This is a genomic window from Paenarthrobacter sp. AT5 (assembly GCF_032764245.1).
GTDB lineage: Bacteria > Actinomycetota > Actinomycetes > Actinomycetales > Micrococcaceae > Arthrobacter > Arthrobacter ureafaciens.
Map to the genome: position 1 here is coordinate 2,068,610 of NZ_CP136441.1, position 113,634 is coordinate 2,182,243.

Annotated in this window: 108 protein-coding genes and 2 pseudogenes (1 of these 110 running past the window's edge); 43 read left to right on the plus strand and 67 right to left on the minus strand. The window is 63.9% G+C overall.

Features of this window, described 5'->3' with window-relative positions:
- Positions 1–43: 43 nt before the first annotated feature.
- The 6 genes from RI444_RS09460 to RI444_RS09485 all read right to left on the minus strand — a co-directional run bounded on the left by RI444_RS09460 (position 44) and on the right by RI444_RS09485 (position 5,680).
- A complete protein-coding gene (locus RI444_RS09460) occupies positions 44–841 on the minus strand; it encodes an SDR family oxidoreductase (RefSeq protein ID WP_207604690.1) in 798 nt (265 codons plus the stop codon).
- Positions 842–945: 104 nt separating this feature from the next.
- A complete protein-coding gene (locus RI444_RS09465; protein WP_242703079.1) occupies positions 946–1,971 on the minus strand; it encodes a biotin-dependent carboxyltransferase family protein in 1,026 nt (341 codons plus the stop codon).
- Positions 1,971–2,726, minus strand: a complete 756-nt coding sequence (locus RI444_RS09470; protein WP_207604692.1) for a 5-oxoprolinase subunit B family protein — start codon at positions 2,724–2,726, stop codon at positions 1,971–1,973. Before RI444_RS09470 ends, RI444_RS09465 begins: the two co-directional genes overlap by 1 nt.
- Positions 2,727–2,757: 31 nt before the next feature.
- Entirely contained in the window at positions 2,758–3,561 is an 804-nt protein-coding gene (locus RI444_RS09475) for a LamB/YcsF family protein (RefSeq protein ID WP_207604693.1), read from the minus strand.
- 90 nt (positions 3,562–3,651) lie between these two features.
- The gene (locus RI444_RS09480) at positions 3,652–5,001 is read right to left on the minus strand and encodes an MFS transporter (protein ID WP_179015085.1); all 1,350 of its coding nucleotides are present in this window, start codon (positions 4,999–5,001) and stop codon (positions 3,652–3,654) included.
- A 46-nt stretch (positions 5,002–5,047) separates the two neighbouring features.
- Positions 5,048–5,680, minus strand: a complete 633-nt coding sequence (locus RI444_RS09485; protein WP_179015087.1) for an RraA family protein — start codon at positions 5,678–5,680, stop codon at positions 5,048–5,050.
- A 316-nt stretch (positions 5,681–5,996) separates the two neighbouring features.
- On the opposite strand from RI444_RS09485, the gene RI444_RS09490 reads away from it, so the two are divergent.
- The 4 genes from RI444_RS09490 to RI444_RS09505 are packed head-to-tail and all read left to right on the plus strand — an operon-like array spanning position 5,997 to position 11,200.
- Positions 5,997–7,580, plus strand: coding sequence for an ABC transporter substrate-binding protein (locus tag RI444_RS09490; protein WP_179015090.1), 1,584 nt, complete (start codon positions 5,997–5,999; stop codon positions 7,578–7,580).
- 14 nt (positions 7,581–7,594) lie between these two features.
- Positions 7,595–8,641: an ABC transporter permease gene (locus RI444_RS09495; protein WP_242703080.1), complete on the plus strand. Its 1,047-nt coding sequence runs from the start codon at positions 7,595–7,597 to the stop codon at positions 8,639–8,641.
- Positions 8,634–10,397, plus strand: coding sequence for a dipeptide/oligopeptide/nickel ABC transporter permease/ATP-binding protein (locus tag RI444_RS09500; RefSeq protein ID WP_207604694.1), 1,764 nt, complete (start codon positions 8,634–8,636; stop codon positions 10,395–10,397). Before RI444_RS09495 ends, RI444_RS09500 begins: the two co-directional genes overlap by 8 nt.
- Positions 10,394–11,200 (plus strand): ABC transporter ATP-binding protein, encoded by an 807-nt coding sequence (locus RI444_RS09505; protein WP_207604695.1) that lies wholly within the window; start codon positions 10,394–10,396, stop codon positions 11,198–11,200. Before RI444_RS09500 ends, RI444_RS09505 begins: the two co-directional genes overlap by 4 nt.
- A 770-nt stretch (positions 11,201–11,970) precedes the next feature.
- Here the strand turns inward: RI444_RS09505 and RI444_RS09510 are convergent.
- The 4 genes from RI444_RS09510 to RI444_RS23100 all read right to left on the minus strand — a co-directional run bounded on the left by RI444_RS09510 (position 11,971) and on the right by RI444_RS23100 (position 14,848).
- Positions 11,971–12,531: a DUF6036 family nucleotidyltransferase gene (locus RI444_RS09510; protein WP_242703081.1), complete on the minus strand. Its 561-nt coding sequence runs from the start codon at positions 12,529–12,531 to the stop codon at positions 11,971–11,973.
- Entirely contained in the window at positions 12,528–13,148 is a 621-nt protein-coding gene (locus RI444_RS09515; RefSeq protein WP_179015102.1) for a helix-turn-helix transcriptional regulator, read from the minus strand. Before RI444_RS09515 ends, RI444_RS09510 begins: the two co-directional genes overlap by 4 nt.
- A gap of 747 nt (positions 13,149–13,895) precedes the next feature.
- Positions 13,896–14,642: a hypothetical protein gene (locus RI444_RS09520; RefSeq protein WP_207604696.1), complete on the minus strand. Its 747-nt coding sequence runs from the start codon at positions 14,640–14,642 to the stop codon at positions 13,896–13,898.
- 89 nt (positions 14,643–14,731) lie between these two features.
- Positions 14,732–14,848 (minus strand): hypothetical protein, encoded by a 117-nt coding sequence (locus tag RI444_RS23100; protein WP_207604697.1) that lies wholly within the window; start codon positions 14,846–14,848, stop codon positions 14,732–14,734.
- A 70-nt stretch (positions 14,849–14,918) separates the two neighbouring features.
- Here RI444_RS23100 and RI444_RS09525 point away from each other — a divergent pair, with 70 nt between their 5' ends.
- Entirely contained in the window at positions 14,919–15,137 is a 219-nt protein-coding gene (locus tag RI444_RS09525) for an SDR family oxidoreductase (RefSeq protein WP_242703262.1), read from the plus strand.
- 35 nt (positions 15,138–15,172) lie between these two features.
- On the opposite strand, the gene RI444_RS09530 is transcribed toward RI444_RS09525, so the two are convergent.
- From RI444_RS09530 to RI444_RS09545, 4 genes are all read right to left on the minus strand, one after another.
- The gene (locus RI444_RS09530; RefSeq protein ID WP_179015108.1) at positions 15,173–15,415 is read right to left on the minus strand and encodes a hypothetical protein; all 243 of its coding nucleotides are present in this window, start codon (positions 15,413–15,415) and stop codon (positions 15,173–15,175) included.
- A gap of 377 nt (positions 15,416–15,792) precedes the next feature.
- A complete protein-coding gene (locus tag RI444_RS09535; protein ID WP_207604698.1) occupies positions 15,793–16,365 on the minus strand; it encodes a flavin reductase family protein in 573 nt (190 codons plus the stop codon).
- Between the two features lie 2 nt (positions 16,366–16,367).
- The gene (locus tag RI444_RS09540) at positions 16,368–17,414 is read right to left on the minus strand and encodes a methionine synthase (RefSeq protein ID WP_207604699.1); all 1,047 of its coding nucleotides are present in this window, start codon (positions 17,412–17,414) and stop codon (positions 16,368–16,370) included.
- Positions 17,415–17,434: 20 nt separating this feature from the next.
- On the minus strand, positions 17,435–18,427 hold the full coding sequence (locus tag RI444_RS09545; protein WP_031216727.1) for a DUF1852 domain-containing protein: 993 nt from the start codon (positions 18,425–18,427) through the stop codon (positions 17,435–17,437).
- A 122-nt stretch (positions 18,428–18,549) separates the two neighbouring features.
- Here RI444_RS09545 and RI444_RS09550 point away from each other — a divergent pair, with 122 nt between their 5' ends.
- Complete coding sequence (locus RI444_RS09550; protein ID WP_207604700.1) at positions 18,550–19,491, plus strand: LysR family transcriptional regulator; 942 nt, start codon at positions 18,550–18,552, stop codon at positions 19,489–19,491.
- 30 nt (positions 19,492–19,521) lie between these two features.
- Here the strand turns inward: RI444_RS09550 and RI444_RS09555 are convergent, their stop codons facing one another.
- The 3 genes from RI444_RS09555 to RI444_RS09565 all read right to left on the minus strand — a co-directional run bounded on the left by RI444_RS09555 (position 19,522) and on the right by RI444_RS09565 (position 22,792).
- Entirely contained in the window at positions 19,522–20,331 is an 810-nt protein-coding gene (locus RI444_RS09555) for a DeoR/GlpR family DNA-binding transcription regulator (RefSeq protein WP_179015122.1), read from the minus strand.
- A 92-nt stretch (positions 20,332–20,423) separates the two neighbouring features.
- Positions 20,424–21,461 carry a 4-hydroxythreonine-4-phosphate dehydrogenase PdxA gene (gene pdxA, locus RI444_RS09560; protein ID WP_242703082.1) on the minus strand — a complete coding sequence of 346 codons (1,038 nt, stop codon included), beginning with the start codon at positions 21,459–21,461 and terminating at the stop codon, positions 20,424–20,426.
- A complete protein-coding gene (locus RI444_RS09565; RefSeq protein WP_021473040.1) occupies positions 21,458–22,792 on the minus strand; it encodes a four-carbon acid sugar kinase family protein in 1,335 nt (444 codons plus the stop codon). The genes pdxA and RI444_RS09565 overlap by 4 nt, the downstream gene beginning before the upstream one ends.
- A gap of 518 nt (positions 22,793–23,310) precedes the next feature.
- Between RI444_RS09565 and RI444_RS09570 the strand changes: the two genes are divergently transcribed.
- Positions 23,311–23,751 (plus strand): hypothetical protein, encoded by a 441-nt coding sequence (locus tag RI444_RS09570; RefSeq protein ID WP_069695644.1) that lies wholly within the window; start codon positions 23,311–23,313, stop codon positions 23,749–23,751.
- Positions 23,752–24,004: 253 nt separating this feature from the next.
- A complete protein-coding gene (locus RI444_RS09575) occupies positions 24,005–24,445 on the plus strand; it encodes a hypothetical protein (protein ID WP_225740040.1) in 441 nt (146 codons plus the stop codon).
- Positions 24,446–24,645: 200 nt separating this feature from the next.
- Here RI444_RS09575 and RI444_RS09580 read toward each other — a convergent pair whose 3' ends face one another.
- Positions 24,646–24,888: a hypothetical protein gene (locus tag RI444_RS09580; protein WP_021473036.1), complete on the minus strand. Its 243-nt coding sequence runs from the start codon at positions 24,886–24,888 to the stop codon at positions 24,646–24,648.
- Between the two features lie 517 nt (positions 24,889–25,405).
- Here RI444_RS09580 and RI444_RS09585 point away from each other — a divergent pair.
- The 3 genes from RI444_RS09585 to RI444_RS09595 all read left to right on the plus strand — a co-directional run bounded on the left by RI444_RS09585 (position 25,406) and on the right by RI444_RS09595 (position 27,650).
- On the plus strand, positions 25,406–26,383 hold the full coding sequence (locus RI444_RS09585; protein ID WP_062096667.1) for an IS481 family transposase: 978 nt from the start codon (positions 25,406–25,408) through the stop codon (positions 26,381–26,383).
- 197 nt (positions 26,384–26,580) lie between these two features.
- The gene (locus RI444_RS09590; protein WP_316963900.1) at positions 26,581–27,063 is read left to right on the plus strand and encodes a hypothetical protein; all 483 of its coding nucleotides are present in this window, start codon (positions 26,581–26,583) and stop codon (positions 27,061–27,063) included.
- Between the two features lie 92 nt (positions 27,064–27,155).
- The gene (locus tag RI444_RS09595; protein WP_207604702.1) at positions 27,156–27,650 is read left to right on the plus strand and encodes a DUF3592 domain-containing protein; all 495 of its coding nucleotides are present in this window, start codon (positions 27,156–27,158) and stop codon (positions 27,648–27,650) included.
- A 33-nt stretch (positions 27,651–27,683) separates the two neighbouring features.
- On the opposite strand, the gene RI444_RS09600 is transcribed toward RI444_RS09595, so the two are convergent.
- From RI444_RS09600 to RI444_RS09675, 16 genes are all read right to left on the minus strand, one after another.
- A complete protein-coding gene (locus RI444_RS09600) occupies positions 27,684–28,580 on the minus strand; it encodes a hypothetical protein (RefSeq protein ID WP_316963901.1) in 897 nt (298 codons plus the stop codon).
- A gap of 474 nt (positions 28,581–29,054) precedes the next feature.
- Complete coding sequence (locus tag RI444_RS09605) at positions 29,055–29,936, minus strand: F510_1955 family glycosylhydrolase (protein ID WP_207604704.1); 882 nt, start codon at positions 29,934–29,936, stop codon at positions 29,055–29,057.
- Positions 29,937–30,038: 102 nt separating this feature from the next.
- Complete coding sequence (locus RI444_RS09610) at positions 30,039–30,665, minus strand: DUF305 domain-containing protein (RefSeq protein ID WP_242703083.1); 627 nt, start codon at positions 30,663–30,665, stop codon at positions 30,039–30,041.
- A 147-nt stretch (positions 30,666–30,812) separates the two neighbouring features.
- Positions 30,813–31,298, minus strand: a complete 486-nt coding sequence (locus tag RI444_RS09615; protein WP_179013978.1) for a hypothetical protein — start codon at positions 31,296–31,298, stop codon at positions 30,813–30,815.
- 108 nt (positions 31,299–31,406) lie between these two features.
- Entirely contained in the window at positions 31,407–33,548 is a 2,142-nt protein-coding gene (locus RI444_RS09620) for a copper-translocating P-type ATPase (protein ID WP_410510804.1), read from the minus strand.
- Between the two features lie 191 nt (positions 33,549–33,739).
- Positions 33,740–35,194, minus strand: coding sequence for a multicopper oxidase family protein (locus RI444_RS09625; protein ID WP_207604706.1), 1,455 nt, complete (start codon positions 35,192–35,194; stop codon positions 33,740–33,742).
- Entirely contained in the window at positions 35,194–35,451 is a 258-nt protein-coding gene (locus tag RI444_RS09630; RefSeq protein WP_207604707.1) for an SHOCT domain-containing protein, read from the minus strand. The genes RI444_RS09625 and RI444_RS09630 overlap by 1 nt, the downstream gene beginning before the upstream one ends.
- A 125-nt stretch (positions 35,452–35,576) precedes the next feature.
- Complete coding sequence (locus RI444_RS09635; RefSeq protein ID WP_207604708.1) at positions 35,577–36,971, minus strand: phosphomannomutase/phosphoglucomutase; 1,395 nt, start codon at positions 36,969–36,971, stop codon at positions 35,577–35,579.
- Positions 36,972–37,018: 47 nt separating this feature from the next.
- Positions 37,019–37,204 (minus strand): hypothetical protein, encoded by a 186-nt coding sequence (locus RI444_RS09640; RefSeq protein WP_062096639.1) that lies wholly within the window; start codon positions 37,202–37,204, stop codon positions 37,019–37,021.
- A 64-nt stretch (positions 37,205–37,268) separates the two neighbouring features.
- Positions 37,269–38,012 (minus strand): sulfite exporter TauE/SafE family protein, encoded by a 744-nt coding sequence (locus RI444_RS09645; RefSeq protein ID WP_062096641.1) that lies wholly within the window; start codon positions 38,010–38,012, stop codon positions 37,269–37,271.
- Positions 38,013–39,452 (minus strand): NAD-dependent succinate-semialdehyde dehydrogenase, encoded by a 1,440-nt coding sequence (locus RI444_RS09650; protein WP_207604709.1) that lies wholly within the window; start codon positions 39,450–39,452, stop codon positions 38,013–38,015.
- 19 nt (positions 39,453–39,471) lie between these two features.
- Positions 39,472–40,287: a carbohydrate ABC transporter permease gene (locus tag RI444_RS09655; protein WP_021472105.1), complete on the minus strand. Its 816-nt coding sequence runs from the start codon at positions 40,285–40,287 to the stop codon at positions 39,472–39,474.
- Positions 40,288–40,291: 4 nt separating this feature from the next.
- On the minus strand, positions 40,292–41,248 hold the full coding sequence (locus tag RI444_RS09660) for a carbohydrate ABC transporter permease (protein WP_207604710.1): 957 nt from the start codon (positions 41,246–41,248) through the stop codon (positions 40,292–40,294).
- On the minus strand, positions 41,245–42,534 hold the full coding sequence (locus tag RI444_RS09665) for an ABC transporter substrate-binding protein (RefSeq protein ID WP_062096646.1): 1,290 nt from the start codon (positions 42,532–42,534) through the stop codon (positions 41,245–41,247). Before RI444_RS09665 ends, RI444_RS09660 begins: the two co-directional genes overlap by 4 nt.
- A gap of 58 nt (positions 42,535–42,592) precedes the next feature.
- A complete protein-coding gene (locus RI444_RS09670) occupies positions 42,593–43,477 on the minus strand; it encodes an aldolase (RefSeq protein WP_021472108.1) in 885 nt (294 codons plus the stop codon).
- Positions 43,478–43,507: 30 nt separating this feature from the next.
- Entirely contained in the window at positions 43,508–44,392 is an 885-nt protein-coding gene (locus tag RI444_RS09675; RefSeq protein ID WP_316963902.1) for a PfkB family carbohydrate kinase, read from the minus strand.
- Positions 44,393–44,531: 139 nt separating this feature from the next.
- Between RI444_RS09675 and RI444_RS09680 the strand changes: the two genes are divergently transcribed.
- The 3 genes from RI444_RS09680 to RI444_RS09690 all read left to right on the plus strand — a co-directional run bounded on the left by RI444_RS09680 (position 44,532) and on the right by RI444_RS09690 (position 48,019).
- Positions 44,532–45,674 (plus strand): Gfo/Idh/MocA family protein, encoded by a 1,143-nt coding sequence (locus RI444_RS09680; protein WP_207604711.1) that lies wholly within the window; start codon positions 44,532–44,534, stop codon positions 45,672–45,674.
- A 71-nt stretch (positions 45,675–45,745) separates the two neighbouring features.
- On the plus strand, positions 45,746–46,528 hold the full coding sequence (locus RI444_RS09685) for a DeoR/GlpR family DNA-binding transcription regulator (RefSeq protein WP_021472111.1): 783 nt from the start codon (positions 45,746–45,748) through the stop codon (positions 46,526–46,528).
- Positions 46,529–46,759: 231 nt separating this feature from the next.
- On the plus strand, positions 46,760–48,019 hold the full coding sequence (locus RI444_RS09690; protein ID WP_207604712.1) for an AGE family epimerase/isomerase: 1,260 nt from the start codon (positions 46,760–46,762) through the stop codon (positions 48,017–48,019).
- Between the two features lie 173 nt (positions 48,020–48,192).
- On the opposite strand, the gene RI444_RS09695 is transcribed toward RI444_RS09690, so the two are convergent.
- From RI444_RS09695 to RI444_RS09770, 16 genes are all read right to left on the minus strand, one after another.
- A complete protein-coding gene (locus RI444_RS09695; protein WP_207604713.1) occupies positions 48,193–49,272 on the minus strand; it encodes a TerC family protein in 1,080 nt (359 codons plus the stop codon).
- A 205-nt stretch (positions 49,273–49,477) separates the two neighbouring features.
- Entirely contained in the window at positions 49,478–49,825 is a 348-nt protein-coding gene (locus RI444_RS09700) for a CU044_2847 family protein (protein ID WP_207604714.1), read from the minus strand.
- A 91-nt stretch (positions 49,826–49,916) separates the two neighbouring features.
- A complete protein-coding gene (locus RI444_RS09705; RefSeq protein WP_207604715.1) occupies positions 49,917–50,786 on the minus strand; it encodes a universal stress protein in 870 nt (289 codons plus the stop codon).
- A gap of 77 nt (positions 50,787–50,863) precedes the next feature.
- A complete protein-coding gene (locus RI444_RS09710; RefSeq protein WP_021472116.1) occupies positions 50,864–51,367 on the minus strand; it encodes a GyrI-like domain-containing protein in 504 nt (167 codons plus the stop codon).
- Between the two features lie 90 nt (positions 51,368–51,457).
- Positions 51,458–52,624, minus strand: coding sequence for an ABC transporter permease (locus tag RI444_RS09715; RefSeq protein WP_207604716.1), 1,167 nt, complete (start codon positions 52,622–52,624; stop codon positions 51,458–51,460).
- On the minus strand, positions 52,621–53,793 hold the full coding sequence (locus RI444_RS09720) for an ABC transporter permease (RefSeq protein WP_242703084.1): 1,173 nt from the start codon (positions 53,791–53,793) through the stop codon (positions 52,621–52,623). The genes RI444_RS09715 and RI444_RS09720 overlap by 4 nt, the downstream gene beginning before the upstream one ends.
- Position 53,794: 1 nt before the next feature.
- Positions 53,795–54,766, minus strand: a complete 972-nt coding sequence (locus RI444_RS09725; RefSeq protein ID WP_207604717.1) for an ABC transporter ATP-binding protein — start codon at positions 54,764–54,766, stop codon at positions 53,795–53,797.
- Positions 54,767–54,771: 5 nt separating this feature from the next.
- On the minus strand, positions 54,772–55,242 hold the full coding sequence (locus RI444_RS09730) for a pyridoxamine 5'-phosphate oxidase family protein (protein WP_021472120.1): 471 nt from the start codon (positions 55,240–55,242) through the stop codon (positions 54,772–54,774).
- Positions 55,243–55,267: 25 nt separating this feature from the next.
- Complete coding sequence (locus RI444_RS09735; RefSeq protein WP_242703085.1) at positions 55,268–55,750, minus strand: hypothetical protein; 483 nt, start codon at positions 55,748–55,750, stop codon at positions 55,268–55,270.
- Positions 55,751–55,759: 9 nt separating this feature from the next.
- Positions 55,760–56,755: a polysaccharide deacetylase family protein gene (locus tag RI444_RS09740; RefSeq protein WP_242703086.1), complete on the minus strand. Its 996-nt coding sequence runs from the start codon at positions 56,753–56,755 to the stop codon at positions 55,760–55,762.
- Positions 56,736–58,277: a DUF4389 domain-containing protein gene (locus RI444_RS09745; RefSeq protein ID WP_207604719.1), complete on the minus strand. Its 1,542-nt coding sequence runs from the start codon at positions 58,275–58,277 to the stop codon at positions 56,736–56,738. Before RI444_RS09745 ends, RI444_RS09740 begins: the two co-directional genes overlap by 20 nt.
- A 70-nt stretch (positions 58,278–58,347) precedes the next feature.
- Complete coding sequence (locus tag RI444_RS09750) at positions 58,348–59,043, minus strand: ABC transporter permease (protein WP_207604720.1); 696 nt, start codon at positions 59,041–59,043, stop codon at positions 58,348–58,350.
- Complete coding sequence (locus RI444_RS09755) at positions 59,040–60,026, minus strand: ATP-binding cassette domain-containing protein (protein ID WP_207604721.1); 987 nt, start codon at positions 60,024–60,026, stop codon at positions 59,040–59,042. Before RI444_RS09755 ends, RI444_RS09750 begins: the two co-directional genes overlap by 4 nt.
- 44 nt (positions 60,027–60,070) lie before the next feature.
- Positions 60,071–60,505 carry a universal stress protein gene (locus RI444_RS09760; RefSeq protein ID WP_207604722.1) on the minus strand — a complete coding sequence of 145 codons (435 nt, stop codon included), beginning with the start codon at positions 60,503–60,505 and terminating at the stop codon, positions 60,071–60,073.
- Entirely contained in the window at positions 60,502–60,966 is a 465-nt protein-coding gene (locus RI444_RS09765) for a flavodoxin family protein (RefSeq protein ID WP_166186263.1), read from the minus strand. Before RI444_RS09765 ends, RI444_RS09760 begins: the two co-directional genes overlap by 4 nt.
- Positions 60,963–61,292, minus strand: a complete 330-nt coding sequence (locus tag RI444_RS09770; protein ID WP_207604723.1) for a DUF3040 domain-containing protein — start codon at positions 61,290–61,292, stop codon at positions 60,963–60,965. The genes RI444_RS09765 and RI444_RS09770 overlap by 4 nt, the downstream gene beginning before the upstream one ends.
- Before the next feature lie 127 nt (positions 61,293–61,419).
- Between RI444_RS09770 and ppsA the strand changes: the two genes are divergently transcribed.
- The 4 genes and pseudogenes from ppsA to RI444_RS09790 all read left to right on the plus strand — a co-directional run.
- Complete coding sequence (gene ppsA / locus RI444_RS09775) at positions 61,420–63,828, plus strand: phosphoenolpyruvate synthase (RefSeq protein WP_316963903.1); 2,409 nt, start codon at positions 61,420–61,422, stop codon at positions 63,826–63,828.
- A 6-nt stretch (positions 63,829–63,834) separates the two neighbouring features.
- On the plus strand, positions 63,835–64,173 hold the full coding sequence (locus RI444_RS09780; protein WP_242703087.1) for a hypothetical protein: 339 nt from the start codon (positions 63,835–63,837) through the stop codon (positions 64,171–64,173).
- A gap of 5 nt (positions 64,174–64,178) precedes the next feature.
- Positions 64,179–66,872: pseudogene (locus tag RI444_RS09785) on the plus strand (HAD-IA family hydrolase); the annotation flags it as partial.
- A gap of 88 nt (positions 66,873–66,960) precedes the next feature.
- Positions 66,961–67,482 (plus strand): annotated as a pseudogene (locus RI444_RS09790) (6-phosphofructokinase); the annotation flags it as partial.
- 36 nt (positions 67,483–67,518) lie between these two features.
- Here RI444_RS09790 and RI444_RS09795 read toward each other — a convergent pair.
- Both RI444_RS09795 and RI444_RS09800 read right to left on the minus strand, forming a co-directional pair.
- Positions 67,519–67,776, minus strand: coding sequence for a metal-sensitive transcriptional regulator (locus RI444_RS09795; RefSeq protein ID WP_021472132.1), 258 nt, complete (start codon positions 67,774–67,776; stop codon positions 67,519–67,521).
- 121 nt (positions 67,777–67,897) lie between these two features.
- A complete protein-coding gene (locus RI444_RS09800; RefSeq protein WP_021472133.1) occupies positions 67,898–68,320 on the minus strand; it encodes an Hsp20/alpha crystallin family protein in 423 nt (140 codons plus the stop codon).
- Positions 68,321–68,508: 188 nt separating this feature from the next.
- On the opposite strand from RI444_RS09800, the gene RI444_RS09805 reads away from it, so the two are divergent.
- Positions 68,509–68,715, plus strand: coding sequence for a hypothetical protein (locus RI444_RS09805; protein ID WP_021472134.1), 207 nt, complete (start codon positions 68,509–68,511; stop codon positions 68,713–68,715).
- A 95-nt stretch (positions 68,716–68,810) separates the two neighbouring features.
- Here the strand turns inward: RI444_RS09805 and RI444_RS09810 are convergent, their stop codons facing one another.
- The 4 genes from RI444_RS09810 to RI444_RS09825 all read right to left on the minus strand — a co-directional run bounded on the left by RI444_RS09810 (position 68,811) and on the right by RI444_RS09825 (position 73,939).
- Positions 68,811–69,755 carry a zinc-dependent alcohol dehydrogenase family protein gene (locus RI444_RS09810; RefSeq protein ID WP_410510805.1) on the minus strand — a complete coding sequence of 315 codons (945 nt, stop codon included), beginning with the start codon at positions 69,753–69,755 and terminating at the stop codon, positions 68,811–68,813.
- A 76-nt stretch (positions 69,756–69,831) separates the two neighbouring features.
- Entirely contained in the window at positions 69,832–72,246 is a 2,415-nt protein-coding gene (locus RI444_RS09815; protein ID WP_207604726.1) for an HAD-IC family P-type ATPase, read from the minus strand.
- A gap of 67 nt (positions 72,247–72,313) precedes the next feature.
- Positions 72,314–72,577: a YegP family protein gene (locus RI444_RS09820; protein ID WP_079941137.1), complete on the minus strand. Its 264-nt coding sequence runs from the start codon at positions 72,575–72,577 to the stop codon at positions 72,314–72,316.
- Positions 72,578–72,772: 195 nt separating this feature from the next.
- Complete coding sequence (locus RI444_RS09825; RefSeq protein WP_207604727.1) at positions 72,773–73,939, minus strand: erythromycin esterase family protein; 1,167 nt, start codon at positions 73,937–73,939, stop codon at positions 72,773–72,775.
- On the opposite strand from RI444_RS09825, the gene RI444_RS09830 reads away from it, so the two are divergent.
- From RI444_RS09830 to RI444_RS09855, 6 genes are all read left to right on the plus strand, one after another.
- Positions 73,917–74,546, plus strand: coding sequence for a 2-oxo acid dehydrogenase subunit E2 (locus RI444_RS09830; protein WP_083262086.1), 630 nt, complete (start codon positions 73,917–73,919; stop codon positions 74,544–74,546). The genes RI444_RS09825 and RI444_RS09830 overlap by 23 nt on opposite strands.
- Positions 74,543–74,797, plus strand: a complete 255-nt coding sequence (locus RI444_RS09835; RefSeq protein ID WP_062096717.1) for an acyl carrier protein — start codon at positions 74,543–74,545, stop codon at positions 74,795–74,797. Before RI444_RS09830 ends, RI444_RS09835 begins: the two co-directional genes overlap by 4 nt.
- A gap of 245 nt (positions 74,798–75,042) precedes the next feature.
- Positions 75,043–76,356 (plus strand): GAF domain-containing protein, encoded by a 1,314-nt coding sequence (locus RI444_RS09840; RefSeq protein WP_062096719.1) that lies wholly within the window; start codon positions 75,043–75,045, stop codon positions 76,354–76,356.
- Between the two features lie 75 nt (positions 76,357–76,431).
- Positions 76,432–76,881, plus strand: a complete 450-nt coding sequence (locus RI444_RS09845) for a universal stress protein (protein WP_062096722.1) — start codon at positions 76,432–76,434, stop codon at positions 76,879–76,881.
- A 17-nt stretch (positions 76,882–76,898) separates the two neighbouring features.
- Complete coding sequence (locus RI444_RS09850; protein WP_062096725.1) at positions 76,899–77,447, plus strand: flavodoxin family protein; 549 nt, start codon at positions 76,899–76,901, stop codon at positions 77,445–77,447.
- Positions 77,437–77,877 (plus strand): pyridoxamine 5'-phosphate oxidase family protein, encoded by a 441-nt coding sequence (locus RI444_RS09855; RefSeq protein ID WP_031216504.1) that lies wholly within the window; start codon positions 77,437–77,439, stop codon positions 77,875–77,877. The genes RI444_RS09850 and RI444_RS09855 overlap by 11 nt, the downstream gene beginning before the upstream one ends.
- 165 nt (positions 77,878–78,042) lie before the next feature.
- On the opposite strand, the gene RI444_RS09860 is transcribed toward RI444_RS09855, so the two are convergent.
- The 4 genes from RI444_RS09860 to RI444_RS09875 form a co-directional block, all read right to left on the minus strand.
- Positions 78,043–78,516 carry a universal stress protein gene (locus tag RI444_RS09860; RefSeq protein WP_316963904.1) on the minus strand — a complete coding sequence of 158 codons (474 nt, stop codon included), beginning with the start codon at positions 78,514–78,516 and terminating at the stop codon, positions 78,043–78,045.
- Between the two features lie 30 nt (positions 78,517–78,546).
- Positions 78,547–78,906, minus strand: coding sequence for a universal stress protein (locus RI444_RS09865; RefSeq protein WP_316963905.1), 360 nt, complete (start codon positions 78,904–78,906; stop codon positions 78,547–78,549).
- A 110-nt stretch (positions 78,907–79,016) separates the two neighbouring features.
- Positions 79,017–80,402 carry an MBL fold metallo-hydrolase RNA specificity domain-containing protein gene (locus RI444_RS09870; RefSeq protein ID WP_207604728.1) on the minus strand — a complete coding sequence of 462 codons (1,386 nt, stop codon included), beginning with the start codon at positions 80,400–80,402 and terminating at the stop codon, positions 79,017–79,019.
- 75 nt (positions 80,403–80,477) lie between these two features.
- On the minus strand, positions 80,478–80,849 hold the full coding sequence (locus RI444_RS09875; RefSeq protein ID WP_227471368.1) for an SPW repeat protein: 372 nt from the start codon (positions 80,847–80,849) through the stop codon (positions 80,478–80,480).
- Positions 80,850–81,082: 233 nt separating this feature from the next.
- Between RI444_RS09875 and RI444_RS09880 the strand changes: the two genes are divergently transcribed.
- Entirely contained in the window at positions 81,083–81,778 is a 696-nt protein-coding gene (locus RI444_RS09880) for a response regulator (RefSeq protein WP_021472156.1), read from the plus strand.
- 36 nt (positions 81,779–81,814) lie between these two features.
- Here the strand turns inward: RI444_RS09880 and RI444_RS09885 are convergent, their stop codons facing one another.
- Positions 81,815–83,530, minus strand: a complete 1,716-nt coding sequence (locus tag RI444_RS09885; RefSeq protein ID WP_242703088.1) for a GAF domain-containing sensor histidine kinase — start codon at positions 83,528–83,530, stop codon at positions 81,815–81,817.
- A 151-nt stretch (positions 83,531–83,681) separates the two neighbouring features.
- Between RI444_RS09885 and RI444_RS09890 the strand changes: the two genes are divergently transcribed.
- The 4 genes from RI444_RS09890 (at position 83,682) to RI444_RS09905 (ending at position 87,710) form a co-directional block, all read left to right on the plus strand.
- Positions 83,682–84,149 (plus strand): pyridoxamine 5'-phosphate oxidase family protein, encoded by a 468-nt coding sequence (locus tag RI444_RS09890; RefSeq protein ID WP_207604729.1) that lies wholly within the window; start codon positions 83,682–83,684, stop codon positions 84,147–84,149.
- A gap of 86 nt (positions 84,150–84,235) precedes the next feature.
- The gene (locus tag RI444_RS09895; RefSeq protein WP_062096729.1) at positions 84,236–84,700 is read left to right on the plus strand and encodes a pyridoxamine 5'-phosphate oxidase family protein; all 465 of its coding nucleotides are present in this window, start codon (positions 84,236–84,238) and stop codon (positions 84,698–84,700) included.
- Between the two features lie 24 nt (positions 84,701–84,724).
- Positions 84,725–85,792: a zinc-dependent alcohol dehydrogenase family protein gene (locus tag RI444_RS09900; protein WP_207604730.1), complete on the plus strand. Its 1,068-nt coding sequence runs from the start codon at positions 84,725–84,727 to the stop codon at positions 85,790–85,792.
- Positions 85,785–87,710, plus strand: a complete 1,926-nt coding sequence (locus tag RI444_RS09905; protein WP_207604731.1) for a heavy metal translocating P-type ATPase — start codon at positions 85,785–85,787, stop codon at positions 87,708–87,710. Before RI444_RS09900 ends, RI444_RS09905 begins: the two co-directional genes overlap by 8 nt.
- Here the strand turns inward: RI444_RS09905 and RI444_RS09910 are convergent.
- Positions 87,655–88,077, minus strand: a complete 423-nt coding sequence (locus tag RI444_RS09910; protein ID WP_031216469.1) for a pyridoxamine 5'-phosphate oxidase family protein — start codon at positions 88,075–88,077, stop codon at positions 87,655–87,657. The two genes, RI444_RS09905 and RI444_RS09910, sit on opposite strands and share 56 nt — an antisense overlap.
- Before the next feature lie 224 nt (positions 88,078–88,301).
- On the opposite strand from RI444_RS09910, the gene pta reads away from it, so the two are divergent.
- A complete protein-coding gene (pta, locus tag RI444_RS09915; protein ID WP_207604732.1) occupies positions 88,302–90,371 on the plus strand; it encodes a phosphate acetyltransferase in 2,070 nt (689 codons plus the stop codon).
- 16 nt (positions 90,372–90,387) lie between these two features.
- On the opposite strand, the gene RI444_RS09920 is transcribed toward pta, so the two are convergent.
- From RI444_RS09920 to RI444_RS09930, 3 genes are all read right to left on the minus strand, one after another.
- Positions 90,388–90,774: a universal stress protein gene (locus RI444_RS09920; RefSeq protein ID WP_242703089.1), complete on the minus strand. Its 387-nt coding sequence runs from the start codon at positions 90,772–90,774 to the stop codon at positions 90,388–90,390.
- A gap of 106 nt (positions 90,775–90,880) precedes the next feature.
- Entirely contained in the window at positions 90,881–93,502 is a 2,622-nt protein-coding gene (locus RI444_RS09925) for a cation-translocating P-type ATPase (RefSeq protein WP_207604733.1), read from the minus strand.
- On the minus strand, positions 93,481–94,302 hold the full coding sequence (locus RI444_RS09930; protein WP_225740035.1) for a universal stress protein: 822 nt from the start codon (positions 94,300–94,302) through the stop codon (positions 93,481–93,483). The genes RI444_RS09925 and RI444_RS09930 overlap by 22 nt, the downstream gene beginning before the upstream one ends.
- 125 nt (positions 94,303–94,427) lie before the next feature.
- Here RI444_RS09930 and RI444_RS09935 point away from each other — a divergent pair, with 125 nt between their 5' ends.
- Together RI444_RS09935 and RI444_RS09940 are read left to right on the plus strand one after the other, a co-directional pair.
- Complete coding sequence (locus RI444_RS09935) at positions 94,428–95,579, plus strand: acetate/propionate family kinase (protein ID WP_021472168.1); 1,152 nt, start codon at positions 94,428–94,430, stop codon at positions 95,577–95,579.
- A 9-nt stretch (positions 95,580–95,588) separates the two neighbouring features.
- Positions 95,589–97,985 (plus strand): phosphoketolase family protein, encoded by a 2,397-nt coding sequence (locus RI444_RS09940; RefSeq protein WP_316963906.1) that lies wholly within the window; start codon positions 95,589–95,591, stop codon positions 97,983–97,985.
- Positions 97,986–98,408: 423 nt separating this feature from the next.
- Here the strand turns inward: RI444_RS09940 and RI444_RS09945 are convergent, their stop codons facing one another.
- Positions 98,409–99,062 carry a TetR/AcrR family transcriptional regulator gene (locus RI444_RS09945; RefSeq protein WP_207604734.1) on the minus strand — a complete coding sequence of 218 codons (654 nt, stop codon included), beginning with the start codon at positions 99,060–99,062 and terminating at the stop codon, positions 98,409–98,411.
- Positions 99,063–99,197: 135 nt separating this feature from the next.
- Here RI444_RS09945 and RI444_RS09950 point away from each other — a divergent pair, with 135 nt between their 5' ends.
- From RI444_RS09950 to RI444_RS09995, 10 genes are all read left to right on the plus strand, one after another.
- A complete protein-coding gene (locus RI444_RS09950) occupies positions 99,198–99,422 on the plus strand; it encodes a hypothetical protein (RefSeq protein ID WP_021472172.1) in 225 nt (74 codons plus the stop codon).
- Positions 99,423–99,525: 103 nt separating this feature from the next.
- Positions 99,526–101,247 carry a sigma-54-dependent Fis family transcriptional regulator gene (locus RI444_RS09955; protein ID WP_242703090.1) on the plus strand — a complete coding sequence of 574 codons (1,722 nt, stop codon included), beginning with the start codon at positions 99,526–99,528 and terminating at the stop codon, positions 101,245–101,247.
- A 29-nt stretch (positions 101,248–101,276) separates the two neighbouring features.
- Entirely contained in the window at positions 101,277–102,428 is a 1,152-nt protein-coding gene (locus RI444_RS09960) for a C-terminal binding protein (RefSeq protein WP_225740033.1), read from the plus strand.
- 54 nt (positions 102,429–102,482) lie between these two features.
- A complete protein-coding gene (locus RI444_RS09965) occupies positions 102,483–103,778 on the plus strand; it encodes an aspartate aminotransferase family protein (RefSeq protein WP_021472175.1) in 1,296 nt (431 codons plus the stop codon).
- 2 nt (positions 103,779–103,780) lie between these two features.
- Complete coding sequence (locus RI444_RS09970; RefSeq protein ID WP_021472176.1) at positions 103,781–104,680, plus strand: fumarylacetoacetate hydrolase family protein; 900 nt, start codon at positions 103,781–103,783, stop codon at positions 104,678–104,680.
- Positions 104,681–104,712: 32 nt separating this feature from the next.
- Positions 104,713–106,803, plus strand: a complete 2,091-nt coding sequence (locus tag RI444_RS09975; protein WP_031216479.1) for a hydantoinase/oxoprolinase family protein — start codon at positions 104,713–104,715, stop codon at positions 106,801–106,803.
- A gap of 2 nt (positions 106,804–106,805) precedes the next feature.
- Positions 106,806–108,566, plus strand: coding sequence for a hydantoinase B/oxoprolinase family protein (locus RI444_RS09980; protein WP_021472178.1), 1,761 nt, complete (start codon positions 106,806–106,808; stop codon positions 108,564–108,566).
- Positions 108,567–108,665: 99 nt separating this feature from the next.
- Complete coding sequence (locus tag RI444_RS09985) at positions 108,666–109,799, plus strand: Gfo/Idh/MocA family protein (protein WP_021472179.1); 1,134 nt, start codon at positions 108,666–108,668, stop codon at positions 109,797–109,799.
- A gap of 186 nt (positions 109,800–109,985) precedes the next feature.
- On the plus strand, positions 109,986–111,947 hold the full coding sequence (gene iolD, locus RI444_RS09990) for a 3D-(3,5/4)-trihydroxycyclohexane-1,2-dione acylhydrolase (decyclizing) (RefSeq protein WP_179013879.1): 1,962 nt from the start codon (positions 109,986–109,988) through the stop codon (positions 111,945–111,947).
- An 87-nt stretch (positions 111,948–112,034) separates the two neighbouring features.
- Positions 112,035–113,390 (plus strand): aldehyde dehydrogenase family protein, encoded by a 1,356-nt coding sequence (locus RI444_RS09995; RefSeq protein ID WP_069696471.1) that lies wholly within the window; start codon positions 112,035–112,037, stop codon positions 113,388–113,390.
- A 94-nt stretch (positions 113,391–113,484) separates the two neighbouring features.
- On the opposite strand, the gene RI444_RS10000 is transcribed toward RI444_RS09995, so the two are convergent.
- On the minus strand, positions 113,485–113,634 hold the 3' portion of the coding sequence (locus tag RI444_RS10000; protein WP_021472182.1) for a Gfo/Idh/MocA family protein. It continues 1,035 nt past the right edge of the window; only the last 150 of its 1,185 coding nucleotides appear in the window; its start codon lies beyond the right edge, outside the window — the gene reads right to left on this strand; its stop codon occupies positions 113,485–113,487.

Genomic DNA, 113,634 nt, shown 5'->3' on the forward strand with positions numbered 1-113,634 from the left:
CCTGCTTCGGGGTGGTGGGGCTGGAAAGAATGGGGAGTAGCGATTACTGCTGCGGAAGGTCTTCCTGGGGCGCGCCTGTCCAGCGGCTGATTTCGATGTCACCGGAGGTATCGCGCTGCACGGTGGGTGCGATCACGAGCTCCTGGACCACGGTGCGCTGCGGCAAGGTAGCCACAAGGTGGATGGCACGGGCCACATCCTCCGGTTGGACCATGGCTTCACGTTCCTCGGACCTCGGTGGCCGGGCGCGGTTATCCAGGATGGGCGTCGCAGTCTCACCCGGCAGGATGGTGACGGCGCGGAGCCCTTCATTGCGGAACGTGTTGTGGAGGTAGGTCATGAAGTTCCGGACGGCGGCTTTCGCGGCTCCGTAAGCGGCGCCGCCCAGGAGATTCGGGTTCACTGCAGCCAGTGAGGAGACCGTGATGATGGTGCCCGTGTTCCGGGAGAGCATGTCGGGAAGCACCGCCTGCGTCAGCAGGTAGACGGCGTTGAGATTCACATCGAGGACGTCGGTCCATTCCTGCTGGCTGATCCACCGCACATTAAGCACCTTGCTTGCACTGCCGGCGTTGTTCACCAGGATGTCCACGGGGCCGAGGCTTTCGGAAACCCACCCAACCAGGGCGTCGACGTCGTCCTTCGATGTGATGTCGGCAGGACGGGCCTGAGCGTTGCCGCCGTCGGCATTGATCTCTGCGGCTACTTTCTCAAGAACCGCGAGGCGCCGGCCAACCAGGACCACCTGGGCTCCTTCGGCCGCGAGCAGCGCAGCGGTGGATCGGCCCATGCCGGTGCCTGCGCCGGTAATAACGGCAACTTTGCCTTCAAGAAGTCCCATGGTTCCGTTCCCGTGTGTCGTGGATAATGTTGAGATTAGTATCGCATATGCGAAAAGTTTCTCATTTGAGCAGTGCGATGGTCAAGCGTCTGCGCGGGAAATAGTCAGGCCGCCGCGCCGGCGGGGAGCTGCCGGGGGTGGCGCGGAAGGCCGGTTGCCGCGAACAGGCTGGCCACCCGGGACTCGAGCAGGCCGAGTACGCGTTGCGACTCGTGATAGGTCTCCACTGCGTCGTGCTGGCTGACCCAGCGGAAGGTCATGCGTTGGCCGGGACGTGCCTGCCCCAACATGGGCAAGGATGCTTTGGTGGCAAAGGCGACGATCGGGTATCCGGCGGTGAGTGTCCTGTAGCGGCCCAGGATGATGAGCTCGTCTCCGTGCGGGATCTCGAAAGCTCCGATCGGAACGCCGTGGGACACTATTTCGCCCATGCCCTCGGGGTGAACCACCGGCCCGTCCAGGCGGAGGCCAACGTGGTTGGACTTGGCGGTCACGGTGTATTCACGCGAGGCGAGCAGTTCCCGGATCCCGGCCGCCGCCCCAGTCTCCGGGCCCTCGACGATGTCGATGGTCCAGACCGGGTGCTCAAAGGAGGGGATGGGCACGGGAAGCCTGAAGAGGGGTTGGGTGAGGTAGGGGTGCTCGAACCCGGCATAGGAGGTCCGGAGTTCCAGGTGCTGCCCGGCTGCGATGGTCTGGGGAAAGCCCATTCTCGCTTCAGGGGCAGCACTTCCCATGAAGTGCTCGGATACCAACATTCCACTGAAGGCCAGGTAGTTGCGCATGCCGCCGCGGGTGTTTGCAATGACCACCCGGCCGTTGGCCGGGACGCAGAGGGGTTCCCACATAGAGACTTTGGCGCCATTGATCATTACGTCCGCCGGGGCTCCTGTCACGGAGATCAGGACCGGTTTGGACGTGGTGAAGGAAAACCGGCCACCCATGAGTTCCAACAAGGTTGCCCCTCGCTGGTTGCCCACCAGGATGTTGGCCACGGCCGCCGAATGCTGGTCCGCGGCTCCGCCGCAGGGAACACCGAGGGCTTCGGACTGTTCGCGCCCCAGATCCTGGAACGTGGCCAACCATGCTGTCTCGCGGACCTTGATGGTGACGTTCCGTTCCGGCGCCATCAACCTGCCCTTTCAATCGGGTATGAGTCGGTCATGAGGAACCGCCCTTCCAGTCGGTCCCACTCCGACTCCGGCACTACCTTGAACCTCACGGTATCTCCGGGTGTGTAGGAGGTGGGCGGGTCTTCCCGGATGTTGCAGATCGTCAGGGGAGTGCGACCAATGACCTTCCAGCCGGTGGGGCCGGGGAAAGGCTGGATGATGGCGTTGGTTCCGGCAACCATAACGGAGCCCTGGTCCACGTTGGTCCTTGGTTCTTTGCAGCGGCTCACCTGTCCGGGGAACTGTACTGTGCCCATCATGGGGGCCATCGCGGATGCCAGTAGATTGATCGACAGCAAAGAATCCTGGAGAGAGCCCAAGACCGCTTCCTCGCTGATTCCCAGCTCCGCGGCAACGTCCTGCAGATCCGGCGCGAAGGCTTCGTTGACCACCATCGGGATCACGAAATGCTTGTGCGCATGGATGTGCCCGGTGGTGTCCTGGAAGCGTCCAGCGGCGGCCAACCGGATGGTTTGCTCCAGCTGCTCGTGGCCCACGGCCAGGCAATCGAACTCCACCAATAGCGAGTCGACACCGGCCACGACGTCCTGCAGTCCGTAGGGGCGGACGTCGAGGAGGATTTCGCGGAGCCTGCGGCTGCCCGCTTGTCGTTCCTCGACGGTCCCGGAGGCCAGGCTGATCATCAGGGCGGAGTCACCGAAGGGTACCGCCTTGATGTCCGGAGTCTGTCCGGGGGCTGGGTGCGTACTCATGGGTCCTTAGCTTGTTGTCTCAGGGAAAGGGTCAGACGGCGGCCAGCTTGGCCTTTTCGGCCAGTACTTCCTGCAGGCCCGTGGCCTGGATGCCGGCCTGGGCCAGCGCGGCGCGAAGTGCGGTGCCGTTCTCGAGGACTTGCGGGTGGTCGCCATGAAGAAGGGCGACGTCGGCATCGTGGCCGAGCGGGACCACCTTGCCGGTTACGGCGCGCACCGTTCCTTCGGTGACTACCTGGACCACGCGTCGGCCGATCTCCCCGGGGTCATGAAGAAGGGCGCCTTCGGTGTTGCGGGAGACGGGCATGCCGTCTTCGCCGTAGCCGCGGTCGGCCAGGAAGACGTAGCCAACCTCCAAGCCGCGTTTGCGGGACTCCTCGGCGAGCAGGCCGTTCTGGCAAATCACAACGTAGGAGGGGTCATAGGCCTTGATGGCGTCGGTGATCGCGCGGGCGTGCTTGGCGTCGGTCTGGGCGATGCTGCCCATGCGGCCATGTGGGGCAACGTGGCTGATCCTGCCGCCATGGATGCGGGCAAAGGCGTCCAAAGCGCCGATCTGGTAGAGGACATCCGTGCGGATTTCTTCTTCGCTGGCTTCGATCAGGCGGCGGCCGAAGCCCACGAGGTCCGGGTAGCCCGGGTGCGCACCGAGTTCGATGCCGCGCTCGACGCAGGCCTTGACTGTGGTGTCCATGACGCGGGGGTCTCCGGCGTGGAAGCCGCAGGCAATGTTGGAGGCCGTGACAAGGCCCAGCAGGGCGTCGTCATCGCCGATGGTGTAGTTTCCGTAGCTTTCGCCGAGGTCTGCGACGACGGCGACAGAGTTGATGCCCAAAATGACTCCCAATGGTTTTCGTTGTGGTGCTTCATGGTCCAACGACGGCGGCTGTGCGGCAATGGCGGCAGGCCGCCGTCGTACTGTTTGTTAGTGTGTGGCCAGTGGCTGGCCCTTGGTCTCCTTCAGGAAGTAGACGGAAACCAATGTGATGATTGCCGTGCCGATCGACGCGTATGCCGGGACCATGCTGTTGCCTGTGGCCTTGATGATTTCCGTCATGACCAGCGGGGCGCTGCCACCGAAGATGATGGTGCTGAGGCTGAAGCCGATGCTGTAGGCGCTGTACCGGACGGTGGTGGGGAACATTTCCGTCAGGACCGTGTGGACCACGGCTGCGTGGCCGGAGAACGCGATGGCCATGACTACCGTTGCGATGCAGGCCATGAGCATGTTGCCCGTGGTGATCATCGCGAACATCGGATAGGACACCACGGCCATGAGAACGGCGGAGAGTGCCAGTACCGGCTTTCGGCCGATGCGGTCCGAGAGCCGGGCCATCAGTGGGATGGCGATGATGATGGCTACCAGGCTGAAAGCGGTGACGGTCAAGGCCTGCAGCATGCTGAAGTTGTTGCCTTGTCCAAGTTGCGTCTTCAGGTAGGTCGGCATGTAAGCGAAGAGCAAGTAGTAGCCCGGGCCGTTCAGGGCCGGAAGGAAGATGGTCAGGGCAATGGCCTTGAGGTGGCGCTTGGAGGTGAAGACGGCACGCAGCGGGTTGCGTTCCACTTCGTTGCGCTCCCGGAGGGCCTCGAAGTGGGGGGTGTCTTCCATCTTGGAGCGGATGTAGTAGCCGACGTAGCCCAACGGCACTGCGAACAGGAATGGAATGCGCCAGGCCCAGGATTCCATGGTGGAGTCGCCCAGGGTGGTGATGAGGACCGCTGAGAATGCGCTGCCGAAAAGCAGGGCACAGAAGGAGCCCACGGCGATGAAGCTCATGGAGAAGTTGCGGTGCTTGTTGTGCGCGTACTCGCCCACGAAAGCCATGGCGCCGGCCACTTCGCCGCCGGCCGAGAAACCCTGCAGGATGCGGAGCAGGATCAGCAGCGCCGGAGCAGCCCAGCCAATCACGGACGACGACGGGATCAGGCCGATGCAGGCAGTGGCGCCGGAGATGAGCAGCAGGAGCATGGACAGCAGGTTCTTGCGGCCCAGCTTGTCACCGAGGTAGCCGCAGATGACGCTGCCGAAGGGACGTGCCAGGAAACTGACCAGGAAGCCGACGTTGGTCAGGAGCAGGGATCCGATGTCCTTGGAGCCCATGATGTTGATGGCGAGGTACGTTGTTAGGAGGCCATAGATGCCGTAGTCGTACCATTCCACGAAAGAGCCCATGGTGCCGGCAATGGTTGCTTTGCGGACCATCTTGCCGTCAGCAGTGACGACTTTTACTTGTGCGGTGTTCAGTTCCACTGATTCCGTCGATGAAGTAGACATTGGTGGTTCTCTCAGTTTAGGTCCCGGTATGGGGGCAGTGCGGAGATTAGCTGTATTCCCGGGTGATCTCGGCTGTCATTTCCGCCTCGTGGACTGCTACGGCTTTGACCAGTTCAAGGATTTCCGCGGCCCGGGCCTGCGGGATGATCACGACGCCGTCATCGTCTGCGGCGACGATGTCACCGGCGGAGCATACGATTCCGCCGATCGCGACGGGCTCACCAATCACCCCGGGCCCGTTCTTGAACGGGCCGGCGGGGGTGGTGCCGCGGGCGAAGACCGGGAACTTGATGTCGGTGATGGTCGCCCGGTCGCGGATGTAGCCATCAATGACGGCGCCCGTTGCGCCGGCGGCCTCGAAGCGCTGGGAGAGCTGCTCGCCCACCAGGGCGCGGTGCTCATGGCCGAAGCCGTTGATCACAAGGATGTCGCCTGGCTCGATGTAGTTGAGGGATTCGATGACCGCAGCGTTGTCGCCTGCTGCACCCAGGACGGTGAGGGCTGAACCGACACATTTGGCGCCGGCCCAGACGGGATTGATGTTGCCGTCCACGAGTCCGAGGCGCTCCATGGCGTCGCCGATGTTGGCTACCGGGAAGGCTTCGAATGCGCGGACCAGTTCCCGCGGAGGGCGGGTCCACTGTGCCTTGCGGACGGTGAGCTCGAGAGTTGTTGCCATGGGGTGTTCCACCTTAGAAAGTTGTTGCCGGGTCGGAGTGATAGCGGTGGTTGAGACGGCAATCACATATGAGAAAAGTTTCGCGTTTTTTTGTTGCCACGTCAAGCCCCAATGTTTCCGGCTCGTAAAAGATGCGGGACATCGTGACCCCCTCTGGGAGAACTCGCAAAAAAGCGTTGACTTACCGGAGGTGATTTGCGAAGCTCTTCTCATTCGCGAAACTTATCGCAGTTCATTCCCTTGGATTCCAGCCACCTTCGGCCCGTTCGCATCCGCCGAGGCACGGCTCCAAGGGCGACCAGGAGGTTTATCCCCTATGCAAGGACGTTCCACGTTCATGGCCGCCGCGGCAGCTGTCACCGCTACCGCGTTCCTCTTGACCGGTTGCACCACCGGCGGCCAGGCTCCGGCGGGCAACACCGACGGCGGTGCCATGTCCACGGACACCATCCGCACGGCGCTCAACGCCGACCCCACCACCTTCAACGCAGCCAAAGCCAATGCCAAAGACGACTACCAGGTTGCGAGGTTCCTGTTTGACACCGTGGTCCGACGCGATGCCGAGGGCAAGTTCATCGGCGGCTTGGCAACAGAGTGGAAGTCCACAGCCACGGACGCCACCTTGACCATCCGCAAGGACGCCACATGCGCGGACGGAACGCCTATCACCCCGACCATCGTGGCCAAGTCCCTTAGCTACTTCGCAGACCCGGCCACCAAGAACAACTTCGGCAAACTCGTGTTCGGTCCGGGTCAGCCCACCATCACCGGCGACGACGCCGCCGGAACCGTGGACATCAAACTCGCACAGCCGTGGTCCGAGCTCATCGGCGGCCTGACCCTGGCCCAGACCGGCATCATCTGCCCGGCTGGCCTCGCCGATCTCGACGGCCTGGCCAAGGGCGCCGTCAAGGGCGCCTTCTCCGGCCCCTACACACTGACCAAGGCCAGCCACGGCGTCAGCTACGACATGACCCTCCGCGAGGACTACAACGCCTGGCCCCAGTACTCCAAGCCTCTGCAAGGTGTTCCGGCCAAGACCGTCCGGTTCTTCCCCGGCGTCAACAAGACCACGGTGGCCAACCAGCTCCTCACCGGGGAAATGGACGTCTCGGACATTGCCCCGGCCGATGTGCAGCGTTTCGAAGGCAATAATGACTACACCGTCACGTCAGTGCCCTTCGCCGGCATCTTCCTGCTCTTCAACCAGCGTCCAGGCAGCCCCTTCACTGATCCCGCACTCCGCAAAGCGGTGGCCCAGCTGATGAACCAGCAAGCCTTCAACGCAGCGGCCTACGCAGGCAAGGGCATCACCTACAACTCGATCGTCGCTCCGACAGTGCCGTGCGTCCTTCCGGATAACTCGAGCCTGACCAAGGAAGACGCGGCGGCGGCCAAGGCTGTGCTTGCCGGGAAGACCTTCAAGATGGTGGGCACCACCAGTATCGGCCCGAACGGCGCAGGCAGCACCTACGTCCAGGAAGCACTGCGTGCTGCCGGCGCCAGGGTAGACCTGCAGCTTGTGGACAACGGAACCTGGGCCACCATGACCCAGACCAAGCCCGAGACGTGGGATCTGACCGTGCAAGGTGATGCCAACTTCGTTGGAACCGTCGCTGCCTCCCTGACCCGTATTGCCGGAGTTCCCACCGAGAAGGGTGGCCGCAACATCGGTGGCGGCGAGAACGCGGACATCCTTGCGGACATCGCCACCGCCCAGGCCGCCACAGACGAATCCGCCCGCTGCGACGCCTACACCAAGGCACAGAAAAGCATCCTCAGCGACAACGACATCGTCCCCTTCGTCGGTGAGCCGCAGATCGTCGCCCAACGCTCCGGATTCTCCATCCAGGCGCCGTCCGGAATCGTCGACTACGCCACCCTTCGCATCACTAAGTAAGCAAAGGTTTCACGATGACTGAACCAACCATGCTCTCCAAGGAAGTACAGATCCTTGAGAGCCAAACCCCGGGGGCCACCAACGGCCCCCGGGGCACGGCCCTGAGCCTCTCGCCATGGGCCGACTATGCCCTCCGCCGCGCCGGCGGCGTCCTTCTCTCCGTCGCCCTGCTCGTCGTCGTGACCTTCTTCATGGTTCCGCTCATCCCGGGCGACCCGGCAGTGGCTGTCGCCGGCGCTGACGCCACCACCGAACAGATCGAGGCGATCCGCAACAACCTCGGACTCAACGATCCCCTCTATCTGCAGTTCATCAATTACGTTGGCGGCCTTCTTACCGGTGACCTCGGAGAATCTTTCGCCTACAGCACCTCCGTGTCACAGATCATCGCCACCAAACTGCCCTTCACCGCCGAAATCGCTCTCCTGGGGATCATCCTGGTGCTGGTGGTTTCGGTACCGGTCGGCATGCTGGTCGGAATCCTCACCCGCGGAGGACGGAAGAAGTGGCTGGACGTTTCTTTCGGGATGCTGACTGCCTTCTTCCAAGCCGTTCCTCAATATGTGGTCTCCACCATGCTCGTAGTGGTGTTCGCTATCATCCTCAAGGTCCTTCCGGCCGCGGGAGCAGCCTCGCTCAGCGCACTTATCCTCCCCGTTGTGGGCTTGTCGATAGCCCCCATCTGCTCCATTGCCCGAGTGGTTCGTCGCGAGACCTCGACCGTGTTGGAACAGGACTACCTGCGCACCGGCCGCGGCTGGCGGCTTCCTGCCCTGCGGCTTTACGCACGGCACGCTTTGCCGAACCTGCTCACCACTGCGCTGACCCTGGCCGGCCTCATCCTTGCCGGCATGCTGGGCGGGGCGATCATCGTGGAAAACGTCTTCAACTGGCCAGGACTCGGCAGGGAGATTGTCACGGCGATCGTAAACAAGGACTACCCGGTGATCCAAGGGATCATCCTGGTCCTGGGTTTCCTGGCGATCCTGCTCAACTTACTGGTCGATGTGATCCTCGGCCTCATCGACCCCCGTACGCTCGGAGGCAAATCCAATGGCTGAGACAGCTCCACGCCGCAGGTTCCGTTGGACAACGGGCCTGATTATCGGCATTGTCCTTATGTCTGTCATGGTGTTGACCGCCATCATCGCGCCGCTGTTCCTCAGCGACGCTGCCGAGAAGTTGACGCCCCAAGCGTCCCAAGGTCCCAGCGCCGAGCATTGGCTGGGAACCGATGACTTCGGCCGCGACGTCCTCGCACGGTCTTTGGTGGCCGCGAGGCTCACCCTGCTCATGACCGCCGCGACCACGGCAATAGCCGTCGTCGCCGGCATCGTGGTCGGCACCGCCGTCTGGCTTGCCCCTCGCCGCATCCGGACCGCGGTCCTCCGCGTCATCGAAGCTGCCGTGGCCTACCCGAGCCTCATCTTTTCCCTGCTGATCGCCGCCATCCTGGGCCAAGGCACCTGGTCGGCCGTATTGGCAATTTCCATCGCGAGCATCCCTGCCTTCGCCCGTCTCACGGCCAACATGGCTGCCTCGATATCCCAGCGCAACTACGTCTCCACGGCCCGGCTCCTGGGGGTCTCCGGCCCGCACATCATCACCAGGCACCTGCTGCCAAACATGGCCGAACCCCTGCTGGTCCTGACGGCAACGGTGTTTGCCACCACCCTGATCGACCTGTCCAGCCTGTCCTTCATTGGCCTCGGTGTGCAGAACCCCGAGTACGACTTCGGACGCCTGCTTAACGAGGCACTGGTCAACATCTACTCCCAGCCGCTGCAGGCAGTCATGCCCTCCATCATGATCACCATCACCGGGCTCTCCGCGATGCTCATCGGTGACGGTCTCGCAGCCGCCACTGATCCCCGCGGCGGTCGTAAGTTCGGCAGCCTTCGTAAGGCGTCCGAAGTACCCGCCTCCCTGCGGGCCGACGCCGAAGCGCTGGTCGAGGTGGACAACCTCACTGTTACCACGCCGTCGGGCATTCCTCTGGTAAAGGGCGTATCCCTCAGCATCCACGCTGGAGAAGTAATGGGGCTGGTAGGGGAGTCCGGCTCCGGGAAATCTTTGACGGCCATGTCCATCGCCGGGCTCCTGCCCGAGGAATTGGGCGTCAACGCCAAGACCATGCGCCTTGGGGAGCTGAACCTGCTCAAGAAGAACAATCCACGCGAGCTGGCTACCTCAATCGGGCTGGTGTACCAGGACCCGGGAACCAGCTTCAATCCGGCCCTGCGCATCGGCTCCCAGCTGACCGAAGTCAGCCGTGTACACCTCGGACAGTCCAAGCAAACAGCGTTCGGCCGCATGGTCAAGGCTCTCTCCGATATCCGCATTACACAGCCGGAAAAGCGCATGAAGCAGCACCCGCATGAACTCTCCGGAGGCATGCTCCAGCGCGCCATGATCGCGTCCACATTGGTTACGGATCCTCGCCTGATCATCGCCGATGAGCCCACCACCGCTCTGGACGTTACCGTCCAGGCTGACGTGCTCCGGCAGTTCCGGACCATCAACCGCGAGATGGGAACGGCCATGCTGTTCATCTCCCACGACATCGGCGTGGTCCAGGCCCTGTGCGACAAGGTCATCGTGATGAACGGCGGCAAGATCCTGGAACGCCTCACAGGTGAGGAACTGGCGGCCGGCAAGGTCAAGCATCCGTACACGAAAGCTCTCCTTGCTGCGACGCCGTCCATCGCCGAACGCAAGTCAGAGCTGGTGACCGTCAAGGCGACGGACTTCGAAATGGGTGAGGTATTCGACGACGAAACAGCCGACGGCGTCAAGGTCGAGGAGGAAGCGAAATGAGCGCAAAAACAGTTCTGGAACTCCAGGATGTCCAAGTCACTTTTGGTTCCGGTCGGTCGGCGGCCACTGTGTTGAAAGGCGTCAGCGCAAGCATTCCCCAAGGGAACACGCTGGGGATCGTGGGCGAATCCGGCTCGGGCAAGTCCACCATGGCGAAGGCAATCGTTGGGCTGGTGAAGCCAAACAGCGGCACCATCTCCTTCAACGGACGCGATGTCACTGCCATGTCCGGCGCTGACCGCCGTCGGATGCGCCGCATGGTTCAGATGGTTCCCCAGGATCCCTACTCCTCGTTGAATCCGCGGAGGACCATCGGACAGACTCTGGCCGAGGCCATCGATCCCTTGAAGGCCAACCCCAAGGAGCATCGGGAAAAGATCTCCTATTGGCTCTCCACCATCCGGCTCGCTCCGGACGTGGCCGAACGCTACCCGCACGAGTTCTCCGGTGGTCAGCGGCAGCGCATCGCTATCGCCCGGGCACTGGCCGTCCAGCCGAAGCTCATCATCGCGGACGAGATCACCTCGGCTTTGGACCTCTCCGTTCAGGCTGAGATCTTGAACCTGATCGGTCGGCTCCGCAAGGAATTGGACCTGACCATGGCCTTCATATCGCACGACCTGGACGTGGTGCACCACGTCAGCGATCAGATCCTTGTTCTGTTCCACGGGGAGGTTGTTGAACACGGGGACGTGGATTCCGTCTACGGAAATCCCCGGCATCCGTACACCCGGCGATTGATCGACTCCGTTCCCGGTGGGCCGGGCTTCGACATCGGCGAACGGCGCGTGGTTGCAGTCTGATGGAGGACCTATCCAGTGCTCTCTTCTACGATCCCCTGGCAGGTGCAACAACTACCCCAAGCGGGCTTCGAGGCCAGCGCCGAAACAAATCTCCAGGGCAAATCCGAACCATTGGATCCCGTGAGCGTGCCCTTCAGGAGGTCGCAGACGAGATCAGGGAAATGCAGCGGCGCAGAAGAGCCTCGTCGGTAACGGTAACCCCGTTGATGGCGCGACGCGAAGGGGTCGGCGAAAACGGGGCGCAACGCGGCTAAATGCCGAGGGTCTACATCACGGCATGTCGAAATTGTTCCTTTAGGCGGTGTTTTTGTTGGTGTTCCAGCCGGCGATGATGCCGGCGCCGAGAATGTAGTCGGTGAGGCGTGCGAACCGGTAGCCGAAGTCGGTGTCGAGGGCGAGTTGGAGGTATTGGTGCGCTTTGGATACTCTGCCTTTCCACCAGCCATAATGAGACTCCGTCCCTAACCTGGCACAACCGGCTACTTCTTGGAAGGAACTATCGTCAGACTGGTGAAGCTACCCGGGGCGCCGCGAGGGCGTGGGCCGAGGGAATGCGTTCTTGTTCAAGCCGGATACCGCAGCGTTTAGCGAGGCCGTCGACGACTGCCAGCTCGTCAGGTTCCAGATAGGCCAGTGCGTCCGTCGCTGGGTCGGCTCTCCGGCAGGAAGCGATGCATCGTTCTCAAGAGTCTAGGGTGCGCCATTTCCGTCCGTTGTTGAGCAAAATGCATTCCGTGTTCATCGAGCGCCGATCTTGTATGGCCGATGATTCATTCCTCGGTTTCGGGCTTGAGGGTGGTGGCCGCGTCGAGGGCGTCGCCGACGACGATGAGGTAGTTGTCGCGTCCTGCGGCCAGGGGGATGGAGTGCTCGCCGTATTTTTTGTAGGCGAGGTCGACGGCGTCGTTGGCGTTGGTGATGTTGAGTTTGCGTAGGAGGCGGGCGATGTCGAGGGTGTCTTTGTCTCGTTCTGCGGCGATTTTCATGGCCAGGAGTGTTTCTGTGTCCGCCGCTTGGATGGTGATTCCGTCGAGCTGTTCGAGTTCGACCCAGATGGCGTTGTTTGGGACGAAGGCGGCAGCGTTGGAGTTGAGCCAGTCGGGGGCGAGGTCGTAGTCTGCGGCCATGTCCGTGACGACGGCGTCGACAGAGGCTTTGTCGGCGTAACTGGCATCGATGTCGGCGGTGGGGCGGTTGCCGATGCCTTGCAGGATGAGTGCTGCGCCTCCGACGAGTTTGACGTCGCCGTGGACGCCGCGGGCCAGTAGGCGGCGGCCGAGTTCCTGCAGGAGGGCGTGGATTTGTGCGGCGGTGAGTTCTCCGCCGCTCATGCGGTGGCCAGGCTGCGTTCGCGGATGAAGACGTTCATGGCGGCGATTTCTTCCGGTGTTTCGGACATGGTGAGTTGCTTCATGGGTTCTCGGACGTGCCGGTAGGACTCGGCCGGCATCCATGCCGCGTTGAGGGGTTTGATGCGTTTGGTCCAGGAGGGGGCGGGTTGGCCGAGCCGGTGTGCTGTGTAGTTGGTGATGCCGGCGAGCGCGGCGGACCAGTGCGGGTCCCTCAGGTGGGGGCTGCGCTGAAGTAGGGGCCTACCGGCCTTGAGGGACGCGGTGGCGTAGTCGGCAAGCATCTTGATGGCGAACTCGAAGTCGCGGTTTGCAATCAGCTCGGTGAAGGTTTGGGCGTAGTCGCGCCGTGCAGGGTCGTGGTCGCTGCCGCGGGGGATAGGATCCGTGGCTTCAAGTGACAGGCCAAGGGCCGCCAGAATGGCGAGGGTTTTGCCGAGTTCGGCCCGTTCGTGGCCGGCTTCGAGGTCGATGAGGAATTTCCGTGAGACCCCTGCGCTGTCGGCAAGCGCCTGCTGCGAGAGTCCTCGTTCCTGGCGGCGGGCACGGATGATCGCGCCGGCCTTAGCCGGTGAGTCGATGCTGGTCCTGGATGTCATTGTCCCCTCTTCCACCAAGCATTATGTCACCGAACGGTGACACTTGCATTTCCTTGCCGGCGTGGGCCGTGGTCCTGCAACACGGTCATGCAGTGCTTGGCCGGAGGTGTAATGAAAAGGGAGGAAGCATTACTGGATAGCAGGGAGGGGTGCTTGCGCGGTGGGTGCGTATGTGAAGCAACGTTCCGGCGTGTTGAGTGCCGGTGTTTCCTGCTCCGATCGGCGCCGGCGCCCCGTTCAATCCGCGGCACAAAAGAGGTGTGCACAATGTGCACACCTGGGCCATCGGACTGGGCCGTACATCGGTCGGATCGAGCCGTACTAAGTAGGTTTCCGCGACTTCCCAGCGTTTGCAAGGCCGGGAATCGCGTTCGAGTCCCACCTCGGGCACGGCATGGCCCCTCTTCGGAGGGGTCTTTTGCTTTTTAATGTGTGCGAATGTGGACACGTCCCTCTGATTGGGATCCGATGACTAAGCTCTGGCCGCAGCGATCGGTCTGTGGAGGTGTGTGCGTAGCGCGGTCAGCGTCGGGACGCTCCGCTTTTGAGTTCCCCTTGCAGCCGTGCCCTCTTGGACCGACTATTCGCACACCGGCGGCGGCGTCGGCCCGCTGCAGTATCGCAGCAAGAACATTTCACCTGAACCAAGAAACAGTCCATGACGACGCGCTCACTCAGCACAGCGTCCTCATTACGGCGGCAGATACTCGACAACAAGAGTGCGGCTATGTAACGGGGGACGGCTCGCTACCGCAGGCAGTGGCGCAAATACACCTGAAGGGCTCCGGAGCTTTCCCACTCAGCAGCGGTCATCACCTTTTTGACCTTGCTCACGTAGCCGGAGGCGGTGTCGAGGAGCTCACTTGAGAGGCCGCTAAGGTCCATTACTTCGTTGACTGCATCCAGCTGGTAGTTGGCCGCCGTTATGGCTCTCCGAAACTCTTCCCACACAGTTATGTGTGTCGGGGGTTGAAAGGGGGCAGAGGAGGGGATCCCTGGCAGTGGGCTAGGTGAGCTCTTCGAAGTCCCCGACATTCGATCGGCGTACAGCGAGCAAGTAGTGCTTTTCAGTAGCCGCCGTGCTGTGGCATCCAAGTGCTGCCTGAACGCTTGTGAGGGCGTCCTAATCAGGGAAGCCGATACAAGTTCGACCGCGTCCTTGCTGATGAAACCCATGACCTCATCTGAGACGCCCAACATTGCAGCAACTTGTTTTAGGGCCGCTGCGCGCTGCGCGGCGGCATCAACGGTTGCCTTCTCGGAAGCACTCAGTGAAGTTCCTTCCGGAATGCCTTTCAGCATGTCGTCAATCTTCGTGGACAGGCTCTTGAACTCCGAAGGGTCCGCTGCCCTGCTCAAGAGGCTTCCGGCTTCATCTACGCTGCTCTTCAGGTTTGCCAGGGCCTGAACAGGTTTGCCGCACGATGTCAGTACCAACAGCAAAGCGGCGAACAAAACCGACAGGAGACACTGTCGTCGTCCTTGCTGCCGCATACTGGCCACCTTCAGCCGCTGGATCCTGGACTCCTGTATACGCCGAGTGGGCAGCGGCGTCCAGAGGGTGTGGCGCCATTGGAAGTCAGCTACAGACGCCGTTCCGCGAGGAATATGAAGGCGCTCCACGGCCTCGAAACCAATCGACAGTCCTGCCTGTGCTGGGCAGCAAACGACGGCTGACTTTTCTGTCCCGCACGGAACATAGCCCGTCCGGCACAGGACAGGCAAACCAATTAGGGAGCCGCATGTTTTACCTCCTCAATGTCCGGACAGATGCCACATGCCGGGTTGGGCGCTTATAGCCCAACCAAAGCTGCCTTGACCATGCTGGCCCAGACACTTGCCTTGGAATGGGCGCCGGACGGCATCCGCGTCAACGTCGTGTCCCCCGGCATGACTCAAACGAGGATGATCGCAAAGTTGTATGAAGATCCAAAATCAAGAAAGCCAGGGAAGACATCCGACCGCTGGCATGGATCGGAGAACCAATAGACATTGCCAACGCTTAGCCCGCTGTCGGGGAAGTTTCAGTCCGGTTTTTGGACCAGGTCATCGGCAACGCGCCGAAGGTCTTGGAGCCAGCCGATTGAACGGGTAGGCGCCGCAGTGTTGGATTCAAAGTTTTCCAAGGCTGTGGCCAGATGGTTCAGTGCTTCGGATAGGTTAGCTTTGACGGCTGCGTATGCTTCTTCGGAGCGGGGGTCGGCTGAGGCCGTGGACAGTTGCTCGGCACCGGCTTTGATGATGAGTGAGGCTTCGAATTCGTTCATGTGCCACCTCGCGTCTTAAGGCCGGGAACAGGCGTTTCCCGGTGTGCCAACCGTACACCCGGAGCAGGGCTGCCGGGCTGGAGGTCTTCTCGAGGAGGAGGCTTGCCGGCCGAATCATCGCGGTCTTTTCGTGCCGAGTCCTTCCTCTTAGGCGTGTGGAGGAGGTGAGCGGTGGGGAATTCATGCCCCGGCCACGCGCGCTGCTTCCGTTGGCCTACATCTATGCTTCTTTGGCCGCCCTCCCGCGTATCCCGTCTAATAGAAGACCAAAGAGTCGCAAGTGCCCCTGTCAGCGAGGACGACGGCGGGAGTTACCTCCCGCCGTCGTGAGCCGTTCGGCTTACCGCAAACACCGCTTCGGTTTGCTGGCGAGACACTCAGCCTTCAAGCTTGGAATGCTCGCCCAGCCGGTGCCATGAACGGTTGTGGTAAACCAGAGCGTCGCCGGGTTCGCCCGCTTGGACGTCACGCATCACGCGGGATTCCAGGGCGTGAACGGCGATGATGGTGGAGGTGCCTACCTCCATGCGATCTATGACGGCGCAGCGCACCCAGGCGCGGACGTCGTCATACACCGCTTCGCCGGTTGCAAGGGCCGACCAGCGGTGCGTCTGGTCAAAGCGGTCGGCGCCGGGGGTCGCTCCGAACTTCGCCAAGTCGACGTCGTGCGCGTCCAGCAGGTGCACGACGACGGTCTCGGCGCGCGAGAGCACATCCGACGCAGAGGACAGTGCCGAGACCGAGAAAATCAGCAAGGGAGGTTCCGCACTGACCGACACGACCGACGACACCGTGAGTGCCACCGGTCCTTCGCCGGCATCGGCCGTGATAACAGCGACACCTCCCGGGTGGCCACGGAACAGTGCCTTGAAGTCGTCGGCGGAGAGGGAAGACGGGAAGCTTTGAGTCGGAGCCCCGAACCAAGTGTCTGCGGGGTAGGCGTGAAACATGGTTATGACGCCCTGGGGGCGGAGCGGGCGCGTTCCTCGCGAATGATGTTGGTCCCTGCGCTGAGGGCACTCAGCTTGGCCAGTGCGACGTCCCGGGGGAACGGTGCCATGCCGCAGTTGGAGCTGGGGATGAGCTTGTCCGCATCGACGAACTGCAGGGCCTTGCGGAGGGTGTCGGCGACCTCCTCCGGGGTCTCGATGGTCTCGCTTGCGACGTCGATTGCCCCAAGCATGACCTTCTTGCCGCGGAGGAGCTCGATGAGGTCCATGGGCACGTGGGAGTTCTGGCATTCCAGAGAAATGATGTCGATGCTGGAGCTCTGCAGCAGCGGGAACGATTCCTCGTACTGCCGCCACTGTGAGCCGAGCGTCGCCTTCCAGTCAGTATTGGCCTTGATCCCGTAGCCGTAGCAGATATGCACGGCGGTCTCCGCACGCAGCCCTTCTGCCGCTCTCTCAAGCGCAGCCACGCCCCAGTCTTTGACCTCATCGAGGAAGACATTGAACGCGGGCTCGTCGAACTGGATGATGTCCACGCCGGCCGCCTCCAGTTCTTTGGCCTCCTGGTTCAGGATCGTGGCGAACTCCCAGGCGAGCTTCTCGCGGCTCTCGTAGTGGTCATCGAAGAGCGTGTCCACCATCGTCATGGGACCGGGAAGAGTCCATTTGATCGGCTGGTCCGTGGCTGCGCGGAGGAACTTTGCGTCTTCGACGAATACCGGCCGCTCGCGGCGCACCGCTCCGACGACGGTCGGCACGCTGGCGTCGTAGCGATCGCGGATGCGCACGGTCTTGCGCTGTTCAAAGTCGACTCCGCTGAGATGCTCAATGAAGGTGGTGACGAAGTGCTGGCGGGTTTGCTCGCCGTCGCTGACGATGTCGATGCCGCGTCGGCTCTGCTCGTGGAGCGCGATACGCAGAGCATCCTGCTTGCCCTCGAGCAGCGCTTCTCCCTCCAGTTTCCACGGGGACCACAGAGTCTCTGGCTGTGCGAGCCAGGATGGTTTCGGCAGGCTTCCGACAACGGTGGTGGGCAAAAGTGTGTTCATGATTGACGATTCTCCGTGGGTCAGTTGACGAGGGCGGGGTAGTTGGCGGTCCACTGGTCCAATAGATCCTTGTGGGGCGTGATGAAGTGCTCCTCCGTGTACTTCGCCTGCGTGACTGCGAGCTGACTGCGCTCGACGCGGTCGTAAGCGATCTGGGTCCGCGAGAAATCCTGCTCTCCCAGGCTCGGTTGGTAGACGTGGGCGGCGGCGGAGTTTGCGTTGTAGATCTCCGGGCGGTAGATCTTCTGGAACGTCTCCATGGTGCTGATCGTGCCGATGAGCTGCAGGTTGGAATAGTCGTTGAGCAGGTCGCCGCGGAAGTAGAAGGCGAGCGGTGCAACGCTGCCGCGGGGCATGAAGTAGCGGACCTGTAGTCCCATTTTTGCGAAGTACGCGTCCGTCAGCGAGAACTCGTCTTGCTGGTACTCGACCCCCAGGACCGGGTGACGGTTTCCGGTTTGCCGGTACGTCTTGCTCGTGGAGACGCTGATGCAGACCACTGGCGGCTGCGGGAAGCGTTCCTGGCCTTCGGGGGAATCGAGGAAGTGCTGGAACAGTTTGCCGTGAAGATCGCCGAAGTCCTCGGGAACGGTGGGCTTGCCCGAGTCGTCTGCTGCCGCCGGCAGCACGACGCTGAAGTCGAAGTCACGGACGTAGGAGGAGAAGTTGTTTCCCACGATGCCTTGGTGACGGACTCCGTTCAGCAGGTCGAGGATCTGGATGTCGAGGACCTCGAACAGCGGGAACTGCTGATCCGTTCCGTCCTCGGTGAGCTGTATCTGCACGGAGACGATCTCAAGCTCGAGGGCGTAACGGTCCCGGTCCGGGTTATCCCAGTCTGCAAGGTCGTTAAAGCGGCGCCGCATCATGGTCAGGGCGTTGCGAAGATTCTCCTGGCGGTGCTCGCCCCGTGCCAGGTTGGCGAAATTCGTCGTGATCCGGGAGCCAACCGAGGGGGAGTAGTCCTCGTCGAAGCGGGTGGTGGTGATGCTGAAGGTGAAGTCGTCTGCCATGCGCTGCCAATCCGTGGTGATGGGCCGGGACGGCCTTTCAAAAAGGGGATGCATCCATGGTGCCGAGTTTCAGGGGGTATCAAGTAACTCGTGCTTACTATGCGTTCATATAGACTTTCCCTATGCCTCAGATTTCAAGCGGATTGACCCTGCAGCAGCTCCGCTACTTCATTGAAGTTGCCGCTGAGGGGTCGATCTCCGCGGCTGCCGATCTCCTCTACGTAGCGCAGCCGACAATGTCCGCAGCGATGAAGGAGCTTGAGGCCAGGGTGGGCCGTGCGCTCCTGCTTCGTTCAGCGCGCGGGGTCACCCTTACCGCCGATGGGGCAGAGTTCCTTGGCTACGCCAGGCAGGTCGTCGAGCAGTTCTCTCTCCTTGAGCAGCGCTACCTTGGCAGGCCACCAACGCGACGTCTGCTCGGAGTCTCAACGCAGCACTACTCGTTCGCGGTGGACGCCTTTGTCCGGATGGTCAAGGCCACTGAGGTGGCCGAGTACGAGTTCGCGCTCCGTGAGTCCCGCACCTGGGACATCATTGAGGATGTCCGGACACTCCGCAGCGAGATAGGTATCCTCTACCGAAACGATTTCAACCGGAAGGTTATCGATAAGCTGCTCCGGGAATCAGGGCTCGCGTTCACTCCGCTTTTTCTCGCCGATCCGCACATTTTCATTTCACGAAAGCACCCGCTCGCCTCCAAGGAGCGTGCGACTCTCGCTGACCTCGCCGGCTTGCCGCGTCTAACCTTCGATCAGGGTGCGAACAACTCTTTTTACTTCGCCGAGGAGATTCTCTCCACGCTGTCCAGCAAGCAGGAGATCCGGGTCTCTGACCGTGCCACGATCTTCAATCTCATGATCGGGCTCCACGGTTACACGATCTCCACGGGCATCATCAGCGGGCAGCTCGACCCGGAGATCGTCGCCATCCCGCTCGACGTTGACGAACGCATCGAGATTGGCTGGATAGGCCACGCCTCGATTCCGCTCACCGACCAAGCACAGCGCTACCTCAAGGAATTGCGGGCCGTCGTCGCTGAGTTCGGCGTAGAGCTACTCGACTGAATGCGGTTGAGCGGACGGGTTTTCACCCCTTCAGTGATCCTGGCCTGCAGACGGGCCGGCTGCCGCAGTCTTCGCGACATCGGCCAATTCAACCTTGATGCCGGCCTCGACGAATTTCCGGACTTGCTCAGGCTCGGCGCCGTCGTCCGTGACGAGAGTCCATGGGAGCGCGAGCCGGGCCCACGCGTGGAAGGGCCGCAGCCCGAGTTTGGACGAGTCGGCGAGGACATAGACGTGGTTGCCGCGGCGGGCCATGAGTTCCTTCAGGCGGGTCTGGGCATGGTCGGCTTCACAAATGCCGTCATCGGCGGTGACGGCATCCGCGCCGATGAAGACACGGTCGAAGCTCATTCGCTCCAAGGCAGCCTCAGCGAGTGGGCCCACAAAGCTTTGGCTGACACTCCGAAGGCGGCCACCGAGGCAGTCCACATCAATGCGGTCGGAGTCGGCGAGTTCCTGCATGATGTTGAGGCCGGGTGTGGTGACGGACAGCTTCTCGAATTTTTGCAGTTCGTGGGCGAGGGCGCCAACGGTGGAGCCGGCGTCGAGGAGGATGCTTTCACCGGGAACGATCTCTGCCGCGGCCCAGCGGGCGATGGCGTGCTTCTGCTCGAACGCCTCGCCGGTTCGCTGCCGCAGCGTTGCTTCGGGGTGGGCTCCCAGCGCCATGGCCCCGCCGTAGGTGCGGGCCAGCCGGCCCTGGCCGTTCAAGAGTGCCAGGTCGCGGCGGATGGTGGAGGCGGTCACCTCGAACCGGGCGGAGAGTTCCTCCACCGACGCAAGGCCAGTGGTGACGGCGAGGTGATAGATTTCCTCGCGCCGCGCGTTTGCGCTCAGCATTCCCGGTCTCCTTCCCGTGGCCGTGGTTACCATGCTGGTTCCGGCCCGGCGCGACTAGCTGCTACACCGCCGCCCGCCCAGCCCTCAAAGACCTAGCCGGCCGGCGCGGGTCGGGTGGCCATTTCAGCCGCCTGGTGGAGCGCCTCGACCATGGACCGCGGATCGGCGATCGCCTTGCCGGCGATGTCGAACGCGGTGCCGTGGTCCACGGACGTCCGGATCACCGGCAGGCCCACGGTGATGTTCACTCCGGCTTCGATCCCCAGCACCTTCACGGGGCCGTGTCCCTGATCGTGGTACATGGCAACGACGAGGTCGTAGTCGCCGCGTCCGGCCAGGAAGAACAGTGTGTCCGCGGGCAGCGGACCTACCGCGTTGATTCCGGCTGCCTGTGCTGCTTTGACGCCGGGCTCGATCTTCTCCCCTTCCTCGCCCTGTCCGAACAGTCCGTTCTCGCCTGCGTGCGGATTGATGGCGCAGACGCCAATCTTCGGGTTGGGGATGCCCGCGCGGACCAGTGCCTCGTGGCCCCGGCGGATGGTGCGCTCCACCAGGTCAGGGTTGATCTTGCGCACGGCATCCACCAGCCCGATATGCGTGGTCACGTGGATCACCCGGATCTTGGGAGTGGAGAGCATCATGGATACTTCTTCGGTCCCCGTGAGGTGCGCCAGCAGTTCAGTGTGCCCGGGGTAGATGTGCCCCGCCGAGTGCAGCGCCTCCTTATTCAACGGCGCCGTGCAAATGGCCTGCACCTTACCTGCCATCGCAAGCTCGCCGGCCACCCGGATGTACTCATACGCGCCGTGCCCGGCCACGGAGGAGAGCTGCCCCCACGGCAGGTCTTCGGGCAATAACGCCAGATCGATCACGTTCACCCGGCCCGGCGTGAACACCGCGTCCTCCACGTTTTCGATGCTCTGGATATCGGCCTCAATGCCCAAAACGTCCGCGGCCTGGCGAAGGCGCAGCGCGTCGCCGATCACCACTGGACGGCACTCTGCGTTGCTCTGCGGATCCAGCACCGCGGCCACCACCACCTCCGGGCCGACCCCGGCGCCGTCGCCCATTGTCACGGCTACGTAGGGCAATTTGTTGTGCTCTGCTGTGGTGCTGGCGTTCGTTGTCATTTCTGCTCCAGTTGGTTCGAAAGTCGTGCGGGGGAAGTGGTAGGCACTGGCATGGATTGGCCGCGGCGCTCCCGTATTCCGTTGTATAGCTGCAAGAGGGCAAGCTCGTCGCCGAAGCTGCCGGGTTTGGTGCCCACGAGCGTTCCGTCATCGGCGCGGGTGAGTACCGCCCCGTGTTGCACGGCCGCGATCGGCACCAATTGTTGAATTCCGACGGCGTTCAGGACTTCCCGGGCTGTCTCACCGCCGGTGAGGATCAGGTCGGCCGTTGCTCCCCGTGCTGCTTGGGCTGCGAAGGCAGACAGGGACCGGACGATGCCGGCGGCCGAAGCCGGGTCCACGATTCCTTTCGCCATGGTGACGGCTACATCTGTGCCCGCCGCAAGGGATCGCTGCACGTCGTCAAGCTGTGTTTGATAGGCGCCGTTCACACCGGCGTGCTGCGGGTGCAGCCTCACCACGGTGAAAGTGTCCAGCCGCTCCAGTTGAGCCTGTGCTGTTGCCGAAGCAGAGCCGACGACGGCGAGCACCGGCCTCGCGCCGGGCTGCACTTCCGAGGTGGTTCCGTCTGCGTGCGATGATTGCGCGTTTTGCGCAGGTTGAGCGGCGGTATGTTGCGCAGCGAGGCGCCGCGCAAGGACGTCGGCGGTTCCGCCAGTACCCACGAGGACGATGCGGCGGTTGGAGGCCTGGAAGCCAAGATGCAGCAGCGCGTCCGCCACGTCCTGCAGGTCGTGGACCGTCTCGCCGTCCACCACGGTGATGGAGGGATGAACGGACTCCAGCGCGGCCGACATTTTCTGCGGCAGTAATCCTGAGCGGACCGCGGCCAGATCAAGAGCCTGCAGTGGCATGGAATCTTCAGAGCGGAACAACGACGGAATATCAGCGGGTGGTTCAAGAATCTCGGCCTGCCACAGCCTGGTATCCGCCAAAGCAGTGCCAGCCACCAAAGGCTTTCCATGCAAAACGGAGCGCTGCAGCTGGGGGAGAGCGCCGGCAACCACGGCGTGGAAGCCCAAGGCAGTCAGTGCCGCCACCTCGGCGCCGATGTTCCCGCGCCATAGAGAGTCGATCTTCTTGAAAGCAACCTTCGCCCCCAGCGCTGCAGGACAAGAGAAGGCGTCCCGAACCAGTGCTTCCGCCGTGGCATCGGGGAGCCCTCGTGAGTGCGAGTCGACGACCACAACGTCGGTGCCGGCCATCGCGAAGGGGGAACCGCCGTCGCGCGTTCCAAGCACGACCTGGGCGGAAAAGCCGTGCTGGACGAAGCAATAGCCAACCTCGGCGGCGCCGGAGAAATCGTCGGCTTGCACAAAGACGGAAACCACGTCGCTCCTCTCGTCCGTGTCGGCAGGTACCCGCTGTTCAGCGGGAAGCTTTCCAGCATTCTTGCATGGCTGCGCGAATCACGCTAGATGATTGCGCAAAATGCGCACACGTAGCAAAGAGATGGACACCTTCCCGCGAATGATGCGGTCCCATTTATTCCCTGCCCCTTAAGCCGGCCGCGGAAGATCCGGGCCTTGGCCGCCCTCGGCGCTGAAAGAGAGTACACTGGGAATATGTCGGGACATCGTGACAAGAACGCAGGATCCCCGAGCAATGAGCCCACTCCCGCAAATGCGCCCGTGAAAACCACTGATGCAACCCAAAGTCACATTGATGAGGACGCCGCGGAGAGCTGGGACAACGAGGGCGGCCACGACCGTGCTGCATCCGCAGAACGGTTAGACGGCAGTGACCCTCCCTAGGTGTCCCGGACTCGGGCCGTCTAAATTCCAGTCGCCGCCGTTCCCACGTTTTCGCGGATCCGACAGTGCATCCTCAAGAAACGTTGGCGCACGCCATGACCACCACCCCATACCAGCCCACCCAAGCCGATAGCGCCCTAAGTCTTAGCGGTGTCCTCGCATCAGCTTTGCCGCATGACATCGGCACAGCGAAAGGTTCGGCCCTCTACACCGTCCCGGCTGTCTTCTCACGCAGACCTCAACCCAGGGAACTTGACCTTCTTCACAGCAGTGACGCTGCCCGGCGTCTCGCCGAAGCCGGCTACAGCGAGGTTGAACTCCGCGTCTCGGACCGGCGTCTCCTCATCACCAACACCAACTTGGAAGAACTCAAAGCAGGTCTGGCCCATCTCGTGGGCACGATCCTGCGGGAAGTCTCCGAGCAGGCTTCAGTTGAGCGCACCAACCGGGCAGAGGAAATGGACGCCTTGGCCTTGATCGAGGAACACCGCCTCGAAGCGGTACGCGCATCCGCGGCAGAAGTCCGCTTCGACTGAGGAAGCAGTGCCAAAAGTCCTCCGGGACGGCAAAGGCCTGGGAGTGCGTTGGCGTTAAAACTGGGCGCCTTCATCCAAGCGGTACCCGTGGCGGCCCTGCTGGTGAACTAAATCTTAACCGGGCATGTCGCGGTGTGGCGCGCCCTCGGGGTGATGCCGGGGTGCGATAACAACGGAGCATATGAGGGGGGATGGATGGAGTATGGCTGCTAATGATTCCCGGAGTTTTTACACGCGTGGTGATTCTTTGAGCGTGGGAACTTCACGACAGCACATAGAAAGCGCTCTCGCGGAATCCGGGGCTACGGACGTCCTTTTCAGTCAACGCGGGCACTTGCACGCCCTTGCGTTCCGGTCTCAGGGACGGCAATTCCGGATCATCCTTTCTGCACCGCGTCCTCCGGGAAACCCGGCCCTGCCTGGTGAAGCGGCGATCTGGTCCAGACATGAAAGTACCTCTAAGACTCTTGAACTCGATGCCCGCAGGCTTTGGCATGCCTTCGCCCTCTCCATTGACGCCAAGCTGGCAGCCGCGGCAGCAGGAGTTGCGACCCTCGAATCGGAGTTTCTTGCCCACGTTGTTCTTCCGGGGAACCACACAGTGATCGACGAACTCGAACCTGTTATCGCGTCTTCCTACCAGTCCGGCCAGCCTCCCCTCATCAGAACCGCCACACCACCGCTGGATGGATAACAGAGGGAACCCTCGGCGCCATGCGCGGGGATGGTACCGGCGGCAATCGACGAGGAGAGCCACGCAGGGGACGTGGCCGCAGTCAAGGCGATGGCCGGAGGTATCGCTGGCTGTGTGACTACAGCCCGGGTCCGCTTCGGGGAAGAGGAATCGAGAAACCATAGCTAATGATTCACGAGGCTATCTCTCCGTGGAAATGTTCAGCCCAGCTTATCCATCAAGTCATCGGCGACCCGGCGAAGGTCTTGGGCCCAGCCTGTGGAACGGTTGGGGGCTGTTGTGTTGGCTTCAAAATTAGTCAGGGCCATGGCCAGGTGCTCGAGGGCTTCGGAAAGGTTGGCCTTCACGGCTGTGTATCCTTCCTCGGACCGGGGGTCTGCTGACGCCGTGGATAGTTGCTCGGCGCCAGCTTTGACGATGAGTGAGGCTTCGAACTCGTTCATGGGACCTCGCAATTTGACCGGAGAACAAAACGTTCACCGGTTCCAACCGTACACCGCGGATCAGGCGCACGGCCCTGATAGTCGGAGAGTGATGAGGACCGCGGGCATATGCTTTTGGTGTCAGACAGGCGTGTCCTTCCGCGGCGGGGTAAACCATCCTCTGTTTTCGGTTATCAGGTCCTCAAATGCCCATGCCAGAACCTGTTGTCCGCCCACGGAGAGGTCCAGGGCCCGGTGCAAAAAGGCGTTAAAGCTTGATCTAAAGGTTAGACCGCCATATGACCAGTAGTGGAGCCAGAGTTCATCAGTGCCGAGGTGATGCAGGTTCAGATTTTCGAGCGCTCCTGGGTTTCCGCTGTACATGACTGCCCTCCGTAATCCGACGGCGGCGTCACAGGTGTGTCAGCCTAGCTGTAGTTCCCATGGAGGTTGTGAACAGCGTGGCGTGATGTAAAAGGCGAAAGCCTCCGGTATCGATTTGGGTTACCACACTCATCTCGACGCCAGGAGGCTCTCGTTGTCCTACGTTACCCATGCCAACGCCGATCTGACACCTAAGGCCAGGGCGAAGCTGGCCCGTTTGGTCGTTGAGGAGGGCTGGACGTTGCGCCGGGCCGCGGAACGTTTTCAATGCTCACCAGCGACGGCCAAGAAGTGGGTGGACCGCTACAGGGTCCGTGGTGAGGACGGCATGGCTGACGCGTCCTCCCGCCCGCGGCGGAGCCCGAAACGCACCCCCGTACGCACCGAACGCCGCATTGTGGGGTTGAGGTTCAATCGGCGGTGGGGACCGCACCGGATAGCGGCCCACCTGGGCTTGGCCCGCTCCACCGTCGGCAAGGTCCTGACCCGGTACCGGATGCCCCGGCTGGCCTGCCTGGATCAGGGCACCGGTCTGCCCGTTCGCACACCTGCACCGCAGCGCTACGAGCACGAGAACCCCGGAGACCTGATCCACGTGGACATCAAGAAGCTTGGGCGCATCCCCGACGGCGGCGGACACCGCGCCCTCGGACGCGCCAAGGGGCAGCGGAACCGCCGTGCCGGGACCGGTTATGCCTACCTGCATCATGCCGTCGATGACCACACCCGGCTCGCGTACTCCGAAATCCTCAACGACGAAAAGAAGGAAACGGCCGCCGCCTTCTGGCTGCGAGCCGCCGCATTCTTCGCCGCCCACGGCATCACCGTCAAAGCGGTGCTCACGGACAACGGGTCCTGCTACCGCTCCCGGACCTTCGCAGCAGCCCTGGGACCGCACCTCAAACACCGGCGCACCCGCCCCTACCGACCCCAAACCAACGGCAAGGTGGAACGCTTCAACCGCACCCTCGCCACCGAATGGGCCTACGCCCGGCCCTACACCTCAGAAACCGAGCGCGCCGCCACCTACCCGGCATGGCTCCACCATTACAATCATCACCGAACCCATACCGGCATCGGAGGCAAAACCCCCATCAGCCGCGTTCACAACCTCAGTGGGAATTACACCTAGAGGTGGTTCGCTGGCCCTGTTGTTGACAGGGAAGAGTGTCGCTTCCAGTCACACTGCCGGTGAGGCCATCGATCGTGTTGGACTTCTCTAAGAGTGAGTATCCTGGACTGATTTCCCTTGCTTCTGCGCTGGTAGGGGCGCATGCTGTGAGCTGGAGTGACCCCGGGTAATCGGCCGGGTCGATCAAGGGGCGCCGCATGGACGAGTTGTGTAGTCGTATCCGTTATACGCACATGGCACCGCTGGCGGGCTTCCGCGAAGCAGTGGTGAATGCCGGGGACGGGCGGGCCCGTCACACGTGGCGGCTGGGTCCTGTCCCTTCTATGGAGAACGGCTTCATTCAAGTCACCATAGTCGCTGACCTGATGGGTGTAGCTTGGCTCACGTCAGGTCGCGGCCCGGACGGCATGACCGTCACGGTGCTCGTCGTTGGTCACCGTGGTGATACCGGCATTCGGGTCGCAGTGACAGTAGCTGAGAGTGACGCTTGGCTTCTGGCGCTGCTGGATCGGAAGTGGAACGCTCTTGCCTACCGCCTCGTGGAAACTGCCAAGGGTGGCCATGGTCCGTCTGTGGCCACCTACAGGCTCTTTCTGGACCAGCAACAACACGCGATAGCCAGGCCCGATGAGATCCCCGAAGACGGCTATAGGCTCATGCAGGACCACCCGACACGATGACGCCAGCCAGTGGCGCGTTGACCGGGCGGAGCTTCTGGCTGTAGTCCCGCTCACCCCCCGGCTTTCACAGCAAGTACTGCATAATGGGCGCAGTGAACAGTACCGAAAGCGTGCTCAATAAACCCAAGTCCGCCGTGCGACGGATGGTGAATGTGTTGTTCGCCGTCGTGCTAATGCTGTTGGGCCCCGCCCTGATGATCACCAGCTATCAGCAAGTCGACGCCGATGAAGAGCTCGCCCGCACCGGCGTCCACGTCGCCGGGACCATCACCTATTTCAGCGACGCCAGGAAGGCGTCGAACCGGGACATCACGGTTGAATACGTGGCGGCCGACGGCGTGAACCGCTACGCCCATGCCCCCTTGGATCATGAGCAGCACCCGTCTGTTGGCGAGCAGGTTACCGTCTCCTATCGCGAACAACAGCCAGATCACGCAGTTGTGCTCGGCTATGGAAGCACCAGCGAATTTCTGGGTGGTGTCGGCCTGATCTTGACGGCAGTTTTTACAGCGTCTGGCCTCGCCCTCATCGTTCCTGGGTTACGGAGGCGGCGACGGGACAAGGCCAGTGGCGGCTCCGGGCACTAACGCTGACCACGCCTCCACCAGGCCTGCCGACAACTATTTGGTTGCGGCCGCGTGCTTTGCCTTGTAGCGGTTCCGTCGTGCCCGGAGGTATAGCGCTCCAATGGCGGCAACGATGACGGGAACTGTAATGCCCAGAGGAGCAGCCCAGTCCTTGGTGACGTCGCTGACGACTTTGAGGATGCTGACGATGACGTTGATGTCGCGTTTGTAGGTTTCAACTTCGAATTCGCCGTCGACGTTCGGAATGGGGGCGATCAGCCGGAGGGTCAGCGTTTGCTTGCCGGGTTTGTTGGGTGTGATGTACCAGCCCCATTCGCCAACCTCGTCGCTTGGCAAGGCGATAACGCCTGAGGAATCGCCACGCCGTTCGATGTCGAAGCCTTCACCGGTGAGGTCGGCGCGCATGAGGGCGCAGATCCGTGGGTGTTCGGTGGCTACCGGACTGCCGCTGGGGAAGCCTGTGGCCGGGTTCTCTTTCGCGCCGTGCAGGGCGACCCGAAGGATGAATTCTTCGCGGCTTCCCAGTTCCATGGCTGCCGGAGGTGAGTAGGCAACTGTGCCCTTGAGGCATTTCTCCAGATATTCCTGGACATCACTTCCAGGCTCTGCGGAGGACGTTGCCGTGGGGTCCGGCGTCCCGGTGTCGCTGGGGACGGGGCTGCCGGAATTGCTGCCGCTGGCTGTTGGAGTCGTGGAAGGAACAACAGGGGTTCCTGTTGGCTTTGGCGTGCCGGTTTCTGTTGGCGGCGGTTGTGCCTGCGTTATCTGGAGCTCGATGGCTTGTGACTTGCCCTGGGCGTTCGTGATTCGGGCGGTGTAGGTTCCGGGGGCCGGATAGGAGTGGTTCGTGCCGGCGCCGCATGGGAATGTGATGGGGGCGGTTCCGTCTCCGGCGTCGAAGGTGCAAACCGCCGACGGCGGATACGTCACCTTTGGGTTGAAAGTGCATGATGACGTTTTGCATACTGCCGAATAACTCACCGACAGCACCCCAGCATTCGTCGGTGCGGGTTTGTCTGGGGCGAAATCCGGAAGCGGACGTGAGGTGGGGGTCGGAGTCGACGGTGGCAGGACGGCCTTTTGGCTGGGGGCTGGGGGGAGAGGCGCTACCCCGGTGGCGGTGAGGCCCACTCCCAGGGCGGACGCCAAGCCAAGCAGCAATGCGCCGGCCCCCCGACTCCAGCGACTTATTCCGCTCCCGCGCTTCGGCAAGTAGAGCATGGCATACCGAACCCATTGAGTATCCGCGACGGTGCACGTCCTTTAGGGGCAGTTTGCGCCCTCACGTGGCCGGATTCAACCATCGATTTTATTGTGGGATGAAGTGGGAGAACGCCATCAGTGGGGGTGAAGCCACAGGCGTTCCTCCGCAAAGGTCCTGTGTTATGGGTGCCCCTCCGGCGGTCAGTTGGCGTTGACGGGGCCGAACGTTGCACCGGCGTCGGTGGACACCATGAGCTCATCAACGGTGGCCACCCACAGGGACGGACTCCCGCCTGATCCGTGTCCTGCCGCGATGGCCTGGACCTCGGTTGCGACGCGGCCTTTCCTGGTCCAAGTGACACCGGCATCGGCGGAGTGGTACGTGGTCCCGTCCGGAGCAACTCCGAAGGCTTCGGTGGGGTCCGCGAACGCTGCGAACTGGATCACTGGTCCGTCCGGGACCGCTTTCCAGGTCTTCCCGCCGTCGGTGGATCGCTGGATACCGTTCTCGGTGGTGGCCAGCACCGTGTCAGAGCCGGCATGTCCGGCCAGGACGGCGGGGGCGAAACCGGCAGCAGCGACCTCCCAGGCTTTCCCGTCAGCACTCCCGCGCAGTTGGCCGTCGTAGCCGACAATCCCGGACTTGGTGACTGTCAGGGCGTGGAAGTCTGATTCTCCTTGCCGGGAGAGCGGTGCCCAAGTCTTCCCGCCGTCGGTCGATTTCATCAATCCCAGCGGATCCGGCAGGGACGACCCGGGCCCGGGATGGCCGGAGGCGTAGAAGACGTTACCTGCGCCGACGGTGAAACCCATGAGGTCGTTCGTGTCACCGATCTTGGTCGCGGGGGTAACAGTAACGTCAAACAAACCCTCGTGGGTGGCGAGCAGGACCTGGCCGGACCCACTGTTGACGGCCAGCGCGTGCACGTGGTTGCCGGGCAGCGCGTTGTCCGTCATCCCATGTGAAGACTCTGCAGGGCCGGAAGACGGAGAGGGCTGGGTGCAGGCAGCCGTGGCAGGAAGGAAGGCGAGGAGTGCGGCGACTCCTGCGGCCCGGTATAACGACGGTTTGGCTAAAGGCATGGGAAGCTCCAGGGCTGGATGGCGGGGATGAGTCAAAGACGAAGGGAGTGCCGGCCCTTCCAAGGCCGGCACTCCGCTGGTGCTAGAGGACGGCGTCGGCCGCTAGAGGCTGGCCAGCAGTTGCTCCATCTCCTTGATCTCTGCCTGCTGTGCGGTGATGATCTCCTTGGCCAACTTCACGGCATCGGTGTTCTTGCCGTCGCGGGTTTCCGTCTCCGCCATCGCCACGGCACCGCGGTGGTGGGCAATCATCTGCGACAGGAACAGTTTGGCAGCCTCGGTACCCTGGGCTGCGTCGAGTTTGGCCATGTCATCGTCACTCATCATGCCGTCCATGCTGTGGCCCGAGGGCATCATCGTGGACTCGTTCCAGCCTTTCAACCAACCGGTCATTGTCTCGATTTCCGGGCCTTGGGCATCCTTGATACGGGTTGCCAACGCGCTCACCTGGGCAGGGATGTCCTGCTTGGCGAGGATCATCCCGCTCATCTCCACGGCTTGGGCATGGTGGGGGATCATTGCCTGCGCGAACATCGCGTCGGCCGCGTTATGGTCCCCGGCGCTCGCGGGCGCAGATGGCGCGGGGGCGCTGGAGGAGCCCATATTTCCGTGGTCCATCCCGGGCATGGACGTCCCCGACGAACCGGGGGTTCCGGTGCTGCATCCTGCGAGTGCCAGGGAAGCGACAAGGGCAACAGCGGAGAGGGGCAAAAGCTTTTTGGTTTTCACAGAACAGTCCTTCAAACGGGTACTCGTGAACGCCAAGGCGCTCACGGCAAAGCGGGATATGTGAATGCCGGACCGGAAGCCCGGGCGCCGCCGAGGGGGCGGTGCAAGACAGAGTGCCCCCCGGGTAGGCGGGGCGCAGGCCGGTGCCTATGTTCTGCTGATCGACAGTTCGCCCGGGGAAGGACTTCCGGGCAGGTAGGACCATAGCGTGCTGGAACCTGTAGCGACAGGCCGGAATGAAGACGGCACTGTAGTGGAGGTGTCCGGCAGCGGGGCTGCCAGGACGCCGGTTGCGGTTGAGGGGACACAGAAGACGCCCATCGCATGCTCCGTGGAGCAGTTCCCCGAGCAGGCGCATTGTGCCAGTGGACCCGCGGCCGGACTCGTGGCCGGACCGGCGTCGGCCTCCGCATCATTGGTGCCGGCCCCACCGCCGTGGTGGTCGTGGGCGGCGGTGCCATGGTCCACCGTTTCAACGGATATGACCGGTGTTGTTGCTGCGGTGGTCATGGGGTGTTGGGTGTGCAGACCGGTCATGACGTGCATCCCCAACACGCCGGCGATCAATGCCATGACTGTCACCAGCAGCCCGATGTCAAGGAAGGTCCCGGTCATGGTCCGGCGTGCCTGCATGACTGTCTCCTTCCTTTCGTGCGGGTTGCATGTCTTCTTGTGCTTTCAGCCTATCGGCCCCCGGCGCCGCCCCGATCCGTGGGGCGGGGCGCCCGGTGCGTGGTTGGTTTAACGAACCTGGGAGGGGTTCAGTTTCACCCTTCGGAGAAGCTGGGCGTTCAGGGCCACGACGATCGTGGACGCAGACATGAGTACTGCCCCGGCTGCCGGGGACAATACGACCCCCGCGAAGGCCAGGACGCCGGCAGCCAATGGCACGGCGATGATGTTGTAACCGGTGGCCCAGATGAGGTTCTGCCACATCTTGGTATAGCTGGCCCGGGACAGATCAACCATGGACAGCACGGCGCGGGGATCGTTGCCGGCCAGGATGACTCCGGCCGATTCCATGGCGACGTCGGTGCCGGCGCCGATGGCGATGCCGACTTCGGCCCGGGCCAGGGCGGGGGAGTCGTTCACCCCGTCACCGACCATCGCAACTTTCAGCCCGCGGGCCTGCAGTTGCGCGACCTTCTTGTCCTTGTCGGCCGGGAGGACCTCGGCGAAGACCTCGTCGATGCCAAGCTCGGCCCCCACAGCATCCGCAACCTGGCGGGCGTCACCGGTGATCAGAGCCACCTTGATGCCCCGGGCCTGCAGGGCCTTCACTGCCTGCCGTGACTCCGGACGGATCGCATCTTCCAGGCTCACCGCTCCGAGGATCCGGTCACCGTCTACGACGTGCAGCACCGCAGCGCCACGTCCGGCCCATTGCCTGGTGGTGGCGGCCATGGCGTCGGTTTCGGTCAGGTCGAGTTCGCGGAGCAGGGCCGGCCCGCCGACCTGCACTGTCCGGCCATCGATCATCGCCCTCACTCCGCGGCCGGTCATTGAGGAAAATCCAGTCGCGGTTGGCCGGTCCAGGCCTTGGTGGTGCGCGGCGCGGACGATGGCCCGGGCGACGGGGTGTTCACTGTCGGATTCCACGGCTGCGGCCGCTGCCAGCAGCTCCCGGGGCGTGGTGCCGTCGACGGCGGTGATGTCTTTGAGCTCAGGTTCGCCTTTGGTCAGGGTGCCGGTCTTATCGAACAGGACGACGTCGACGGTGCGCATCCGTTCAAGGGCCATCCGGTTCTTGATCAGCACCCCGACCCGGGCGGCTTGTTCGGTGGATATGGCGATGACCAAAGGGATGGCCAGGCCCAGTGCGTGAGGGCAGGCGATGACGAGCACTGTGACAGTGCGGGTCACGGCTTCGGGCACGCTGCCGAGCAGGATCCAGGCGATGAAGGTGACGACGCCGGCGATCGTGGCGAAGTAGAACAAGAACGCCGCCGCCCTGTCGGCCAGGGCCTGGGCTTTGGACGAGGAAGCCTGCGCTTCCGCGACCAGCCGCTGGATACCCGCCAGGGCTGTGTCCTCTCCGACGGCGGTGACGCGCACCCGGACGGTGTTGTCCGTGGCGACTGTGCCGGCAACCACGGGGTCCCCGGGCCCTCGGGCGACGGTCTTGGACTCGCCGGTGATCATGGATTCGTCGAACTCGGCCTGCCCCTCCACGATCGTCCCGTCCGCGGGCATCCGGGCCCCGGAGCGGACCAGCACTACATCCCCTGGAGCGAGGTCGGTGACCGGGACTGTTTCCGTGCCGTTGGGGGTGACGCGTTCTGCTTCATCAGGCAGTAAAGCGGCCAGGGCATCCAGAGCACCTTGGGCCGAACCAAGGGCGCGCATCTCGATCCAGTGCCCCAGCAGCATGATGGCGACCAGCAGTGCCAGTTCCCACCAGAAGTCCAGATCGAAGTTCCCGATCCGCAGGCTGGTGGCCCACGAGGCGATGAACGCGACGCTGATTGCCATGGCAATCAGCAGCATCATGCCCGGCTTCCTGGTCTTCAGCTCACTGAGTCCTCCTTTGAGGAACGGCATGCCGCTGTAGAAGAAGATCACGGTGCCCAGCGCTGGTGGGATCCAGGCCGAGCCTGGGAACTCCGGCGGCATGTAGCCGAGCAGGTGGGCGAACATCGGGCTGAAGAACACCACCGGGACGGACAACGCCAGGGTCAACCAGAACCGGTCCTTGAACATCGCCGTACTGTGCCCGGCATGCTGCCCATGGCTGTGCACCATGTGGTCGTCGTCCGGACCGTGGCCGTGGTGCTGTTTGTGCTGGCCGCCGTGCATTTCAGGGTTGTGCCCGGCGTGGTGTGCGTGGTCCGGTTCGGAGTCCCTGACCGGTGAGTGGGAGTTGTGCTGCGTGTGCTCTGTCATGACGTGCTCTTCCAGTAAACGGCCGCTTCAACGCCGCGGGAGGCGGCGCTGGAGGCGGCGCTGGAGGTGCGATGGATGCTGGGGATGAACGGTTGTGAAAGAGGGCGGACCCTCCGGGACATACCACTTCACTGACAACACAAACAATATACCCCTAAGGGGTATGCGCGGCAAGGTGCTCGCGTCTGGAGCTACGTGACTTCAATGGACCCCATCATTCCCAAGTCTTCGTGGTCCAGGATGTGGCAGTGATAGACGGACCGCCCGCGGAAGTCTTTGAACGCCACCCTGACCTTCACCCGCCCGTTGGCGGGTACATTGACCACGTCCTGCCAGATGGCATCGTCCACGGACTGACCGTTCTCCTCGATGATCTGCATGGGCCAGACATGAAGGTGGAACGGGTGATCCATGGGACTGGCGTTGGTCAGCGTCCATTCCTCCACGGATCCGGAAGCCACCCTTGTGTCTATCCGCGCTTCCTGGAATTCCTTGCCGTTGATCGTGAAGCGCATCATGCCTCTGCCCATGCCGGCGGCCAGTACGATCCGCCGGCGTGCCGCCACTGCCGCTGACCGCAGGTCTTCAGGTACGTCCTGGATGGGCACCGTCGGCAGTTGCGGGACCGGTTCGCCGGCCACGCGGAGAGTTGCCAGTGCCGTACCGTCCGGCTGGTCGGCCGGGCCTCGTTCTCCGGGCATCTGCCCCATCATCCCCGGCATACTTCCCCGGTCCTGGTAGAGCGCGCGCAGTACCGATCCGCCGTCGGAAGTGGTCACAAGAAGGTCAGCGCGGTTTCCTGGCGTCAGGAGAACTTCATTGACTGGCTTGGGCGCCGGGAACCGGCCGGAGTCCATGCCCAGCAGTTGCATTTGCTGACCGTCGAGCCGCAACCGCAGGTAGCGGGCCACGCAGGTGTTGACGATGCGCCACCTTTCGCGCTGGCCCGGGCGGGCATCGAAGTGTGGGTTGCTTTTACCGTTGACAAGGAGCAGTTCACCCTGCCGGCCCATCATCCGTTCCATCATGGGCACTTGTGCAACGTTCCCTTGCCCATCAAGGGTGGTGTCCGAAATAAGCAGCACACGTTCCAGGGCTGACTCAATCGGTTTCCGGTCCTCGACGATGATTGCTCCGAAGAGTCCTGCGAAGATCTGGTCGGCTACCGTGCCGTGATGGTGGGGGTGATACCAATAAACGCCCGGGGGATGGTCCGCAGGGAGTTTGTAGCCATAGGAAAAGGCGTCGCCGGGGTTCACCGAAACAAAAACATTGTCGCCGTTGCCTTCCGGTGAAACATGGAGCCCGTGCACATGCAGGTTGGTGGCTTGGGCAAGGTTATTGACGAGTTCCACGCGGAGCACATCGCTTGGAAACAAACGAAGCGTTGGGCCGGGAATACCGCCGTTGTAGCCCAGTGCCGTGGCTTGCCGTCCTCCCAACACCATCGGTCCTGGTGCTGCTTGGAGGCGTACCTGCAACTGGCCGTTCGTGCTCCGCACTTCCGCGGGCTGGACCAGTTCGCCGCCCGTCCCGGCCGTCGTCCGCGAGGCCAGGGTCCAGGCCAACCCGCCCCCGCCGGCCGCAGTTGCCGCTATGCCCAGCCCGCCAAGGAGCAACGCCCGACGGCGACTGAGCGGCTTCATTACGGGCCCTCACCAAGCACTTTGAGATGTTCGCGGTACTGGTCCGCCGTGAGTTCTCCCCTGGCAAAGCGCTCATCAAGGATCCGGCGGGCCGTGCTCCGTCCCGTAGGCGGGATGCCCCCCGGCATCTGTGGACCGGCGGGTCCGTGTCCGCCAAAGACCTTGACTGCCAGAAGTACCAGGATCGCGACGCCGACCAGCAGCAGGGGGACCCACAGCCACATCCACACCATGCCTTGTCCGTAACCCCACATCATGACCGGTCCTTCCGCTTTGGAGGTTTATTCCAGTCATAGCGCGGAGCCACGGGAGTGGGTAGGGTCCGAGGTCCCGGGACGGCATGCTGCCGTCCCGGCAGTGGGAGACCTGCCGCCAATCGGATTCAGTTCCGGATGAGATCCAAGACAGTATCCCGAACGGACTGCATGGTTGCGGCATCATTGGCCTCAACGTTCAAGCGGAGCAGTTCCTCGGTGTTCGATGCCCTGACGTTGAACCACCAGTGGCCTGATTCCGCGGCTATGGTCAGCCCGTCCGACTCGTCAAAGGCAACTCCGGGTGCCGGTTCGTAGGAGTTCCGAACCGCCGCGATGGCTTGATCGGTATCGGTGACAGTGGAGTTGATTTCCCCGCTGGCAGAGTACGGCTCGAACTTGCCGGCAAGCGTGGAGAGGGGCGCATACTGTTCGCCAAGGGCAGCGAGTACATGCATCGCGGCCAGCAATCCCGTGTCCGCGTTGTAGAAGTCGCGGAAGTAGTAATGGGCCGAATGCTCGCCTCCGAAGACAGCGTTTTCCTCGGCCATGCGTGCCTTGATGAAGGAATGGCCCACGCGCGTGCGGACGGGCCGTCCACCGGCCTGCTCGACGAATTCAGGCACTGCCCGGGACGTAATGACGTTGTGGATGACGGTCGGGGCGGCCTCGCCCTGTGACTGGGCCCTGGCAATTTCGCGGACGGCTATCATCGCGGTTATTGCCGACGGCGAGACAGCCCGCCCCGTCTCGTCGACGACGAAGCAGCGGTCCGCGTCGCCGTCGAAAGCCAAACCAATATCGGCACCGTGCTCCAGGACGGCTGCCTGCAGGTCCAGCAGGTTCTCCGGCTCCAAGGGGTTGGCGGGGTGGTTCGGGAACGTCCCGTCCAGTTCGAAGTACAGGGGGACAATGGTGAGGGGCAGGCCGTCCAGCAATTCGTTGCCCAAGACGGCCGGAACCGTCAAACCTGCCATGCCGTTCCCTGCGTCGACAACAACCTTGAGGGGTCGCACGGTGTCCAGATCGATGAGTGTACGCAGCTTCGCGGCGTAGTCGCCAAGGACATCAAGCGGGGCGATATTCCCTGCCCTTTGCGCCGTGGGGTAACCCCCGTCCAGGTAGCGTTGCGCAAGATCGCGTATGGCGAGCAGCCCCGTGTCGGATGAAATGGGAACGGCCCCGGCTTTGGCCATCTTGATTCCGTTGTACTGGGAGGGATTGTGACTTGCCGTGAAAATGGCACCTGCGGCGTCGAGCGCACCGCTGGCAAAGTAGAGCTCATCGGTGGAAATCAGCCCGAGGTCGTACACCTCGGCACCCCGGCGGGACGCCCCGATGGAGAACGCCGAGACGAATCCCCGGGATGACGGGCGCATGTCGCCTCCGCAGAGAACCTTCCGGCCGGCGAGGCCCAGGACGTCGACGAAGGCGGCGCCTATGGCTTCGGCGGCTTCGTCAGTGAGTGAAACACCTACTATGCCCCGTACGTCGTAGGCCTTGAACGCGGAAGAAAGATCCATGTGACTCCTAAAAAACACCCGTGGTGACAGCTTGCGGTTTTTGGGCCCTAGCGTGTGCCGAAGTCGGTATCGGTATAGGAACCTACGTGCCGGGCGTGGCCGGCACCGCACGTGCAGGTGTTCTCCACTTCAACGCGCACGGCCAAGGGGGCGTCGCCCTCGATGGTGAGGGAGAGGGGTTCGTGGTTCGGGGTCGATACCTGGAGGGTGCCGTGGGGTGAAATGACAGACATGACGGTCCTTTGCTTGATTGGTTGATTGGTTTTGGGATGAATGGTTTGGGGTGGGCTGCCGGTGTCAGCCCATGGCATCCAGCACGCCGCGCACAATCGTGGCAGCCGCGCCAAGATAGGCCAGGATGATCAGCAAAATCTGCGCTGCGCGGGCCGAAACGCGTTTGGCAGCCAGGTCACCCAGCACCAGTCCGGCCAGGCAGGCAGCCGCGACGGCGAGCCACATCGTCATGGGTAGAACCGGAAATGACGCGGGGGCGGTGATGGCTTTGGAGAGGAGGGAAAACGAGCCGATGGTGAAGAAGTAGGGCTGCATGGTGGCGGCGAAGGACTTGTGCTGCCACCGGGTTGCGATGGAATACATGCTGACCGCCGGTCCGCCCACTCCTGCTGCGGTATTCATGAAGCCGCTGAGTCCGCCTGCCGCGAAGAGGTACCGACGACGGCGGGGGAGGACTGCCGATTTCATCACCAGCAGGACTGTCAGCCCGATGGCGAGGATGACTCCGATCGAGATCTCAAGGACCGGAGGCGGCAGGTACCGGATGAGGATGGCCGCCGGCACGATTCCCGCCAGCGCCGACGCAGCCAACGCCAGGTACTGTTTCCAGTCAATATCCCGAACGACGCGGAAGATAATCGCTCCCGCGGTCACGGCTCCGCAGACGTTGACCAGCACCACGCCCTCCACCGGGCCCAAAAGCAGGACCAGGAACGGCGCGGCCACCAGGGCAAACCCCATCCCGGTGACACGCTGCATGCCGGCGCCCATGACGACGGCGCCCAGGACCAGCCCGGTGGTCAGCATCTAGGCCCTCCACGCCACGTACTGGACCTCCTCAAACTCCTCCAGGCCGAGGCTGGACCCTTCCCTGCCGAGGCCGGACTGCTTGGCACCGCCCATAGGGGCGAAGGCTACTGAGGGGAGGGGGTCGTTGACTCCGACGATGCCTGCCTCCAGCTGCTCAGGTACTTCCCAGCCCCGCCTGGCGTCCTGGCTCCACACGTAGGCAGCAAGCCCCATTTCAGTGGCGTTTGCCTTGCTGATGGCTTCGTCCTCCGAGGCGAAGGTGACAACACCGGCTGCAGGTCCGAAGACCTCGTCGCTGACCAATGGCGCGTCCGCGGGAACGTCGACCAGGAGGGTGGGTGCCAGGAAGGAACCCTGGCCGGGAACCTGGGTACGTTCGGTGACGCGGCGTGCGCCGCGGTCCAGGGCATCATCGACCAACGCCTGCACGGCGCGCACCCGGTCGTCGTCGATCACGGGTCCCAGATCGGGGACTGCCGAGTCACCTTCGGGAACGCCGTGGCCGATCGTCAACGCATCGAATTTCGCCGCCAGTTTCCGGGCGAACTCGTCCGCGATGCTGTCCTGAACCAGGAAGCGGTTTGCGGCTACGCAGGATTGGCCGGTGTTCCGGAGCCTGCCAAGAACCGCCCCGTCCACGGCCGCGTCAAGGTCGGCATCCTCGAACACAATGAACGGGGCGTTGCCGCCCAGTTCAAGCAGCGGCCTCACAATGCGATCCGAGGCGGACGCCATGATCTGGCGGCCAACCCCGGTGGAGCCGGTGAAGCTGACAGCGCGCACGGCGGGGTGCTTGAGCAGCGCTGCGGTCGTTTCGCGGGACGGGCCGTGGACCAGGTTCACGACGCCGGCAGGGAAGCCGGCGTCATGAAGGACTTCGAAGAGCCCGGTGGCGGCCAGAGGCGCCTTGTCAGAGACACGGCCCACGACGGTGCATCCGGCGGCGAGCATGGCCGCCAGCTTTCGGGCCTGGATGGACACCGGGAAGTTCCACGGGGTCAGGCTCAAAGCAACACCTATTGGTTTGCGCGTGCTGAGATGACGCCGACCCCTGAGCTCGGGTGGGCTGACCGTTCCGGTGCTGCGGCGTACTTCCTCCGCGAACCAGCGGAAGTATTCCACGGAGAAGTCCACTTCGCCTTGGGCTTCCGGTAGCCGCTTGCCGGCCTCCAACGCCAACGTGTGGGCGAGTTCGTTGCGTCGCTCGGCCAACAGGGCGGCCGCATTCTGAAGGAGGTCTGCCCGGGTCCGGACGGTGGTCCGGGACCAGCTGCCAAAAGCCTCCGCTGCTGCATCGGCGGCCCTTGTTGCGTCCGCGGCACCGCCCCACGCGACCTCCCCGACTGTGCTGCCATTGCCTGGATCCAGCACATCCTTGGAGGAGTCGGACGAATGCCAGGTCCCATTAATCAGGTGGTGTGCTGATTTCAGGTTCACGATGTTGCCTTTCGGATGCTCATCCCTTGCTGGCGCCTGCGGTGATGCCCGCTACAAAGTAGCGCTGCAGGAAGATGTAGGCGACGACGACGGGCAGGGAAGCCAGGATGACGCCGGCAAACAACAGGGGATAGTTGGTTTGGAATTCACCCTGGAAACTGAGCAGTGCCAATGGCAGTGTGCGGTTTCCGGGGGACTGGATGAACAGGAGCGGATACAGCAGTTCGTTCCAGTGGATGACGAACAGGAAGATGGCCGCGGCCGCAATGGATGGTGTCGAGAGCGGCAGGGCGATGGAGGCGTAGGTCTTCCACGGGCCGGTGCCATCGATCGAGGACGCTTCGTAGAGTTCCTTGGGCAGGGTGCGCATGAAGCCACCCAGGATGAACACGGCGATCGGCAGGGTTGAGACGACGTTGGCCAGGATCAGTCCCGTGAGGCTGTCCAGGAGTCCGAGCCGACCGAAGAGCACATACAGCGGGACCATATTGGCTTGGGCCGGGATTGCCATGCCCAGGACCAGGAATCCGAAGATGGCCCACGACACGAATCCCCTGAGCCGTGACACTGCATAACCGGCCAGGCTGGCGATGAACAGAGTGAGCGGAACGGATATCGCGGTGACGATCACGCTGTTCAAGAATGACGAGCCGAGGTCCTGGCCACCAATGACTTCGGCATAGTTGGACGGGGAGAGGGATTGCGGCAGGCTGAAGGGGCCTTCGAACAATTCCTGTGTTGATTTGAAGCTGCCAAACCCCACCACAGTCAGTGGGACGATGATGATCAGCGCGTAGATGCCAAGGATGGCGCGGCGGCTTATTGAGGCGAGCATGCTGTTATTCCCCCTTCGGGGTCAGCCGGAGCAAGCGACGCTGAAGCCAGGTGACCAGAGCGATCATCGCCATGAAGATGATCGATTGGGCGGCCGCATAGCCGAACTCCGAGTTGGCGAAGGTGCTGTAGATGCGTGTGGAGAGGATGTCCAGGGAGCTCTTGGGCGGATTGCCCGCGATGCCGAGGATGAGGTCGAACGCCTTGAACGATTGCACGGTGGTGTAAGCGACCACGATGGACGTTGCGGGTGCCACGAAGGGCCAGGTAATGGATTTGAACTGCTGCCACTTGTTTGCGCCATCCATCTCCGCGGCCTCGTAGAGTTCCCGCGGTATGGCCTGCAGGCCCGCAATGTAGACCACCATCATCTGCCCGGCGTGGAACCAGACCTGCGTTACAGCTACCCAGTACAAGGCCTGGTTGTTGTCGCCCAGGTATGAGCCTTGGAGTCCTTCCAGGCCCACTGCACCCAGGACCGAGTTGGCCAGGCCGAAGTTGGGATCGTAGATGAACTTCCAGATGAACGCCACGGAGACGGAGGACAGGATGGTCGGGAAGAAGAACAGGGCTCGAAGCACGATGCTGCCGCGGGAGTTCTTTGTCAGGAGCAGCGCCAGCAGAAGCGAGAATACTGTCTGGGCGATGACGACCAGGAGCACGAACTTCAGGTTGTTCGTCAGCGCGTTGGTAAACAACGAGTCCTTGGTGAACGCCCGGACGAAGTTGTCCACGCCCACGTAGTTGAACGCCGCCGAGAAGCCGTTCCAGTCAGTCACCGCATACTGGAATGCCTGGAGGGTCGGCATCACCAGGAAGAACGCGATGATGGCCACTGCCGGCAACGGAAACAGGTAGAGCGCGGGATTCATGCGCGTGGGGGACCGGCGCTTCTTCACCGGAGCCCCCGCTCTGCTGTCGGGTGCTTGCCGCTTGGCAGCCATTCCGGTGTGGGTGCTCATAGCCGTTCGTCCACGATCTTCTGTGCAGCTTCGGCCGCTTGCTGCGGGCTGGTGCCGGAGATGACGGCGGTGGCGCTGGCCTCCACCGCATTGCGGACATCCAGGTTCTGGAACTGGAACCGGGCGGCCAGCGCCGTCTTCTTGTCCAGCCACGGGCTCAGGCGCTTCAGGTCCGGGTTGGTGTAGTCAACATCCTTGACGGCAACGTGCTGGGCCGTCTCATTGGCGTAATACGCCGCGTTTTCGGGTTCGGACAGGAAATCGATCCAGGCTGCGGCTGCCGCCTGGTGCTTGCTGGCCGAGTTGACGCCGAGGATGAAGGTGGCGTTGTAGACGCCCTCGTATTTGCCGTTGCCGCCCTTGGAAGTGTTGGGGAAGACCAGTTCGATGGGGAACGACGCGCCCAGGTTTCGGACGGCGGCGAGGTGGTAGGACCCAGTGGCCAGCATGGCTGCCTTCCCCTGGGAAAAGAGGTTCTGCGCCGGTTCCACAGCAGTACCCGTGGCGTTGGCCTGCAGGAACGGGACCAGGTCCTTGTACTGGTTCAGCATGGTGATGAACCAGTCGTCCGTGCACTTGAGCTTGCCCTGTTCGATCTGGGCACACATGTCGTCCACGGGAGCGTTGTTGGCGATCATGCAGTTGAACAGCTGTCCGCCGTTACCGACGTCACCGCCGGGCCAGGAGATCGGCGTGACGCCGGAGGATGCGAGCTTCTCGCACATGGCAAGGAAGGCATCCCAATCCTTCGGGGCCAGATCGGCGCCGGCCTTATCGAAAAGGTCAGTGTTCGCCATGGGCATCGGGAAAACTACCTGGTACGGCAAACCCAGCTGGTTCTCGCCCGACTGCCCGGCCGACAGCAAGCCCTTTTGGTAGTTGCCGACCGCCTTGCTGTTCTTGAGCTCCGTATAGATGCCGGCCTCTGAGAAGTTGGTGAACTGCGCCCCGCGGAAGGTGGCGAACGCATCACCGATTGCTGCGCCGCGGACCTTCTGCAGGCCCTGTGCGTTGTAGTCGTTGGAGGTCGAGATGTCCTGGACGACTTCCGCGCCGCTGTTCTTGGCAACGAAGCGCTTGATGAGCTCGTCGAACACTGCTTTGTCTTCGCCACGCCAGTGTGCGAATGAGACCTTGCCGGTGATGTCGCCGGTGGCGGGAGCTGAAGGGCCGGTGGCGCCACCCGGAGCTGTGGAACCGCCGGGGCCCGCGCATGCGGCGGCGGTGGCGGTGAGGCCGAGGGCACCGAGAACGGCCATGGCTTGCCTGCGTGAAATCTGACTCACAATATTCTCCTCGTTGAGTGTTTGCTGTGCCTGGTTGGTGTTTGGGGGGACGTCGGTATCAGGCGTTGGTTCGCTGGGCGGTTACCACTTCATCGACGACGGCGCAGAGCCGCTGCAGCCTCTGGACGGCGTCGGTGGACAGGGATTCAATGACATCGGGTGAGCCAATGCACGAGGCCCAGACCGCCCGTCCGGCCAGGAATCCACTGGCGCCTTCAAGGCAGGCCCAGCGGACGGCCTCCGGGAAGACGTCTTCGGGGACGCCCGATGAGAGCACCACCCACGGGCCGTCGATGGCTTTGCTGAGTTCGGCGCAGGCTGCGCGGACTTCGGCTTCGGAGGCCTGGCCCTTGAACGGGACCTCAGCCTTATAAAGGTCTGCGCCCAAGCTGCCCAGTTCCTTGGCTGCGGCCAGGATGCCGGCGTTCCAGTCGAAATCGCCACCTGCCAGCGGTTTGCGGGAGACGGGTTCGATGATGCTGATCAGCCCGGCGGACTTGCAGCTGTCCACGAATTCACGGACCATTTCCACGCGTCCTTCGGCGGGCTCGTCCGGGCGGTAGAGGACCAGCAGTTTCAGCGCTTTCGCGCCCAAGGCAGCGTACTTCCCGGGGTCCACCAGCTTGTCGATGGTTACTTCGCCCACCAGCTCATCGTGTGCGGACTCGAAGTGGTCGGCTGAAGCGATGAGCCCGCAGCCGGGGTCCACCACCTTTGCTTCGATGGCCTGGTCCAGGGCGAACTGGCGGTCAATGAGGACGCCCGAGGCATAAGGGGTGAGGATTCGTGCGGCCGCAAGCTTGAAGTCCCGCAGGTCCTCGTCGGTCACGGGCTGGTCCGTGTGCTCGGCGAACATGTTGCGCATCGCCTCGCGCTGGTCAACGGCGAGCATGGCGAACGCGCCTGAGGGGCGTTGGAGGGCGGAAAGGTCGGTAGTGCTCATGGGCTGCTTCTTTCAGCTAGGGAGTTGAACTTAGGTAAGTACTGGGGTGATGGTTTGGCGGGGAATCATGGAGCGTCCGTCCAGTCCGGCGCAGGATGCGGACGCGGTGCGTCCTGCGAACGCAGCTGCTTCGGGGAGCGGAAGCCCTGCGGCGACAGCCGCGAGGATTGCTCCGTGGTAGACGTCGCCGGCGCCCAGAGTAGAGACGATGTCGGCGGGAGTTGCCGGCACGTGGAACGGCACGCCGCCCTTTTCAAGTCCCCAGGCGCCCTCGGAACCGGCTGTCGCGACGACGGCGGTGGCGCCGTCGTCGACGGCTTTTTGCAGGAGGGCTTCTGGCGAAAGGCCGTCGCCGTATTCGGCCTGCAGCCGCTCGATCGTCGGCACATACAGTGCTACGCCTTGCGGGCTGAAGGAGGGGATGGGGTTCCCGGCGTCGACACTGATGCGCAGGCCCGGCACGTGTGCGACGGCGCTCCAGCCCAAGTGATCGACGTGGACCCAGGAAGCTGTTCCCAGAAGTTCATGGAACCGGCCGCCCTCGGGAAAGCGGACAGGAGGAACAGGCCGCGTGACGATTGCCCGGCTTTCGGTGGCTTTGCTGACCACAATCACGCTGGCGCCCGTCCTGGCATCCGGATTCCGGATGACCGCAGGGGTGTCAACACCCTCGGCTTCCAGGCCACTGATGATGCGGTCGCCCTCTTCGTCGGCGCCAACAACTCCTGCGAAAGCTGCACTGGCTCCGGCGCGGGCCGCGGCGACGGCCGCTGTGGCCGCGGGGCCGCCACCTGCCGTAGCAAAGTCGCTGGCAACGGTCCGGCTGTCGGCTGCGGGGTAGTCCTGCACCAGGGCGATGGAGTCCAATGTGGCACACCCGACGAAAAGCAGGGTCTCGGATGACAGTTGGGGCACGTTCCACCTCGTTGTAGTTGGGCTGGTGTGAAAAAATATACACACGCTATGTGTGAAAAACAACACATTCTGTATAGTGATGTTTGGGATGCAACGCCCGCCCCCAACGACCTCAACGCAGAGAAAACGGAGCAGATCAATGTCATTGCCCTCTGGAGAAGCAGCGCAGACCATCCGCTATGGCCTCATCGGTGCCGGCCACATGGCGCGCGAACACGTTCGAAACCTGGCTTTGATCCCGGGAAGCGTTATCACCGCGGTTGCGGACCCGACGCCGTCGTCCCTGGAAGAAACCGCGCGGGAAATCGGCTACGACGTACAGACCTTCTCCGCCCATAAGGACTTGTTGGCTTCAGGCCTGGTGGATGCGCTAGTGATCGCCAGTCCAAACGACACGCACTTGGAAATCCTGAAGGACATCTTCGCCAGCGGGACAAACCTGCCTGTGCTGGTGGAGAAGCCGGTGTGCACCAGCGCGGAGCAAGCGGACGAGCTTGAAGGACTTGCGGCCACCTACACGGCTCCGGTGTGGGTGGCGATGGAGTACCGCTACATGCCGCCCGTTCAGGAGATCATCCAGGCCGCGCACAACGGCAAGCTTGGCAATATCCACATGCTCTCGATCGTCGAGCACCGCTTCCCGTTCCTGCACAAGGTGGATGCCTGGAACCGCTTCGCAGAGCGCACCGGAGGGACCCTGGTGGAAAAGTGCTGCCACTTCTTCGATCTCATGCGCTTGATCCTGCAGGACGAGCCCACCCGCATCTACGCCAGTGGCGGCCACGACGTCAATCACATGGATGAGGTCTACGACGGCCGGATCTCCGACATGGTGGACAACGCCTACGTCATTGTTGACTTCAAGGGTGGCCGCCGGGCCATGCTTGAACTCTCGATGTTCGCCGAGGGCTCCAAGTTCCAGGAACGCATTTCGATTGTGGGCGACGCTGCCAAGATCGAGACCCTTATTCCGGTCGCAGCCAATCACTGGATCGAAGGCGACGAAACCGAAGCCACCGTCGAATTCAGCCCCCGCTCCCCGCTGGGCCCGGAGAAGCATGAGGTCCCCGTGGATGAAGCGGTGCTGGCCGCGGGCGCGCATCACGGCTCCACCTATTACGAACACCTCGGATACCGCAAGGCCATCCTCGGGGAGGGACCCGTTGATGTCACGGTGGCTGATGGCCTCCAGTCGGTGCGGATGGGCCTGGCTGCAGAGCAGTCCATCATTGAAGGACGCGCCGTAGAGCTCCACGCGCCGAGTGTTGCTGTGCAGAAGTAGCTAGGATTGTGTTGGAATTACAACACTCTGCCGCGCCGACCGTCGGTTTACGGGGCAGGAGAGGAGGAGCCATGAGCGTCACACGGGAAGAGGCCGCGCTGACCCCACGTCAGCGGACCATTCTGGACGAGCTCGGGCGGCGGGGGTTCCTTTCCACCACCGACCTGGCGGGGACTTTCGACGTGTCGGATATGACCATCCGCCGCGATACGCGCGCACTCTCCAAGATGGGGCTGGTCAAGGTGGTCCACGGCGGCGTCAGTGCCGTCGAAGGGCACGGCCAGAACGCTGACTTCGCCGCCCGCGCCCGGGAGGATGCTGCCGCGAAACGGCGCGTGGCCCGGGCATGCGTGGATCTCATTGCCGAACGCGACGCGATCATCCTGGACGCGGGAACAACCACGTACCAGATCGCGCAGGAACTGCCCGCAACCTTCACGGGCACGATCATCACCCATTCGGCTCCCGCAATTCAGCGGTGCCTGCAGCTGACGTCTGCCCGCACGATCTGCCTTGGGGGAGAGTTGCTCCTCGACAGCCAAGCCTTTAATGGCGCGATCACCGTCAGCGCCGCCGAGGGCCTGCATGCCAAAACAGCGTTCATTGGGGTCAGCGGGATCCATGACGAGGCTTTCTATATCGAACGGGACGTCGAACGTGCCACAAAGCTCGCCTTGATGGCGTCCGCGGAGCAGGTCGTGGTGGTTGCGACGCATCAGAAAATGCTCCGTTACGCCCTGGCGCGGCTGGCAGCGTTCGACGCCGTCGACATCCTGGTCACGGATGCGCCACCGCCGGCGGAGATCATGACCGCATTGGAGGCAGCAGGAGTGAGGCTGATAGTAGCCGCGTGACGGCTGCCTATCGGGTTGCTTGCTGACCTGGGGAGCTGCTCTCCGTATGCTCCGAAAACCGGGCCTGGTCCTGGTCCGGACCCGTTCCCGGTATGGGCTGTGCCCATGCGTTGATTTCCCACATCCACTGGATGTCGGAAAATAAACTTTCTCTGGTGGATTTCCACCATCAAGCGTTAAGATCGAAGCAGGCCCTCGCTCAGTGGCCGCTAACTTATTGAGGAGATGCACATGACGTGGCTGAACAGCGCCGCTCACGCACGTTGGCTTGAAACAGAAACAGACCGGCTCATCAACTTCGCTGCCGGTTCCAAGGTCTCCACCGGTTTCGGTTGGCTGGACAACTACGGCAAGGTTCAGGCCGACAAGCCGACCCACCTCTGGATCACGGCACGCATGGTGCACAGTTTTGCCATCGCCGCGCTGATGGGGCGCCCGGGAGCCGGTTCGTTGGCGGACCACGGCATCGCCGCGCTCAATGGGGTCTTCCATGATGAGGAGTTTGGCGGCTGGTACGCCGAGGTGGATGAGAACGGTCCCGTAGATGACACCAAATCCGGCTACCAGCACTCGTTCGTCCTCCTGGCCGCCGCCAGCGCTGTTGCAGCCGGCCGCCCGGGAGCGCAGGAGCTCCTCGAAGAAGCCCTGCGGATTGCCGACTCGAAATTCTGGGATCACGAATCCAATATGTGCTTCGACTCCTGGAACCGCGACTTCACGGAAACCGAGGCATACCGGGGCGGAAACGCCAGCATGCACTCCGTTGAGGCCTACCTCATAGTTGCTGACGTGACCGGCGAAAACCGCTGGATCGAACGCGCCCTCCACATCGCCGAGGTGTTGATCCACCAGTTCGCGCGCAACAACAACTACCGCGTCTTTGAACACTTCGACCCGGAATGGAACCCGATTCCGGACTACAACACCGACGATCGGGCCAGCCAGTTCCGCGCCTACGGCGGAACCCCGGGCCACTGGGTCGAGTGGGCCCGTTTGCTCCTCCACCTCCGTGCCGGCCTGGAGGCACGCGGCCTCAGCGTTCCGGACTGGCTTCTGGACGATGCCAAAGGCCTGTTCGACGCCGCCATCCGCGACGCTTGGCAGCCCGATGGCAACCCCGGGTTCGTGTACTCCGTGGACTGGGAAGGCAAGCCGGTTGTCACCTCCCGCATTCGCTGGGTCCCCGTTGAAGCCATTGGGGGCGCGGCAGCACTCTACATGGCCACCGGAGACCAGACCTACGCGGGCTGGTACGAGCGGATCTGGGACCACGCCCGGGACTGGTTCATCGACTATGAGCACGGTTCCTGGAAGCAGGAATTGGACGAGCACGGCAACGTCGCCTCCACGGTCTGGTCCGGCAAGGCAGACGTATACCACTTGTGGCACTGCCTGGTGGTCCCGCGTCTTCCGCTGGCACCCGGTTTGGCGCCGGCGCTGGCGGCAGGGCTGCTGGACTCGGACCTCCGTTTCGGCAAAGCGGACAGCTGACCCGTTTCCGGGAATTCAACGGGACCCGGCAAAGGCTGCTGCGTCAACCCCCGGCACCAGACATCACAGTGGGGAAGGCGGACCGGGGGATCATTTTGACTTTCCCCTGCCAAGGGACCGTCCTGCGCAGCTGGGCCGGGATGCCAGGCATCGCCTGGCATCCCGGCCACTCTTCATGACCGGCCGCTCGACGTCTGGTCGCCGTCGTGCTCCGCGGACTCAAGGGCCTCGCCCACCGCGACCCCGTCCACGGCGGCCGCGCCGTCCGGCAGCCGGGGGTTGTCCCGCTCCGCAGTACGGCGGGTCTTGAGCAGGCTCGCCAAGGTGGCGACGGCGATGGTGCTGCCGATGAAGAGCAGCGAGAATCCGATGGGGATCTCAGGTACCCAGAGGAGCGGCTCGCCACCGTTGATGAAGGGCAGCTCATTGACGTGCAGGGCGTGGAAGACGAGCTTCACGCCGATGAACGCAAGGATCACGGCAAGCCCCTGGGCGAGGTAGATCAAGCGTTCGAGCAACCCGCCGATGAGGAAGAACAGCTGCCGCAGGCCCATCAACGCGAAGGCGTTGGCTGTAAAGACGATGTACGCCTCGCTCGTCAGGCCGTAGATCGCGGGGATGGAATCGACGGCAAAAATGAGGTCTACGAAGCCGATGGCAATGATCGTCAGCAGCATCGGAGTGATGAAGCGCGTCCCGCCCTTCTTCACGGTGAGCCGGTCCCCGTGGTACTCGTTGGTCACGGGCAGGACACGGCGCACCAGGCCCATGAACTTGCCGTTGGCCGGGTTGGAGTCATGTCCGCCGAACGCCTGCCGGTAGGCCAGGACAAGCAAGAGCGCGCCGAAAATGTAGAAAATCCACGAGAAGTTCTCGATCAGTCCGGCGCCGATGGCGATGAACGCCCCCCGCAAAATCAAGGCAATGATGATCCCGATCATCAGCACTTTCTGCTGGTACATCTTCGGTACGGCGAAACCGGTCATCACGATGAGGAACACGAAGAGGTTGTCGATCGACAGGGCCTTCTCGGTGAGATAACCCGCGAAGTACTCGCCGCCGAACGTCCAGCCCGAGACGACGCCGATGCCGACACCGAACAGGACGGCCAGGATGATGTAGAACGCGGACCAACGTGCGGATTCGGCGATGCCCGGTTCGTGGGGTTTGCGCACATGGGCAAAAAACTCGTAGACGAAGAAGAGGATCGTCACGCCGATGGTGATAAGCCAGATCAGGGGTGTGACTTGCATGGGAGCTCCAAAGGGTAGGCGTCGGATACAGGCGCCAAGGTCTCCTCCGCCCGGATGGAACCGGGACCGATGACCCGGGATGCATTGCTGCATCCGTAATGACGGATCAATCGCTAATGGGAGTACTCCCCTTGATGGAAAAAATAGTAGCGCCCCGCAGCGTGCCCTCTCAACCCAGGGCATCCTGCGAGGCGCTGTGCCCGGCTTAGTGCACGTCCACAGGCGCTTCGTGTCCGGTGTGTTGGACCGCCGGGTTCCAGGTCATCCGCACAATGAAGTGGCCTTCGGCGGTTGACTTGGCGACGAGCGCTCCTGCGTCGCCGGCGAGCTTGATGCCGAATTCGATTTCCAGGGTTTCCGGAGCGAGCTCCTGCATCGAATCCAGTGCGGCCGTGGCGGCCGGACGAACGCTGGCGAGGGCGTCTTCCAGGCGCCGGCCGACATCCAGGATGCCTTGTTCGTTGCGCCCGGGGTGGTCCACTCCGAAGCTGCCGTCTTCAACCAGCACCAGCACTGTTCCGGCGCCAACTTCATATCTCAGTACGTCCGTCACGGCTACTCCTGCTGTGAATTAAAGCGGTGGCCCACAATGTCCCTCCCATGATCAGTTACGGCCTGCCGGTGCAACAGGGACAAAGGACCTATTAATCCGTAGAGCTGCCATCCTGGCTGGGAGGTACGACGACGGTCGGGCACGGAAGGTGGGTCAGTACACCATGGGTTGTGGAGCCAAGGACCAGGCGGACGAAGCCGCCCCGGCCATGGCTGCCCATGACCAGCATCCGGGCCCCTGCGGCCGCATCGGTGAGGGCACGGACCGGTTCCTTGCCGGGTTCGAGTACTTTGTGAACAACCAGGTCCGGGTAGGTGCTGCGGAGGCCCGCAACCGTCTCGGACAGGATTACGCGTTCCTGCTCATCCATCAGCTCCGCGAGCTCGGCCGGTGCCAGCCCCGCGTCGCTGACCGGGTCGGGAGCCTGATAGGCGTGGAGGACGGTGAGTTCCTGTCCTTCCCTGTCCGCCTCCGCGGCGGCGAACTCGACCGCACGCAGCGAAAGTTCGGAGCCGTCGGCGCCCACCACAATGCCGCTCCCGCCATCCGCGTCAGCAGTACCGACCACTGCAAGAGGAGCCGGTGTAACTCCTGCGATCTGCAGGGCCCTGTCGGTAAGGGTGCCGCCATGATGCGGACTTCCGGAACCGACCACCACGAGCCGCACGTTCGGACCGTAATGGCCCAGTGCGCCGGCGACGCTGCCGGTCAGCAGCTCGGTGGTGGCATCGATACCGAATTGCCCGCTCACCCGGGAGGCGGCCGACGCCAGCAGCTCCTCTCCGGCCTTCCGGAGCTGTTTGTTCCACGTAGCGGGGTTCAACGACCAGTGGTCGTCGGCCACATGGAGGATGACCAACGGCACATGGTGCTTGCGGGCCCGTGAAGCGGCCCACCCAAGGGCCGCTTCACTTTGTGGAGAATCCTTGACGGCCACAACGATTGGGTTGGTGGTGCTCATGGCGATGCTTCTTTCTTCTGTCCGGCCGCGCCCGGCCGCGCCCGGCCGCGTCCTGCCGCGTTAGGAATGCATGGACCTCACGAGGCAGGTGCCTGCCGACCCATAGTGTCCTGGGCTACAGGCCACACCACCCGCGTCTGCCACGTGGCGGGGTCCGGTTCCCTGACAGGATCGCTGAGGTAGAACTCCCACATGGTGTCTGAAGGCGTCTTGCCCTCTGCGCTCATTCGCTCAACGATGAGCGCGTAGGTTTTTTCGAGGGTGTCGTACGGGCCCCGATGGATGGCCTCGAAAGCTTCGGACTCAGGCAGTTTGCTGGCTGCCACGTCGCTGGTACCCGTGAAGTTGGGGGTGATCGGAAACCCGGCTTCCACATCAACGGTGTCCGTCGGCATGCCGTGATACATGGCAAAAGGCGGGCCAACAGGGCTTGCATGCTGGGCCTGCGCCGCTGCCATGACGGCACCGAAGGCCCGGCCGAAAAAGTCGGTAAGTCCGGTCATTGCCACGCGCTCGCGGACCACTGCAGTGTGCTGCTCCGGGGACGTGATGGGCCGGGGCTGGGGTTCGATGGTAGCCATAACACCAGAATCGCCTCACAGCCTGCCCGGCGGCAGGGCCAAAGGACCCTAAGCCACGGGTAGGGAGCCCCGGTGCCGTGGCGCTGGTGCTCACAACGCACGGGCCAGGCTTCGCCGGAGCAGCCAGGTTCCCAGGACCAACAGACCCGCAGCCATCGCTGCCAGGACTCCCAGGCGCGGAAGGATGTCCTGCAAGGCCGCTTCGTGCCGCTGGACCTCAGCGATGGCATCGTAGGCCCAGCGGTGCGGAGTGAAGCGTGACACCGCAGCCATCGGTTCGGAAAAGAACTCAGGCGGCACCATGCAACCGCCCAAGCCGGCCACCACCAATCCCAAACCTATGCCCACACCGGTTGCGGCGCCGTCGTGGTCCAGCATCGAGCCGACCACCATCGCAGCTGCCGCGGCCACAAGGCTGAAGACGCCGACCACCAGCATCGCGAGCCACAAGTTCCCCCAGTCAACTCCGAACAGCAGGGCGGTACCCAGCAGGATATAGACGCCTTGGACCCCTGCGATGGCGAATCTGCCCAAGGCCAGTCCCGTCATGGTCCGGGCGGCGGTCACCGGCGCCGCCAAGGCGCGGGAGATCACGCCGTAGCGGCGCGCCTGGATCAGGGCGGCCGCACCTGTCAGGGAGCTGAGGAAGATGAACAGCAGCAGTTGTTGGGCGGCGCCCAGGTCGAACCGGGCCAGGCCCCGGAACTCCGAGGAGACGCCGCCGGATTCCATCACCTGCACCGTGGGTTCAACGGTGGAGGTCTTCGCACGTGCCAGGGCCGAGCGCGCGGCGTCCTCCGTCACGCCGCCGTCCATGAGGGCCCGTAATTGCAGCTGCGTCCTGCCCAGGTCCCGGACTGTTGCCCGTACAGACTGCAAAGCGGTCTGCCCCGAAGCATCGGGCGCGGCGAGAACCTCCAGTTCCACCGGTCCGGCGTCGTCATAGGCTTTCCCGGCCTGCTCGCTGATGAAAAGTCCGACGTCGGTGCTGCCGCGGCTTACGTCGCGGCGAACCGCGGACGCCGTGTCCGGGCGGACGGTGAGGCCTTCTGCCTTGAGCCGGTCCGTGAGGTCGCGGGCCAGGGGCGTGCCCTCGCCCCCTGCCACAGCCACTATTGGTCCCGCGGACCCCACCCCGAACTGGATTCCCAGCAGGAGGATCAGCATCAGGGGAAAAATGAAGACGAAGAAGATGTTGGACCGATCCCGGAAGAACCGCCTCAGCTCCACACCGGCAATGGCCAGCACGGGGTTCATTGCGCCGCGCTCCGATCGGGAATGAATCGGGAGAGGAGCGTACAGGCAGCGGCAAAGATCCACATGACGCCAAGGGGTCCCAGGACATCCCCGATTCCGCCGCCCCCGGCTGATATTCCCAGCCCGCGGATGAAAGCCCCCACTGGATTCAACTCCAGCACCGTTGCCAGGAACCCCGTGGATTGAAGGGGAAAGAAGGCGCCGCCTGCGATTCCCAGGACCATGGCAATAATTGACTGGGCTACGTTGGCTTGTTCAGCCGAACGGACCAGCCGCACCACGATGAAGGTCAGGCTGGTGGCCGCTGCTGCAGCCGACATGACCAGCAACCCCACCACTACCGGAGAACCGAAAGCCACCCCGAAGAACACCATGCCACTGGTGAGCAGGACCGTGCTGGCGGCTGCTCCCAGCAGGAACCCGACCACGGCCTTGGACGCCGTGATGGTCCATGGAGGAACCGCAACGGACCTGATCCGGGCAAACGTTCCTTGTTCCTTTTCCACCAACAGCCCCACCACGCCAAAACCCACCGTGAACAGCAGGAACAACCCGGTTTGGCCGGCCACGAGCGAGGCGCGGAGGGGTAGTTGCTCAGTGGGTGCTGTGGCTTCCTTGAGCGCCATCAGCGGTAGGGCGGCCGCCGTCGACCGTGCGATGTCGCTTGCTGCGGCAGGGGAGAGGCCGGCGATCCGGCCTGCCGCTCCGGTGAGGGAGGCGGCATGGAGCTCCTTGACGATCTCTTTGACCACGGAGATGAGCACATCGGTTTCCAGTGAGGGGCTGGAGCCCCTTGTGAGCTGGAGGGTAGCGGCGCTTCCGGTTGTCAGTGACTCGGTGAAACCCTGCGGGATGACAATGCCGAGTGAACTCCCGCCGTCAAGGGTGGTCCGGGCGACGTCGCCGGGTGCCACCCGCTGAACGGAAACCTCCAAGGCAGGCGAGGAAACCAAGGATTCCAGGACCACATCGCCCAGCGGCCCTTCGTCCTCGACGCCGGCGATGACGGTCACGGGCTTGAGGGCCGGACCGTCGTCGCCCAAGCCCCCGAAAGCCAGGTTGAGCACGGTCATCAATGCCAAGGGCACCAAAAGGCCGAAGATCAGGACTGATTTGTCCCTGAGCCGTTGCTTGAGGTCGTTGGCCACCAGGGCCGTGAGTGCGTTCACGTCAATCCCTGAGTGCCTTCCCCGTGAGATGGAGGAAAACTGATTCGAGATCCGGCCTGGACACTTGGACGGACGTGACATGCATGCCGGCCGTTGCAGCTCCCGTCACGATCGAGGCGAGAATGCGGGGCCCGTCGGAAACCGTCAGGGTCAAGCCTGAGGTCCCCATCGGGCTTATCCGTTTGACGCCCAGTATCCCTCTGATGGCCTGGGCCGCTGCCGCCATATCCCCGGTGCCTTCCAGATCGATGCGGTCAGCTCCACCGGTCAGGGTGATGAGTTCGTCGCTGCTGCCTTCCGCCTGAACGCTGCCCTGGTCAAGGATGGCTATTCGGTCGCAGAGGCGTTGGGCCTCTTCCATGTAATGGGTGGTATACAGCACGGCGGTGCCTGCGGCGGACAGTCGATGCACGGCGTCCAGGATGGAATTGCGGGATTGCGGGTCGACGCCCACCGTCGGCTCATCCAGGATCAGCAAATGCGGACGGTGCAGCAGTCCGATCCCGATGTTCAGCCGCCGCTTCATGCCGCCCGAGAACTTCTTGGTTTGCTCCTTGGCCCGGTCGCTCAAGCCGAGAAGATCCAGGACTACGGTGACCCGGGCCTCCCGCTCCTTACCGCGCAGCCCTTGCAACCTGCCGAAGAAGTGCAGGTTCTCCCGGGCGCTGAGGTCCGGATAAATGGCAAGCTCCTGCGGTACCAGCCCGATGTTCCGCTTGGCCTGGATGCTTGAGGGGGACATGGCGGTGCCGGCAACGTCCACGCTGCCGCCGTCGGGAGGGAAAAGTCCGGCAACCATGGAAATAATGGTGGTCGTCCCGGCACCGTTCGGCCCCAGGAGGCCGAACGTCTCACCCGGGCGGATCTCAAACGATACGTCGTTGACCGCCGTGACGTCGCCGAATTTCTTGACCAGGTGGCTGACGGTCAGGACTCTGTCCGTGATGGTGGTGGTCGTTCCGCCAGTCACCATGGAACCTATTCCAGGCCTGCCCTGGTGGCCTCGTTGAGCGGAGTGTCGAACGAGTTGGTTGCGCTCAGGTCGAATCGCCGTCCGGTGATGGAGTCAGGAACTATCACGTACAGCAGTTCCTTGCCGACCCCCTGCCAGGGGAACATGCCCCGGCGGGCCTCGGTGAGGCCGGGGCTGGAGGGACCGGCCTGCGTCGCCTGGCCCTTGATGACGACGCTCCAGGCAAGCCCGAACTCGGCACTCACCGCATCGGCTTCGAGGGCCACCACCGAGTCCGCCTCGATAGCCTGCTGTTTGGTTCCCATACCGGTACGGAACACCACGCTGCGGCCGTCCACCACGAAGCTCACCGGGAAGATATCCGGATGGCCGTTCGCGATGACAGAAAGCCGCCCGACGTTGGTCTCGGTGAGCAGCCGCCAGCAATCGTCGGGCTCCAGTATTTCCGGATCAGGCACTAGGTTCTTCTCGTTCATGCCGCGATCCTATGGGCGGTCCGGATTACCCGACAGGGCCCAAAGTCCCTTGGGCGCGCGGACCGGTGACTTTCTTGCCCGAGGTCACGGGGCCGGGGAGCGGGGAGGCAACCTTGAGCATCAGCAACAACAGTCCAAGCTCGGCAAGTCCTGCGCCGAAATAGACCGCCTGCAGCACACTGAACGGGATCAGCATCATTTGGACAAAGATCCAGACCAGGATCGAGTAGCCCGCTGCTGCCGTCAGCAGGCCCGCCAAGCGGTGGTGCCGCAGCATGGCCACGAAGGCAGCAACATGCAGGCCGCCGACAATGAGGGCCAGCAGGAGCCCTGGGACCACGAATGAGCTGAAGGGTGAACCATTGAGGTACTCAAGGGGCACCTGCGCTTCAACAGGCAGCCCAAGTTTCTCGGGGCCCAGCCAGGAACCGAGCGCCATGGCAAGTCCTCCGGCCAGGGAGGTCAGCGCCACGAAGCCCGGCACGATCAGAAGCAGTAAGGGGATCATTTGACTCTCCTAGAGTTGTTGCAGCCGGTCGAGGGTCACAAAGCCGTACCCGGCGGCGCGGATGCCGTCAATGACGTCAGCCAATGCGTCGGCGTCGAGGGTGCTTCCGTCGTCGGGATTCGAGCCGAGGTGCATGAGGATGATTCCACCGGGTTGCAGGTTGCCCAGGACCCGCTCTGCCACTCCGCTCCGGGACATGCCGCCACTGGTGCCTTTCCACCCCAAGGTGTCCACGGTCCAGCGGACTGGAACGTAGCCCAAGGAATTGACCGCGTTGATGGTCCGCTCATCCCGGTCTCCGAACGGGAAGCGGAACAAAGGCCGGGGGTCGCCTCCGGCAGCGGCTATCGCCGCTTCGGCATCCCGGATTTCCGCGGCGATGGCCGGCTCCGGGAGCCGGGTCATTGCGGGATGGGTCATGGAGTGGTTTCCGACCCGATGTCCGGACGCCACGATCCGTGCCACGCCGGATGGGTTGGACGCGGCCCAGGCCCCGGTCAGGAAGAACGTTCCGGCCACCTGCCTGTTGGCCAGCGTTGCCAGGATGCTGTCCAGCCCGGTGGCGTTCGCGCCGGCGTCGAATGTCAGGGCGATGTTGTTCCCGGCCCCCGGGATGATGGTCAGGTCCTGCCCCAGCAGCCCAGGCGGAAGGGGTGGCGCGGCTGTTGCACCGGGAGTCGCGGGCGGCGCGGGGCTGCTCGCGGTCGGGCCGGGTTCCGGGGGGAGCGGCGTCGGTCTACCGGTCGTTGCCGTGGGTTCCGTGTCCGCAGTGGGTCCCGTATCGGCGGTGGGGGAGGGAGACACTCCCGTGGTGCCGGGGGCCGGGGCCAGGGAATCCGAGGACGTGGTCGCCGACGGCGTCCCGCCCGGCCCCGCCACCAGGAGCGTGATCGTGACGGCGGCCGCCAGGAGGATCACGGTCGCTGCCAGCACCACGGCGACCACCCGGCGTCGTGCGCTGCGTCCCTGCTCCGGGCGTGGTGACTCAGCTCCGGTCGCCGCCACCGTCAGGCCTTCCGGGCCGCTCGGCCGGCGGACCCTGGTGGCCGGCCGGGCGGGGGTCCGTGTCCCGGGGGGCCGCTGCATCGGGTTCGTCAGGTCCCTGGTCCAGGCGGAACGGCGGGTATTCGTCCCTCATGAGGGCGCCGTAAACCACGACGCGATAAGCCCAGCGGTTGATCCCCATGATGAAGGCGAAAAGGGGCCGCGGATAGCGTCCGGAAAAGAGCAGGATCACCAGGGCGATGATCACCAGAAGGGCCAACAGGGACAACCCGCCGCCGCGTTCGGTGACCACCCCTGCCGGGCCGTCCTGGGTGCGCCAGGCCCACGTCGCACTACCGGTGACGGCTCCGATGACGAGCCAGTGCGGGATCAGCAGCAGCCACGATTTCACGAGGACCAGGCCACGCGAGAGCCGTTGCGGGTACTGGACGTCCAGGGCGGCTGGGTAGTCGGCCTGCTCGAGGGTGAAGGGCGGATACTTGTCCGTTCCTCCTGCCGCATAGGCGTAGAACGCGACGCGCCACGTCCAACGCAGCACCCCGACGTTGAAGTGGAAGAGCGACTGCGGGTACCGGCCGGTGACGAGGATGGCGAACCACGCCACAACTGTTGTGACGGCGAAAGCGAACCACAGGAAGAACAACACGAAGAAGTGCGGAATGGCCAGCAGCCATTTGACGAGCCACAACCCCCGGGAGAGGCCGGCGTCCACATGGCCCGTCAGCCTGACGGGATGGGCTTGGTCCCACGTGATGGCCGGCAGCGACCCACCCGGTGTCGGCGATTCACTGCGTGCCGGGGCGGGGCCGCGTCCGGGAACCCCTGCCGGTGGTGGCGGCCCGGGCGTCCCTCGGCGCCCCAGTCCCACCGCGCCGATGACCAGCAGTGGCAAGCCGACCACCAGCGCCAGTCCACCGGCAACCAGCAGGCCGGTTGCTGCGGGCCTGATGAGCTCGGACCTGAAACCCGCCTGCAGGTCCGCGGATACACCTTGGGCCGCGTCGGCGTTCATGACAACAACCGTCCAGGTGCCGGGTGTGATCTTCCAGGTCAGTTCCTGCAGGCCTTGGCCCGATGCGGAAGCAACCCAGATGTCCTGGCTGCTTGCCGGGGCCGGGCTGGACAGTCCGGAAATATCCCGGTAAACGGGCCGGAAAGGATTGAACTTCACTTCCTCCAACTCCGTGTAGTGCACTCCGGAAAGGTAGCGGTCCACGTCTTCTTGGGGTGCGATCCCGACGAAGATGCTTTGCGCCGGATCCGCGGCGGTCGCCCGTAACCGGAGGGTTCCGACGTCGAAGGGGAGCCTTTCGGGGGTTCCCTCACCAACAGCGTCCAGATGTGGCGAAACCAAGGCGAAGGACGGGACAGTGAAGCGCTCCGTGCGGGACGTGAAGTAACCGCCGTCGCGCTGTGCGGCGCCCAGCCATGCCGCCGCAGCACCGGCGGAGGCGAGGGTGAAGCCGATGAGGGAGAGCGCGATTCCCACTGTGAGCATCACGATTGCGCCTGGTCGCGTCATGGCTGCAATTCCTTCCGCTGGAAAATGAACACGGCCACCGCGACCGCCGCCCCGGCCCCAATCAGCGTCGTCACCACGGGCCACGCCGCTGCGGGATGGCTTTGGCCGGCGGCCACGCTCGCCGCGATCCCGGGCACGCCGGCCGGCGAGAACCTGAACAGGGGCCCCACGCCCCGCCCACCGCCAACAGGGCGTACAATCCCAGGCCTGCACCGGCTGCGCCGGCCGGGGCGGGAATGACCACCGAGAAGAACTCCATGAACGCCAGCAGGAGCAGCGCGAACAGGCAGAGCATGGCGGCCGGACCCCACAACTGCGCAGCCGGTGCCATGCCGAACACCACACCCGTGGTGATCCATGTGATGGTGGTTCCTGCCGCGAACACCGCTGCGATGAAAAGTGCATGGACAACGGCCTTGGCGGTGATGAAGGTGGCGCGCCGCACGGGCTTGGTCAGCACGAAGGCGGCCGTACCGTCGCGCACCTCGGTGGAGACGATCCCGCCGTACATGATGATGATGGCGAAGAGGACCAGTTGGGACAGGTTCTTGACCCATTGGTCGTAGGCATCGGCGAACGTCGCCGGCGGCAAAACAAGGGATTGTTGGCCAGGTGGCGTCAGGGACGCGAGGAGTTCGGGGGTGATCTTCGCCAGGGGTGGGCCACTCACCGCGAAGACAAGGATGATCGCGGGAAGAACCCAGATCCGCCACGTGTGGACGATCTCCTGTGTTTCTTTGGCGGCGAGGGCCGGGAAGGTTTTCACTGCGCTGGTTCTCCCGTCAGCTCAAGGAACACGTCTTCCAGGCTGAGCTCGGCGCTGTCCAGGCGGACCAGGCCAATGCCCGCGCTCGCCACGAGCGAAGGAATTCCACGTTGGGCAGCAACAGGGTCGGTGGCCCGGACCATGATTTCGCCGCCCGGCCCCGGCCGCACTGACAACGCCCAAGGGGCTTGGGCGATCCGGTGGGCCAACTGCTCCGCCCCGTCCGTGACTTCCACGGCGATGGTTTGTTGGCCGTGCCGGGCACGGAGTTCCTCCATGGTGGACTGGGACAGGACCTTCCCTTTGTCCAGGACAGCAACGTGGTCGCAAACCCGCTCGACGTCACTGAGGATGTGCGTGGAGAAAAAGACGGTGGTCCGGCCCCGCAAGGTCACAAGGAAATCGAGCAGTTCCTTCCTGCCCGCGGGGTCAAGCGCACTGGTGGGCTCGTCCAGCAGCAGCAGTTTTGGTGCGTTGATCAAAGCCTGCGCAACTCCGAGACGCTGGCGCATGCCGCGCGAGTACTTGCCGATGCGCTGTTTGCCCGCTTCGAGCCGGACGAGCTGCAACGTGTCGCGGATGCGCCCGCTGAGTCCGGCTCCGTCGAGGCCGGATAACCGGCCGGCCAGCCGAAGCGCCTGCGTAGACGTCATCCAGTCGTAGAACGCGGGAACGTCCGGAAGGTACCCGATATCCCGGCGCACGTCCGGGTCATCGGCGCGAAGTTCCCGGCCCAACAGGTGCACGGATCCGGCCGACGCCCGGGACAGCCCTGTGAGGATGCGCAGGAGCGTGGTCTTCCCCGCCCCATTGGGCCCGACGAGTCCGAAGATGGAACCCGGAGGGACATGGAGGTCGATGGCGTCCAGCGCCACGTGGCGGCCGAACGCTTTGCTCAACGCAGAGCACTCGACGGCGGCAGGAGGGTTCGCCAGGTCCGCAGACTCCTGCGAAGGCTGGGGAAGGATGTGGTGTGCTTCCATCTGAAGGGGCCTGTTTTGTTCCGACCTTTGTTCCGACGCGATGCCTAAGGTGTGTGGACCACGACGACCGGGCAGTGGGCATGGGCTACCACCGCGGAACTGACCGAACCCAAAAGAAGCCCGCCGAAGCCACCGTGCCCCCGCCGTCCGACAACCAGGAGGGCGGCGTGCTTGCTGCCTTCCACCAGGGCCGCCCGGGGGGAGCCTTGGACCAGCCGCGTACTGACATTCTTGGGCAACTCCGGACCAAACACTTCCTTGAGGGTTTCTTTGACGTTTTCCTCTGCCGTGTGGGCAAATCCGTCAATTCCCATCGCAAGGTAGCCTTCGTAGCCCAAGGGAAGTTCCCAGCAGCCCCACGCTTCGAGCGGGGCGTCAAGCGCGAGCGCCAGGCGTTGCCCTTCGCGAAGGGCCTGCTTGGACGCAGCGGAACCGTCGACGCCGACGATGATTTTGCTGGGATCAAGACGGCTGCTCATGATGTGCCCTTCCTGGACGCGAGGGCTTTCACCGAAGCCGCCAGTTCATGGCTCCAGGAGAAGGCCCGTTTGATTTCGCCCTCCAACAGCGGCCCTTCGGTGCCTTTGACGTAGAAGGGCATGGGCTGGGCCACGATCGTGGCCCCGGCTTTCTGCAGTCCGTGGGAGATCTTCTTGGCGGCATCGCCATGGATGAACAATTTGACCCTGGTGTCGAAGGCCGCAGCCAGCACGCCGGCCAGGCCGTCCGCTCCGGCTGCGTCCAGGGCCTTGGTGACGGCTTCGGTAGGGCGCCAGCCGTTGATCGGACTGCCGACCACCAGCAGGTCCCCGACTGAGACGTCACTGCTGCGGAATTGCGACACCGGGACGGTCCGGCTGTTCTCCAACCCCGCTGCTATTGCTTCTGCCACGGACTTTGTGTTCCCGTAGGCCGAGTCGTACATGATTACAGCTTTCATGGCATTTGCTCGTGGGTGTTAGGGAGGTTCCCCGCATTCTTCGGGGCACGTCGAAGAGGGCTGTCGTCCATGAGCAGTGTTGCCCAGTAGGTGCCGCCGCCCATCATCATGAAACCCAGCACCCCAAGCGGGGGACTGCCCAAAGGGAGGCTGGCCAACAGGATCCCCAGGCCGCCCAAGGCCACCAGCAAGCCTCGTTGGGTCCGCTTCCAGCGGTGTCCCCGGAGGTCCTGAAGGCTCATGAGGGTGGCAAGTCGTGGATCGTCTTCTTCCAGCCCACGGGCGATCTTGTCCAGTTCCTGTTTCTCGAAATGCGAAAGTCCCATGGTCGGCCTCCTGCTTGTGCCTCCAGCATGCTCGATGGGGGCACAACCAAAACAGGGCCGAAAGTCACCTCAAGCGGCGGGTACAAAGACCCTCCCGCATCGTGGCGGGCCAGCGCAGAATCCAATCATGGATTCAGCACCGAAGGCTGCCTTGGCCAAAACCCATGTCCTGTGGTTCGACGCTGCCGGTCTTGCCGACATTCCAAGGATCGGGGGAAAGAACGCCTCCCTCGGCGAGTTGACCCGGTCTTTGCAGGCTGCCGGCGTCCGGATCCCCGAAGGCTTCGCAACGACGGCGGATGCCTACCGCCGGTTCCTGGCCGTCAATGGCCTGGAGTCCTTGATTGCCGGTCGCATCAACGACTACCGCCTGCGGAAGACATCGTTGAGGGAAGCCGGAAGCCGCATTCGGAATGCCATCCTGGGGGCAGAGTTCCCGCCTGAAACCGCTGCAGCCATCAGTGCCGGCTACGCTGAACTTTGCCGCCGTGGCGGCGAGCAGGACGTGGCCGTGGCAGTACGAAGCAGTGCGACGGCGGAGGATCTTCCCGATGCCAGTTTCGCCGGACAGCAGGAAACCTACCTGAACGTCTCGGGATCCGCAGCGGTCCTGGACGCCTGCAAGCGCTGCTTTGCTTCCCTCTACACCGACCGGGCCATCAGCTACCGGGAAATCAAGGGGTTTGAGCATCTGGATGTCGCTTTGTCAGTGGGCGTCCAGCGCATGGTGCGCTCGGACCTGGGCGCATCCGGGGTGATGTTCTCCATCGACACTGAGTCGGGCTTTCCGCGTTGTGCTGTGATCAGCGCGGACTGGGGACTCGGAGAGACCGTGGTCCAGGGAACCATCAACCCGGACAAGTACCAGGTCTTCAAGCCTTTGCTCGCCGATCCTGACCTTGTTCCGATCATCCAGCGGGAGGTCGGGACCAAGGAGTGCAAACTCATTTACGGCCAGGACGGGGACACCGGAACGCAAATGGTGGACACGAGCGAGGCGGAGCGGAAAGCGTTGGTCCTCAGTGATGCTGAAGTGCTCCTCCTGGCCCGCTGGGCTGTCGCTGTGGAAGAACATTACGGACGGCCGATGGACATGGAGTGGGCCAAGGACGGAATCACGGGCGAACTGTTCATGGTCCAGGCCCGGCCCGAGACCGTCCAGGCCCAACGCCCGCTGACGTCCTTCCGGATGTGCAAACTCGAGGAAAGCGGAACTGTCCTGGCACGCGGCGCGGCCGTGGGAGATGCCATCACCACCGGTAAAGTGTCGCGGATCCTGGACGCCCGGGACCTTGAGGACTTCATCGACGGTTCCATCCTGGTGACCCGCGTGACGGATCCCGACTGGGTGCCCATCATGAAACGGGCTGCCGGCATTGTCACCGATCATGGCGGTCCCACCAGCCACGCGGCCATCGTCAGCAGGGAACTCGGCGTGCCGGCGGTGGTGGGTACGGGAAACGCAACCCTGGCCCTGGAGCAGGGCGCCCCTGTGACCCTCTCCTGCGCCGAAGGTGAACAGGGCCGCGTCTACGAAGGGACGTTGAAGTTCGACGTCGAGGAGGTAGACACCGGGACGCTGCCCGCCATTAGGACCCAACTCATGATCAACATGGCCAGCCCGGCAGCAGCGATGCGGTGGTGGCGGCTGCCGGCCGCCGGCGTCGGACTGGCCCGCATGGAATTCATCATCAACAACCTGATCCGCGTCCACCCGATGGCACTGGTCCACCCGGAAAGGGTCACTGACGGTGCCGAAGCTGAAACCATCACGTCCCTGTGGGCAAACCACGCGGATCCCGAGGAGTACTTCGTTGACGTCCTGGCCACCGGCATCGCGAAAATTGCGGCCCCGTTCCACCCCAAGCCGGTGATTGTGCGACTCTCCGACTTCAAAAGCAACGAATACGGCCACCTCATTGGCGGGACGTTCTTTGAGCGTCCCGAGGAAAATCCCATGCTGGGCTTCCGCGGCGCGTCCCGCTATTACAGCGACGAATACCGGGAGGCCTTTGCTTTGGAATGCCGTGCGTTGAAACGGGTCCGGGAGAAGGCAGGCTTCAGGAACGTCATTGTGATGGTGCCGTTCTGCCGAACCGTCCAGGAAGCGCGCACCGTGCTGGACGCCATGGCAAGCAACGGCTTGGTCCGTGGGCAGGACGGCCTGCAGGTCTACATGATGTGCGAGATACCCTCCAACGTGGTCCTCGCCGCCCGGTTCGCCACGTACTTCGACGGCTTCTCCATTGGATCCAACGACCTCACCCAGCTGGTCCTGGGCGTTGACAGGGATTCCGAGCAGCTCTCCGGACTCTTTGACGAACGGGACCCGGCCGTGACGGCCATGATCTCCCAAGCAATCCGGGAAGCCCACAAGGCGGGCATCAAGATCGGACTCTGCGGCCAAGGCCCCAGCAACCACCCGGACTTCGCTGAGTTCCTGGTGGGTGAAGGCATCGACTCGATCTCGCTCAACCCCGACACCTTCCTCCGCACTCTGCCATTGATCGCCGACGCCGAGTTCCGATGGCTGTAGCGGTCAATGAAAAAGTCGCCCACCGCAGCAGCGGCTGCAGCTCCTTACGACGCAGTCATTCTTGACCTGGATGGAGTGGTGACAAATACGGCCCTCGTTCACCTCGCGGCGTGGAAAGAGGCGTACGAAGCCATCATTAATGATCCCCGCTACCCGAAGGATGGAAGCCGGGCCCCCTTCACACCGGATGACTACTACGCCTTGGTGGACGGCAGGCCCCGGGAACAAGGGCTGATCGGGCTCAGGGCATCCAGGGGAGTGGACATCCCGCCGGGAACCCCGCAGGACGCCGGCGGCGACTGGACGCCGTCGGGCTTGGGGCCTGGAAGAACAAGGCCTACCTGAGACGGCTGCAGGAAGGAGGCGTGCAGATCTTTCCGGGCACCGGCCGGTTCCTGGAGAACTTGAAGGACGCCGGTGTCGCCACCGCGTTGGTAACCTCCAGCCGCAACGCGATCCCCGTCCTTGCCGCCGCCAACCTGCTGGACTCGTTCTCGGTGGTCATCGATGGCCGGGTGGCAGCGTGGCATGGCCTGGCCGGCAAACCGGCCCCCGATACATTCCTGGAGGCCGGCCGCAGGCTGGACGTGAGCGTGCGGCGCGCCGTGGTGGTGGAAGACGCCGTCGCCGGGGTGCTGGCCGCAAGCCGGGGCGGATTCGGCCTGGTGGTGGGCGTTGACCGGCACGGCAACCGGGCGGACCTGGAAGCTGCCGGTGCCGACGTGGTGATCAACAACCTCGCCGAACTGGACCTGGGCCTCGTGATGCGGGATCCGTGGCTGCTGATCTACGAAGGCATGGATCCTGAGCATGAGGGCCACCGCGAAGCCCTGACCACCCTCGGCAACGGATACATGGGGATACGGGGAGCCGTCAGTGAAAACCGCAGGCCCGGCCGCTATGCCGGAACGTATCTGGCCGGTGTGTATAACAGGGTTTGGTCCACGATAGGCGAAGGAACCGTCGCGGAAGAGCACATGGTCAACCTGCCCGACTGCCTGCCCCTGGACCTGCGCCTGGAAGGCACCCCATGGTGGTCCGGGGGCGGCCTGGAGATCCTCCATGAACGCCGCGTCCTCAATATGGAAAAGGCGGTCCTGACCCGGCATCTCCTGCTGGAAGCGCCGGACGGGAGGCATCTCCACCTGGAAGAAACGAGGTTCGTGTCCATGGACACCCGGCACATCCTGGCTATCCGGACACGGCTCACACCCCGCGACTGGAGCGCGCTTCTGGATATCACCACCGGGGGCAATTGCCTGGTCCGCAACAGCAACCTTCCCGAGCCCCCGCTGAGTTCCCAGGTCCATCTGATCGACAGGACCATACCGCCATCCCGCGACGCCGGCCCGGTCCTGGCCGCGGAGGTGGAGACCACCCAAAGCCAGGTGCGCGTGGCCATTGCGGCGGCAGTTGACGTCTCCGGGTCCACCGGAGTGACCGAAAGCCGGGCGGGTTTCCACTTCCGGAGCTTCCAGGTCCGGTCCTCGGAGGAAAACCCCGTCACAGTGGACCGGATCATTGCGATCTCGACGTCCAGGGACCGGGCAGCCTCGTCGGCAGCTACGTCCGCTGCCGCTGCGTTGGCAGGTTCCGGGGGCGACTTCGAAGAACTGTTGCGCCGGCACAAAGCGTCCTGGCGGCGTGTCCTTCGGCCGTTCAAGGTGGAGCTTGATGCGCCCGTGCAGGTTCAGCTGGTGCTGAACCTGCACTTGTTCCACCTCCTGCAGACCTTGACTCCGCACACGGCCGAACTCGACGTCGGTGTTCCCGCCCGTGGACTGCACGGCGAGGGATACCGCGGCCACGTGTTTTGGGACGAGCTGTTTGTCCTCCCGGTCCTGAACCCGCGCATGCCCGAGGTTTCCAAAGCCCTCTTGGACTACCGTTGGCGGCGGCTGCCCGCCGCCCGTCGGGCCGCCGTCGCAAAGGGCTTGTCCGGTGCGCTGTTTCCGTGGCAGAGCGGCAGCGACGGCACGGAAGAAACACCGGATTGGCTTTACAACCCGCGCTCAGGGCAGTGGGTGCCGGATTATTCGCACCTGCAGGTCCACGCCGGACTCGCAGTGGCGTTCAACGCCTGGCAGTACTTCGAATCCACCAACGACGTCCCGTGGTTGCTGGGACACGGCGCAGAGCTGCTCATAGACGTGGCACGCTGTTTTGCCTCCCTGGCCGTCCACGATCCCGGTCATCGCCGGTACCACATCCGCGGAGTGGCTGGCCCGGATGAATACCACACCTGGTTGCCCGGGCGGGATGTTCCCGGCCTGGACGACAACGCTTACACGAACGTCATGGCGGCGTGGGTTTGTGGCGAGGCCGCCGACGTCACTTCAATGTTCCCGGGCCACGAACAGGAGGAACTGCTGGAACGGCTGGGTGTCGGCAAACGCGAGCGGGCGCACTGGCGCAGGCTCTCCCGGGCCATGTATGTGCCGTTCAACAAAGACGGCCTGATCAGCCAGTTCGAAGGGTACGATCTTTTGCGGGAGCTGGACTGGGATGGCTACCGGCAAGAGTACGACAACATAGAGCGGCTGGACCTGATACTGGGGGCGGAAGGCGATGACGTCAACCGATACAAGCTCTCCAAGCAGGCGGACGTCCTCATGTTGCCGTACTTGCTGGGTGGTTCCGGCCTCATCGCGATGCTCCACCAACTGGGTTACCGCATGACCGAGGCACAGCTGGCGCGGACCGTTGAGTACTACCTCGCCAGGACAGCGCACGGCTCGACACTGAGCAGGGTGGCGCACGCTTCCGTCCTGGCTGCCTTGGACCCTGACGGCGCGTGGGAAAGCTACCGCGAAGCAGTCGACGCGGACTTGGATGACACCCAGCACGGAACGACCAAAGCCGGTATCCACCTGGGTGCGATGGCGGGCACGGTGGACGTCATCCAAAGAAGTTTCGCGGGGCTGCGGATGGACCGTTCAGGAATCACCTTCACCCCCAATTTGCCGCACGGACTCAACGCCGTGTCCTTCACGGTGAAGACCCAGGGACACTGGCTGGACATCGAACTGACCACAGAACGGATCCGGGTCACGTCCTCTCCCGGCAGCGCTCCTCCGCTCCGGATCCAGGTCCGCGACCAAATACTGATGCTGCCGGCAGGGGAGAGCCGGAGTGGGGCGCAACGCCGGCTGGATTGCCCTTCATGCAGGCATGGCCGCCGGAGCGCACGCCATTTTGATCCCGGAACGCCGGGTGAGCCTGGAGCAGGCAGCGGCGTGGGTCCTGTCAGCCCGGAACCGGGGCAGGGCGCCACTGGTGGTGGTGGCAGAGGCCTACGTTCCAGCAGGCCAGGATGCTCCCTACTTCCCGCGCGGACTCGATACCTTTGGCCGTCCGCGCCTGGGCGGCATCGGATACCTCTTGGAGGAACAGCTCCAGGAACTGACGGGAATCGAATGCAGGGCCACGGTCCTGGGTCACATCCAGCGGGGTGGGGCGCCCACGGCATTCGACAGGGTCCTGGCAACGCGGTTGGGAATGGCTGCCGTCCGTGCAGCATCCAAGGGGGAGTGGGGCGTGATGGTTTCCTCGCGGGGCACGGACATCACCACTGTTGCCCTTGCTGCCGCGATTGGTGAGTTGCACACGGTCCCGGAAGACCGGTATTTGGAGGCCGAAATGCTGTTTGGGTGACCTGCCCCTGCTGCCCTGCTGCCCTACTGTCGAGCGTCAGGCGAGGGAGAGGAACAGCTTCTCCAGCTCTTTCCTGTCCATCGTTTGGTCCTCCTGGATGATGCACTGCTCCAGGCCCGTGGCGATGATGGCGAAGCCGGCCCGGTCCAGCGCCTTCGAAACTGCGGCGAGCTGGGTGACAACATCTTTGCAGTCACGGCCTTCTTCCAACATGCGGGTGACGGCGGCGAGCTGCCCCTGTGCGCGCTTGAGGCGGTTGATCACAGGCGTGAGTTCGGTGGGGTTCAGTTCCATGAGGGTGCTCCATCGGTGGGTTGCTGCCCTCCATGGTATACCCCCATGGGTGTACTGATAGCGGCGGCTGGCGACAGGCCGGGCAGGTGCCGTTCCATCCGCACCTGCCCGCAGCACGTTCTCAACTCCTGGTGATGGGAACCTTCGAGGGCGAAACTGCCGCTGTCTTTTCCGGGATGGGTGCCCGTACTTCGAGGACGCCGTCCTTGTAGGAAGCGGTCACGTCGCCTTCCTTCACGCCGTCCGGCAAAGGTATGCGGCGGACAAAGGAGCCATACCGGAACTCCGAGCGGTAGCTGTCCTTTTCCTTGTGCTCCTTCTTTTCCTGGCGTTCGGCCCGGATGGTCAGGCCGCCGTCGGAGACGGTGATTTCCGCGTCCTTTTCCGGGTCGATGCCGGGAAGTTCGGCACGGATCACCAACGTATTCCCGTCAACCACTTCCTCGACTTTGATCCCCCCGGCGCTGCTGTCGCCGTCGAACAATCTCTCGATAAGCTCCATCGGTGAGCGACGCGCATCAAGCCATTTCGTCAGCTCGGTCATGCCAGCCTCCATCTCTTATCAGCCGCGGAACCTTTCCCGGCAGTACCAGCTTTTCGCCTTGGCAACGCGGCTTCCAGAGTCCAAAGTCCCCGCCCGCGCCGGGGTCTTCCGGCCCTTACCCTGCGCCGGGGACTGCTGCAGGATGGGGACATGCCCGCGGAATTGCCGGGTGCAGGGAGGAGTCAGTGATGGGTGGACGGGTCAACCCGGAGTCGGAGCCCCAACGGCCCAACGACGGCCAGGGAAAAGGGCGTTCCCGCAAGAGGCTGACGGGTCTCCCGCTCCAAGGCAGCCCCTTGGTCCAAAGGATGCTCCGCATCGGCAAACGCCGGGAGGCCGCGGAAGAAAAGCTGGAGCGCCGGCTGGGTGGAGAGGACACGGAGTCTCATACCTGACGTTGCCCCGGGTCCCCACAAGCCGGATCGTCCCCCCACGCCGGACCGCCAACCCAACCCGCCGGGCCGTCCACGGCGTCGCCTCGGTGGATCTGTCACCGCATCTTCAGAACCGCAGCGCCGGTGACGCGGTCGTTGGCCAGATCCTCCAACGCACGGTCCGTTTCCGTGAAGTCGTAGGTGGTGACGGTTGGGGCCAGTCCGATCTCCGCGGCCAGGGCCAGGAAAGCGGTGCCGTCGGCCCGGGTATTGGCGGTGACGCTGCGGATCTGCCGTTCATAGAAGAGTTCGTTCTGGTAATTGAGGGACGGGATGTCCGTGAGGTGGATGCCGGCAATGGCCAAGGTTCCGCCGCGATCCAACGCCCGCAGGGCGACCGGAACCAGATCGCCCACGGGAGCAAAAAGAATGGCTGAGTCCAGGGGGACCGGCGGAGCATCGTAGGCGTCGCCGGCATAAACCGCTCCGAGGCTGAGGGCCAGGTCCCGGGCTTGTGCGGAACGGGTCATGACGTAGACCGACGCGCCTTGGCTGATGGCGATTTGGGCCGTCAAGTGGGCGGAGCCGCCGAAGCCATAGATGCCCAGCCTCCCTCCCGGCGGTAGCGCAGCCCGTTCCAGGGCCCTGTAGCCAATGATCCCCGAGCACAGGAGCGGTGCCGCTTGTTCGTTGGTGAAGCGCGCAGGCAAGGCATAAGCGAAGTCCTCATTCACCGTCATGTGGTCGGCAAAGCCGCCGTCACGGTCCCACCCCGTGAATCGGGGCGCCAGGCAGAGATTCTCCTGGCCGCGCCGGCAGTGGGGGCAGTGGCCACAGGTCTGGCCGAGCCAAGCGACACCGATTTTGTCCCCGCGGGAGAAGCGGCCCCCGCTGAAACTTTCCATGACCGTCCCTACGGCCTCGTGGCCGGGGATCACCCCGGCGTGGCGGGGCGGAAGGTCGCCCTCGGCGAGATGGAGGTCGGTGCGGCAGACACCGCACACGTCCACGCGCAGCAGTACCTCGCCCGGCCCGGGCCGCGGGTCCTCGCGTTCGCCCATCCTTAAAGGCTTGTCCGCTATCTTCCCCGGCACATCAACCCACCATGCACGCATGACTCTTCCTCGTCGTCGGATATCAGGAGGCTCGCACGGACCCTTCCCGCCTTCCAGAGGCGAAAGTCACGTCTGCACCGTGGTAGCCACGCGTGACGTATCGTCCCACAAGCTCGACGGCGGCACTTGCCGCCAGTGCCGTCAGCACCGAGACCAGCAACAGGTCAGGCGGAGGCCATTCGAGCAGGAAGAACCCGCGGACGAAATCAAGGCCCATCACCGCTGCCATCCCCACATAGCATCCCGCCAGGACCAGTACCTTCGTTGCGTTCAGGGGCCGGGCAGTCACAGCCAGGATCCACGATCCGATGATGGTCAAGGTGATGGTGGTGGCCGAGCGGCTTGTCAGGACACTGTGATCGCCGCTGAGGGACGCATAGGTGTTGACCCCAAGAATGGCAGTGGCCGTGATGACTCCTGCCGGGATCGCGAAGGACAGGGAACGCTTCAGAAAGCCCGGGACGTAGCGACGACTGCTGGGCAGGAGGGCCAGGAAGAACGCCGGCAATCCAATGGTCAAGCCATCGACGGCGGACAACTGGCGGGGGAGGAAAGGATACGGCTGCAGCAACAATCCGCAGGCCACGGCCAGGACCATGGCGTAGGCGGTCTTGCTGAGGAAGAGCATCGATACCCGTTCCATGTTGTTGATAGCCCTGCGCCCTTCGGCCACAATGCCCGGCAGGCGGCTGAAGCGTCCATCGAGCAGGACCAGCCGTGCCACGGCTTTGGTTGCCGGGGCTGCCGTGTCAATCGCGATGCCCAGGTCGGCAACCTTGAGTGCGGGGATGTCATTGACGCCGTCGCCCGTCATGGCAACGGTGTGGCCTTTTCGTTGAAGGGCCTGGATCAGGTCCTTCTTCTGGTGGGGGCCTACCCGGCCGAACACCGCATTGTCCTGGACGCAGGATGCCAGGGCTTCAGGATCCGCGGGAAGTGTTGTGGCGTCACAGGCAGGGCGGCCACCCAGTCCCAACCTCCCGGCCAGTAGCCCCACTGTCCGGGGATCGTCGCCGGAAAAGATTTTGATCTGCACCCCCTGTTCCCGGAAGTAGTCCAGCGTGGCTGAGGCGTCCTTCCGTATCGATTCCCGAAACGTGACGAGCAGCACCGGTGAAGCGCCGGCGGGAGAAGGAATCCCGCCGGTACTCCCGGCGTCGTTTCCTGCAGCGAGTACCAGAGCCAGGGTTCGGAGACCGGAGGAGGCCAAGGCGGAAGCGCGCCCACGCGCCTCTTCAGCCGTGCCAAGAACAACCCCGGGGGCGCCCAGGAGCCACGTCCGGGGGTCTCCTGAGGCGCCGGCGAGCGTGACGGAGCTCCAGCGCCGCGCAGGGTCGAAAGGTACCGAGGCCAGGGGAGGTTGTGCACTTCGCGGAGGAAAGGCGGCCTTCAAGGCGCTGGCGGTCGCGTCTGTATGCTGGGTGGCACCGAAGCATTCCAGGGCATCCCGCCACTCCGGAAATTCTTCTTCCGGTCCGAGCAGATGAACTGCGTCGAAAACCATCCGGCCGTCCGTCAGCGTCCCGGTCTTATCCAGGCACAGGACGTCAACCCTCGCCAAGACCTCCACGGCGGCCAGTTCCTGGACGATGACCCGCAGCCTGGCCAACCGGATCGCCCCGACGGCGAACGCCACGCTGGTCAGCAGGACCAGGCCCAAGGGGATCATCGCGATGGTGCTGGCCACGGCCGGCACCACGCCTTCCTTCCAGTCGCCGGACGCGAGCGCCGCGTTCCATCCGCCGTGCTGGATCATTTGGGAATTGAGGACCAGTGCAGACAACGGAAGGACCAGCCATGCAATGACTTTCAGGACCTTGTTGATTCCGGAGCGGATCTCGGAGGTCACGAGCGAGAAGCGTTTGGCTTCCGTCGCGATGCGTTGGGCGAAGGTTTCAAGGCCCACGGTGGTGATCCGGGCGAACCCCGATCCGGACACCACCAATGAACCCGACAGCAGGACCTGGCCTGCACTCTTCCGGACGGGTTCGGATTCTCCCGTCAGAAGTGATTCGTCGACGTCGAGGCTGCCGTCGCCAAGGCTGACGGCGTCGGCAGACAACTGGTCCCCGGCGCCCAAAACCACAATGTCGTCCTTGACGAGGTCCCGTCCCGGGATCACTTGTTCCGTCCCGTCCCGGAGCACAGTTGCCGGCGCACTGTGCAGGATGGCCAAACGGTCCAGGGCCCGTTTGGCCCGGTACTCCTGGACCACTCCGATAATGATGTTTCCCATCGCGGCGAGCCCGAAGAGTGCATCCTGCCATTGCCCCAGGACGAGCAACATCGCAAAGGCCGCAAAAACCAGGCCATTGAAGAGTGTCAGGACGTTCGCCCTGATGATGGTGCGCAGGCTGCGACTGGCTGGTAGTTGTGCGCTGTTGTCCAGGCCATGGTCGATGCGGAGCGCGACGTCCGCCCGGGTGAGTCCTTGCATGGCCCGGCGCCCTAGATCCTGTGCGTCATGGTGTCGGGACGCATGGTGCCCGCCATGGCGTGACAGTTCAATGCGGTGCCGCCACTGGCGTGGACCGCCGTCGCGGGGATGAGTGCGGGCCCGACGCCGGGGGCCAGCGCGGGGCGGGCTTGGTGCTGTGGTCTTCCACCAGGCCGGTACCTGCACATTCGCGCACGTCGAAGATGGCGATGGCTATCGCCTGCTTGTCGTCGTAGGGGCCTGACTCGAGCAGGGTGTTTCCTCTGGGGCCAACAAGGCGGAACCGAAAGTGGGAATACGCATCGACGAAAACTTCGAAATGTCCAGACATGGTGGAACTCTCAACTAGAACGTCAACGCCCCTGCCCCGGTGGCGTGGGCGCGCTGGTGGTCGGAAGTCGTGGGCATCCGGGTCCCAAGGGTCTTGTGCCACCTATTCTTGACGGTTCCCGCCGAGTGGATAAGGGACGAACGGCCCTGTTGCGGAAACCGGCCCTTGTCCGCAGCGGCGGATGACCGGCATTGCTCAAAAGCCTGTGGGCTCGGTTTCGAGTTCCGGTTCATCGGGAAGGTATTCACGGTGCAGCGGCCGAAGGGCGGACGTCGTGGGCAACCAGACGAGGCCGTCATAGCGTTGCCCCATGACGGTGTGGACGTAGTTGCCCCGTTCACGCGCAGGGTTGTAGACGACGCCGATGGCTCTGTGCCCGCGCCACGTGGAGAGCCACCGTCCGGCCCGGCCGGCGCCGTAGGCCAAAGCCGACGGCCCATTCAGTGCGCTGTGGAGGAGGTCCTCGTGGCTTCCTTGAATTGCGTTGGGTACGTCCATGGTCTGTCCGGGCGCACCCCAGGGGTGCGCAGCTGTCACTGAGCCGCTGTATGAGGCGAAACCGACCAACACTACGGAACCGTGGTGGCGCCGGCGCATCAGTTGTCCGATGTTGACCATGCCGCCGGCTGCCATGTCCGTCGCCCGGGCATCCCCTATGTGCGTGTTGTGCGCCCAGATGATTCCCTTCGAACCGGCTCCGTGATGGCGGGACAGCCGGTCCATGGTGTCGCTCATGTGGTAATCCCGGATGTTCCAGGACTGTTCGTCACCGCGGACCATGGTCCGGTATTGGTGTTCTGCGTTTGAGGCGACTATTGCGTTCTGCATGACGTCGAAAGCCAAGGGATCCTGTTCCACCCGGCCCAAGGTCTGCCGGTGGACCTCAGCCAGCAGCCCCACAACGTCCGCCTCGCAGGAGCGGGGAACCAGCCGGGTAGCCGAGGCATAACGCTGTGGGTCCTCGCCGAATGGCACGAAGCAACGCCATGCCTGCTGCGCCGCGGGAACCGACTCCGGCGCATTGGACTCAAGCCAGCTGAAGATTTCCCGTAGGGAGTCCCACAGGGAATAGACCTCCAGCCCGTAAAACCCCGTTCGCCGGTCTTCAGGGCGGCCCGAATTCCATTGATGCAGCCAGCCAAGGAAGTGCGCTACTTCCTCATTGGCCCACATCCACGTTGGCCAGCGCGAAAAGGCAGCAAGGACCTGCGCCGCGTCGAGGTCCTGTTCGGCATGGCCGCGGAGCCACTGGTTGCCCGCCGGTCCGCTGGCCGGTCCGCCGGCTCTGCACGACACGCCGGAACGGGCCGATACTTTGCGGCGCGCCATCGGGACGCTGATGGAGCGGTCGAAGAAAACCATCCCGCACTACTACTTGACGGAGACACTGGACCTTGAACACGCGGTCCAGTGGATGACGGCAACCAACGCCCAGAGGGCCGTGGCGGAGCGTTTGGTGGCCTCCGTGTTGTTGCTCAAAGCAGCCGCTGTGGCGGCCCGTGATGTGCCTGAAGTGAATGGATTCTTCCAGGACGGCGGGTTCCAGCCGGCGTCGTCGGTTCACTTGGGAGTTGCAGTGGCACTGAGGCGCGGAGGACTGGTGGCGCCGGCCATCCACGACGCTGACACCTTGTCCTTGGATGAACTCATGAAACGGCTCAAGGACCTGGTGAGCCGTGCCCGGTCGGGTCGTTTGCTGCGCGCGGAGATGGCCGACCCCACGGTCACTGTGACCAACCTTGGCGATTTGGGCGTGGAGAGCGTCTATGGCGTGATCTATCCGCCACAGGTGGCGATGATCGGAATCGGCCGGGTGAGCGAACAGGCTTGGGCGCGGAACGGGATGGTGGGGATCCGCCACGTGGCGGTTGCCACGCTGTCCGCCGATCACAGGGTCAGCGACGGCCTGCGTGGTGCGCGATTCCTGAACCGCATGAATGAGCTGCTGCAGGAACCGGAGGAGCTATGACCCACGATGAAGCACGCGATGCCGTCCAAGCCGCCCTGGGCGTGGTTGCTCCGGACATAGACCTGGACGAGGTCGAAGGCCGATCCCGTCTTCGACAGGATCTTGAGCTGGATTCCGTCGATTTCCTGAGGTTGGTGGAAACCTTGGACGTTCAGACAGGCGTCAACATTCCGGAAAGCGACTATCCCAAAGTGGGTACCGTGGACGGACTCATCGACTATCTCGCCTCCGGCGGAGCAGGGGACCGCTAGTCCGGAGCGGGCTATGGCACCCCAGCCCATGACTTCCGGAGTCATCCGGTTATGGCTAGCATGGCCTTGAAGTACCCGATTCCGCATACGCCTGCGGATGAGGGGCGGCCCGGTTAACGGCAGAAGCTGAACTTGGTTGTTGTCCGACCGGTTCTGCGGCTGCGTGATACGAATCGTTGCGTTCTTGATCTTGGGGACCGTAAACCGGCTGGATTTGCACGTTAGCCGGTTCAGGAGGTCCGGACATGCAAGGCACAGAGGGCTGGACTTCCCCTATGAAGGGCCGGGTCGACTTGCTGCTCAGGGAGTTCGTGGCCCGTGCAGACGAATTGCTCCATGCCCAGGAGCAGATGAACGGCCTGCTGGCAGCCGTCGTGTCCATTGCCGAGGACTTGAGCCTTGAAGCAGTCCTTGACCGCGTCGTGAATTCTGCCTGCCTCCTGCTGGATGCGCGGTTCGGGGCGTTGGGGGTGATAGGGGAGGACCAGCGCCTCAGCCACTTCATCACCGTTGGTATCGATGAGGAAGGGATCAGGTCGATCGGGGACCTGCCCACCGGGCACGGGGTACTGGGTCACCTGATCAGGGAACCTGCGCCCCTGCGTCTTCATGACCTTGGAAAGCATCCGATGGCGGTTGGCTTTCCGCCGCACCATCCGCCCATGAAGACTTTCCTGGGCGTACCCATCCGGGTGCGTGACACGGTGTTCGGCAACCTGTACCTCACCGAGAAGAAAAACGGCCAGGACTTTACGCGCGCTGACGAGGACCTGGCGGTGGCGCTTGCTGCTGCAGCAGGCGTCGCTATCCAAAATGCCCGGCTTTTCGATGAGAGCAATCGGCGGAGGCGCTGGTTGGAGGCCGGTATGGAGCTCGCCAGCCTGCTGATTGCCGGAGAGCCCGACGGCGGCCAGACGGACCTTGATCGCGTGGGGGAAGCTGCCGTGCATGCTTCGGACTCAGTCTTGGCGGTGATTGCTGTTCCGGACCCGGAGGGGACCCTGCGTTGCCGGTCCGCCGTGGGAGTCCAAGGGATGTACGCGGGCCAGGAGTTGCCGGGTTCCGAGGTAGGCGGTGCCGTGCAGGAATCCGGCCAGTCACGCCTTATCCATGATGCTTCCACGGCATTGGGAGTAGGCATGTCGGAGAAGCTTGGCACCGTGCTTGTGTCTGCGCTGGGCCACCGTGGCACGGACAACGGAGTGCTGATGCTCGCAAGGGCCGCGGGAGCCCCTGCCTTCACGCATTCAGACCTTGAATCCAGCGCTTTGTTCAGCAGCAGGATCGGTTTGGCGCTGGATCTTGCCCGGGCCAGTGCCCGGAGGGAACAGAACGTAGTGTTGTCAGATCGCGAGCGGATCGCCCGTGACCTGCACGACCTGGTGATCCAGCGTTTGTTCGCCGCAGGGCTTGGGATCCAGAACCTCAAGAGGTTCGTCGACGACCCGGCCGGACATGAACGGATGCAGGCCGTCTCCCGGGAACTCGACGGCATCATCCACGCCCTGCGGGCCACCATTGAAGAGCTCCGCGCCGATCCGCCGGGAGAGACGGAGTGACTTTCGGCCCTGTTACTTACCATCCCGCCGGGTGATCCTGACCTGACGGAGCGCGAGACGAGCAGGAGGCCAAGGATGCACCAGGAGACCCCGGGCAGCGGGATCGTCGTGGGAGTTGATGGATCCGAGGCGTCCATCGCAGCGCTGCGTGAGGCCCGCCGGCTTGCTGATGCCACGGGGCAGACTGTGGAGGCCACTGCGTTCTGGGACTATCCCCAAATAGTTGACGGCTACGTTGCCGTGGGGATCGGTCGCTTCGAAGATGCAGCGGCTGAGATATTGCAGCAGTCGGTGGAGAAGGCCTTCGGCCCGGCCCTCCCGGACAATGCGGTGACCCGCCTGGTACGCGGCCATCCCCGGCAGGGGCTCATAGAGGCCAGCCGGAACGCCGGCATGGTGGTGGTGGGGCGTCGGGGGCATGGTGGTTTTGGCGGCCTCCTGCTGGGGTCGGTCAGCTCGGCATGTGTTGCCCATGCCCATTGCCCTGTCCTTGTGGTGCATGCGCCGGAAACAGACGTCCACTAGGGAGCAGCAGGGGAGCAATGGAAGCTTTGGTGATCTACGAGTCGATGTACGGCAACACCCGGCGGGTCGCGGAGGCCATTGCCGACGGACTGGGTGGGGCAGTTGCTGCCAGCGTCGTTCCGGTCGGTGATGTTGAGGAGGGACGGATCATCGGATGTGATCTTGTGGTCGTTGGCGGCCCGACCCACGTTCACGGCATGAGCAGGCCCTCAACCCGGCGACGGGCAGCCGACGTCGGATCCGCCACCGGGGAACTCGACGTGAGTACGCAGATCAACGTAGGCGTCCGCGAATGGTTGGCGGCAACCCGCGCGGCTGTGCCCGGGCAGAACGCAGTGGCCTTCGATACGCGGAACCATGGCCTGGAAATCATCACCGGCAGCGCGGCGCGGGGTATCAGCGAAGGACTGCGCAAAGCCGGATTCCAGCTCCTGGCAGATGGTGAGAGCTTCGAAGTAGGTCCCGGACCAGCAGTGGACCAGGAGGAAATTGACCGGGCCTCCCGTTGGGGTGCTGAACTGGCGCAATTACTTGTAGAACAACAGACCGGAGAAAATGATGAATGAGACGCAGCCTGCCCGACTCGATGGAGCCCGCCACGTCAGCGAAGAATTATCCCCCGAGCGCTGCTGGGAGCTGCTGCGGTCCGAAGAAACAGGCCGGGTGGGCTTTGTACACCATGGCCGCGTGATGATTCTTCCGGTGCATTACCTGGTCCGTGACCACGCCATCTATTTTCGGACGGCGCCTTCCGGTTTCATTGGAGAACCGTCGGCCCGGCTCCAGACGTCCTTCCAGGTCGACCACACCTGGCCGGACCGGAGCGAAGGCTGGTCGGTACTGGTCAGCGGGCCGTCCTCCCACGTCCTGGAAGAAGAAACCATCAAGGAGCTGTGGGGCAAAGTGATGCCCGAACCCTGGGCCGGTGGTGAACGGACTCTGTTTATCCGCATCCAGGCGGACCTCATTTCCGGACGCCATGTGCATCTGAGCTAGGATCAGTGCCCCTCAAATTCATGGCCCACGCAGACTCCAGGCCACCCAAACTCCCCGCCCACGCAAACTCCCCGCCCACGCAAACCCCCAGCCCACGCAAAAATCCGGCTGCCCCTTGCTGGTGATCAGCACGGGGGCAGCCGGATCTGCGTGGGGACGCCGGGGTCAGCCCTTGTGCTTGACCGGCTTCACCCTGGTGATGATGGTCGGGCACGGCAGTTTCGCAAGAACGGCATGTGCGGTGGAACCAAGCATCAGGCGTTTGAAGCTGCCGCGGCCGCGGCTGCCGACAACCAGCAAGGATGCGGTCTTTGCAGCTCCCAGCAGCGCCTCTGCCGGGCTTCTGTCTGTCTGCAGCACTTGGTGGACCGTGAGGTCAGGGTAGGTATCGGCCAGGCCGGCCACCGTCTCGGCGAGCACCACCCGTTCTTCTTCCTCGATGATGCCGTTGAAGTCACCGCCCGGCATCCCCCTGCTGAGCCACGGATCCGGGAGCCGGAAGGCGTGCAGCACGGTCAGTTCCTGCCCTGTCCGGTCGGCCTCGGCAGCGGCGAAGCCCACCGCCTGGATGGATTCTTCGGATCCGTCCGCCCCGACCAGCACGCCTTGGCGGGTGCTGAGGTCATGTTCGCCGATCACGGCCACCGGGCACTGCGCGACCGCCGCGACCTAGAGCGCACGGTCGGTGAGTGAACCACCAACCCAGCTGTGGCCGGAACCGATCACCACCATGGAGGCCTTCTTGGACTTTTTCCGCAGCGAGTAACCGGGTGCGCCGTGGACCAGGTCCGTGCTGAGGCTGACCGTCGGTTCCATCTTGGCGGCGCGGTCCTTGGCATCTGAAAGGAGGGCAGCGCCGGAGTTGCGGATCCAGTCGTTGTAGCCAACAGCGTCATAAGCCCACCTGTCGTCCACGGCATGGACGAGGAGGACGGGCAACTTCAGCGCGGCCGCCCGGTGCATCGCCCAACGCATTGCCGCTTCACTGCTGGGAGAGTCGCCGACACCGACGACAATGGCCTCACTCATGACTGATCCTCATCTTCTTGAAGGTCGCCCGGTCGCGACGCCGGGTCGTGTCACTCCAGTCTTGACCAGCGCTGATGTGATGGTTAGGGCCCTAAGTCCCGGAGCAGGGCCTAATCCGGATCGTTCAAGCTGATCGTCTCCAGGTATTCGGGGACGCGGGCCTTCCAGCCCAGCTCGTGTTTGATGCGCAACCGCAAAGCATCCGATGCTGCCGGCTCGCCGTGCGTGATGTACGTCATCCGCGGGGCCTTCGGTGCCGTGCGCATCCACCGGATGATGGCATCGGCGTCGGCATGGGCGCTGTAGCCTTCCAGTTGCACAACTTCGGCCCGGATATGGACGTCCCGGCCGTAGATGCGAAGGTCGCGTGCTCCTGCCGCGAGGGTGGCTCCCCGGGTCCCGCCGGCCTGATAGCCGCTCAGGACCACCGTGTTCCTGGGATCCCCGCCGTATGCCTCAATGTGATGGAGGACCCGGCCGCCCGTGAGCATCCCGCTGGCAGAGATGATGATCATGGGCCCTCCCCGAAGGTTCAGGAGCTTGGAATCATCGGCAGTGCGGGTCATGGTGGCCAGCTGGTACATGGCATTGAACTCTTCGGGCTTGAGGCGATGCTCCTCCGGGTGCTGTTGGTACATGTAGGACGCATCAATGGCCATCGGACTGTTGAGATAGATGGGGACCTCGGGTATGGCGCCTTTCCGTCGGAGCCGCGCCAACTGCAGCAGGAGCGATTCCGCCCTGCCGACTGCGAAGGCAGCTATCAGAACGACGCCGCCCCGTTTCACCGTGCGCTTCACCACATCACCTAATTCGCTTTCCGCATCGCCCGGCGGGTGCTGCCGGTTCCCGTAGGTCGATTCGGTGACGAGCACGTCAACGGCTTCCAGGTCCCGGGGTGGGTACATAAAGGGATCATCCGCGCGGCCAAGATCACCGGTGAAATGCACCGAGGCGTTTCCGGCCTGGAGCCGGATCTGGGCCGCGCCAAGGATATGGCCGGCTGGTACGAATACCGCTTCGAAGCCGGTTCCTATCTGCAATGGAGTGTCGAAGTCGACGGGTCGGAAACTCTGCAGTGACCGCGTCGCATCCAAGGCGGTGTACAGGGGCAGCACGGGGTCGTGCTGGGAGGAACCGGCATGCGCGGCATGCCTCGCTTCCTCTTCCTGGAGGTGCCCGCTGTCCGTCAACAGAAGCTTGGAGAGTTGGCTCGTGCCCTGCGTGCTGTAGACCGTGCCGCGGAAGCCGTCCCTGACCAGCAGGGGAAGGTATCCGGTGTGGTCAAGGTGGGCATGGGTCAGGAGGACTGCGTCGATCGACGACGGACTTACCGGGAACGGCCTGCGGTTGCGTTCCCGGAGGCGTTTGTACCCTTGGAAGAGACCGCAGTCCACCAGCACGCGGGTGCCTTGGTGGTCGAGGAGGTACCTGGATCCTGTCACTGTATCTGTAGCCCCCAGGAACCTGAGGCTGGCAACGTCGCTGTTCTTCATTGTTCCTCCCGGACCTCCGTTGGACAGGAAAAATCCGGCGCAGCGGAGTCCGCAGCGCCGGATGTGTTATTGGGTTCAGGGTGCCGCTGCAACGTGGTGGTGCCGGTATTCCTCGGTGCTTGGCCTGATGGCAAAGGCTGTGACAACCAAGGCGACTGCCCCGGCGATCCATGCCGTCCAGGCTGCTCCGGTAGCCGAGGTGTAGTTGCCCAGCCAGGGGGCCAGCAGCAGGACTACGGCCACCAGTGCTTGTGCCCACTCAACAACCGGCATTCCCGGGAGGGCGAGGTTGATGGCTCCGCTGATGACCAGCAGGACACCCAAGGTGACCATCATCGCCGTCGACATTCCTGTTTGGGAGGTCCAGAGGACCGACAGCGCCGTGTAGGCGCCTGCTGCGACAACAACGTAATCCTGCCATCGCGTCCACTTTTTCATGGGGATCATGCTCCTTCATTTCCTTGATACCGGAAGCAACCGTTACGTCCCCGGTATCCTGTAGTTCCAGATTCCCCTTCCACCGGGCTGCGCAACAGGGCCGAAAGTCACCGCCCGCGTAGGCCTTTGGTCCCTTGCTTGGATCAGGCGGGCAGACAAGAATCGGAATGCACCACGTAGGTGCAGAATCCACTACATGGGTTGAGGCTATAGGCGCACGCTGTGCGCCGGACGGGAGGGTCATGTTCGCGGACGCGCCCGCTACGAGCGGCGACCACACTCCCGGAGTTTTGCGGGTCTTCATCCTTGACGACCATGAATTGGTACGGCGGGGCCTGCAGGAGCTGTTGGAAAACGAAGGCTTCCTGGTAGTAGGGATGTCGGGTTCGGCAGAGGAGGCGGCCCGAAGGATCCCGGCGTTGCGGCCGGACATTTCGGTCCTGGACGCGCGCCTGCCGGACGGCACCGGCATTGAAGTATGCCGCAACGTCCGGTCGGTCGATCCGTCGCTGAACTGCGTTATTCTCACCAGTTACGACGACGAGCAGGCCCTCAGGGGAGCGATCATCGCCGGCGCGGCCGGCTACATACTCAAGGAAATCGGCGGCAGCGACCTGCTGGGTGCTCTGCGCCGCGCGGCGCACGGAGAATCCCTGTTCGACGAGGCGGTCAAGGCCCGGGTTGTGCAGGGGCTCACCGAACCCAAACGGGACGATCCCAGGCTGGCGGCACTGACGCCCCAGGAGCGGAGGGTTCTGAAGTTCGTCGGCGAAGGCCTGACCAACCGGCAAATCGGAGAAGAGATGCTGCTGGCAGAGAAGACCGTCAAGAACTACGTGTCCTCCCTGCTGGCCAAGTTGGGATTCGAACGCCGGACGCAGGCGGCGGTCTACATGGCGCATAGCCCCGACGAAGCCGACGGCGGGCCCGCGCACTGAGTAGACCGCGCACTGAGTCAGCCGCGCACTGGACCGTCAGCGCAGGGGAACGGCCCACGTCAACGATGTGCCGTCGCCCGGGGTGCTGGTGACGGCACAGGAACCATTGAGGTCGGCTGCCCTCTTTGCCATGTTGGCCAAGCCGTTTCCTGAACCGGGATGGCGGAAGCCCCGGCCGTCATCCCTGACTTCCACAGTCAGGGCATCGGCCGTCATGCCGACGGTGACGTTGATGGTTTGTGCGTCCGAGTGCCGCACCGCGTTGCTCAAGGCTTCGGAGATGACTGCCAGCAAGTGCTCGATGACGATCTCGTCCTCCACCACGTCAAGGGCCCCGATCAGGGTGAGGTGGGGCGCGAACGGGAGAGAGGCCGATGCCGACTGCACCGTCTCGACAATCCGGCTGCTGACCAATTGGCGGCCGGCAGCAGCTGCCCGCAGCGAGTAGATGGTGTTGCGCAGGTCCCGGATGCTGGAATCGAGCTGATCAGTGATGGCGTCGATCCGGTCCGGAGCTTCAGGGGCTGTGGTGTAGCGCCGCAGGCTCTGGATGCTCAGTCCTGCCGCGAACAGTCTTTGGATGACGAGGTCGTGCAGGTCCCGTGCGATCCGGTCCCTGTCGGTGGAGACCACCGACTCTTCCCGGTACCTTCGGATTCTGTCCAAGGCAAGGGCCAAGGCTACGTGCGAACCGAACACAGCGGACATTTCCACATCCGTTTGCCTGAACGGTTCGGAGTCGGAGTCCCGCACCGAGACCAGCAGGCCATAGTGGGTTCCTTGGGCGCTCAAGTCCACGGCCAGTAATTTTGCGGGGTTGGATGGCACGCCCGGGCCAAGGAGGTTCCAAGGGTCATCCACGGTGGTGCTTCGCCCCGTGAGAGCAATGTCCTTCATCCCGGTCGGACCGACTGTCAGCTTCCGGCCCTTCAGATCGCCGGCACCTTTGCCGACGGCAGCGGCCACAGTGTAAGTACCTTTCCTGTCTGCCGGAGTCAGTGCGAGTGCCACCAGGCCATCCGTCGGGCGGGCCGCAGCCTCAGCGACGACGCGGAAAGCAGCGTGCTCGGTGTGGTCCTCCCTGCTGTCCTCCAGCAGGTAGCCGGTGGCATCCATGCAGGCCTCCAGCCAGGATGCCCGCCGTTGGGCGTCCTCGTACAGTCGGGCATTTTCAATCGCCACGCCGGCGGCCGCGGCAAGTGCCACAGCCAGGTCCTCGTCCTCGGGCGTGAAGTCTTGTCCACCTTCCTTTTCCGTGAGGTAAAGATTCCCGAAGACGGCGTCGCGGACCCTGATGGGTACCCCGAGGAACGTTTTCATTGGCGGATGATGTGCGGGAAATCCGTAGGATTTGGGATGTTGCCGCAGGTCATGCAGGCGCAGGGGTGCAGGCCCTGTGATCAGGAGCCCCAGTACTCCGTGGCCGGTGGGAAGAGGACCAATGCGCTCGGCGAGTTCCTGGTCGATACCGACGGTGACGAAGTGGCTGAGGGTGCTGTCCTCGCCGATGACGCCCAGCGCTCCGTAGCGGGCATGAAGCAAGTGGCACGCCGAATCCACCACGCGTTTCAGGACCGTTTCCAGGCTGAGTTCTCCGGCAACGGTCACCACGGCTTCGAGCAAGCCCCGGGTCCGTTCCTCGGCCATGAGCAGTTCGTCCGCCCGGGACATGAAGGTCCGCAAGAGTGCCTCAAGGGGAATGGCGGCCGCCGGTGGTTCGTCCGGTGACGACTGGTAAGGGTGGCTCATCATCGTCTTTCCGCGGTGCCGGCCAGGGAGTGCGGCGCCGTCGTGCAAAGATTACTCCGGACCCGACGGCGCTGGCGATACTGTTGCGGACGGGACGGGAGGGACGGGCCTTTCTACCCTGTCCAACCGCACTTTCCGGGTTTACCGTCTAGCCATGGACAAGCGTGCAGTACCCGAAATCGAAAACCTCGACGTCAAGCAGTGCTGGGAGGTGCTTCGAAGCGTGTCGGTGGGACGGCTGGCCGTCTGGGCCGGCGACCATCCGGACATCTTCCCCATCAACTACAAGGTGGACCACGGGACCTTGGTCTTCCGGACGGGTGAGGGGACAAAACTCCACACAGTTTTGGGGGCCACACCGGTAGCCGTAGAGGCCGACGGCGTGGACACCGCTTCGGGGGTGGCGTGGAGCGTGGTGCTCAAGGGAAAGGCCGAAAGCATCAAGCTGACCCAGGACGTCCTTGACACGGTCGGGCTGCTGCTTTTCCCGTGGCAGGCAGGGCGCAAGGACCACTTCATCCGGGTTGTGCCGACGTCGATGACCGGGCGTCGCTTCAAAATCACCGAGCCGTTGACCTGGTGGAGCCCCCTGGATGATGCCACCCGCGCCGGCCTCGAGTGACTTCCCGGCCCGGCGGTCCGGGACCCAAGGGCGGTCCGGGACCTACGGCCCTAACGGGGGCGCCCCGGCACGGTTAGCGTCAGGGCATGGAATCGACCCCACACACAGCCATCGAACGCCTGGATCCTGAAGAATGCTGGGCGCTGCTTGGCCAAATGAACGTTGGCCGACTGGCTGTCCTGGTGGAGGGGCATCCTGACATCTTCCCCGTGAACTACGTCCTTGACGGTCAGGGAATCGTCTTCCGCACGGGCGCCGGAACGAAGTACTGGAGCGCCATGAAAGCGCCAACGGCCCTTGAGATCGACGGATTCGAGGCCGGAGCGTCAAAGGCTTGGAGCGTCGTGGCCAGAGGCCGGGCAGCAGTCATCCTCGAACGCCATGAACTCGCGGAGGCTGAGGCGCTGGACCTTGAGCCGTGGCAGGCCGGAAGTAAAAACCACTACGTCAGGATCATTCCGGAATCCATCACTGGCAGGCGCTTCACCACTACCCGTCCGGATATCTGGAAAGCACCACTCAATGACGCCCGCAGGGAATCCTTCCGCTGACGGGCACCACGGAAAGGCAATGCGATGAAAGCGCTGGTCTACGACGGTCCCGGAGCCAAAGCCTGGAAAGAGGTTCCGGACCCGGTGATTGCCCACCCTACCGACGCCATAGTCCGGATCGATACCACCACCATCTGTGGAACGGATCTTCACATCCTCAAAGGTGATGTGCCGGCCGTAGTGCCTGGGCGGATCCTCGGCCACGAAGGAGTGGGGACGGTGACGGAAGTGGGAAGCTCAGTCAGCGGCCTCAAGCCCGGCGACCGCGTCATAGTGTCGTGCATAAAATCGTGCGGACATAGCAGCAATTGCCGGAAGCAGCTGTTCTCCCATTGCCTGGGGGACGAAGGGCAGCCCAGTACGGGATGGATTTTCGGGCACCTCATTGACGGGACGCAGGCAGAATTCGTGCGGGTGCCTTATGCCGATAACTCCCTGCATAAACTGCCCGAAGGCGTCAGTGATGATGAGGCAGTGATGCTTTCGGACATTCTGCCCACGGCTTTCGAGATCGGTGTCCTCGACGGCAGGGTCGCCCCAGGTGACATCATCGCCGTCGTTGGAGCCGGCCCTATCGGTTTGGCCGCCATGGCCACGGCGGGGCTTTGCGGCGCCGCCACCATCATCGCCATCGACCCCAACGACAGCCGGCTGGCGCGCGCCGTCGACTTTGGTGCCACGCACACCATCAACCCGACAAGCGCTGACTGGCTGTCGCAGGCGCTGGCCCTCACCGACGGTGCCGGTGTGGACGTCGCCCTCGAAGCCGTAGGCATCCCGGAAACGTTCGGCATGTGCCTCCAACTGGTCCGGCCCGGCGGGAACGTGGCGAACATCGGTGTCCACGGCAAGCCCGTTGAGTTGCCCCTGCAGGACTTGTGGATCCGCAACATCAATATCAGCATGGGGCTGGTGAACACCAACACCACTCCCATGCTGCTGAGGCTGGTTGCCCAGCGGAAGCTTCCCGCCGGAAAGTTCGCGACCCACCATTTCTCGCTCGAGAACATCATGGACGCCTATGACACCTTCTCCCGGGCCTCCGAGACGGAAGCTCTGAAAGTCGTCCTGTCCCGTGGCGCGCATGAGTGAAGTCAGGCTCTTCACCCTTGCCCGCAGGTACCCCCTTGTGGGCGCGATCCTCCTGGTGGGCTTACTGGTCGCTGTCCTGGTCCTCAGTGGCCAGGACGCCGCGGCCCAGGGCTTCGCATCCATCTTTGCCTTGGCCGTTGCGCTGTACCGCGCCGGTTCCATGGTCAAGGATCTTTTCCGCGGCAGGTGGGGCATCGACCTGCTGGCCATCACGGCCATCGGTGCAACGGTGGTCGTCGGTGAGTACATCGCGGCTCTGGTGATCGTACTCATGCTCACCGGAGGTGAAGCCCTGGAGGACTACGCCCAGGGCCGCGCTACCCGGGAGCTCACCGATCTGTTGAAACGCTCCCCGCGCAACGCACACCGGGTAGAGCCCTCAGGAGACCTGGTGGACATCGCCGTGGAGGACGTCAACCCCGGTGACGTATTGCTGGTCAAGCCCGCAGAGACCGTTCCGGTGGACGGCGAACTGTTGTCCGGGGCGGGCAGTTTCGATGAATCAGCACTGACCGGCGAGAGCCTGCCCGTCGAACGGTCCCGGGGCGGTTCCGTGCTGAGCGGCACGGTCAACGGGCCCGCGGCCGTGCGCATCAAAGCGACTGCCACCGCCAAGGAATCGCAGTACAGCCAAATTGTCGCCTTGGTCCAGGAAGCGGCTGCCAGCCGGGCCCCTACAGTCCGTTTGGCTGACAGGTACGCCATCCCTTTTACAGTGGTGGCGTTTGCCATGGCCGGCGTTGCCTGGTTCATCAGCGGCGATCCCGTGCGATTTGTTGAGGTACTGGTTGTCGCTACTCCCTGCCCGCTCCTTATAGCCGCCCCGGTAGCCTTCCTTGCCGGGACCAGCAGGGCCGCCAAGGCCGGGGTGATCATCAAGAACGCAGGGACCCTTGAGCAGCTCAGCAAGGTCAGGACGGCTGTCTTTGATAAGACCGGGACGCTGACGGCCGGCAAACCCACCCTCGTGGCCGTCAGGCGTGCCGGGTCGGATTCACCGAGCGAAGAGACGCTGCTGCAGTTGGCTGCCTCGGCTGAACAGTTCTCCTCCCACGTGTTTGCGACCTCGGTCATGGCGTCGGCTGCCGAGCGCGGACTGCCGCTGTTGCCTTCGACGGCGGCCACCGAGCACGCCACCAACGGCGTCGCCGCCCGCGTGGGCTACCACGACGTGGTGGTCGGAAAAGCTGCGTTCGTCCGCGAGCAGACCACGGGTTTTGAACAGTCCGAACTGGCCGGCGGCCAGTTGGCCATCTACGTGGGCGTCGACGGAAGGTATGCCGGGACCCTCATCATGAGCGATCCCTTGCGGGTCAACGCCGTGGACACCCTGGAGAAGCTTCGGGACCTTGGTGTCCGGGAATCCTTGTTGCTGACCGGCGACGCCGAGAGCACCGCCCGGAGCATCGCCGCCCAGGCAGGAATGGAAACGGTGCTTGCCGAGTGCCTCCCCGGGGACAAAGTCAGGGCGGTCGCCGGGCTGAAGACGCGCCCGGTCATGATGGTCGGGGATGGCGTCAACGACGCCCCGGTCCTGGCAGCGGCCGACGTCGGAATTGCCATGGGCGCGCGCGGCGCCACCGCGGCGAGCGAGTCAGCGGACGTGGTGATCCTGCTCGATGACCTCTCCAAGGTGGCGGTGGCGGTCGACGTCGGACAGTACACCCTGCGCATTGCCCGCACCAGCATCTGGACGGGGATTCTGCTGAGCCTGGTCCTGATGGTGTTCGCTTCCTGGGGTTTCATCGTGCCCGTGGCAGGGGCGCTGCTGCAGGAACTGGTGGACCTGGCCACCATACTCAATGCGCTGCGGGCGTTGGGGAAGAAGCAGCCCCGGGGGTCCCGCCCCGAGGGAGCGGGACCTAGTAGCGCTCGGGTTCGTCCCCCAGCTCAAAATGCCGGCCGTGCACGCGGGTAGGACGGATCTCCACGTAGGTGTACTTCCGGGTAGGAATCCACGGTTTCAGGGGGAGCTTGTCCGCCTCGTCGATTTCCGACTGGGACTCGATGACGCGTGCCGTTCCTTTGATGACAACGCTCCACGCCTCGCCGTCGCCTATTTCCTCGACTTCGAAGGCGACTTTCTCGTTGACCGTCAGCTCAGCGAGCTTGGTTCCCGGGTTGGTGCGCACCAGCAACCTGCCCTGGTCCGCGATGAAGTTCAGCGGGTAGATGTCCGGCTCTCCCAACACGCTGACCGCGAGGCGGCCGTGCTGGTTCCTTTGCAGGACGCTCCATGACTCATCGTCGGACAAGATCCTGCCTGGGCGCTCGTCGGTTTCCATGGGCATTGTCCTCCTGTAAGGGATGGGGCGGCGCGACCGGTGGCCTGCACCTGGGGTACTTGCGATCCTAGGGACAGGCGCCGACGCCTAACAGGGTCCAAGGTCCCCGACGCTGCCACGGGGTGGGATTCTTTCTGGCTTTATCACCGCCTGCCCGTCACCCTTGAAGTCACAGGAAATGCTGGACACGCAGGAATTGGCCGCATGCCAGGAAAGGAGACCGCATGGTGCAGGGACTCTACATTGCGTCTGCGGGACCCGGGTCCGGAAAGTCACTGGCAGTGCTGGGCATGGTGGACGCACTTCATCGCCACGCCGGGCGCCTGGGGTTCTTCCGCCCGCTGGTGGCCGGAGACGCCGTCGACGATGATCCTGTAGTCCTGTTGCTGCGGCGGCTGTACGAGCTGGGTGCCTCGCGGAGCAAGGCTGGAACAACAACGCCCGCCGCCTTGGCCGAAGCGAGGTCAGGGCAGCAGGACGAGCTGGTGTCACGCATGATCGGGATCTACAGCCGCTTGTCCCGTGGTTGCGATGCCGTCGTGGTGGATGGCTCCGACCTTCGGAGTCCCGACGCGGCGGGCGAGTTCGAACTGAACGCCGCCCTTGCCAGCAACCTGGGACTGCCCGTCCTGGCAGTGGTCGGTGGCCGGGGAGTCCCGCCGGCACGGATAGGGGAGTCTGTCGCCACAGCCCTCAAGCAGTTCAAGGCAGCGCGTTGTTCCGTGCTGGCTGTTGTGGTCAACCGGGTGGAACCCGGCACGGAAGAACGGGTGGAGCAAGCCCTCCGGGAAGCCGCCCCGGACGTTCCCTGCTACCTCATCCCCGAGGTAGCTGAAATCTCCACGCCGACCGTCGCTGACATCGCAGAGTCACTTCGGCTGGTACCAAGTACCGGCAGCAAGGAATGGGACCGGGATATCCGCCGGATCCGTGTTGCAGGGATGGGCGCTGACGACTTCCTTCCCGCCGTGCAGACCGGCGACATGGTCCTGGCCTCGGGGGACCGCACGGACATCATCCTTGCCTGTTTGGCGTCGGCATTGGCATCGGATCTGCCGAGCCCTGGAGGGATGATTCTGACGGATGGCCTGCAACCTTCCCCGCATGTGAAGCGGCTGCTGGAGCGGGCCCCGTTTCCGGTCTTCCTTGAGCGTGGGGACCTGTACTCCGTGGCGCAGGGTGCGGCGAGCGTCCGCAGCGAAATCCACACAGGAGGGAAACGCAAGGTTGCCGCCGCCCTGGGCCTGTGGTCACGCCACATCCCTGAAGCGGACCTGCTGAAAGAACTGGCGCTGCCCCGCCCATCCACCATCACCCCGCTGCGCTTCTTCAACGACCTGATTGAACGTGCCCGGCAACGGACAAGCCATGTTGTCCTGGCCGAAGGTGAGGACGTTCGGAGCCTGCGGGCAGCCGATATCCTGCGGCGCCGCGACGTCTGCCGGCTGACGCTGCTTGGCAGGCCGGAGGTGGTCAGCGAGCTGGCTGCCACGCAAGGAATCGAACTTGGGGACCTTGCCGTCATTGATCCCGCCACCTCACCTGACCGTGAGCGCTTTGCCCGGGAGTACTGCAAGCTCAGGGCCAACAAGGGCATGATCATGGAACGGGCCCGCGAAATCATGCTTGACGCCGCCTACTTCGGGACGATGATGGTCCGGTTGGGCTGCGCGGACGGCATGGTGTCCGGAGCGGCACACACGACGGCGAACACCATCCGTCCCGCCTTGGAGTTCATCAAGGGAGAAGACCCGCAGGAAGTGGTGTCATCGGTGTTCTTCATGCTGTTCCCGGACAGGGTGCTTGTTTACGGCGATTGCGCAGTGGTCCCCGACCCCACGGCCGGGGAGTTGGCCGGGATCGCGATTGCCTCAGCTGAAACGGCGGAACGCTTTGGTGTGGAGCCCAGAGTCGCCATGCTCTCCTATTCCACCGGTGAGTCCGGAGCCGGCACGTCCGTGGACAAAGTCCGTGAAGCAACGGCCCTGGTGAGGGCTTCCCGGCCGGGCCTCCCGGTGGAGGGCCCCATCCAATATGACGCTGCGGTGGACGTCCGGATCGCGAGCACCAAGCTGCCGTCGTCCACAGTGGCAGGGAAGGCGACGGTCTTCATCTTTCCTGACCTGGACACAGGCAACAACACCTATAAGGCCGTTGAGCACTCGGCCGGCGCAATCGCCGTCGGCCCTATTCTTCAAGGCCTGCGCAAGCCCATCAACGATCTTTCCCGGGGGTCCTCGGTGGAGGACATCATCAACACCGTGGCCATCACGGCCGTACAGGCCCAAGGGTGACCCGGCCCAAGGCCCATCAAGGCAGCACGTCGTCCGCCCCTACCAGAAGCACTGGACAGTGGGCATGGGCGGCGCAGGCGCTGCTGACTGAACCGATCGCCTGCCCCAGGAAGCCGCCGCCGCCGTGCCGGCCAATGATCAACATCAGGGCGTCGTTGCTTTCCTCCACCAGGACCTTGGCCGGCTCGCCGAACTTGACCGTGACAGTCAGGTCGGCAGGCCGGTTTCCGGCGAAGGCACGATCCACGGCCTCTTCGGCCATCCGCCTGGCGGTTTCCTCGAGCTCAGAGGTGAACTTCGTCAGTTCCTGCTCAAAGCGCGAGGTCAGGTAGTAGTCGGACATGCCGATGCAGGTGATCACCTCGAGCGGCACGCCAAAAACCGGGGCAACCCGCCCTGCCATGGTCAAGGTATTCGATGAGAATTCCGACCGTCCACGCCGACGATGATTCTCCGGGGGCTGTTTGGTGAGTTCATGGGACAAGCTTTGTTGCGGTTTTCGGTGCACGCTAGGGCCTAATGGCATGCATCGCCAATGACCGCCCGGCCGGGTGCCTCAGCCTCTTGTACAGCAGGTCGACCGCAAGGACCGCCGGGAAGGCGAGAATGGCGATGATCCATCCGGCTGGTGTGGGCGGCGCCTGTCCAAGGAGGCCTGCCACCGGAGCCAGGAACAAGAAGACGGCCAGGGCAACGATTTCGCCAGCGACCGCCCACAGCAGCAGGCGGTTCGTGAACCACCCTTGCTGCCAAGGCGGGGTGGTGGCGCTGCGGCAAGCGAATGCCGTGGCCATCTGACCGATGACAACCGCGGCAAAGGCGGCTCCGGAGGCGGTCATGAGGAGGCCGGGGTCCAGGGGTTCACTCCTGGACCAGCCTCCGGAGACCAGCACGGTGGTGAAGGCCGCCATGGAGATGAAGGCCTCCGTGGGCCCCATGATGAGGAATGCCCGGAGCATGAGTTGGCGATCCATGAGGTGCCTCTTTTCCGGCGGCCTCTGGCGCACGCGCTTCCCCGGCGACTCGGCACCGAGCGCGAGTGCGGGAAGGAGGTCCGTGCCGATGTCCAGGGCCAGGATCTGAAGCACGCCCAGGGCCAGGGGGAATTGCCCTCCTGACAGCGCCCAGATCACGAACGGGGCCAGTTCCGCCACGTTGTCGGTGAGGTGGTACGTCAGGAACCGGTGGATGTTGGCATACGTAGCGCGGCCCTGCTCGATCGCGGCAACAATGGTGGCGAAGTGGTCGTCCAGGAGGACGAGGTCCGCGGCTTCACGGGCCACGTCGGTGCCACTGAGGCCCATGGCCACCCCGATGTCGGCCTGCCGCAGGGCCGGGCCGTCGTTGACGCCGTCGCCGGTCATGGCAACCACATGGCCGCGGGATTGCAGCGCCTTGGCGACGCGCAGTTTTTGCTCGGGCGATACCCGGCTGACCACCACCCCATCCCGGTCCAGCAGGGCACCGAGCATCTGCTCGTCCTCCGGAAGATCGGAGCCCTGGACCACCAGGCGGTCCGGGCCCATCAGGCCGATTTCCGCTGCGATGGCGCCGGCGGTCACCGGGTGGTCGCCTGTGATCATCGCAATGCGGATTCCTGCGTGCCGGGCCGTGGCAATGACGTCGCCGACTCCGGCCCGCGGCGGATCATGCAGTCCGATCAGGCCAAGGAACTCCAACTCCTGCTCGGCTTCGGCTGCGCTCCGTCCTAGCCAGTCGGCGGGGGAGCCCGGAAGCTGCCTGCGGGCGGCTGCCATCACCCGCAACCCGCGCAAGGCCATGGCTTCGACCTCGGCGGCCAAGGCCTCGGCATCCACGGAGGTGCACAGTGGAAGGACGGACTCGGGAGCTCCCTTCACGTACAGGACAGGGCCCATGACGGCCGACTCCCTGCGCCGTGCAGCATCGAACGGGAACCTCTTTTCCGGCGGCCTGTCCGTGGATCCCTTCGCGGAAGGGGACCCGGCCTCGGGAAGCCTGCGGGCCAGCACATCCAGTGCCGCTTCCATGGGGTCTCCGGATGAGGTCCATTGGCCATCGTGCAGCACGGCCCGGCCCTGCGATGCGGTGCGCGCGCAGAAGGCAGCTTCGGCGGCCGCAGAGATGGCTTCGCCGCTGACCTGCGCCTCCGGTTCGTAGCCCTCTCCTTCAACCTTCACGGTTCCGGCCGGTGTGAAAACCTCGACGGCGTTCATCCGGTTTTGCGTCAGGGTGCCCGTTTTGTCGGTGCAGATGAACGTCGTGGAGCCCAGTGTCTCAACGGCCTCGAGGTTCCGTACCAGCGCCTGCTTCGCGGCCATTCTTTGTGCGCCCATGGCCAGGGAGAGAGTGACGGTGGGCAGGAGTCCCTCGGGTATGAGGGCCACGGCCACGCCAATGGCAAAAAGAAAGGAGTCGCGCCACTGGATCCCGACCAGGAGGGAGACCACAAAGAACAGCCCCGCAACCGCCAGGGCAACCAGGGCGATGAGCCGCACGATCCTTCGCAGCTCCAGTGTCAGGGGAGTGGGAGGGGATTTGGTGTCACTGGTGAGGGCCGCTATCCCGGCCAGTTTGGTGCGCCCGGCGGTCGCGGTCACCAAACCCTCGGCGTCGCCGTTCACCATGAACGTTCCGCCCCAGCCCTCCTGTCCCGCCGCTTTGTGGATCACCACGCTCTCACCGGTGAGCATTGATTCATCCACCGTGCATCCGACAGCTTCCAGGAACCGGATATCTGCCGGAAGGCGGTCCCCGGCCGCAAGAACCACGACGTCGCCGGGCACGAGTTCGCTGGCATGCACGGTCCGGATCGTGCCGTCGCGGCGAACGCTGACCTCGGCAGGGAGGAGCCGTTGCAGCCGTTCGGCGGCGTGCTGGGCGCGTTCTTGCTGGATGTGGGCGAAGAGGCCGTTGACGATCACCACCACGATGATTGCTATGCATAGTTGCGGCATGCCTGCGATGTAGGCCAGGGCTGCGGCGGCCCACAGCATCAGGGCAAAGAAGTGGGTAAGTTCGGCCAGCAGCCTCCGCCACTGTGGAACCTTCCTGGCAGTCGGCAGCACGTTCGGACCGGTTGCCCGCAGCAGTTCAGCTGCTGCGGTTGAGGTGAGGCCCTCCTTGCCGGTTAGGACAGGATGGTCGGGCATCGGAGATTCAGGAGTATGTGCTGTGCGACCGAACCCACCAGGACGGAGAGTCCGCCCTTGCCCTTACGCCCGATCACCAGCAGTCGGGCACCCCGGGAAGCCTCCGTGAGGGCCTCCGCCGGGGTGTGTACCGGGTCGCTAAGGATCCGCATGCTGATATCCGGGAAGTTCCGGTTCACCCATTCCGCTGATTTCCCGGCCACGTCATCAGGACCTCCGCCGGCGGCGTGCGGATCCACGGCGTGGACAATGATCAGCTCTTCGTTGAGGCGGCGGGCCTCACCGGCGGCCAATTCCAGGGCACCGGCCGCATCCGGTGATCCATCCACGCCAACCACCACGCCCGAAGATTGCCCCGGCGCGTTGTGGGGGATGACAGCCACCGGGCATCGGCTGGTCACGGCCACTTGGAAACTGACGCATCCGAATCCTTCGCCTTCGGTGCCGGGGCCGCGGTCTGTGCCGACCACCATCAGTCCCGCCTTCAGGGACAGCGCAGAGAGCGCCTCGGCAGGTTCTCCGGTGGCAATTGTCGTGGCTGCCTCCAGGTCCGGATACGTCTGGTGGACCCTTCCGGCTTCGCTTCCGAGAAGGTCTTCGGCCCGTTTGAGGGCGAGGGTGTGCTCGTCGGGCACTTGGAAGACCCAGACGGGAAGAACGACGTGAACCAGGGTGAGCCGATCGCCCATGGCGTGTGCCCGCGCGGCCGCCCAGTCTGCCACGAAGCTGCCGGCGACGGAACCGTCGAGCGCAGCCACCACGTGCCTGTTGGAAGGTGCCGTTTGCATCTCCGAAGTCATGATCACCACTATTGACCGGCCGCAATCAGCCCGCAAGGGGCCTAAGGTCCTGACATGGGCCTCTTTCCGGGATAGGGTCTCCCGGAGAGTGCTTTCCTGTCCCAAGGCCCCTGTGGAAGGATCCCATGCGCGTCCTTGTCCTCAATCCGGGCTCCTCATCCTTGAAATACCACCTACGGGATACGGCCTGTACCCCTACCGGCAACGCTGTCCTGCACTCGGGGCAGTTGGAGTGGGCCGATGATCAGGAAGACCGGGGCGGGAGCTTGCGCCGGGTGCTGCAGGAGGTCGAGCGGGACTTTGGCCGACCGGATGCGATCGGGCACCGGGTGGTCCACGGCGGGGAAAGTTACACCTCACCCGTCTCCGTCACCAACGATGTCATCGCGATGATCCGGAGCCTTGGGACGTTGGCCCCGCTCCATAATGCGTCAAGCGCCGATTGCATGGAAGCTGCTGCGGATCTGTGGCCCGGGTTGCCCCAGGTGGCCGTCTTCGACACGTCCTTTCACCGTTCCATCCCCGATTTCGCTTCGAGGTACGCCGTTCCTGAGAATGCCTACATGGCGCACCCCATACGGCGGTACGGCTTTCATGGGATCTCCGTGGAGCTGGCCTGCCGGGATGCCAAGGGCTTCCTGGCGAAACAGACCGGGTCCTTGAATGCGGTAGTGGCCCACATCGGCAACGGCGCGTCGGTGACTGCCGTGAAGGCCGGACGCAGTGTTGACACGTCGATGGGCATGACCCCCTTGGAAGGGCTGGTGATGGGCACGCGATGCGGAGACCTGGATCCGGCACTCGTGCTCCTGATGCTTGGTGAGGGAGCCACAGCCAGCGACGTCGATGACATCCTGAACCATCGTTCCGGGCTCTTGTCCTTGGCGGGAACAGCAGATATGCGCACCATCGCGGCCGGCTTCCATCGAGGCGACCCGGGAGCTGTCCTTGCCGTGCAGGCGTCCAGCTACCGTCTTGCCAAGTACATTGCCGCGTACGCCATGGCGGTCGGAGGCCCGGATGCGGTCATTTTCACGGGGGGAATCGGCGAGAACTCGGCGCTGTACCGGGCAGCCACCCTCGAGTGGCTTCGGCCGCTGGGCTACGCCCTGGATGAGGACGCCAACCGGGATGAGGACGCCAACCAGTCCGATCGAACAGGTATCCGGACCGTCAGTACCACCGCATCCGCTGTTCCTGTTCTGGTCGTACCCAGTGACGAAGAACGGGCCATCGCTGAGTCGACGGCTTCCCTGCTGGGATCCGATAAGAAATGAGGTCATGAGATGGTCGATAGCGCCAGGGATACCGCAGAGGATTTGGAACTGCTCAACAGGTACTGGGCTGCGGCCAACTACCTCACCGTTGCCCAGATCTACCTGCAGGACAACCCGCTCCTGCGCGAACCGCTCCGTCCCGGACACATCAAGCCCAGGCTGCTGGGCCACTGGGGGACCAGTCCCGGGATCTCGTTGATCTACGCCCACCTGAACAGGGTCATCCGGCGCACCGGCGCCCACGTACTTTTCGTGACCGGACCCGGTCACGGAGGTCCCGCCGTCGTGGCCAATACCTATCTGGAGGGCACCTACTCCGAGGTCTATCCGGAGGTGGGGCAGGATCTTCAGGGCTTGCGGCGCCTGGTGAGGCAGTTTTCCACCCCGGGCGGGATTTCCAGCCACGTTGGTCCCGCTACTCCGGGGTCGATCCACGAAGGCGGCGAGCTGGGATATTCGCTCATGCATGCCACCGGCGCCGTGATGGACAACCCGGAGCTGATTGCGGCCTGCGTTGTGGGAGACGGCGAGGCGGAAACCGGGCCCCTGGAGGCCTCGTGGAAGGCGCCGAACTTCCTGAACGCGGCGAGGGACGGGGCGGTGCTGCCCATCCTCCACCTGAACGGATACAAGATTTCAGGCCCCACCGTTCTCGGCTGCCGCACGGATGCCGAGGTCGCGGCGCTTCTTCGGGCCCAGGGGTGGGAGCCGGTGGTGGTCTCCGGTGACGATCCCGGCGCAGTCCACCGCTCGATGGCCGCGGCCATGGACGGGGCCTACGGAAGGATCCGTGGGATCCAGGCCGAGGCCCGGGAACAGGGGGTGACGGGCCCGGCGCGCTGGCCGGCGATCGTCTTGCGGACGCCCAAGGGCTGGACAGGGCCGCGGGAAGTGGACGGCCAACCAGTCGAAGGCTCCTTCCGGTCCCATCAGGTACCGCTCCCGACCGTTCGCGAAAACCCCCGGCACCTTGCCCAGCTGGAGTCCTGGTTGCGGTCCTACCGCCCGGAGAAGCTGTTCGACGACGACGGGCGGCTGGTTGCCGAACTCGCCGCACTGCTGCCTGATGCACCTTTGCGGATGGGCGCGCTTCCGGCGTCGCGGGGAATCGGTGGCGGGGAACTCCCGGTGCCGGATGCGGGCCCGTACGCCGTCGACGCAATGCCCCGTGGCCAGGTGAAGGTCCACAGCACCGCACCGTTCGGGGAGTTGCTCCGGGACACCTATCTACAGACCGCCGATGATCCACGCTTCCGGCTGTTTTGCCCGGATGAGACGAACAGCAACCGGCTCGGAGCAGTGTTCGAAGCCACCGACCGTTGCCTTGTGGTGCCGGAACAGGCGGCCGGGACACTGGAGCACGTCTCGACGGACGGGAGGGTCATGGAAGTCCTCTCGGAGCATCTCTGCCAAGGGTGGCTGGAAGGGTACCTCCTGACCGGCAGGTACGGCCTGTTTGCCAGTTACGAGGCGTTCGCGATGGTCAGCGCCTCCATGACCATCCAGCATGCCAAGTGGCTTCAGCACTCCCGTGACCTTCCGTGGCGGGCGCCGGTTCCCAGCCTCAACATCCTGCTCACCTCCACGTGCTGGCGGAACGACCACAACGGTTTCAGCCATCAGGGGCCGGGGCTCATCGACTCGGTATTGTCGTTGTCCGGCTCGGTGGTGCGCGTGTACCTGCCCCCGGACGCCAACAGCCTCCTGGCCGTTGGTGAGCATGTGCTGAAGAGCAAGGACTACGTCAACCTGGTGGTCATCGACAAACAGGAGCACCCGCAGTACCTGTCACTCGAGGAAGCCCGCAAGCACGCGGCAGCTGGTGCGTCTGTGTGGGACTGGGCGGGAAACGAATCAGATACGCCTGCCGCGGATGGTCACCGTCCCGACGTCGTACTCGCCTGCGCCGGTGACGTGCCCACGCAAGAGGCGCTGGCAGCCGCCTGGCTGATCCGGCGCCATGTTCCGGAGCTTCGCCTCCGGATGGTCAATGTCATTGATGCCATGGCGCTGACTCCGCCGGATGTCCATCCACACGGTTTGTCACAGGATGCGTTCGAAGAGCTGTTCACCTCGGACGTGGATGTGGTGATGGCGTGGCACGGCTACGCACGGGCGCTGCATCAGCTGCTCCACGGGCGAACCCGGCCGGAACGTTTCCATGTGCGCGGCTACAACGAACAAGGAACAACCACCACGCCGTTCGACATGGTGGTGTTGAACAAAGTCAGCCGGTACCACCTGGTGATGGAAGCGCTGCGCCGTACACCGCGGAACCTTGCGGGGGCGGAGGACTTGCTGGGGTACTGCGAGTCCATGCTGCGGGCGCACACAACCTACATCCGGGAGCATTTCGAGGACATGCCGGAGGTGAAGGACTGGGCCTGGACCGATCCGGCCAACTAGGGCGTTCGGCGGGACAGGCCCCCGTCATCGTTCCAGGCTGCAGGCACAAAGCCTAAGCTGTGCGCATGACTGATCACCGGATCACGTGGCATGGGGAACATAAAGCAGGACTGACCCGGGGCGAACGGGCCGCAGACATCCTCCGGAACGGTATGGGCAGCTGGCCGGCCTGCAAGGGGCCATCCTCCTGATCGCAGCCAAGCGCCAGGATGCCATAGCCGCCGCGATGGCCTTGCATGATTTCGAAACGGATGTCCAAGCCAAGATCGAGATAGAACGGCTCATGGCCCTCAATCGCCAACAGCTTGAGATGCTGCAGGGCGTGAGGTCTTTGTTGGAGAGGACGCAAGGGATTGGGCCGGACGCCGCGGATGAACCACGTGAGGGTCGCGAAACCGGCTAGGCAGCGGAAGGGAGGCGAAGTCAGTCCGGAAACTTGACCGCGAGAATCGCCCGCGACAACGTCACGGCACTGTCCGCCATCTTTTCGAGTTCGGCGTCTCCGCAGTCGGCAGGTGTCCAGCGGGTGGCCCCTTCGAGCAACGTCATCACCACCCTCACGTGCTCCCCGGCGTCCTCACATCCCATGTCGCGTGCTGCGGCGACATACATCTCCTCATGGAGTGAGAGCCAGTCATCGACCTGGGCGCGCAATTCCGTGGGCAGGATATTCGCCATCCTGTCGGTTGCCACCAGCAGGTCCCAGAGATTGCTCTCGGGGAGCCTGACCTGCCGCGTGAAGTGAAGCCTGACCATGGCATCCCAGAATTCGTCCGCTGTTTTTGCGGGGTCCACGGCTTCGAGTAGTGCTACGCCAAAGCGATGAAAATGCCAGCGGAGAGACTCGGCAACAATCTCGTCCCTGCCTTCGGGGAAATGCGAGTAGAGGCTGGGCGGTTTGACGTTGACGGCGTTGGCGATGGTCCGCATGGACACCGAATTGAAGCCGTGGGCTATGGCGAGTTTCAGGAACGCTTCCAGAATGTTCTGCCGCCCGGCTTTCTGGCCTGCCCAGTTCCACTCTTCCAGGCGGGTCTTGAAGGCCTTACAGGCTACTTCGTAGGAGGTATCGCTCATGGTGCGCAATCCTAACATCCGTTCGTTAGCAAAATCTTATCAAAAGATGTTCCCTAACGTCTGTTAGTTAGGTAAGCTGAAAGTGGCGCGGGACACATGTCCCGTTACTGTGAAAGCGGCGGAGTGGAGCGAACCATGGTCACTGAAAACTCGAGCGTGGGGGCCGCTCACAACACCACCAACATGTTCGGCAGCGGGCTTTCCGGCATGGTTGCCGCGTATATCGGCGCACGTGCGATCGAGGATGAGGCGTACCGGAACGAGGACTGGAGCGCGGAGCGCGTCTTCCGTCCGAAACTGCCTAAATGGCGCCCGCGGAAGACCAGTCCCGGCGAGTCCGGCCCGGCACTGGCTCCCTGACACGCTTACCTGAAAGAGATCTGCCCCGATGTCTGCTGAACTTTTGACCCCTTGGCCGTTGGAGACCCCTCACGAGACGAACCGAGTCCGTGAACTGTTCCTCATGCAACCCCATGCCGACCTGAGCGGCATCCGCCCGATCGTGGCCCGGTCCTGGTACCGCAGCCGTGCTGCGGGAGTGGATGCCTTTGCCGACCGCGGGTTCTATGACGAAGGGCGCGTTGACGAGTACACCATCGCGGCGGCGGGCCCGCACCTGCAAAAACTCGATGAAGTGGCAGCCGATCTGGGCGGCTACGTCAACATCACGGCCCCCAACGGGGTCCTGGTCAAAGCGGACTTCCTGCGTGACGATGGTTTCCCGGCCGGCTATTCCCTGCTGGAGGAAAGCTGCGGCAGCAACGGTGAAGGACTGGCTTTGGAGGAGGGCCGTGGTGTCTGGTTGGCCCCGGAGGAACACTTCCGGGAGGACATGCGCGGAAACTGGTGCTTCGCCTCCTTGGTGCGGGATCCTTTCCACAACCGTGTACGGGCAGTCATAGGCCTCACCCTCCCCGCCAACCGGGTACCCAGCCTGGAGCCGTCCTCTACGCTGCTGATGCTTGAGGGTGTTGCCTCGCGGATCGAGCGGGACATCGAAGTGCGGACCTCGTCCAAGGAAAGGGCGCTCCTGAATGAGTATCTGAGGGTCTCACGGCGCCGGGGGAACCGGCCTGTGATAGCAGTCGACGGCAAGAATTCCCTGCAGAATGCCGCCGCCACCGCCACCCTGGCAGACAACGATTTCTCGATTATTTCCGGCTACGCCAAGGCAGTCATGTCCTCCGGACGTGACATGAACTGCGAAGTGATGCTTCAAGGCCCTGGGGTGTCCACCCTGGAGATCTCTCCCGTGACCCTGTCCGCGGCCAACGTGGGAGCAATAGTCGTGGTCCGCCCGCATGCACCCGGCAAGGAACAACGGGCAGGCGCCGCGAGGGGCGCCCTGACATTGGAAGCACCGCCGCAGCCCACAGCTGAAAGGCTCCTGAAGCACCTTAACGGCACGAGTACGGAATTCAAGCGCACGCTCAACCTTGCCCGGAAAGCGGTGGACCAAGACCGTTCGGTGGTCCTGATCGGTGAGCTGGGCAGCGGAAAACTACGCCTGGCCAACGCCATCGCATCATTACGCGGCGGCCAGATGGTGGTCGATGCCCGCGGCGGAGACCTGAGGAACCCCAACCTGAGGGACGTCCTGCACCGGGTAGCTACCGAACTTCCGGCCACGCTGATCGTGGAGCACGCCGATGAACTGTCGCAGAACGAAGCAACGGAGGTTGCACACCATCTGCGGGCTAACTCCAACACCAAACTGATCTTCACCATCACGCGTCCCACGGATGCCACGCTCCTGCTCTCGGAGGCCTTCGACGTCCTTGAGATCTCCGTGGCGCCCCTGCGCAACAGGCGCGAAGACATCCCCCACCTCGCCAACGCCATCGCCGAGGAACTGGGGGAGAGGCGGCTGTCCCGCAGGCTGATCACCACCCTCACGCATGCTGACTGGCCCCGGAACATCGATCAACTGCGGGCCGTCGTCTCCAATGCCGTTGAACGGGCCGAAGGCGCCGAGGTCACAGCTGACGACCTGCCACAGGGATTCCACCGCATCCTGACGAAGGGCCGGCTCTCCCGCCTTGAGGATGCGGAGCTCAGCGAACTGCGAACGGCGCTCCAGGAAGCAAAGGGCAACCGCAGCCTTGCCGCCGAAACCCTGCAGATCGGACGCTCCACCCTCTATCGCCGCATGGACTACTTCCGCAGCCGCGGTTTCGACCTCTGATCCCTGGACGGGATAACAACCAGCCCTGCTTGAACCGGCCGGCCATCCTCGCGATGGCCGGCTCCTGCACGTGCGGAAGCCTGGCCCTGGGACACGTGTCCCACGGCGGTGTCTCGATCTGGTACGGATCGGCGCCTTGTTCCCGCGTTGTACTGGAAATCACCCGACGCCGGCCGCCCCAAGGAGTGGCCGGCAGCGACCGAGGGTACGACGACGAACAGGACGAACACACTATGACCCGCGATGCCCAGGGAACCATTCTTGTGGCCCCCCACCATTTCCCGGACCTGGACCGCGAGCAAGCGCTCGCGGCGGAGTTCGGTTACACACTCAAGCCGGCGGCAGACACCGAAGCCTTCCGTGAGGCCCTGCCCGAAGCCGACATCGTGATGATCACCCCCTACGCCAAGCTCACTGCCTCGGACTTCCCTTCGATGACCAAATGCCGGGCAGTCATCCGCTACGGAATCGGCTACGACAACATCGACGTTGCCGCAGCAACCGAGGCGGGCATCCCGGTCTCCATCGTCCCCGGTACGGCCTCGGAAGAAGTTGCCTCCCACGCCTTCGCCATGGGCCTGGCACTGGCTCGTCGCCTGCCAGCCGGGAACGCGGCGATCAACAACCTCGGCTGGGCCGGCACCATCGGATACGACACCCCCGTGCTGTCCGAGCTTGAAGTCGGTGTCCTGGGCATGGGCCGCATCGGGCAGCACGTTGCCCGCATGTACGCAGCTGTAGGGGCCCGGGTCCGCGCGTACGATCCGTTCGTTACGGACAGCTTCGTGGACATGGCCGGACTGGAAACCATCCTTGGGAATTCCGACGTCGTCTCCCTCCATCTGCCGCTGAATGAGGACACCGCGAACCTCATCTCCACGGACGTCCTCGCCGCGATGCGCAAAGGCACTGTGATCGTCAACGTGTCCCGCGGTGGCCTCATCGATGAAGTCGCATTGGCCGGGGCGTTGTCCTCGGGGCATATCGCCGGCGCCGGCATCGACACGTTCGCCCAGGAGCCCCTCGGCGCGGACCACCCGCTTCGTTCTGCGCCCAACGCTATCCTCACGCCGCACATCGCCTGGCGTTCAAACCGGTCCACGGGGGCCCTGCAGGACGGTGCCGTGGAACGGGTCCGCCTTGCGCTGACGGGCCAGCCCCTCATTGACCTCGTGAACTGATATGTCCCGTGAGCTGAAAAGACTTGTGAACTGAAAAGACTGGAGAAACCTGAATTGGCAACCACCAACCATCTGGAACAAACGCTTGAGGTGCAGAACCCGGTCGAGGACCCGCACCTGCGCCGGGGACCGCGGGGCTTCCCGCTCTTGCCGGGCGGTTACGGGCGCTCAACCTATTACACCGGCGCTCCGAGCCCCTACGCGATCAAGGGTGAGGGCTACCGGGTGTGGGATGACCGCGGCCGCGAGCTGATCGATGCAAACAACAACTTCACGTCGCTGATCCACGGCAACGCCCACCCCGACATCACCGAGGCCGCCACCAAGGCCCTCTCCAGCGGCGCCAGCTGGGGGATCCCCAACCTTTACGAATGGGAACTGGCGGAACTGTTGCTGGGCCGCCTGCCGGAACTGGACCAGGTGCGGTTCGCGAACTCCGGTACCGAGGCCGTCATGTCGGCCATCCGTATTGCTAGGGCCAGCACCGGACGCGAAAAGGTCATCGTTACCAAGGGCGGTTACCACGGCACCTCCGAGGTTGCCCTGGTTCCCGGCGGTCCTTCCTACCAGCGCGGTGTCACCCGCGGGGTGATCGACGACGTCACTGCGGTGCCGCTGAACGACGTCGAATTCCTGCGTCAGGCGGTTGAATCCGCTCCGGACGCATACGCCGCCATCATCCTGGATCTCTTGCCGAACCGGGCCGGGCTCCTGACGATCAACCAGGAATTCGTCCGCACCGCCCGGGAACTGGCTACCCGCTACGGCCTCGTCCTGATCATCGACGAGGTCATCAGCCTCCGCCTTGGCTACAACGGCTTCAGCGGCGAGTACGGGGTTACTCCGGACTTGCTGACCACGGGAAAGCTCATCGGCGGAGGCTTCCCGGTCGGTGCTGTTTGCGGCAAGGCCGGGCTCATGGCGGAGGTTGACCCGAGCCGTCCCGGGAGCCTGCCGCACGGAGGTACATTCTCCGGCAACCCGGTCAGCATGGCCGCCGGTGCCGTTGCCCTTCGCCTCTATACCCAGGATGAAGTCAAGCGCCTGAACCAGTTGGGCGACACCGCCCGCGAAACGGTGAACTCCCGTGTGGCCGACGCCGGTTGGGAGATCCGTGGCCGTGGCTCACTCCTCCGCGCGGTTCCGGCCGGCGCGGAGAAGGTGGACGAACACACCCAGCACAGCCTGTGGTGGGCCTCCTACGAGCGCGGACTGCTCGGTTCCCCGGCCAACCTGCTGTCCCTGTCCACGCCTATGGACGAGAAAGTGGTGGCCGACATCGCAGACCGCCTGGCCGACGCCGTCCTGGCTGTGGCCTCGCAGGCTCCCGCGACGGAAGGTGCCAAGTAGCCATGAAGATCGTTTCCTATGAACACGAATCCGGCATCCGCGGCGGTGTGCTGATCGAGGACACCGTCTACGACCTGGAGCTGCTCCTGCAGGGTTCCGGCCAGGCAGTGCACGGAGCCACCACGTCCGTCCGGGAATTTCTGGAACTGTATGGCGACCGGCTCGAGGCCGTGTCAGCCGAAGTCAGCGCCCTGGCCGGCCACGACCCGGAAGCCCATGTGGGGGCCAGGGCCGATGTACGCCTGACCACACCCGTACCGGACCCCTCCAAGGTGCTGTGCATCGGACTGAACTACAAGGACCACGTCGCAGAGACAGGCCGTGCGTTCCCCGAGTACCCGGACGTTTTCGCCAAGTTCGCGTCCACCATGGTGGGGCCCGACGACGACATCGGCGGCGCCAGGGTCAGCGAAAACCTCGATTTTGAAGGTGAGCTCGCCGTGGTGATCGGTCGCAGGGCCAGCGAAGTTTCCGAAGAAGAAGCACTCGGCTACGTAGCCGCAGTGGCCCCGCTGAACGATGTCACCGCCCGGGACCTGCAATACCGCGGCACGCAGTGGCTGGCAGGCAAGGCCATTGACGGGTCAACCCCGTGGGGTCCTGCACTGGTCACCCTGGACGAAGTGGGCGATCCCCAGAACCTGGAGTTGGCCACCCGCGTCAACGGCATCGAAGTGCAACGGGCCAACACCAGCCACCAGATCTTCCCGATCGCGCGGATCGTCTCCTACCTCTCGGGTTTCCTCACCCTGGAACCGGGCGACGTCATTGCCACGGGAACTCCGCAGGGCATCGGTGCCAAGCGGAACCCGCCTGTCTGGCTGGAACCGGGAGACACGGTGGAAATCGACATCGAGAACGTGGGACTGCTCCGAAACACCGTCGGCAAGCCCCAGCCCTAACCCTTGCAAACTCTACGAAAGTTATGAAGACCATGAGTGATGTACAAACACAACCAGGTGAGGCCAGGTATCGGATCGCCGTCGACACCGGCGGTACCTTTACCGACGTCGTGGTCGGTTCCAACAGCGGTGACATGGCCGTCGGCAAGGCGCTGACCACCTACGACCGCGTGTTCACCGGCTTCGAAGCCTCGGTTCGCCGCGCGGCTGAATCGGTCGGCTGGAGCGGCGACGACGTGCTCCGCAACGCAGACGTGATTGTCTACGGCACCACCCACGCCACCAACGCAGTGCTCACGGGCAAGGTCGCCAAGACTGCGCTGCTGACCACGGACGGTTTCGCAGACACCCTGTTGCTCCGCGAAGGTGGCCGTCGTGATGCCTTCGATTCCAAGGCTGCCTACCCGCCGCCGTACATTCCCCGCCACCTGACCTTCGAAATTACCGAACGAATCTCCGCCGAGGGCGACGTCCTGGTGCCCTTGGACGAGGAGCAGGTCCGCGAGGCCCTCGCTTCCTTCAAGGAACAAGGGATCGAAGCCGTCGCCGTCTCCTTCCTGTGGTCGATCATCAACGACGTCCACGAAAAGCGGGTTGCCGAACTGATCCACGAGATCCTTCCCGGGGTTCCCTACACGCTCTCCAACGAGGCCAACCCCACCATCCGCGAATACCGCCGCTCCTCGGCAGCCTCGATCGACGCCTCCCTGAAGCCGTTGATGGCCGACCATTTGGGCAAGTTGCGCGCAGACCTGCAGGAGTACGGTTTTGCAGGCGATCTGCTGGTGGTCACCTCCGAGGGCGCTGTCCTTGACGTCGCGGATGTCCTTGACCGTCCGGTCCTGCTGCTGAACTCCGGCCCGTCCATGGCGCCCCTGGTGGGGGCCGCGGCGGCCCCGGACCGCGACACCGTGGTGGTCTGCGACATGGGCGGCACCACCTTCGACGTCTCCCTGGTGGAGGAAGGCGTGGTTCGCCACACCCGCGAGGCATGGCTGGGCGAACCCTTCGTCGGCCACCTCACAGGCCTGTCGTCCGTTGCCGTGTCCAGCATCGGCGCCGGCGGCGGCAGCATCGCATGGATCGACGGCGGCGGCCTCCTCCGCGTAGGACCGCAAAGTGCGCGAAGCACGCCCGGCCCCGCAGCCTACGGCCGCGGCGGTGAAGAACCGACCGTCACCGATGCGTGCGTGGCACTGGGCTACCTTGACGCCGACGGTTTCGAGGGTGGCTTCACCCTCGACCGTGAAGCTGCCATCAAGGCAATCGACACCCGCATCGCCGGTCCATTGCAGATGGACACGCTGCAGGCCGCCCAAGCGATCCTGGATGTCTCCGCCAACCACATGGCCACAGCCATCCGGCAAGCGTCCTTGGAACAGGGTGTGGACCCACGCGGTGCCCTGATCGTTGCAGGTGGTGGCGCCGGTGCCATGGTCGCGGCTGCCATCGGAAGGCTCCTCGAAGCCGACACCGTCCTCATCCCGGCCACCGCCGGCGTCCTGGCCGCCTACGGCGCCCACAGGGCACCCATCGCCACCGAATTCCTCTCTCCGCTGCACAACGACACCCGCAGTTTCGACGCCGGTTCGGCCTCCCGCGCTGTGGAGGACCTGACAGCCAAGGCTGAGCTCTTTGTGAAGCGCTTCGACGGCGTAGGCGAAGCGCCCAAGGTCACCTACTTCGTGGATGCCCGGTACCCCGGCCAGGCCTGGGACCTCCGCGTCTACCTCGACGCCGCCCCGGACACCTCCGGTGATGCGGCAGGCATCATCGAGCGCGCCTTCCACGAAGAGCACGACCGCCGCAACGGCACCCACGATCCGGACAGCCGCGTGGAGATCATCACATGGGGCGTCCGCGTGGAAATCCCGCGTCCGGAGCACACCAAGTCCGAAGGCGAACTCAGCCGCACCGCGGAAATCCACCGCACGGATGACATCGTCTTTGGCGGCGAACCCTTCAGCACCCAGCGCTACCGCGGCGTGACACTCGCTCCCCGCGACAAGATCGTGGGACCGGCCGTCATCGACCAGCCCACCACCACCATCGTCGTACCGCCGGAATGGGACGCGACGCTCGATGAACGATCCAACATCTACCTCATCCGTAAGGAGGCCTAACCGTGACCCGCGAATTCGATCCCGTGAAACTCTCGGTGCTTGCCAACGCATTCGACGGCATTGTCCGCGAGATGACCAGCGGCTTGCTCCGCTCCGCCCGCTCTTCGGTCATCAACACGGCCCGCGACTTCTCCTGCGCCGTGCTGACCGCCGACAACCAGCTGCTCGCTGCAGCGGAAGGCGTGCCGGTACACGTCTTCGGTGCAGGCCCGCTGGGCGAGGACATGGTGGAACTGCACAAAGACATCAAGGAAGGCGACGCGTTCCTGCACAACGACCCCTACATGGGCAATTCCCACGCTGCAGACCACGTGATCCTGGTACCCATCTTCATCCAGGGGCGCCACCTCTTCACCGCCGTGACCAAGGCCCATCAGGCCGACTGCGGCAACTCCCTTCCCACCACGTTCTTCGCCACCGCAAGGGACGTCTATGAAGAAGGGGCACTGATCTTCCCCTGCGTGCGGATCCAACGCGACTACACGGACATCGACGACATCATCCGCATGTGCCGCTCCCGCATCCGTGTTCCCGACCAGTGGTACGGCGACTACCTGGCATCCGTCGGCGCCTCGCGCATTGCCGAACGCCGCATTCACGAACTCGCTGAGAAGTTCGGCGTGGATGACCTCGTGGACTTCGTGGATGCCTGGTTCGACTACTCCGAGCGGCTGACCGCTAGCGCGATTGAGAAGCTGCCCGAGTACATCCTCCACGGCACCTCCGCCCACGATCCTTTCCCCGGAACAGGCCCTGACGGTGTGCAGCTCCAGGCAACCCTGGAGGTCAAGCCCAAACAGGGCAAAGTCGTGATCGACCTGCGCAACAACCCGGACAACCTGCCCAACGGCCTGAACCTGACCAAGGCAACGGCAACCGGCGCGGCACTGGCCGGCATTCTTTCCGGCATCCCGGAAAACCTGCCGAGCAACGCCGGAACTTTCCGCCGCGTTGAAGTGCTGCTGCGCGACGGCTGCGCCGTCGGAGTCCCCAAGCACCCCTACTCCTGCTCCTCGGGCACCACCAACCTGGCAGACCGCGTCGTCAACATCGTCCAGGCCGCCTTCTCCCAGATAGACGACGGCTACGGAACTGCCGAAGGTGCTGCCGGACAGGCGCCGGCCAAGTCGGTGATCTCCGGAACGGACGAACGCAACGGCAACGCCTACGTGAACCAGATCCTGGTAGGCGGCGTCGGCGGTCCGGCCACCCCGTACGTTGACGGCTGGCCCACCTACCAGCGTCCCGTCTGCGGGGCCCTCCTCTACCACGACAGCGTGGAAGTGGACGAGCAGCGCTACCCGATCCTCGTCCACGAACGCACACTGGTCGCAGACTCCGGCGGAGCCGGCCGCCAGCGCGGCGGCCTGGCAACCCGCGTCACCATGGAACCCCGCGGTGAAAGCGTCACCCTCACCTACGGCATCGAAGGCAAGATCAACCCGCCCAAGGGCGTCCGTGGCGGCCACGACGGCGCCGGGCCCTCCGCCTGGGTGGAAGACCTCAAGACCGGCGAACGCCGGGAGATCCCCGTGGTGGGCCGCTACGACCTGCATTCGGGCGAGAAAGTCGTGTCCATCACCCCCGGTGGTGGCGGCTACGGCGATCCGCTGGAGCGCGACGTCCTGGCAGTCCTCGACGACTACCGCGAATCCCGGATCACGCTCGACGCTGCAACAGCCGATTACGGCGTGGTCATCATAGGCGGGGCCGTGGACGAGGCCGCCACGGCCAAGACACGCCAGGAGCGCCTGGCCGTTTAGCCACCCACCCGGCCATCCGGCCACAGCGCTATAGCAACACGTCCCGGGGCGGGGTATCCTCGCCCCGGGATGTTCCAACAAGCACTAACGGAGATTCACATGGAACCCATTCGAGTCGGCATCATCGGCGTCGGAAACGTCCTCAACCAGTACCTGGACAAGATCGGCGTCCACCCCGACGTCGCTGTCGTGGCACTCGCGGACGTGAACGCCGAGGCGGTCAGGAAGCGCGCTGCCGAATACGATGTCCCCAAGGCCCTCACTCCCGACGAGTTGCTGGCCGATGAGGAGGTGGAACTTGTCCTCAACCTCACGCCGCCCAAGCTTCATGCGCCAGTCACGCTCCAAGCGATCGCGGCCGGCAAGCACGTCCTCTCCGAGAAACCCTTCGCAACGTCCCTTGAGGAAGCAAGGCAGATCCTGGCTGCAGCACGGGAAGCAGGGGTCAAGGTAGGTTCCGCACCCACCACGTTCCTGGGCTCCGGGATGCAGACCAGCCGCAAGCTGATCGACGACGGCTGGATCGGCACGCCGGTGGCAGCTTTCGCGTCCTTCGCCTGCCGTGGCTACGAGCACTGGCACCCGAACGTCGACCCCTTCTACAGCCCCGGAGCCGGCCCCATGCTGGACATCGGACCGTACCTGATCACCAACCTGGTGAACTTCTTCGGCCCTGTGTCGCGCGTCTCCGCGACCACGCCGCGTTCGTCCGGGACGCGTCCCCGTCCGGGCAAGGATGGGGAAGTCATCCGGATCCAGACCCCGACCCACGTCACGGGAACCATTGACTTCGAGTCCGGCGCTGCCGCCACCGTGATCGTCAGCTGGGACATCTGGAACCACAACCTGCCGCATCTGGAGGTCTACGGCACCGGCGGCTCGCTGGCAGCGCCGAACCCGGACCACTTCTCCGGGGCTCCCGTGCTGCGCCGCGGCGAGCCGGGGGACCTCGCGCTGGACATGACGCCTCCCGGCGGTGGTGACTGGCGCGAAACGCCCATCACCCACCGTGACGATGCCTACCGCGGCATCGGGCTGGCAGAATTCGGCTACGCCATCCGCAACGGCGTGGAACCCCGGACGGGCGGCGACTTCGCCTACCACGTCCTGGAAGTGCTCTTGGCCTTTGAAGCCTCCTCGGAGCAGGGCAAGCACATAGACATCGAGAGCACCTGCGAGCGGCCCCGGCCGCTGCCCTCGGTTGGCCCGCAGGAGCCGTACCGGTTCGACTAGAGGCCAGGCAGAACAGCGGCCGACAGCGGTACTAGCGTGCCGCCGTCGACCGCTGTTTTGCGTGTCCGGGGCAGTAGGGGGCTGCGTCCCAAAGTGGGACACAACGTTGCTTTCCCGCAATGAAAACCTGAGGTTCGGGCGAATCGGTTTGCAAATGCCGACGCACCTACGAATTTAGGAGAACGCATGACTACCACAGCCGCTGCTGACATCGGCACAGACGTCAAGACCGCAGCCGACAAAAAGGCCGTCCGCCGCCGCACGGTCGCACAAGCAATCGTTGAGTACCTGCAGGTCCAGTACAGCGAACTGGACGGCGAGAAGCGCCGACTGGTCCCCGGCATGTACGGCATCTTCGGCCACGGCAACTCAGTCGGCCTGGCACAGGGCATCGACGAATACGGTTCCGACTTCACCTACTATCAGGCCAAGAACGAACAGTCCGCAGTTCACGCAGCCATCGGCTTTGCCAAGGCGTCCAACCGTGCCGCCACGCTGGCTTGCACGGCCTCTGCCGGCCCTGGTTCCACCAACATGGTCACCGGTGCTGCAACCGCCACGACCAACCGCCTCCCGGTGCTGTTGTTCCCCGCGGACATCATCAACAACCGCTTCGGCGATCCCGTGCTGCAGCAGATCGAGCACCCGGTGGAGCGCGATGTCTCCGCCAACGACTGCTTCCGTCCGGTCAGCCGCTACTTTGACCGGATCACCCACCCGGCCCAGCTGCTGTCCACCCTTCCGGAGGCCATGCGCGTCCTTACCGACCCGGTCGAAGCCGGAGCGGTCGTAGTATGCCTGCCGCAGGACATCCAGGGCGCCGAGTTCGACTTCCCGGAGACCTTCTTCACCCCCCGCGTCTGGCACATTCGCCGGCGCCCGGCAGTTGAGGACGAACTTCGTGACGCCGCCGGGATCATCCGTAACGCCCGGCGTCCGCTGCTGATCGCCGGTGGTGGAGTCCGCTACTCCAAAGCACAGGAAGAACTGGCGCGCTTCAGCGCCGAATTCGGCATCCCTGTCTCGGAAACGTACGCCGGTAAGGGCAGCGGCCCCGTCACCGACTTGAACCTTGGTGCGCTGGGCGTGACCGGCACAGTGGGTGCCAACGAGATCGCCGACGCCGCGGACGTCGTGATTACGGTGGGTTCGCGCCTGCAGGACTTCATCACGGCCTCACACTCCCTCTTCCAGAACCCTGACGTGAAATTCGTCAACCTCAACGTTGGTGCGTTCGACGCCCACAAGATGGGCTCATTCCCCCTCATCGGAGATGCCAGGCTGAACCTCGCGGCCCTCCGGGAACGCCTTTCCGCCGTGGGCTATTCGACATCCGCGGGGTTCAGGAGCGACATTGCCGATGCACGCAAGGCCACGCTGGAAGTGCGCAAACACGACCTGCAAGCTTTCCCGGGCGAGAAGATGAGCCAGGCGCAGGTCATCGACGCCTTGAACAGGACCACCACGGGCGAGGACGCGCTGATCCTGGGCTCCGGTGGCGTGGTGGAGGGCATCCACAAAGCCTGGGATCCTTCAAACGGCACCGAAATCCACTTCGAATACGCCAACTCCTGCATGGGCCATGAGATACCTGCCGGATTGGGCTACCGAATCGCCCGCGACGGCGAGCCCGGTGAGGTCTATGTCCTCATCGGTGACGGCACGTACTTCATGCAGCCCACTGAACTGGTAACCGCAGTGCAGGAGCGCCAGAAGATCATCACGATCGTGGTCGACAACCGTGGACACCAATGCATCTGGCCCCTTCAGGTCGCCAAGGGCGGCCCGGGCCGTGAATTCGGTACGCAGTACAAGGAGCGCAACGCCGGGTCCGGACGCCTTGACGGGCCGGTCCTGGAGTTCGACATCGCTGCCAACGCGGCCAGCATGGGCTGCGCCGCGTGGTCAACAACCACCATCGAGGAGTTTGAGGGCGCCCTCGCCGAGGCCCGTGCCGCTGAGGGACCCGCCGTGATCGTCGCCCACGTCGAGCAGTACCGGTACCTGTCCGGCAACGGCGCTTTCTGGGACGTCGGAGTGCCGATGACCTCCCAGCGCCCGGGCAGCCAGGAAGGTACTGCCAAGCACCTCGAAGGCCGCGCCCGCCAGCGCTACTACGCTGCCACCACCGCACCCGAACCGCGCTAGGCACACCGGGCGGGACCGCTCCATCGGCGGTCCCGCCCGCTTGTTTTCCGATAACAGTCCCCATTTCCTGACCAAGGAGCATTCACTATGAGCTCATTTGCCGTTATTGATCCGGCTACCGGAACCATTCATGCCGAGTACCCCGCGGCCACCGACGCAGAGGTCGAGGCAGGACTCGGCGCAGCACAGAAGACATACCAGGAGTGGTCCCGGACCACGACCGTGGCCGAGCGCGCTGTCTTGGCCAAGCGCCTCGCGGACCTGTTCGTTGAGCGCAAGGACAAACTGGCCGCCATCATCAACCGTGAGATGGGCAAGCCGTTGCAGCAGGCCGTGGGGGAAGCCGAGTTTTCCGGTTCCATCGCAGCTGCCTTCGCCGAGCACGCGGAAGAGTGGCTCGCGGACGAGGAACTGGAGGTGGCGGATGGACTGAGGACCTTCTTCCGCTACCAGGGCCTCGGCGTGATCCTGGGCATCATGCCGTGGAACTACCCCTACTACCAAGTGGCACGGTTCGCGATCCCCAACATCATCCTTGGCAACACGGTGATCGTCCGCCACGCCAGCCAGTGCCCGGAGTCGGCGTTGGCGTTGGAGGAACTCTTCCGCGACGCAGGTTTCCCCGAGGGTGCCTACGTCAACCTGTTCGCCACCCACCAGCAGATTTCCACCATGATCGCGGACGACCGCGTACAGGGTGTCTCGCTGACCGGTTCGGAGCAAGTGGGTGCGATCGTGGCGGAGCAGGCCGGACGTGCCCTGAAGAAGTGCGTCCTGGAGCTTGGCGGCGCCGACGTGTTCCTGGTGCTCGATACCGATGACGTGGACCTTGCAGTGAAGAAGGCCGTGATGGGCCGCATGGGCAACACGGGCCAATCGTGCAACGGTTCCAAGAGGATCGTGGTGCTGGACAAGTACTTTGACGAGTTCGCCGGGAAGTTCAAGGCTGCCATCGCCGGCCAGTCCTACGAGAACGGCGATTTCGGCCCGATGTCCTCAGATTCGGCCACAAAGTTCCTGGCTTCCCAGGTACAGGGTGCGTTGGACCAGGGCGCCGAAATCCTAGTGGGCAACAATGAGCCCCAAGGCAACGTCTTCACTCCGACGGTGATTACCAACATCACCCCGTCCATGGACGTTTACAGCGAGGAGCTGTTTGGTCCGGTCGCCCAGTTGTACAAGGTCAGCAGCGACGAGGAAGCAATCAAGCTCGCGAACTCCTCGCCGTACGGCCTGGGTTCGGTGGTGATCTGCGACGACGTCGAGCGCGCCGAGCGCGTCGGCAACCAGCTCGACGTCGGCATGGTCTTCGTCGGTGCCTACGACCTCAGCGGTGCGGACGTGCCATTCGGCGGCGTCAAGAAGTCCGGCTACGGCCGCGAACTGGGCAAGGTGGGCATGTTGGAGTTCGCCAACAAGAAGCTGTTCCGCTTTGCGAAGTAGGTCCTGGGAGTGTAGTTTTCAACGCAGCAGAAGGAGGCCGGATCATTGCGATCCGGCCTCCTTCTTTGCCCGCGATTCCTTCTTTGCCCGGGACTCAGGCTCCGTACGTGGTCTGCCCGGACACTTCCGGGATGTCCACCCAGCCGCCGGAACCGGCGCTCTGCAGGGAGGCATCAACGAGTTCCGAAACGGACCAGCCGTCGGCGGCGGAGGGGCCGAGCTGCTTGCCTTCGGCCACGGAACG

What these genes read in the sequence shown, in the direction of transcription:
- RI444_RS09880 (WP_021472156.1), top strand. Translation starts at nt 81,083, where the DNA reads ATGTTCGCGGACGCGCCCGCTACGAGCGGCGACCACACTCCCGGAGTT.
- RI444_RS09885 (WP_242703088.1), bottom strand. Translation starts at nt 83,530, where the DNA reads ATGATGAGCCACCCTTACCAGTCGTCACCGGACGAACCACCGGCGGCC.
- RI444_RS09945 (WP_207604734.1), bottom strand. Translation starts at nt 99,062, where the DNA reads ATGAGCGATACCTCCTACGAAGTAGCCTGTAAGGCCTTCAAGACCCGC.
- RI444_RS09510 (WP_242703081.1), bottom strand. Translation starts at nt 12,531, where the DNA reads ATGAGCGGCGGAGAACTCACCGCCGCACAAATCCACGCCCTCCTGCAG.
- RI444_RS09535 (WP_207604698.1), bottom strand. Translation starts at nt 16,365, where the DNA reads ATGTTTCACGCCTACCCCGCAGACACTTGGTTCGGGGCTCCGACTCAA.
- RI444_RS09765 (WP_166186263.1), bottom strand. Translation starts at nt 60,966, where the DNA reads ATGAAAGCTGTAATCATGTACGACTCGGCCTACGGGAACACAAAGTCC.
- RI444_RS09655 (WP_021472105.1), bottom strand. Translation starts at nt 40,287, where the DNA reads ATGCTCGCCTCAATAAGCCGCCGCGCCATCCTTGGCATCTACGCGCTG.
- RI444_RS09795 (WP_021472132.1), bottom strand. Translation starts at nt 67,776, where the DNA reads ATGGAACTGAACCCCACCGAACTCACGCCTGTGATCAACCGCCTCAAG.
- RI444_RS09760 (WP_207604722.1), bottom strand. Translation starts at nt 60,505, where the DNA reads ATGAGCAGCCGTCTTGATCCCAGCAAAATCATCGTCGGCGTCGACGGT.
- RI444_RS09845 (WP_062096722.1), top strand. Translation starts at nt 76,432, where the DNA reads ATGCACCAGGAGACCCCGGGCAGCGGGATCGTCGTGGGAGTTGATGGA.
- RI444_RS09525 (WP_242703262.1), top strand. Translation starts at nt 14,919, where the DNA reads ATGCCACATGCCGGGTTGGGCGCTTATAGCCCAACCAAAGCTGCCTTG.
- RI444_RS09635 (WP_207604708.1), bottom strand. Translation starts at nt 36,971, where the DNA reads ATGGATCTTTCTTCCGCGTTCAAGGCCTACGACGTACGGGGCATAGTA.
- RI444_RS09465 (WP_242703079.1), bottom strand. Translation starts at nt 1,971, where the DNA reads ATGGCGCCGGAACGGAACGTCACCATCAAGGTCCGCGAGACAGCATGG.
- RI444_RS09805 (WP_021472134.1), top strand. Translation starts at nt 68,509, where the DNA reads ATGGGTGGACGGGTCAACCCGGAGTCGGAGCCCCAACGGCCCAACGAC.
- RI444_RS09460 (WP_207604690.1), bottom strand. Translation starts at nt 841, where the DNA reads ATGGGACTTCTTGAAGGCAAAGTTGCCGTTATTACCGGCGCAGGCACC.
- RI444_RS09530 (WP_179015108.1), bottom strand. Translation starts at nt 15,415, where the DNA reads ATGAACGAATTCGAAGCCTCACTCATCATCAAAGCCGGTGCCGAGCAA.
- RI444_RS09500 (WP_207604694.1), top strand. Translation starts at nt 8,634, where the DNA reads ATGGCTGAGACAGCTCCACGCCGCAGGTTCCGTTGGACAACGGGCCTG.
- RI444_RS09955 (WP_242703090.1), top strand. Translation starts at nt 99,526, where the DNA reads ATGCAACCCCATGCCGACCTGAGCGGCATCCGCCCGATCGTGGCCCGG.
- RI444_RS09670 (WP_021472108.1), bottom strand. Translation starts at nt 43,477, where the DNA reads ATGAGCACTACCGACCTTTCCGCCCTCCAACGCCCCTCAGGCGCGTTC.
- RI444_RS09605 (WP_207604704.1), bottom strand. Translation starts at nt 29,936, where the DNA reads ATGCCTTTAGCCAAACCGTCGTTATACCGGGCCGCAGGAGTCGCCGCA.
- RI444_RS09735 (WP_242703085.1), bottom strand. Translation starts at nt 55,750, where the DNA reads ATGATCCCCTTACTGCTTCTGATCGTGCCGGGCTTCGTGGCGCTGACC.
- RI444_RS09705 (WP_207604715.1), bottom strand. Translation starts at nt 50,786, where the DNA reads ATGAGCACCACCAACCCAATCGTTGTGGCCGTCAAGGATTCTCCACAA.
- RI444_RS09850 (WP_062096725.1), top strand. Translation starts at nt 76,899, where the DNA reads ATGGAAGCTTTGGTGATCTACGAGTCGATGTACGGCAACACCCGGCGG.
- RI444_RS09615 (WP_179013978.1), bottom strand. Translation starts at nt 31,298, where the DNA reads ATGCAGGCACGCCGGACCATGACCGGGACCTTCCTTGACATCGGGCTG.
- RI444_RS09695 (WP_207604713.1), bottom strand. Translation starts at nt 49,272, where the DNA reads ATGCAAGTCACACCCCTGATCTGGCTTATCACCATCGGCGTGACGATC.
- RI444_RS09685 (WP_021472111.1), top strand. Translation starts at nt 45,746, where the DNA reads ATGAGCGTCACACGGGAAGAGGCCGCGCTGACCCCACGTCAGCGGACC.
- RI444_RS09480 (WP_179015085.1), bottom strand. Translation starts at nt 5,001, where the DNA reads ATGTCTACTTCATCGACGGAATCAGTGGAACTGAACACCGCACAAGTA.
- RI444_RS09545 (WP_031216727.1), bottom strand. Translation starts at nt 18,427, where the DNA reads ATGGCAGACGACTTCACCTTCAGCATCACCACCACCCGCTTCGACGAG.
- RI444_RS09490 (WP_179015090.1), top strand. Translation starts at nt 5,997, where the DNA reads ATGCAAGGACGTTCCACGTTCATGGCCGCCGCGGCAGCTGTCACCGCT.
- RI444_RS09825 (WP_207604727.1), bottom strand. Translation starts at nt 73,939, where the DNA reads ATGGTTTTCTTCGACCGCTCCATCAGCGTCCCGATGGCGCGCCGCAAA.
- RI444_RS09995 (WP_069696471.1), top strand. Translation starts at nt 112,035, where the DNA reads ATGAGCTCATTTGCCGTTATTGATCCGGCTACCGGAACCATTCATGCC.
- RI444_RS09985 (WP_021472179.1), top strand. Translation starts at nt 108,666, where the DNA reads ATGGAACCCATTCGAGTCGGCATCATCGGCGTCGGAAACGTCCTCAAC.
- RI444_RS09835 (WP_062096717.1), top strand. Translation starts at nt 74,543, where the DNA reads ATGACCCACGATGAAGCACGCGATGCCGTCCAAGCCGCCCTGGGCGTG.
- RI444_RS09690 (WP_207604712.1), top strand. Translation starts at nt 46,760, where the DNA reads ATGACGTGGCTGAACAGCGCCGCTCACGCACGTTGGCTTGAAACAGAA.
- RI444_RS09710 (WP_021472116.1), bottom strand. Translation starts at nt 51,367, where the DNA reads ATGGCTACCATCGAACCCCAGCCCCGGCCCATCACGTCCCCGGAGCAG.
- RI444_RS09745 (WP_207604719.1), bottom strand. Translation starts at nt 58,277, where the DNA reads ATGACGCGACCAGGCGCAATCGTGATGCTCACAGTGGGAATCGCGCTC.
- RI444_RS09820 (WP_079941137.1), bottom strand. Translation starts at nt 72,577, where the DNA reads ATGTCTGGACATTTCGAAGTTTTCGTCGATGCGTATTCCCACTTTCGG.
- RI444_RS09895 (WP_062096729.1), top strand. Translation starts at nt 84,236, where the DNA reads ATGGAATCGACCCCACACACAGCCATCGAACGCCTGGATCCTGAAGAA.
- RI444_RS09630 (WP_207604707.1), bottom strand. Translation starts at nt 35,451, where the DNA reads ATGATGTGGGGTTACGGACAAGGCATGGTGTGGATGTGGCTGTGGGTC.
- RI444_RS09970 (WP_021472176.1), top strand. Translation starts at nt 103,781, where the DNA reads ATGAAGATCGTTTCCTATGAACACGAATCCGGCATCCGCGGCGGTGTG.
- RI444_RS09625 (WP_207604706.1), bottom strand. Translation starts at nt 35,194, where the DNA reads ATGAAGCCGCTCAGTCGCCGTCGGGCGTTGCTCCTTGGCGGGCTGGGC.
- RI444_RS09755 (WP_207604721.1), bottom strand. Translation starts at nt 60,026, where the DNA reads ATGGAAGCACACCACATCCTTCCCCAGCCTTCGCAGGAGTCTGCGGAC.
- pdxA (WP_242703082.1), bottom strand. Translation starts at nt 21,461, where the DNA reads ATGACAACGAACGCCAGCACCACAGCAGAGCACAACAAATTGCCCTAC.
- RI444_RS09495 (WP_242703080.1), top strand. Translation starts at nt 7,595, where the DNA reads ATGACTGAACCAACCATGCTCTCCAAGGAAGTACAGATCCTTGAGAGC.
- RI444_RS09890 (WP_207604729.1), top strand. Translation starts at nt 83,682, where the DNA reads ATGGACAAGCGTGCAGTACCCGAAATCGAAAACCTCGACGTCAAGCAG.
- RI444_RS09520 (WP_207604696.1), bottom strand. Translation starts at nt 14,642, where the DNA reads ATGCGGCAGCAAGGACGACGACAGTGTCTCCTGTCGGTTTTGTTCGCC.
- RI444_RS09770 (WP_207604723.1), bottom strand. Translation starts at nt 61,292, where the DNA reads ATGGGACTTTCGCATTTCGAGAAACAGGAACTGGACAAGATCGCCCGT.
- RI444_RS09730 (WP_021472120.1), bottom strand. Translation starts at nt 55,242, where the DNA reads ATGAACGAGAAGAACCTAGTGCCTGATCCGGAAATACTGGAGCCCGAC.
- RI444_RS09590 (WP_316963900.1), top strand. Translation starts at nt 26,581, where the DNA reads ATGGACGAGTTGTGTAGTCGTATCCGTTATACGCACATGGCACCGCTG.
- RI444_RS09925 (WP_207604733.1), bottom strand. Translation starts at nt 93,502, where the DNA reads ATGCCCGACCATCCTGTCCTAACCGGCAAGGAGGGCCTCACCTCAACC.
- RI444_RS09470 (WP_207604692.1), bottom strand. Translation starts at nt 2,726, where the DNA reads ATGAGTACGCACCCAGCCCCCGGACAGACTCCGGACATCAAGGCGGTA.
- RI444_RS09515 (WP_179015102.1), bottom strand. Translation starts at nt 13,148, where the DNA reads ATGACATCCAGGACCAGCATCGACTCACCGGCTAAGGCCGGCGCGATC.
- RI444_RS09930 (WP_225740035.1), bottom strand. Translation starts at nt 94,302, where the DNA reads ATGACTTCGGAGATGCAAACGGCACCTTCCAACAGGCACGTGGTGGCT.
- RI444_RS09680 (WP_207604711.1), top strand. Translation starts at nt 44,532, where the DNA reads ATGTCATTGCCCTCTGGAGAAGCAGCGCAGACCATCCGCTATGGCCTC.
- RI444_RS09550 (WP_207604700.1), top strand. Translation starts at nt 18,550, where the DNA reads ATGCCTCAGATTTCAAGCGGATTGACCCTGCAGCAGCTCCGCTACTTC.
- RI444_RS09660 (WP_207604710.1), bottom strand. Translation starts at nt 41,248, where the DNA reads ATGAGCACCCACACCGGAATGGCTGCCAAGCGGCAAGCACCCGACAGC.
- RI444_RS09940 (WP_316963906.1), top strand. Translation starts at nt 95,589, where the DNA reads ATGGTCGATAGCGCCAGGGATACCGCAGAGGATTTGGAACTGCTCAAC.
- RI444_RS09780 (WP_242703087.1), top strand. Translation starts at nt 63,835, where the DNA reads ATGAAAAAGTCGCCCACCGCAGCAGCGGCTGCAGCTCCTTACGACGCA.
- RI444_RS09950 (WP_021472172.1), top strand. Translation starts at nt 99,198, where the DNA reads ATGGTCACTGAAAACTCGAGCGTGGGGGCCGCTCACAACACCACCAAC.
- RI444_RS09865 (WP_316963905.1), bottom strand. Translation starts at nt 78,906, where the DNA reads ATGAGTGAGGCCATTGTCGTCGGTGTCGGCGACTCTCCCAGCAGTGAA.
- RI444_RS09910 (WP_031216469.1), bottom strand. Translation starts at nt 88,077, where the DNA reads ATGGAAACCGACGAGCGCCCAGGCAGGATCTTGTCCGACGATGAGTCA.
- RI444_RS09505 (WP_207604695.1), top strand. Translation starts at nt 10,394, where the DNA reads ATGAGCGCAAAAACAGTTCTGGAACTCCAGGATGTCCAAGTCACTTTT.
- RI444_RS09830 (WP_083262086.1), top strand. Translation starts at nt 73,917, where the DNA reads ATGGAGCGGTCGAAGAAAACCATCCCGCACTACTACTTGACGGAGACA.
- RI444_RS09920 (WP_242703089.1), bottom strand. Translation starts at nt 90,774, where the DNA reads ATGGCAGGGCGGGTTGCCCCGGTTTTTGGCGTGCCGCTCGAGGTGATC.
- RI444_RS09645 (WP_062096641.1), bottom strand. Translation starts at nt 38,012, where the DNA reads ATGCTGACCACCGGGCTGGTCCTGGGCGCCGTCGTCATGGGCGCCGGC.
- RI444_RS09900 (WP_207604730.1), top strand. Translation starts at nt 84,725, where the DNA reads ATGAAAGCGCTGGTCTACGACGGTCCCGGAGCCAAAGCCTGGAAAGAG.
- RI444_RS23100 (WP_207604697.1), bottom strand. Translation starts at nt 14,848, where the DNA reads ATGTTCCGTGCGGGACAGAAAAGTCAGCCGTCGTTTGCTGCCCAGCAC.
- RI444_RS09975 (WP_031216479.1), top strand. Translation starts at nt 104,713, where the DNA reads ATGAGTGATGTACAAACACAACCAGGTGAGGCCAGGTATCGGATCGCC.
- RI444_RS09905 (WP_207604731.1), top strand. Translation starts at nt 85,785, where the DNA reads ATGAGTGAAGTCAGGCTCTTCACCCTTGCCCGCAGGTACCCCCTTGTG.
- RI444_RS09540 (WP_207604699.1), bottom strand. Translation starts at nt 17,414, where the DNA reads ATGAACACACTTTTGCCCACCACCGTTGTCGGAAGCCTGCCGAAACCA.
- RI444_RS09725 (WP_207604717.1), bottom strand. Translation starts at nt 54,766, where the DNA reads ATGGTGACTGGCGGAACGACCACCACCATCACGGACAGAGTCCTGACC.
- RI444_RS09800 (WP_021472133.1), bottom strand. Translation starts at nt 68,320, where the DNA reads ATGACCGAGCTGACGAAATGGCTTGATGCGCGTCGCTCACCGATGGAG.
- RI444_RS09870 (WP_207604728.1), bottom strand. Translation starts at nt 80,402, where the DNA reads ATGAAGAACAGCGACGTTGCCAGCCTCAGGTTCCTGGGGGCTACAGAT.
- RI444_RS09810 (WP_410510805.1), bottom strand. Translation starts at nt 69,755, where the DNA reads ATGGGCGAACGCGAGGACCCGCGGCCCGGGCCGGGCGAGGTACTGCTG.
- RI444_RS09640 (WP_062096639.1), bottom strand. Translation starts at nt 37,204, where the DNA reads ATGTCTGTCATTTCACCCCACGGCACCCTCCAGGTATCGACCCCGAAC.
- RI444_RS09620 (WP_410510804.1), bottom strand. Translation starts at nt 33,548, where the DNA reads ATGACAGAGCACACGCAGCACAACTCCCACTCACCGGTCAGGGACTCC.
- RI444_RS09815 (WP_207604726.1), bottom strand. Translation starts at nt 72,246, where the DNA reads ATGCAAGGACTCACCCGGGCGGACGTCGCGCTCCGCATCGACCATGGC.
- pta (WP_207604732.1), top strand. Translation starts at nt 88,302, where the DNA reads ATGGTGCAGGGACTCTACATTGCGTCTGCGGGACCCGGGTCCGGAAAG.
- RI444_RS09855 (WP_031216504.1), top strand. Translation starts at nt 77,437, where the DNA reads ATGATGAATGAGACGCAGCCTGCCCGACTCGATGGAGCCCGCCACGTC.
- RI444_RS09875 (WP_227471368.1), bottom strand. Translation starts at nt 80,849, where the DNA reads ATGATCCCCATGAAAAAGTGGACGCGATGGCAGGATTACGTTGTTGTC.
- RI444_RS09715 (WP_207604716.1), bottom strand. Translation starts at nt 52,624, where the DNA reads ATGAACCCCGTGCTGGCCATTGCCGGTGTGGAGCTGAGGCGGTTCTTC.
- iolD (WP_179013879.1), top strand. Translation starts at nt 109,986, where the DNA reads ATGACTACCACAGCCGCTGCTGACATCGGCACAGACGTCAAGACCGCA.
- RI444_RS09555 (WP_179015122.1), bottom strand. Translation starts at nt 20,331, where the DNA reads ATGCTGAGCGCAAACGCGCGGCGCGAGGAAATCTATCACCTCGCCGTC.
- RI444_RS09840 (WP_062096719.1), top strand. Translation starts at nt 75,043, where the DNA reads ATGCAAGGCACAGAGGGCTGGACTTCCCCTATGAAGGGCCGGGTCGAC.
- ppsA (WP_316963903.1), top strand. Translation starts at nt 61,420, where the DNA reads ATGGATTCAGCACCGAAGGCTGCCTTGGCCAAAACCCATGTCCTGTGG.
- RI444_RS09580 (WP_021473036.1), bottom strand. Translation starts at nt 24,888, where the DNA reads ATGAACGAGTTCGAAGCCTCACTCATCGTCAAAGCTGGCGCCGAGCAA.
- RI444_RS09935 (WP_021472168.1), top strand. Translation starts at nt 94,428, where the DNA reads ATGCGCGTCCTTGTCCTCAATCCGGGCTCCTCATCCTTGAAATACCAC.
- RI444_RS09570 (WP_069695644.1), top strand. Translation starts at nt 23,311, where the DNA reads ATGACCACCACCCCATACCAGCCCACCCAAGCCGATAGCGCCCTAAGT.
- RI444_RS09485 (WP_179015087.1), bottom strand. Translation starts at nt 5,680, where the DNA reads ATGGCAACAACTCTCGAGCTCACCGTCCGCAAGGCACAGTGGACCCGC.